We start from the raw sequence: 114,029 nt of genomic DNA, 5'->3' as shown, positions 1-114,029 counted from the left end.
GAATCTCGATTCCCGGGCCGCGCCGCGACGGGTCAGCCAGGTAGTTGTCGCCGACCTGCTGATAGTCCATCAGCGCGCGCCAGAACGGCAGCACGTCCGCGCAGATGAGCGCGTCGATCGTGACGTTGACAAGTTGGACCGCAGACGGATCCGCCGGAATGCCGAGGTCTGCCGCAACGGCCGAGATCTGCCGGGCCAGCGTGACATCACGACTCGCCAAGCTCACCGTGACGCCGGAGTCGCGCAAGTCGATGCGGGGCGGACGCTCGGCCGCGCCGACGAGCCGGCTGATCTCACCGACGAACGCGGCGCCGGTGGCGAACGAATCGGTGCGGAAGCAGGCCGAGACCACGGAATACAGGACGCGCCAGTCCTCGACACCGGTGGCGGCGTGGAATTGCGCGGCCGCGGTCTGCTCGGTCATGCCGGCCAAGTTAACACCGGGCACCAGGGCTCTGCCCAAGAGGCTGAGCGGCCTCCCAAGCCGGTCACCAAAAGGTGACCTGGTCACCATAAAGTGCGTTCTTCCCTGTTCAGCAGCGGTCTCTTACGGTTTCCCGGTAACCGAAAGAGAGCATGGAGGCGTACGTCATGGCTGTAACCCTGGTGAACCCGAGCGGGCTGCCGGAGATCCCGATCTACCGACAGGTGTCGGTGGCGACCGGTGCGAAGCTCATCCACGTCGCGGGTCAGGTGTCCTGGGATGTGGAAGGTAAGACGGTCGGTGACGGTGACCTGGCCGCCCAGGTCGAGCAGTGCTATCTCAACGTGGGCACCGCCCTGGCCGGCGTCGGGGCGACCTTCGCCGACGTGGTGAAGCTGACGATGCACGTCGTGGACTGGCAGCCCGAGCGGATGCCGCAGGTGCTGGAGGGAATCAGCCGCGCGGCGGCGAAGCTGGGCGTCACCCCGGCGGCGCCGGCGTCACTGTTCGGCATCGTGGCGCTGGACGTGCCGGAGCATCTGGTGGAAGTGGAAGCTGTCGCTGTCCTGGACTAATCGGCGGCCGGGTCGCGGAAGCGGTTGCGGGACGCCTCGATGTGACCGAGGTGTTGCTGCGTCCAGCCGCACATGCCGTCGACGACCTGGCGCAAACCCTCGCCGGCCTCCGTGAGGGTGTATTCGACGCGCGGCGGGATGGTGGGGTGGACAGTTCGCTCCACCAACCCGTTGCGTTCCAGCATGCGCAGGTTCTGGGTCAGCATCTTGTGGCTGATGCCACCGATCTGGTTGCGCAGCTCGCTGAAGCGCATCGTGCCCTGGCCCAGGAACTCGATGATCAGGAAGGCCCACTTGTTGGCGATGTCCGAGAAGATCTCCCGCGCCAGTGAGTCCGCTCGGGCCAGGTCGGCTTCCGGAGGGAGCTCGCTGATCTCCTGCCGAGTTCCCATCCTGTGCTCTCCTTCAGTTCCTGACTAACCGTCAGAGAGTAGCGCCCTGCGATGAAAGCGGTCATTCCGGCTTGAGCAGCTTCAGGATCTTCCAGCGGTAGGCCTGCAGCATGACGAAGCCGTGGCCGACGACCAGCAGCCCGATCAGGACGAGCACGCCGGCGATCGGCACCAGGTCGAGCGGCGCGGTGTACGCCAGCACCACGCGAACGGCCGCGTCGATGAGGAACGCCAGGCCCCACACGACGCTGGCGAGCGTCATCCAGCGCCGGAAGACCGTGTGGCCCTCCCACAGCTCGTCGTACCGGGCGGTCATCCGCGGCGGGCTGGTCTTGCGCGCCACGTCGAGGAGGAAGGGACGTGACGTGGCCAGCGACCCGATGATCCAGAGGCCGATCGCTGCCGTGATCCAGCTCTCCCGGGCCATCAGCGCTCGCTCGTCTCCGGTGAAGAGCGCGACGACCAGGGACAGGATCAGCGCCGCGATCACGAAGACACCCGTCGGGTCGAGGCGGCGGCTGCGGATCCAGGTGTTGGCCACGCTGGCGGCCGGGCTCAGCGCCGCGACCACGACGGCCAGCCAAGGGTCGGCGCCGATCGCGCGGGCGAGGTAGTAGATCGCCAACGGCAGGATCACGTCCAGGACGATCGCGGTGAGCGAGGCGCTCCAACTGGTCGTACGCGGGCTCTGCTCCGGCGTACTGGGCTGGGTTTCGGGCGTTTGAATGTTCATCCGGTCCTCCCGGGGTCGGCTCGGGTGGCGCGGTCAACCAGAGCTGTCAGCTCACGTCCGTACAGCTCCAGATCGAGGTCGGGGATGACCCACAGCTGTGGGCCGATGGCGTCGATGGCGGCGCGGATCGTCATGGCCATGGTGCGGGTGTCGAAGTCGGTGAACTGCCCGGCTGCCTGGCCGCGGGTGAGGATGTCCTGCAGCGGTGCGAGTGCGACGCCGTAGACCGAGGCGTCGTGCTGCAGCTTGCTGTCGCCGTCATCAGTGGTGAAGTTCATCGCGATCGAGGTGAGCACGCGGACGTCGTCGCGGTGCTCGGCGATGTAGCGCACGTTCGCCGCCACATACGCCCGCAGTTCGTCTGCCGGTGTGCCGTCGCCCGGGAGGCGCTCGCCGATGTAGCTCGCGCCGGCGGAGAGCACCGCCGTGAGCACCTCGGTGATGAGCTCGTCCCGGTCGGCGAAGTGGTAGAGCACCGCGCTCTTGCTCACGCCCGCCCGCTTGGCGATCTCCGCGAGCGAGGCACGAGGCAGGCCGAGCTCGGCGATCACGTCGATGGCGCACCGGATCATCTGGGCGCGCCGCGCCTGCTCGATGAACGAGCGCTTCTGACCGCTTGAAGATTTTTCTGACCGCACGTGCAGATTCTATCGCGGGATCCGGGGACGCGCACGGCGAGCCGCGGCCAGATCGTCCCGGTGGCTGACCAGATCGCGTCTTCGATCCTGGTACCGGGTGGATCTACGGTCACCCGATGAACAGCGCACTTGTCGTCATCGACGTCCAGGAGTCCTTCCGCCGGCTGCCGGACTGGGAGTTCGTCTCGCAGCCGGACATCGTGCGCCAGGTCAACCGGCTGGTCACCGTCTCCCGGGACCAGGGGCATCTGGTGGTGTGGGTGCTCGGCTCCCGGCCCGGCTCCGGCACCGTGTTCGATCCGGCGCGAGGCTACGTGCGGCTGATGGACGGGCTCACCCCGGAAGCCGGCGAGCCGCTGCTCACCAAGACCGCGCACAACGCCTTCACCACGACGAACCTGCAGCAGACGCTGACCAGCCGCGGCGTACGGCACCTCACGATCTGCGGCATCCGCACCGAGCAGTGCTGCGAGACCACCAGCCGGGTGGCCTCCGACCTCGGTTTCGACGTCACGTTCGCGGTCGACGCCACCGCGACCACGCCCATCCCGCACCGCGACGCGCCGCCGGAGGCGTCCTTCGCGCAGTTGATGAGCGACCCGCACACCCTGGGCGTGGCGGACATCGTGGAACGCACCGAGTACGCGCTGGCCGGCCGGTTCGCCGCCATCCGTACCGTTGCGGAGCTGACCGGCGCCTAAGGTCTTCGCTCATGCCCCGGGTCGTCTTTCTTCTCATCCCGCGAGTGCACCTGCTCGACGTGGCCGGTCCGGCGCAGGTCTTCTCCACCGCGACCGACCTCGGGCACTCGCACACCCTGACGTATGTGGCCGAGGAAAGCCCGGTCGCGACCGTGCAGGCGCTGCCGCTGCAGGCCGGGCTCGAGTGGCCTGCCCTGCAGCCGGACGACCTGATCATCGTGCCGGGCTGGCGGGGACCGACCCGCATGCCGGGCGCGGCCACCCTGCAGCGGCTGCGCGATCATCACGCGGCGGGCGGCACCGTCGCCGGCATCTGCGCCGGCGCCGACGCCCTCGGCCGGGCCGGCCTGCTCGACGGCCGGCGGTGCACGACGCACCACGCCAGCCAGGACGAGCTGGGCCGCCGATATCCGAGCGCTCAAGTCGTACGAGATGTGCTTTATGTTGAAGATCAGCGGGTGGTGACCTCGGCGGGCGTGGCCAGCGGCATCGATGTGGCGCTGCATCTGCTGGGCACCCGATTCGGGCCGTCCACTGCCAGCCGGGTGGCCCGCGCCATGATCGTCTACGCGCGGCGGCAGGGAACGGCGCCACAGATCAGCGCGGTGCTGCGGCATCGTCATCACCACAACGAGGCCGTCCACCTTCTGCAGGACCTGATCGACGCACACTTCACCGAGCGGCTCACCCTGCCGATGCTGGCCGAGGCGGTCGGCTACAGCGAGCGTACGGTCACCCGGTTGTTCCGGAACACGACCGGGCTGACGCCGCTGGCGTACCAGAGCGCTCTCCGCCTGGACCATGCGGAATACCTGCTCGGGCAGGGCGCGACAGCGGAGGCCGCCGCCCGCGCGGCAGGTTTCGGCGACCCCCGCTCGCTGCGCCGCCTGCGCACGAACGGCTGAACGCCGCACGACGTCAGATCATGGACGAATCGGCTCACCACCAGTAGTTGTCCTGCGGCTGGTAGGGGGCCTCGATGGTGCCGAGACAGCGCACCTTGCGGTCCTCCCGGTCCGGCCCAGCCGTGCGTACTCCATCGCGTAGGTCCCGTGCCTACGGACCGCTTTACTATGGTACTAGGAAAGCAGTAAGGTGCTGCCGTGTTCGTCTTCCGGCTCGATACCCACTCCGGCGTGCCGCCGTACCTGCAACTCGTCCAGCAGGTCCGCCAGGCGGTCATGCTGGGCTTCCTCCAACCCGGTGACCGCCTCCCGCTCATCCGCGAGGTGGTCGAGGACCTGGCGATCAATCCGAACACCGTCGCCAAGGCGTACCGGCAGATGGAGCAGGAGAACCTGGTCACCGGCCGGCCCGGCCAGGGCACGTTCGTCAATGAACAGCAGTCGGCCGTGATGCCGGCATCGACGTACACATCGCTTCGCCGCGGCCTGGCGACCTGGCTGCGCCGCGCCTACGCGGCCGGCCTCGACGAGCAGGCCGTCAACGCGCTCTTCACTTCCGTCCACCACCAGACGAGAAATGAGGACGTGGCGTGACAGCGACCGAGTTCGCGCTGCGCACCGACGGGGTGGGCAAGCAGTACCGGAAGGGCTGGGCGCTGCGCGACTGCACCCTGGCCTTGCCGGCGGGCGGCGTGATCGCCCTGGTCGGGCCGAACGGCGCGGGCAAGACCACGCTGCTGCGCCTGGTCGTCGGGTTGCTGGCGCCGAGCACCGGCACGGTGGAGGTCCTCGGCCACGACGTCACCGCCAGCACCCCGCAGACTCTGTCCCGGGTCGGGTTCCTGGCCCAGGACCACCCGTTGTACAAACGCTTCACCGTCGCCGAGATGCTCCGCTTCGGCCGGGCCTGCAACCTGCGGTTCGACCAGGGGCTGGCCGAGCGCCGGCTGGCGAAGCTGGGCATCCCGCTCGACCGCAGGGCCGGTACGCTCTCCGGCGGCCAGCAGGCCCAGGTCGCGTTGGCTCTCGCCCTGGCGAAACGGCCGGACCTGCTCGTCCTCGACGAGCCGGTGGCCAGCCTCGACCCGCTGGCCCGGCACGAGTTCCTGCAGGTCCTCATGGGCGCGGTGGCCGAAGGCGGGGTGACCGTCCTGTTCTCGTCCCACGTCGTGCACGAGCTGGAGCGCGTCTGCGACCACCTGATCGTGCTCAACCAGGGCCGGGTCACCCTCACCGGCGACATCGACACCCTCCTCACTGAGCACCGGCGGCTCGTCGGCCCGCGCACGGCCACCGACCTCGACCGGACCGGCACCGTCGTGGAGGCCGTCCACAGCGACCGGCACACGACCCTGCTGGTACGCGACGGCGGGATCCCGGCCGCGCCCGGGTGGCAGGCCCAGCCGGTCGCGCTGGAGGAGCTGGTGCTGGCGTACCTGCGCCGGCCGTCCGAGCCGAGCGCCGCGATCGCCTCGGGGGTGGCGGCATGACGTGGTTGATCTGGCGCCAGCACCGGACCGAGGTCGGCGTCCTGGGTCTGCTTGTCGGCCTGTTCGGCATCGCCCTGCTCGTGCTCGGGACGCAGGCCCACGACCTGTTCCCCGGCGGACCCGCCCGGTGTGCGGGAGAGGCCGGTCTCAGCGAGGCCTGCGCGGCCTCCTTCCGCCGGCTCGACGAGGGGTACGGCTACGTCGAGAATCTGCTGGCGGCCTTCTATCTGGTCCCCGTCGTCATCGGTGCGTTCCTCGGTGCGCCACTGCTCGCGCGCGAACTGGAGGAGGGCACCTGGCAGCTCGCCTGGACGCAGGCCGTGCCGCGGATGCGCTGGCTGGCGGCCAAGCTCGCGGCGCTGGCCGGCGTCACCGTCGCGCTCACCGGGATGTTCACCGCGGTGCTCACCTGGTTCCGCCAGCCCTTCGACGCGTGGGAGGGGCGGTTCCATTACGACGCCTTCGACCTGGAAGGGCTTGTTCCGCTGGCGTACGCGCTGTTCGCGTTCGGCGTCGCCACCGCCGCCGGGGCGATCCTGCGGCGCAGCCTGCCCGCGTTCGGCGTCGCGTTCGGGGCGTTCCTCGCCGCCCGGATGTCGGTGGCGCTACTGGCCCGTCCTGCGTACGCCACGCCGCTCACCACCACCGAGCCGGTCCCCGTCGGCGGCTCCAAAGACGTGTCCGGCTTCGCTGACTGGATGGTCGAACGCGGCTACGCAGACGCCGCCGGGCGCAGGCTGAGCTCGACCGAGTACTACGACCTGGAGGCCGCGGCCAACCAGGCCGGCACCAATCTCAACCAGTTCCTGCACGCGCGGGGCATCCAGCAGTTCATGGTCTACCACCCGGCCGACCGGTTCTGGACGTTCCAGCTCATCGAGGCAGCCCTGTTCGTCGCCGTCGCAGCGGTCCTGATCGGTGTGGTGGTGTGGCGGGTACGGCGCCGCATGATCTAGGCGGTCCGGCGCCATCATCGGCACCTTGCTTGCCCCGCACCGATGAGTTGGCGCCTGCTGCGACGTATCCCTTGGGACCGAACCCCACGGACCCGCAGGAGTTCCCATGCCAACCGTCCAGGCCATCATCAGCACGCCGAACGTCGATCGCCAGCGCGCCTTCTACGAGCGGCTGCTCGGCGCCGTCGAGACGAGCCGCTACCCCGCCGACGGGCAGGTCTTCTTCGTCGGCCTCAAGCTCGGCGACTCCGAATTCGGGCTGGTCGACGAGGCCGGCGCCGACCTGTCGGCGCCGTCGCGGATCCTGCTGAGCGTCGAGGTCCCGGACGTCGACGCGCTGCTGGAACAGGTGGAGGCAGCGGGCGGGCGGCTGCTGGGCCCGCCCACGGACATGCCGTGGGGCCAGCGGGTGGCCCACATCCACGATCCCGACGGCAACATGGTCAACCTGACCCAAACCCTGTCCAGGTGATCGACGCGGTACGTCTCAGCGTTGGGCATCTGCTGCGATGCGGGAGTAGACGAGCACGTCGGCGCGGCGGGCACCGATGGTCAGGAAGCTGCGGAGCCGCCCCTCCTGGAGATAGCCGTTGATCTCCAGTGCTCGTTGTGACGCGAGGTTGTCCGGCTCCACCCAGCCCTCGATGCGGGCGAGGTTGCCCGCGCTCAGGCCCCAGGCGGTCGTCAGTGAGATCGCTCGGGAGACGATCCCCTGGCGCCGGGCGGCGGGGACGATCCAGTAGCCGATGCCGGCGACGCCCTCCTGCGGGCGCAGCATCAGGTTGATGTGGCCGACTGCCTGGTCGGTGTGCTGGTCGGCGATCGCCAGTGCCACGCCTTCCCCGGAGGTGAGCCGGGCGTGTTGGCGGGCGATATAGGCCAGGCCGGCCTCTTTGGTGTAGCGCGCGGGAACGGTCGTGCCGACCGGGATTCTGGGGTCCTGGGCGGCCTGCTCGACACACAACAGGTCTGTGTCGCGCCACGGGCGCACGCGGACAACTCCATCGTGCAGCGCGGGCGGGTAGGCCAGGTTGGTCATGGCCGACCACTCAAACACATCGCAACGCACTGATCAAAGGGCCGGACCGTCCAGGAGTCTTCGCCTCTACCAGTATTTACTATCGACATTTGTCTATGCGCTGCTCGGGGTCGAATGGCGTGGATGTGGTGGGGTCTAGCGTGCGGGCATGGTCGATGACGCGCTTGCGCAGGAACTGATCGAGATGACTGACGAGGACCGGCGGCTGCAGCCCGGCGCTCTCGGCGATGACCTGGCCGCCCGGCTGGCCTACCGGCGGGTCACGGTCCGCAACGGGGATCGGCTTGCCGAGATCATCGATGCGTACGGGTGGCCGACCGCAGAACGCGTCGGCCAGGAGGCGGCCCGGCGGGCGTGGCTCGTGGCGCAGCACGCCGACCGGCAACTGCACCTGCAACGGCGAGCCCTCGCCTTGATGACCGAAGCGGTGCAGGCCGGCAAGGGCGACCCCGCGCAGCTGGCCATGCTGCACGACCGCCTCCTGGTCAACGAGGGCCGCCCGCAGCTCTACGGCACGCAGATCGCCGGCGTCGTCGACGGAGCGCCGGTCCCGTGGCCGTGCGAGCACCCCGAGCAGATGGATCAACGGCGCGCTGAGGTCGGCCTGGACCCGTTCGCCGCGCACGTGGCGAAACACGCACCGGCCTGACGTCAGGACGCGTAGATCGAATACTTCGCGTTCCAGCGCGTGGGCGTACCGAAAGTCGCCGGCCAGGTGCCGAACGCCCTGCCGGCGGTGCCCCACGCGCCCTGGTTGGCGCTGCCGGCGTCGTAGCTCATGTTGTTGTCGCCGTTGGTGTTGTACATCAGCCAGTACGCGGTGTTCGGCGCCAGGGTGGCGGTGACCGGCCGGCTGTTCCACGAGTTGGCGGCCAGCGTGCCGGACGTGCTCGACGCGACCAGCGCACCCGGTGAGCCGTTCGCGTCGGCGTAGATCGCCACCTGGTACTGGTTGGCCGCGGCCTGCACCGTCTTGAGATAGACGGAGACCTGGCTGACGGTGAGCGCGGTGGCGCCGTTGATGAACCGCGAGCCGTTCATGTAGTTCGCGGCGCCGGAGTCCAGCGAGCCGCCCACCTGGTCGTATCCGAGCCGCGACGCGCTCGGGTCGGCCGTGGTGAACACGAACTGGTGGTCGGCGGCGAGCGGGTTGCCCGCCGCGTCGGTCACGCCCGTCCGGACTCGCACCGTGTACTGGGTGGCGGCGGTCAGCGCGGCCGACGGCGTGATCGTCGCCGCCTGGCCGGCCGCGTCATAGGCGACCGACCGGTTGACCAGGGTGCCGCCGGGGCCGCGGAGTTCCAGGTTCGCCGGTGTGACGGTGCCGGCCGCCAGGCTCTCGCTGAACCGTACGGTGATCGGCGCATTCAGCGCGACTCCGGTGGCCCCGCCGGCCGGGGTCGTCGAGGTCACCGTCGGCGCGCCGGTGTCCGGGCCGGTGGTGGCGTAGAGGGAGAACTTGGCGTTCCACCGGCTGGACGTGCCGAACGTCGCCGGCCAGGTGCCGAACGGCGTGCCGGCGGTGCTCCACGCGCCCTGGTTGGCGGTGCCCGCGTCGTAGCTGAGGTTGTTGTCGCCGTTGGTGTTGTACATCAGCCAGTACGCCGTATTGGCGGCGAGAGCGGCGCTGATCGGCCGGGTGTTCCACGCGTTGGCGGCCAGCGTTCCCGACGTGCTGCTCGCCACCCGGGCGCCGGGTGAGCCGTTCGCGTCGGCGTAGATGGCCAGCTGGTACTGGTTGTTCGGCGCGGCCTGCACGCCCTTGGCGTACACCGACATGGAGTTGACCGTGGCCGCGCTGGAGCCGGTGACGAACCGGGAGCCGTTCATGTGGTTCGCGGCGCCGGTGTCCAGCGAGGCTCCGACCTGGGTGTAGCCGATCCGCTGCGGCGCCGGGGCAACCGCGTAGGTGGCGGTGTAGGTGGTCGCCGCCGTGGGCGCGGTGATCACGTGGGTCTGCGCCCCGCCGTCGGACCACGACGTGAACGTCGAGGATCCCTGCGGCGACGGCGCGGACACCGAGTTGGTCGAGCCCTGGATCACGGTACGCGTGAACGGCGTGGTCCCCGACGCCGAGCCGACGGTGAGCTGGAGTCCGGACGGCACGGTGTTGAACGTGAGGTCCACCGTCTCCGGGTCGAGCCGGCGCGCCACGGTGTGCGTCAGGCCTTCCTGGTCGGTGGCCACCAGCTTGAGTTCCAGATACGACGGGTACTCGTGGTCGGGTGCCTCGAACGACCCGGACGCCACCCCGTTCCAGGTGCGGATCGCGTGCTCGTGGCAGCTCTCCGGCGCCGAGCAGTGGTGCATGACCAGGCCCCAGTCGAGCCGCGACGCGGGAAGGTCGCCCTGCTGCGGGTCGGTGGCGTGGCCGGAGAAGGCGATCGTGTCGCCGACCTTCCAGGTCGTGGTCGCGACCGGCGTGTCGATCACCGCGCTCGGCGCCTCGTTGCCGGGCGTGACGGCGATCGTGCTGGTGCCGGTCGCGTTCAGCGTGTCGGTCACCGTCAGCCGCGCGGTGTACGACCCCGTCACCGGGTAGGTGAACGTCGGCGCCGCCGCGGTGGAGTCGGTCACCCCGTCGTCGGTGAAGTCCCAGGCGTAGCGCAGGCGGCCCTCGTCGGCCGGGTCGGGGTCGGTGGAGCCGGCGCCGTTGAACGTGACGGTCAGCGGCGCCGGGCCCTGCGTCGGTGACGCGTCGATGACGGCGCTCGGCGGCTGGTTGCCCGGGAAGTAGCGCACCCGGCGGATGGTGCCGCCGCCCAGGTCGGCGTAGTACAGCTCGCCGCCGGGACCGACCTCGAGGTCGACCGGGGCGGCGGCGTCGGAGATGAACGTCTGCAGGTTCGCCGCGTTCGGCAGGCCGCCCGGCGCGGACGGCAGCGACGCCCAGATGCACCGGCGGGAGTAGTCGGCGAAGAAGATCGCGCCGTGGTACGCGGCCGGGTAGGGACCGCCGGCTGTCGGGTAGAACGCCACACCCGTCGACGACGAGCTTCCGGTCGGGCAGGCCTCCCCCGCGATCAGCTTGCTGGAGTGGTTCCAGGCGACGAAGGGCTGGGTGTGCGTACCCGACGGCTGGGTGTAAAGGTTCTCGCAGATCGGCAGGTTGGCGCCGTCGTAACCGGGTTGCCGCGCGTTGCCCTCCCAGCAGGGCCAGCCGAAGTTGGTCACGCCCGCGGTCGGGTCGACGACCCGGTTGACCTCCTCCCAGGTGGTCCAGCCGGTGTCGGAGATCCAGGTCTCGTTGGTGCCCGGTCGCATGGTGATCCGGTACGGGTTGCGCAGCCCGTTGGCGACGATCCGCCGGATGTTCGGGTCGGCGGCGCCGATGTTCGGGTTGCCGGCGGCGGCCGCGCCGGTGGCCGGGTCCAGCCGCAGCAGCGTGCCGTCCAGCTGGGTCGGGTCGCCCGTGGTACGCATGTCCTGGGCCCGCAGCGCCCCGCCCTCGTTGGGCGGGTCGGAACACGGGTTGGTCGGCGCGCCGGCGGGATACTGGCCGTAGTCGACCGCGCTGAAGCTGGCGCCGTCCCCGGCGGCGACGTACAGCATCCCGTCGGCGCCGAAGGCGATGTCGCCGATGGAGTGGCTGGGGAACTGCTGGCACCAGTCGTGCAGCAGCACCTGCTCGCTGCCGGTCATCGTGTTGCCGTCGGCGCGCAGCCGGGCGAGCCGGCCGGTGACCACGCAGCGCCCGTTGTTCGCGCTCGCGCAGACATCGTTCCACACCGGGGCGGTCTGACCGGGCGGCGCGTCGTAGGTGTACAGCACGTAGACATACGGGTCGGCCGGGAAGCTCGGCGCCAGGGTCATGCCGAGCAGGCCGCGGTCCCACTGGTTGTGCACGTTGGCCGACAGGTCGGCGAACACCGTCGCGCTGGTGTCGGCGAGGTCGTCGAAGACCTTGATCCGGCCGCCCTTCTCGGCGACGAAGACGCGCCCGTCCGGCGCGAACTCGAGATCGACCGGCGAGCTGAGCCCGCTGAAGACGATCTGCTCCTGGAAGCCGGTCGGCAGCGCGACCGCGGTCGCGGGCTGCGAGCTCACGAACGACGACATCGCGACCAAGGTCAAGAACGCGACAAACCCACTGAGCGTACGCCGAAGCACGGCAGCCCCCTCCCCCATGCGGCGGAGCGGGACGCGGATCCATCACTCATGCCGAATATTGAGGGATCCTAATAGGACACCGAGTCACTCGGGCGTCGGCTGACCGACTCGACCGCCGCCCGACCGGCCAGAACTGGCCGCCCGTCCGGAGGATGCACGACGGTCGATGGCTGGCGTCCCGTACCCCGAAGGTGTTTGCATGCCCCCGTGATGTTGAGCGCTCTCGGCCGTTCGTGTGCCCGCCGGCGGTGGCCAGTCCTCGGCGCCTGGGCCGTCCTGGCCGTCGCCGGGCTGATCTTCGGTGGCCAGATCTTCGACCGGCTCGGCACCACCGACAGCCTGCGGCCGGATGCCGAGTCCCAGCTCGCGGAACGGCGCATCCAGCAGGTGGCGCCCGAGGGTCCGACGGTCGTCGCCGTGGTCGGTGGCCGCGAGGTGTGGGATCCGGAGCTGGTCGCCGACATCACGGCGGTCACCGCCGGGATCCGTGGGATGGACGGCGTCGCGGAGGTCGACGATCTGTACGGCTCGCCGGGCGGGCGGATCGGCGCCGATAACCGGAGTTCGCTGATCCGGGTCGAGCTGGAGCGCGGGCTGCCGGAGGACCGGCGCGAGCGGGTGGAGGATGCGGTCGCGGACGCCTTGCACCGCATCGATGCGCCCGAGGTGCTGGTCGGCGGCGAGAAGCTCGCGGAGCGCGCGTTCGCCGACCAGGCCATCGCGGACGCGGCCGTCGGCGAGTCGGTGGCGCTCGCCGTCCTGCTGGTCGTGCTGGTGCTGGTTCTCGGCGGCTTCGTGGCCGGCACGATCCCACTGGCTGCCGCGCTGGTCACCGTGGCAGTGACGTTGCTCGGCCTGTTCGGGCTGACCGCGCTCACCGGGGTCAGCGAGTTCACCGTCAACGTGGTCACCCTGCTCGGGATCGGGCTCGCCGTCGACTACGCGCTGCTGATGATCGGCCGGTACCGGGAGGAACGCGATGCCGACCCGGACGCCCCGGCCGCGGACCTGCTCGCGCGGACCAGCGCGACCGCCGGCCGTACCGTGCTGATCGCCGGGCTCGCGGTTGCCGCGGCGATGGCCGGGCTGGCGGTGTTCGCCGAACCGCTGCTCGGTGCGATGGCGCTCGGCGGCGCGATCGTGGCGCTGCTGGCGACGGTTTGCGGCCTGACCGTCGTACCCGCGCTGATCGCCGCAGCGCACCGCCGCATCCCTCGATCCCGCCCTGCCAGGCCCGGCCCCGGCCTGCTGGTGCGGCTCGCCGTGTTCGCGCAGGGCCGGCCGGGGCCGGTCGCGTTCGGCGTCGTGGCCGGTCTGCTCGTGCTGTCGGCGCCGTTCCTGTTCGCGGTCAACCTGCAGAACTCCGACGCCCGCGCGCTGCCCGCCTCAGCCGAGGCCCGCCGGCTGCACGAGGCGGTGCAGCGCGACTTCAGCGGCGGCCAGCCGGACCCGATCGTCGTGGCGGTCGACGCGGACCCGGCCGGCGCCGAGGTCCGCGACTTCATGAACGCGCTCAACACCCTGGACGGCGTGCTGCGGGTGGAGCCGCGGCCCGACATCGCCGCCCCGGTGGCCGTCATCGACGTCACGCCGGAGACCTCGCGAGACGTCGTGCCCGCGATCCGGGCGCTGGACCCGCCGTTTCCGGTGCTCGTCGGGGGCGCCGCCGCGGAGTTGGCCGACTACCGCGACTCGGTGGCCGGCCGGTTCCCGATCGCGCTGCTGATCGTCGTGCTGTCCGCGGCGGTGCTGCTGTTCGTGCTGACCGGTTCGCTGGTGGTGCCGGTCAAGGCGCTGCTGATGAACGCGCTCACCCTGCTCGCCACGCTGGGCGCGCTGGTCGTGGTGTTCCAGTGGGGTGTCGGCGACGCGCTGTTCGGCGTCGACTCGTGGGGCGCGATCGACGTCACCACACCCGTGCTGCTGTTCGTGTTCGTCTTCGCGCTCTCGATGGACTACGAGGTGTTCCTGCTCGCCCGGATCAAGGAGGAGTGGGACCAGCTCCCGGGCGACCACGCGGTCCGCGCCGGCATCGAGAAGTCCGGGCCGGTGGTCACTGCTGCCGCGCTGTGCATCGGTGTGGTGTTCCTCGGCTTCCTGCTCGGCGAACTGACCGCGGTCAAGGAGATCGGTTTCGCGATGGCGGTGGCGCTGCTGCTCGACGTCACGGTCGTCCGCGGCCTGCTGCTGCCGGCGCTGATGAGCCTGCTCGGCCAGTGGAACTGGTGGGCGCCGGCGCCCCTGCAGCGGCTGCACGCGCGAATCGACGCGCTGCGCTGATCACCCGGGAGGGCGGCCGCCGGTTGCCTCAGCAGGAGGACGACGGATCCGCCGGCCGGGTGCGGTTCGTGCCGGATGCTGCCGTGGCCGGCCCGGAACTCCTCCGGCACGCCGGGCCCGTTGTCCTCGACCGGCGTTGAACAACACCGCGGCGATCCGTCCGAGCCGATGTCGGTACATATCCACCACAAAACGGGCATAACACTCGGCGAATACGGGCAATAGCGACACCAACGACGAACCAGCAAGGAGCTGTCGCGATGCCTTCGAACGAATCCTCAGCCCTCCGAGCCCCGGGCGGGCTGTTCCGTTCGCCGGTGCCCGGCGAGCCGCTGCCGCCACCCCGGGCCCACGATCGCAGTCCAGCGGCGATGCAGCGTCTGCGCGAACCGTTCACCGTGCCGGTCGAGCCGGGCTCGCGTCTTCGCGCCCGATGCTGAAGCGCCTCCCGTCCCGCGCCCCGGTCCCTCGCCGGCAGGAAGCACCCGAACGGATGGCATCTTCGCGCAGTGGCACCGGTCACGGTAGGGCATCTGACGGCGGTGAGCTACTGCGGGGCTGCGGGGGTCCGGGTGCTGCTGGCCGGCCGCGACGCCGGCGGGCCGCTGCGGTTGACCTGTTCACCGGTGGTCCTGCGGGTGATCGAAATCTGCGGGCTGACCGCTGGGGACGGCCTGGTGGTGACCGGGACGGATTCGCAGCGGCACGGACCGGCTGGAATGGGGCGATCCGCGCGCTCTCTACCAGCGGCTGGGGTTCGCCTACGAGACGTTCCGCCGGTTCCTCCCCGCCCAGCTCGCCGACGCCGTCACCAGCCACACCACCAGGAGCACCACCACGGTACGTCTGCACTTCCCGCACGACGTCACGCACCGCAACCCCGCCGACGATCGCTGAGCCCGCGACACGTCGATCTTGTGTGTCACCTAGGCGACGGCATCTGACCTGCATCAATGCAAGGATGGGCTTTCGCGTCCCGATCGATGACGGGGTGACAGGATGCATTCGCCGGCGGAGCCCCACCTGATTCGCCCGCGCCTGCACGACCGGCTCGACGAGGGCGCGGCCCGCGCCGTGACTTTGCTCCGCGCCGGACCCGGTTGGGGAAAGACCGCGCTGGTCGCCGGATGGGCCGCCAGGAGGCCTTCACCGGTGGCCTGGCTGACGCTCCGTCACCGGCACCGGAGCGTGCCGGCGTTCTGCACGGACGCCGCGGCGGCGCTGCGAGCGGCGTTCCCGCCGTCCGCGGCGCCCGGCCGGTTCGCGCACGTCACCGGCGAGGTTCAGCTGCGCCGGCTCGCCACCGGGTTCCGCCGTCCCGTGCTGCTGGTCCTCGACGACCTGCACGCCGTGGTCGGGTCGCCGGCGCTGCGGGTGCTCGCCGGGCTGGTCCGACGGCAGCCGCCGGGTCTGCGGTTTGTGCTGCTCAGCCGTACGCTGCCGGGTCTGCCCTTGAAGGTGTCCCGCGCTGCGGGCGAGCTGGTGGAGCTCGACGCCGACACCCTGCGTTTCGACGACGGGGAGACAGCCGCGCTGCTCGACCTGCTCAAACCGGCCACGGAACCGTCCGTCGCCGCCGGCCTGGCCGAGGGATGGCCGGTGGCCCTGCGCCTGGCGGCCGGCGCCCATGACGCCGAGCCGGGCGAGGTGATCGGTGACTACCTGTCCCGTGAGGTGATCGCGGAGCTGAGCGCGCCGGTGCGCCGGTTCCTGATGCAGACCAGCATCGTCGACGAGCTGCCTGCGGAACTCGCCGACGCCCTGACCGCAGCCACCGGCGGCCGGCAGATGCTGGCCGGCCTGCGCCGGGACACCGGTCTGGTCACCGGGGACCGCTATCACGGGCAGTTGCGGGCGCAGGCGCGCCGGATGCTGGAGCGGGAGACGCCCGAGGATGTGGCGCAGCTGCATGCCCGGGCTGCCCGCTGGTATGCCGGGCAACGCATGGCTCCCGAGGCGCTGCGACACGCGGCTGACGCCGGGGACTGGGATTTCCTGAGCCGCCTGGTCGTCACCGTGGCGCCGGGGCTGAGCCTCTCGCCGCACCGGCAGGTCTTCGCCGAGGCGATCGAGCGGATACCGGCGGAGCTGATCTTCAGTACCGCGGAGTTCGTCGTCTGCGCAGCGATGCGCGTGCTGCTCAACGGCGACTTCCGGGCCGTGCCGATGCTGCTCGACCGGGCCCGCGAGCTGCTGGCCGAACGCAAGCCGGACGAACGGCTCGCCGTCGAGACCATGCTGGACATCATCGAGGTGGGCTCCGTGATGCGGATGACCGGTGACATACCCGCCATGGTCACGGCCACCACCCGCATCCTCGACCGGATGCGCGACCTCGACCCGCGCGCGCTGCCGATCAGCGCGCAGATCCGCGCCGTCGCGAAGATCAACAAAGGAATGGCTCTGGTCTGGACGTTGCAGATCGAAGACGCGCGCCGGCACCTGCTGGACGGCCTGACCGAGGCCGAACAGCTCGGCATGCCGCTGACCGCAGCCAACGCGCAGGGCCACCTGGCGTTGCTCGCCTACTTCGACGGGTCCCTGCGCGAGGCCGAGCGGCTGGCGTCCGCGGCACAGCAACAGACCGAACGACTCGACGCCATCGGCGCCGTGCAGGCCACCGCCGCCCACCTCACCCTGGCATTGGCGGCGGTGGAACGTGACCACCTCGCCGAGGCGCAGGCGCTGCTGCACAACGCCCGGCGTTCGGAGGCCGAACCGCCGGAGGCCACGTTCGCCGTCGTGTCACTGCTGGTCCGTGCCCACCTGGCGATCGCGGCCGGTGATCATCCGGCGGCCACGGCCGCGTTGCGCCAGGCGCGGGAGGAGGTCGTCCCGTCGCTGCGGGCGCCCCTGGTCGTCCGCTGGCTGGACGCGGTGGAGGCGGAGATCGACCTGCTCGCCGACCAGCCTGTCCGCGTGGTGCAACGGCTCGGCAAGGTGGCCCGGCCGTCCTCGCACGAGATGGTCGTTCTCGGGCGGGCACGCCTCGCCCTCGGTGACCAGGACGGCGGGGAGGACCTCCTGTATCGGGCCGCCGCCGGCGCCGATCGGATCAGCGCGGTCACCGCCCTGATCGCGCTCGCGCTGGCGGCGGAGAAGCGCGGCGACACAGCCCGCAGCGAGGCGGCCGCTGCCGAAGCCGTCGCGCTGGCCGAGCCGGAAGGGGTGCACCGCCCCTTCCGGGCGCTCGGCGCCGGACACCTCCGCAAGCCGGAGCCGCAACAGGCCCTGCTCGAGCCGCTGAGCGAACGCGAACTCGAGGTGCTGCAGTTCCTGCCGTCGGTGCTCACCGCGCACGAGATCGCCGAGGCACTGGGCGTCTCGATCAACACGGTCAGGGCGCACCTGCGGTCGATCTACCGCAAGCTGGGCGCGACGCGGCGGCGCGAAGCGGTGATCACCGCGGCCGCACGCGGTCTGCTCAGCCGTCGGTGAGCGCCTTGGCGAGTTGGTCGAGCTGCGGCTCGATGCCGCTGCGCCGCTGCTGCGGATCGTCCAGGCCGTCCAGGTACGCGCCCTGGTCGGTCAGCACCAGCCGGGTGCCGCCGTCCTCGGCGAAGAGTTCGACGGTCTGCACCGAGACCGACATCCGGCGGTCGAAGCGCGACATCTCGTAGCAGAAGATGATCCGCTGGTCGGGCACGATGTCGAGGTAGCGCGCGGTGTAGTAGCAGAGGTCCCCGCCGGGCGGGCCGGACGCGCTGGTCTCCAGGCCGCCCTCCCGGAAGTCGAAGGTGCTTTCCCCCTGGGTCGGCCAGCTCTCCGGACCGTGGAACCATTGCGCCTTGACGGCAGGATCGGCGAACGCCCCGAAGACCCGCTGTGGCGTCGCGCCGTAGCGGCGTTCCAGAACGATCGTCTCGTGCACGATGCTCATGACTTCTCCTCGTGATTGTCGCGGGCGAGATAGGCGCCGAGCCGGTCGAGTCCGGCGGCGAGCTCGGTGCGGCGGCCGGCGATCCACTCCTCGGCCGTCCGCAACGCGGCGGCGTTGACCCGGCAGGTGCGGACGCGGCCCACCTTCTCCGAGCGGACCAGCCCGCTGCCCTCCAGGACCCGCAGGTGCTGCATGACCGCGGGCAGTGACATGGACAGCGGCGCGGCCAGCTCCGTCACGGTCGCGGGACCGCGGCTGAGCTGCTCGACCATGGTGCGGCGGCCGGGATCGGCGAGCGCCGCGAACAGCAGGTCCAGGTGCGCCTTTTGGTTAAGCACTTACTTAAGTAATCCTATGTGGCGGGACATGTCAAGGCGCGCGGTCCCAGTGCACTAAATGCGGTGACGGCGGTGGTCTTCGCCGCGAGAATGGCCGCGTGGACGGGATCGAGGTCGTCATCGCGCACCAGGCGCGCGCCACCCTGCGCGCCGGCGACGTGTTCCTGAAGATCGACACTGATCAGGCCCGCATCGACGTCGAGGTCGCGGCGATCGCCATGGCGCCGGTCCCGACGCCGGAGGTCCTGTGGCGCAAGCCGCCGGTGCTCGCGCTCGCCACGGTGCCGGGACAGGCGATCGGCCGCCTCGGCCGGCCGTCCACCGCTTCGCCTGCGGCATGGGCGGCGGCCGGCGCCACCGTCCGGAAGCTGCACGACGCGCCATTGCCGCCGTGGCCCGGCCGCGCCCTCGACGAGATCGCGGCCGACCTCGACCGGGAATGCGCGTGGCTGATCAGCAACGATGTCCTTCCCGCCGCCCTGGTCGGCCGCAATCGCCGCATCGCTGAGGGTGCGCTGCGCCCGTACACGCCGGTCTTCACACACGGCGACCTGCACGTCAGCCACGTGTTCGCCGACGCCGACGAGATCACCGGGGTGATCGACTGGTCGGAGGCAAGTCGCGGCGATGCGCTCTTCGATCTGGCCACCCTGACGCTCGGGCACCGGGAGCACCTGGGCGACGTCATTGCCGGGTATGGCGCCGGCGTCGACCTCGACGGGGTCCGTGCGTGGTGGTCGGTCCGGTGCCAGCTGGCGATCCGCTGGCTGAGCGAGCACGGCTTCGACCCGTCCGCGCCGGGGTGCGAGGTCGACGTCCTGAAATCTCAGAGGTAGGCCGATGGGATGGGAGACACTCGGACGGTGGGGTGACGACGCCGTTCGCGTCGAACCGCTCACCGGCGGGGTCGCCAACGACGTGTGGACGGTGCGCGTCGGCGGGCGCCTCGCGGTCGGCCGTCTCGGGTCCCGGAGCGACGCCGACCTCGCGTGGGAGACCGGCCTTCTCCAGCACCTCGACCGTGCGGGCCTGGCCGTGCCGACGCCGATCCCGGCCAGGGACGGACGGCTCTTCGCCGACGGTCTGGTGGTGATGACCTACCTGGAAGGTGGGCCGCCCGAGTCGCCGGCCGACTGGCGCCGCGTGGCCGGCACGCTGCGCGAGCTGCATCGGTTGACGCGGGACTGGCCGCAGCGCCCGGGCTGGCGATCGTCGACCGATCTGCTGCACGCCGCGACCGGGACGAGGATCGACCTGGGTGCGATGCCCGCTGAGGGTGTTGTCCGGTGCCGGGCGGCGTGGGCCCGGCTCGCCGGACATCAGACCTGCGTCGTGCACGGCGACCCCAACCCTGGCAACATCCGCATGACCGCTTCTCAGGTGGCTCTGATCGACTGGGACGAGGCGCACGTCGACGTACCCGCCCTCGACCTCGTGCTGCCCGGCAACGCGGCCGGCCTCGACGACGGTGCGTACGACATCGCCGCGCAAGCCTCGGCCGCGTGGGAGGCCGCGGTCTGCTGGGGCGACGAGTACGCGGTCAAGCGCCTCGCCGAGGTTCGCGCGGTCTGAGCGCGGCACTGGTCTGGTGTCGAGGCTTCCCTATTTCGGCGGCGCCCAGTACGACTTCGGGTATCCGATGCTGGGCCCGTTCCACACCATCGGCGTGTTCGCCTGGCTGCTCGCGCCGCTGGCCGCACTGGCCGGTTTCGGGCGATGGCGGTCGCCGCCGCGATCACGGTGACGGTGGGGGTCGCCGTCGCGGTGTCGGTGGTCCCTCCCCTGGAGCTGACCGCGCTGTACCCGCCCCTGTTCCTGCTCGTGCCGCAGATCGGTCTCGGCATCCTGGCCCTGGCCGCCGACAATCGCCGCAGTCTGCGGGACACCGCCGTCGTCATCGCTCCGGCCGCCGCGGCGGCCGCGCTGGCCGGCACGTAGTACCGCAGCCGTGAATGCTCGGCGATCGTTGCGGAGGGATTCTTCGACAACGCGGTCGGCGGCGGGCGGATGGTGCTGGCGCGGGGAACGAATCCGTACGGCACCCTTCCCCGCCCAGAGTCTCTGGCTCGTCGAGGGCGACAGGCTGCACGTGGTCGTCACGGGCGCTCACGCGCCGATACCGTGGTGGCGGACGGCGCTCGGCAGGCTGTCCGTCCTGCCTGACTCGTAGGAAAGGACCGGTCATGCCCGGAAAGGCCGGACCACTCGACATCACGTTCACCGCGACGCTCGGCAAGGTCCAGGAAGGCGACACCTGGACCTGCGTGAAGATGCCCCGCTCGGCCGAGATCTTCGGCACGCGGGGGCTCGTCAAGGTCGCCGGCACCGTCGACGGGGTGCCGTTTCGCGGTGCGTTCATGGCGCTCGGCGACGGCACCCACAAGCTTCCGATCACGGCCGCCGTGCGCCGCGCCATCGGGAAAACCGATGGCGACGACGTCACCATTCATCTCAGCGAACGATTGAACTGAGCGTCAGCCGCGCAGCAGCGCGTCGTACACCGCGGCGAACCGGGCGCGCCGCTGCGCGTAGTACTCGACGTACGCCGGCCGCGGCTCGTACGTCGCCCCGGTGGTCCGCGGCGCCCGCGGGACGTCGGGAGCGAGCACGTCGAGCGCGAGCAGCGCGGTACCGCGCTGTGTGGCGCGCCGCCGGGTCACATGGGTGACGGGCCGCCCGAGTACGTCCGCGAGCACCTGGAGCCACTCGGGCTGGTCGTTGCTGACCCGCCCCGCCGCCGCTACTTCCAGGACCTGCGGTGCGGCCGGGTGCAGTTCGTCGGCGACCCGCGCGTAGGTCATGGCCACGCCCTCGACGATCCCGCGGAACAGGGTGTCGGCGTCGGTGGCCGCCGACACCCCGCCGAACACGGCCCGTGCCCCGCCGACCCAGCCGGGCGCGCGCTCCCCGGTCAGGTACGGCAGAACGAGCGGGGTGGCGTCGCTCGGCGCCGCGGTGAGCACGGCCGCGAGGGCCGGGCTCAGGCGCAGCGTGCTCTGCGCCCAGCTGACGGCCCGGCCGACGTCGTTGATCGCCCCGCCGAGCAGTGTGCGTCCCGCGTCGACCCGGTAGTTCCAGAGTCCGAACGGCAGCGGATCAGCCGGGCCGTCGAGCAGCACCCGCAGCGCACCGCTGGTGGCGGTCGCCGCGGTGAGCACGGTGGCGTCGAGCGCTCCGGATCCGATGTTGCTGGCGTACCCGTCGGTGATGACCGGGAACCACACCGCCCGGGCGAGGGCGGGCCAGCGCGCCGGGGCCGCCGCCGGCGCCGGCTGCGTCATGTCCCGCGGCGGGCAGAACTGCCCGGGTTCGGCGCCCACGGCAGCGAGCAGCTCGGCGTCGAGCTCACCGGTACGCCGGTCGAGCAGCCCGGTCCACGCGACCGTGGACGTCCCGGCGAGCGGCTGCCCGATCAGCCGGGCCCAGACGTACTCCCCCAGCGACCACCAGAACGCGGCCCCGGTAACGACACCCGGCTGCACGGTCGTGAGCCAGCGCAGCCGCGGAGCGTGATAGCTGGTGTGCACCCGGGTGCCGGTGCGCTGCTGCACCGCGTGCTCGTCGAGCTCCTCGCGCAGCGCGGTGACCGCGGCGGCGCTGCGCGAGTCGGCGTAGGTCAGGCACGGGGTGAGCGCACGCCCGGCCGCGTCGATCGCGATCAGTGAGGCGGCGAAGGTGTCCATCGCCACGCCGGCGATCCGCGTCCCGAGCCGCGGGTCGCCGGTCACCGCGTCGAGGACTTGCCCGACCTCCACGGTCACCTGTTCGGGGTCGATGATCGAGGTGCCGTCGGGCGCGACCGTGAAGGCGTGCGGCACCTTGTGCTGCAGGCGGTGGACGCGCCGGCCGGTGGCGTCGTGCACGCCGCCGCGGGTGGCGGTGGAGCCGATGTCCAGGGCCAGGACGAGCGGGTCCTGTGCCGCGTCGAGGGTTACGTCGTCGTCGGTCCGGGTCATCGCATTCCTCGTCCTCGGCGGCACGGGTCTTCGCCGACGGTAACCCTGAACGAGCGCCGTCGCCGCTCAGCCGGAAGCTTCGGCGAGCCCGGCGGCGGCCGCGGCGGCCTCCGGAACGCCGAGGCGGGTGAAGACCTCCAGCGCCGGCTGCCAGAGCCGGCGGGCCTGCTCGGCGTCCCCGGCGTCCAGCGCGCACCGGGCCAGCCCGTCCAGGGCGCGGGCGTGCTGGTAGGTGTCGCCGCTGGCTTCGGCGGCCTCGCAGGCGGCGCGGTAGTCCGCGGTGGCGTCGCGGCCGGTGAGCCGGCGCACCAGGGCGAGATCGATGCGGGTGGCCGTCTCGATGTCGGCCTCGCCGATGCTGCGGGCCAGTTCGAGCGCCGCGGCCAGCAGGACCAGCCCGTCCTCCGGCGAGCCCTGCCGGGCCAGCGCCAGCCCGAGGCCGCGGCGGCCGTCGGCCAGCCCACCGAGGTAGCCGATCGGCTCGAAGATGGCGATGGCGGCGCGATACCCGGCGGCTGCCTGCTCCCACCGGTGCCGGCGCTCGGCCAGCTCTGCCAGGTTGGCCAGCGCCACGCCGGCGCCGACCCGGTTGCCGGTGTCGCGGGCGAGTTGCAGCGCCTCGGTCAGGGCGCGGTGGGCGGCGTCGTAGTCACCGAGCCGCATGCACACCACGCCGACGTTGTTGGCGGCCCGCCCGCGTGGCAGCGGCGCGCCGAGCTCGAGGTAGACGTCGTAGGCGCGGCGGTGGTGTGCCAGGGCCTCGTGGAGCCGGCCGAGCTGCATCAGCGCGATGCCGCCACGGTTGGCGGCCGCGGCTTCGCCGTCCCGGTCGCCGAGCTCGCTGAGGATCTTCGTGGCCTGTTCCAGCTCGCCGACGCCCAGGTCGTTGCGCCCCTGCCGGACGTGCACCGCGGCGAGCGCCTGCAGCGCGGCCGCCGTACCGATCCGGTCCTGCTCGTGATCGCTGATCTCTGCGGCCTCGCTCGCGGCTGTCAGCGCGTCGGCGAACTCGCCGGCGCGCCGCTGCACCCCGGCCAGCCGGCACAGCGCCGCGGCCACCGCACGCTGGTCGTGCTGCCGGCGGGCCACCTCGATCGCGGTCCGCTGCACGCTGATGGCCTCCGCATAATGCCCGGAGTCCTCCAGGTGGCTGTGCAGCAGCGCGGCAAGCCGCAGGCAGTGCGCGGGACTGTCCTTCGCCGCCGAGCGCGCCGCGGCGACCAGCGCCGGCCGGTGCTCACGCAGCCAGCCGGGGTCACGGCAGCGGGCCACGTAGTGATCGAACAGCCGCTGCCGGGCCCGGTGCCGCTCCGGCTCGGGACGCTGAGCCGCCAGCTCGATCACATAGTCGCGCAGCAGGTCGTGCAGGCCGAAGGCGTCACCGCGCCGTTCGACCAGGTGCGCGCGGGCGAGTTCAGCGACCGCCGCGGCCGCCGTGGGCATTCCGGCCAGTGCCGCCGCGGCCTCGTCGTCCAGCGAGCGCGACGGGCTGAGCCCGAGCAGCGTGAACAGGGCAGCGGCGGCCGGGCTGAGCCGCCGCACCGACCAGGAGAAGACGCTGCGTACGGCGGTGCGCTCGTCACCACCGGCGGCGAGCAGGTCGAGCCGGGCGGAGCGGTGATCGAACCGGGCGATCTGGTCGGCGAGCGAGTCGTGCGGGTCGGTCGTGACGACCTCGGCGGCCACCCGCAGGGCGAGCGGCAGGTAGGCGCAGCGTGCGGCCAGGGCGCGCACCGCCGGCGGCTCCGCGCGGGCGCGGTCGCCGACCAGCCGGTTGAGCAGGTCGGTCGCGGTCGGCTCATCGAGCCGATCAAGAACCAGCCGGCGTACGCCCACCCGCGCGACCAGTCCCGGAAGCGTGTCCCGGCTGGTCACCACCACGAAGCAGGAGGGGCTGCCGGGCAGCAGCGGCCACACCTGTTCGGCCGAGTACGCGTTGTCGAGCACCAGCAGCAGCCGGCGCCCGGCCAGCAGCGAGCGCAGCAGCGCCGACTTCTCGCTGAGCTCTCGGGGCACGGCCGATGCCGCGACGCCGAGCCGGCGCAGGACCACGTCGACGGCAGCGGACGGGGTACGCGGCCGGCTCACGTCATAGCCACGCAGGTCGAGATAGAGCTGGCCGTCCGGATGCTCACCGGCCACGGTGTGTGCCCAGGCGACGGCCAGGCTGGTCTTGCCCACCCCGGCCGCCCCGGTGATCAGGACGACGCCGGCCGCGGCGCCGCGCTGTGCGTCGCGCAGCGCACTGTCGAGGCCGGTGCAGGCGGCGTCGCGGCCGACGAACGGGGTCGGCGGCGCGGGAAGATCGCGGGGCACGACGGTGGCCGCCACCTCGGCCGGCGCCGCGGTTTCCGCCGCGTCGTCGCCGGATTCGGTGGCGGCCACCCAGAGTTCCTTGAACCGGCCGGTGTCCCCGCCGAGGGTCTCGACGATCAGTTCGAGCAGTCCCCAGCGGGGCACCTGCGGGCCGGCGAAGGCGGCGGAGATCGTCGTGTGGCTGCACCCCACGTCGGCGGCGATCTGCCGCAGGCTCGGCCGGCCGGCGTGGTGGTGCAGGCGGTGCAGCGCGTCGAACAGGTCAGCCCGCGTTCCCGGCGGCAGCGGTGGCTGAGCGAGCGTACGCACGTGATCCTCCCGTGACCCAGGGTCACGTGAAGTCTCCCGCGCGGGCAACCGTTCGCGAAGCGTTGTGTCCGAACGTGGTCCCTGTCGTGGCTGATCAGACGGCTGACGCGCCCGCCACGACGAGGGCGTAGCCCTGACCGTCGGCGCCGACGTTGACCGCCGGTGCGGACACGACGATCGTCCAGATCCCCGGGGCGGGGTCGGGCACGAGCACCCGCTGCACGGTGTCGGGACGGCCCGGCGAGCGCACGGGCGGGGTGCCGCCCGGCGGTGTCGCGGCCAGCTCGAGGGTGTTCACCACGGGCTCGCCGGAACCGGCCGCGCCGGGCGGGTCGGTCCACACCAGGGTGATCGCCAGCAGGCTGCTCGCGTCCTGCACGCGCACTCGTACCGTCACGCTCTCCCCGGTGTCGAGTCCGTCGGCATGGCGCACGTCCCGCACGACCAGGCCGGCGGCGAGCACCTCGTCGAGCCGGACGTTGCCCCAACCGGTGGTGGTGCCCGGATAGGGATGGTTGCCTTCCGGGCGGCAGCCCGCCAGCAGGGTGGCGCGCATCAGCGCACTCGACGGCGCGAAGCCGGGGCCGGAGCCGGCCGTGCCACCGGGGTGGAAGCCCTGCAGGTAGTACTGCCGGACCAGGGCGGCCAGCCCGGCCGCCGCCGGGGTGGCCCAGCTGCTGGCGCAGATCGGCCCCGGTGAGCCGAACAGCTCACGGTCGAGCACGACGCTGTCCACGGTGCCGGGCGCCGTCGAATGGATCGAGCAGCCGGGTGACATCAGCTCGGGTTTCTGCCGGCCGTCCGCGGCAGGGCCGACCGCGCCGTCACCGAAGGTGGCCGGCGCCGGGCCTTTCGCCGCGGCCACGGCCAGCACGTTCTTGGCCGTGCCGGGCGGGCCGAGCCGCTCGCCCCGGTTCGCGGCGGACCCGACCACCAGGTGGTCCTCGTGGGTCCAGGTGAACGCGTCCAGGTCCGCGGCGAGCTGGCTGTACTGCGGGACCGGTTCGTCGTGCCAGCTGTTGGTGTGGACCCGGGCGCCGTCGGCCGCGGCGGCGGCGAGCAGGCTCAGGATTCCCCGCGTCTCGACGTCGTCGGTGTTGCCGTAGGTGAGCCGGGCCGCCCAGGCCACGCCGCGGCCGGGGTGCTCGCCCGGCCGGTCCGGGTCGTCACCTGCCGCGATGCCGGCGACGAAGGTGCCGTGCTTGCCGGGCGCCTCCGCGGTGGGGTTCCGGAAACCGGTGATCTTGCGGTGCGCCGGGCCGACGGGGTGCAGCGGGTCGGCGAAGAACCGGTGCCGCAGGTCGATCGGGCTGTCCACGACGCCGATCACCTGGCCCGTCCCGGTCAGGCCGCGCCGCCACAGCGGTTCCGCCCAGGCACGGGCGAGCGGAACGGCCTCCGTACGGGCGTCCAGTTGCTCGGTGTCCAGCTTGGCCTCGCCGACCTCTTCCAGCCACCGCACGTCGTCCAGCTCGGCGACGGCGGCCTCGACCGTCTCGTCGCCCCGGAACCGGATCTTGACCGGGGCGCCGTGCTGCCGGTCGTCGATCAGGACGGGGTCCGCGCCGCCGCGTTCGCGTACTGCGGCGAGCGCGGCGGCCGGCTCGGCGTCGGGGAACAGCACGGCGTCGAGCAGGCCGTCGGTGCGGGCGCGGGCCCGTGGGCTGCTGAAATCCCGGCGGCTCTGCGGACCGGCGACGCGCCGCAGCCGCGCGTCGTACGCCGTCACGGCCCGGACCAGCGGTTCCTCGGTGAGATCGGCCAGCTGCTGCGGGGCGACGCTTTCCGCGTACGCCTGATCGGGCAGATATTCGGTGAGCGCCAGGCCGTACGCCTGCCGGAACCGCTGCCGTTCGTCGCGCCGGAGCGGCCGGGTGAACTGGACGATGCTGCGGACGCCCCCGGCCGGCTCGGCGAGCGGGTCGACGACGTGGCCGGCGTGGCGGACGGTGGGGCGCGGTTCCGGCGTGTTCATCGCTTTTACTCCTGGTGGGAGTAGTGGGTGTAGATCGCGTAACCCACCAGGCCGATGTACGCGACCTCGACGGCCAGCGGGATCAGCAGCAGCGGGTTGTCCTCGTCAGTGTCCAACGAGTCGGCGATGTGAGTGGCCACGGCCGACTGGTCCGACGGCTTGCCGAAGTCGGTCGGCGCCTCGACGCCGAGCCCGTACAGCACCTGCCGCATGCCGGACGACTGGAGGAACTCGGCGACCCGCCGCAGCCACTGCTGAGCCTGCTCCTTGTCGGAACCCGGAACCGGCCGCAGCCGCAGCAGCTTGGCGGCCTCGCCGACCAGGCGCTGGAACTCCTCCTGGCTGATGTTCTTGCTGACGCTGTTCTTGCTGACGCTGGCGTCCACGCTGGACATGGTCTCCCCCTCGAACACTTGGTCCGGGACCGCCGGGAGCGGCGATCCCCTCACCAAATGCTGTGGGCCGGACGGGGCGGCCGAACGAAAGTGGCCACAACTGGCCAGTCCTCAGGAGGCGAGGATGATCAAGGGAGCCAGACCGGGTTCGATCCGACGGGTGCCGCCTCGACCGTGACCGGTTCAGGGGACAGGCAGGTGACGTAGATGCTCGCGCCCTGCGGGCGTTCGAAATGGCTGAATGCCAGGCACGGCTTCCTGATGGTCGGCGCCCAGGCGGGGTTGCCGTTGAGACCCGCGAGACGGGAGACCATCGTCGTCGTCTCCGTCCGGCTGTCGTAGACGTACACCTGCGTTTCACCGTACGGGTTCGTGGCCGGCGACGAGTACGCCACGTACCTGCCGTCCGCGGATATCGACACCTCACTCGGCCCGGCCCGCTCGTTGCCCGGCAGCCTCTTCACGTCGGATCCGTCCAGCGACATCAGGCAGACCTGAGCTGAATCGTCCTTCTCGTCGACACACGAACCGGCGACGGCCCGGCCGTCGGCCGAGACGGATACGGTGCGCATCTGGAAGCCCGGCGTCGGTATGGGCCGTGGTGCACCGGACCCGTCGAGGGACGCTTCCATGAGCTGGCTTCGCGTGCTGACCCGGGAGCCGTTCCCGGTGTCCCGCCACGACTGCCGGATGAAGTAGACCCGCTTCCGGGCGGCTGCGTAGGCCGGCGAGATGTCCGATCTGAGAGCGGGCGGCGAGGTGAGTGCCCGCTGGAACTCCCCCTGGCTGCTGAAGATCTCCAAACGGTCGGTGGACCGTTCCTCCCAGGGAGCCGAGAGAATGAAGTCGTCCGTCTCGGGGACCACGGCGGCCGGCCAGCTGTCCGGCATGTCCCAGATCAGCGTCCGCGCGGTTCCATCCGGCCGGGAGGCGAACAGTGCGGGGCGATCCGCGCTGTCATCGATGGTGAGCAGTCGCTGCTCGAGAAGCTCCGGAGCGAGTTCCGCAAGATTGACCGCAGGGGCCGCGCCGCCCGGTTCAGGTTGCTTCGCAAGGTCGTCCTTCGGTTGGAGCGCGACGGCGCCTACGACGGTGAGCAGCACGCCGCAGACGACGACGCCCCCGACGACCTGCCCATTCTTCAGCTTCAGGGTCTGCGAGAGCCAGTTTCCGGCCAACGCCAGCAGGATGGTGGCGACGGTGCCGAAACCGGCGATCGCCAGCACGCGAATCACGGCTGGACCAACTCGGGATATTGGCCGATGGGCAGGATCTTCGCCGTCTGCCAGTCGTCGCGCAGGCAGGTGAGATACACGGACGGAGCGTTGCCGGTGCGGTCGTGCGTGAACAGCAGGCAACGGTTCTTCGAGTCGCGTACCCAGGAAGGCTGGCTGTTGAGACCGTCCAGCCTCGAGGCGTCGATCGTCTTCTTGCTGCGCCTGTCGTACAGGAACACCTGGGACTCGCCGAACGGGTTCCTGGCGAAGGATGAGTAGGCGACGAACCGGCCGTCCGGTGACACCCGGACGTCCGACATCGTGGTGCCCTCCGACCCGGGAACATACTCGAAATCGTCGCGGCCCTCCGCCGTCAGGCACGCCTGGCCGACGTGGCTCGGGTCGTCGCAGGTACCCGCGATCACCCGGCCGGAGTCGTCGGTGGAGACGGTCCGCAGCTCCGTCCCGACCCGGACTGTCCTGGCCGTCCCGGAACCGTCGATCGGTACGCGCATCACCACGCTGGATCCGGTGGTCGAGGTGTTCTCGTCCGCCCGGTTCCACTTGGTTCGCACGAAGTACACCTGTCCGACGCCGACCGCGTACGACGGCGAATCATCGCCGTACCCGACCGGAGGCTGGGTGAGCGCCCTCACCAGGTCGCCGGTCATGGTGCGGATCTCGATGCGGCCGTGCCCGGAACGCTCGTCGTACCGTGAGACCAGCACGTCGGTGCGGTGTGGAATTCCGGTCACCGGTCCTCCCCACTCCGCGATCCGGCGCCGGTTGGTCCCGTCGAGGCGCGACGCGAAAAGCAGGTTCGAGCCTGCGCTGTCGTCGGTCGACAGCACGATCCGGTCGCGCAGATCCGCCGCCAACTCGATGGCAGTCCCGGCACCATCCGGCGGTTTTCCGGCGGCAGGCGGGGTGTCGGCGGTGGGCGGCTTCTCAGCGATCTTGTTCAACACCATCGCCGCTACGCCGGCGACCAAGGCCACGACGAGCAGCGCCGCCAAGTGGCCGCGTTTGAACCAGGCCGGTCGCCGGAGCAGATTGAGGAGAACCGACAGCACGAGCCCCAGGAGCACTGAGGCTCCGATGAGGAGCAGGGTACTCGCGGTCACCGGATCATTGTCGTACAACGATCCCGCTGGGGCTCGGCCGGCATGCGTCGGCGCCCGTTCAACCCAGCAGTCCGTCCAGGGAGTGGATCGCATCGTCCACCAGGTCGGCGGTGTCCTCGATGCCGGCGGACAGGCGCACCAAGCCCGGGCTCATCGCGGCGTCCTGGAGCTGGCCGGGCTGCAGGATGGCCTGCCACATCGTGGCGGGATGCACGACCAGGGTCTCGACACTGCCCAGGCTGGCGGCACGCCGGGCGTAGCGCAACCCGTCGATGAAACGGTCCGCCGCCGCGTAGCCACCGGCGAGTTCCAGGCTCAGCACTCCCCCGTACCCATCCATCTGGGTTGCCGCGAGCTGATGCTGCGGATGATCCGGCAGGCCCGGGTAGTACACGGCTGCGACCGCCGGGTGCGCCTGCAGCGCCCGCGCGAGCGCCAGGCCGTTGCTGTTGTGCTGGCGCATCCGCAGCGGGAGCGTGCGGATCCCGCGTAACAGCAGCCAGGCGTCGATCGGGCCGAGGACGGCCCCGGTGATGATGGCGGCGTCCCAGACCCGGTCGAGCAAATCGGCCGGTCCGGCGAGCACGCCAGCCGACAGGTCGCTGTGGCCGCCGAGATATTTCGTGGCGCTGTGCCACACCAGGTCGGCCCCGAGCGCCAGCGGGCGGCTGTTGACCGGCGTGGCGAAGGTGTTGTCCGCGACCACCAGCGCGCCGGCCTCGTGGGCGAGCGCGGACACCGCGCGCAGGTCGGTGAGGTCCAGCAGCGGATTGCTCGGGGACTCGACCAGCACCAGCCGCGTCTCGGGCCGCATCGCGGCGGCGAACGCCTGCGGGTCGGTCTGGTCGACCTGGGTGCAGGTCACCCCGAAGCGCGGCAGCAGGTTGAGCAGCAGCGACGGCACCCCGCCGTAGTGCCGTCGCTGCGCGACGACATGGTCACCCGACTGCACCAGCGCCAGTACGGTCGTCGTGATCGTCGCCATGCCGGAGGCGAACACCATCGCGGCTTCCGCCCCTTCCAGGTCGGCGAGCACCGCCGCGACCTGCGCATGGTTCGGGTTGCCGTAGCGGGTGTAGAAGCCGCTGCCGCGCCGCTGCAGCGCGATCTCCGCGAACTCCTGCGCCGATTCCGCCGCGAACGTCGACGACTGCACGATCGGCGGCGACACCGCCCCGGCTTCGCGGGGCACCTCCGCGTCGGCGTGAACAGCCCGGGAACTCCAACTCGACATGCTGCGCTCCTTCCCCGTGAAGCATCATGCCGGGACATCGCCGATCGCGACGACGGGATTGGTCAGCGTTCCGAGGGCCGCAGAGGTGATCTCGATCGTGTCTCCGGGTCGGAGCGTGAAGCCGGCGCCCGGGACGACTCCGGTGCCGGTCAGCAGGATCACGCCGGCCGGGAAGCTCAGCGCCCGGAACAACCAGCCGGCCAGGTCTTCGAAGCCGCGGGCCATCGCCGCTGTCGACGTCGTCGCGGCGTAGGCGGCGCGGCCGGCGCGCAGCACCCGTAGGCCGATCTCGAACGGGCCCTGGCCGACTGCCCAACTCGGCACGATCGCCGGGCCCAGCGCGCACGACCGGTCGTAGATCTTCGCCTGGGGCAGGTACAGCGGGTTCTCGCCCTCGATCGAGCGGCTGCTCATGTCGTTGCCCAACGTGTAGCCGAAGACCTCGCCGGCCGCGTTGAGCACCAGGCCGACCTCGGCCTCGGGGACGTCCCAGCCGGAGTCGGCGCGGATCCCGACGGCGTCACGGTCTGCGACGACCCGCCACGGACTGGACTTGAAGAACAGTTCGGGACGGTCGCTGTCGTACACCTGGTCGTAGAGCGAACCGTGCCCGGACTCCTCCTTGCGCCCGTCGCGGCTGCGCAGGTAGGTCACCCCGGCCGCCCACACCTCCTGCCGGTCGACGGGCGCCAGCACCTGCTCGCCGGGCCGGTCGCGGTGGGCATCGCGGGCGGCGGCCTCCAGCACGGCCCGGGCCTGGTCCAGCGGCAGGGCGAGCAGGTCGGCGAGCGAACCGTCGAGCACGGCCCACCCGCCGTCCTGGCACAATGCCCAGCACGACGTGTCGCCGGTTCGCAGGTGGTGAATGGAGTACGGCATTGCCACCATCCTCATCGGGTGAAGCGAGCGCCGGGAAAGGACTATCAACATGCCCCGTGTGGTTCCGGCAGTCATCCGCGCTCTCGACATCCTCGAACTGTTCCTGGACCGGCCTCAACTGTCGGCCCGCGAGGTGATCGAGCGGCTCGGGCTGCCCCGTACCACGGTTCACGAGCTGCTCGTCACGCTCGTCGAACGCTCGTACCTGATCGCAGTGCCGGGCCAGCCGGTGGAGTACCGGCTCGGCATGCCCCTGTTCCAGCTCGGGGCGGCGTTCGCCGGCCGGCTGGACCTGGTCCGCGAGGCGCAGCTCGTCGCGCGGGACGTGGCCGCCGAGTGCAACGAGGCGGTGCACGTGGCCGTGCTCGACGGCACCGACGTCATCTACCTCGTCAAGGTCGACAGCACGCATCCGGTCCGGATGGTCTCCGCGGTCGGGCGACGGCTGCCGGCGCACTGCACGGCGGTCGGCAAGATCCTGCTGGCGGACCTCGGCCGGGCGGATCTGGATGCTGTTCTGGCGCAGGGGCCGCTGCCGGGCATGACGCCGGAGAGCATCACCGACCCGGACCGGCTGCGGGATCACCTCGAACACGTCCGTGCCGAGGGCGTGGCGGCCGACGTCGGCGAGTCCGACAGCGCCATGCGTTGCGTGGCCGCGGCGATCCGGGATCACTCCGGCGCCACTGTCGCAGCGATGAGCGTGTCGGCGCCGATCATCCGCTGGACCGCGCAGGCACACCTGGAGTGGACCAAGCTGGTGCGCGAGGGCGCCGCCACGCTGTCCGCCCGCATGGGTTACCGGTCCCGCTAGCCGGCACGCCGCGGGCAGCGGCCGCACCCGGACATTGACAGCCGTCATAAGGCTCCTCTACCGTCGCGTCCACTGGGTCCGGTATATCGAACAGCGTTCGAGATTTCGAACGATGATAGCTGGCAGGGAGGCGAATGGCCATGCAGGACAATCCGCTGTGGTCGAGGCGCGGCTTTCTGGGAATGGGAGTGGGGGTGCTCGGCGCGGCCGGTCTCGCCGCGTGCGGCGGCGGTTCCGAGTCGCCCACCAGCGTGCAGCCGGAGGTGCCCAAGGAACTGCTCGACGCCGCGGCGGCGGTCAAGGGCACCTCGATGGGGATGCTGTCGCAGAAGCTGTACTCGACCGCGGCCAACGAAGCGCTCGACAGCTCGATCAAGAAGTTCGCCGACAGCACCGGTACGAAGATCGAGAACAGCCTGGTCCAGGCCGACGCCGGTGACGTGGTCGCCAAGATCGACGCTGAGGTGAAGGGTGGCGTGGCGCGTGACCTGGCCTTCATGACCGACTCGCGGTTCGTGGCGCAGTTCCATGCGCTGGGCGACCTGGAGGACGTGACGGACACCGTCGAGGCGCTGACCGCCAGGTTCGGCGAGCCCTGCGCGGAGGCGAAGAACTTCTGCGTCTTCGACGGCAAGTGGTTCGCCATCCCGTACCACTTCATCGGGATCGGGTCGTTCCTGCGCAAGGACTGGATGCAGGACAAGGGCATCACTCCCAAGGACGCCTACACCTGGGAGGAGATGCGCGACCTGTGCCTGGCGATCTCCGATCCGGGCAAGCGCCGGTTCGGCTGGGGCATGACCGTGAACCGCTCCGGTGACGGCAACGGCCTGATCGAGGCGCTGATCAACTCCTACGGCGGGGCGATCGCCTCGAACGACGGCCGGAAGGTCACCTTCGACTCGCCGGAGACGGTGCAGGCGGTGACCTTCCTGGGCGACATCTACACCAACCCCAGGTACCAGCCGATGCTGCCGCCCGGAGTGGCCAGCTGGACCGACACCAGCAACAACGAGAACTGGCTCGCCGGAATCCTCGGCTACACCCGCAACAGCTTCAGCGTCTACGCCGATTCCAAGACCAAGAAGAATCCGGTGTACGCCAACACGCACGTCTTCTCCGACTGCACCGGGCCGGCGACCGATAAATCGCTGCTGATCGGCCAGTCCCAGGGTTTCGTCGTCTTCAAGGGCGCCAAGAACCCCACACTCGCCAAGCTGCTGGCGCAGTACCTGGTCAGCGCGCCCGCGCTGGTCGGGGTGGCGAAGGAGGCGCCCGGTCTGGCGATGCCCGCCTGGGCGGAGGTCTGGGACGCCGACCCGTTCTTCACCAGCGGCGACCCGGCGTTCCCGATGCTGCGCACCATGTCCCAGCAGCCGCTGCCACTGCGCACCGACAACGGGCTGAGCTTCCCGCAGAAGGCCAGCGCCGGCCAGCAGGCGGTCGTCGCCGCCTACGTCCTCACCGACATGATGCAGCAGGTCATTCAAGGAACGGCGCCCGCGCAGGCCGTGACCGCGGCGCACGCCAAGATGGTGCAGATCTTCGCCCAGCAGGGGCTGCCGCAGTGAGCTCGCTCCGATCAGCGCCGCCCCCGGTGATGACGGAACCCCCACCCCCGGGGCCCGGCTCGCTCACGGCGACCCAGCGGCGGCTCGGCCGTGACTGGCGGTTGGCGGCCCTGTTCCTCACGCCCACGGCGGTGCTGGTCGGCGCGCTCGTGCTCGTGCCGATCGCCCAGTCGATCATCACCAGCACCACCGAGCGCCACGGGGCCGACAGCGTGTTCGTCGGCCTGGCCAACTACTCCGCGCTCGCCGGCGACGGCCAATTCCGTACGGCCGTAGTGAACTCGTTCGTCTTCACCGCGTACGCCGAGATCTTCAAGGTGGTGCTGGGCCTGGCGGCGGCCCTGCTGCTGCACCACCTGCGGCGCGGCCGGGCGGTGCTGACCGGGCTGCTGCTGGTGCCGTGGGTGGTGCCGACGGTGGTGACCGCGTTCAGCTGGCGCTCGCTGCTCGACCCCATCTTCGGCAGCGTCAACACGCTGCTCACCGCCTCCGGGATCGGGCCGCTGCTGGCCTCCGTGCAGCTGGTGGACAGCTGGCCCGCCGGCTGGCTGTCCGACGCGTCGCTGGCCATGCCGTCGGTGATCCTGGTGAACGTGTGGAAGGGCGTGCCGTTCTTCACCGTCTGCTTCCTCGCCGGGTTGAAGGCCATCCCCGCGGACCAGTACGAGGCGGCGACCATCGACGGGGCGTCGGCGTGGCAGCGTTTCGCGCACGTGACCCTGCCCGGACTGCGGCACGTCATGACCGTGACGGTGACCCTGTCGTCGATCTGGACGTTCAACAACTTCGACCTCATCTGGTTGCTGACACAGGGCGGCCCGGGCGACGTGACCACGCCGTACGTGCTGGTCGCCTACACGAAGGCGATCCTGCAGCTGCAGTACGGCGCGGGGGCGGCGGTCACCCTGGTCATGCTGCCGGTCATCGGCGTGCTCGTGTTCTATCTGGTCCGCTTGCTGCGCGAGGGCACCGGCACCGAACCGCCCGTGCGGGCCCGGACCGCGCGGTGGGTCGCGTGGGCCGGCGCGGCGGCGTTCACCGGGCTGCTGGCCTGGGCGTCGCCGCAGATCTTCTGGAAGGCGGCGGTGGTCCTCGGCGTGATGCTGCTGGTGGCAGCGGCCGTCGGCCGGCTGGTCTCGGCGTTCCAGGCCCGGGGCGGCCGCCGCGCGTCGGCGTTCGTCTCGCGTCTGGGCTCCGGTGTGGCGCTGGCCGGGCTGCTGACCTTCGTGTTGTTCCCGATCTACTGGATCGCCGTCACGGCATTTAAGTCCGAGGGCCAGGTCGTCATGCGCGTGCACGACCTGTGGCCGACGCCGTGGACCCTGGAGCAGTTCGGTGCGCTGTTCACCAACCAGCCCTTCGGCCGCTGGTATCTCAACACCCTGCTGATCTCCGGGGCGTCCACCGTCGTCGCCCTGCTCTGCGCCGTGCTGGGCGGTTACGCGCTGGCCCGGCTGCGGTTCCGCGGGGCGCAGGGCTTCACCGTCACGGTGCTGCTCACCTACGTGATGCCGGGTGCGCTGCTGTTCATCCCCCTGTACCAGCTGCTCATCCGGGCGCGGCTCACCGACTCGCTGTGGTCGCTCGTGCTGACGTACCCGACGTTCACGCTGCCGTTCGCCACCTGGCTGCTGGCGGGATACTTCGCGTCGATCCCCGCCGACCTGGAGGATGCCGCACTGGTCGACGGGTGCAGCCGGGTCCAGGCGTTCGGCCGGGTGGTGCTTCCCCTGGCCAAGCCGGGCCTGCTGGCGGTCGCGCTGTTCACGCTGACCAACGCCTGGAACGAGTTCCTGTTCGCCTTCGTGTTCGTCACCAAGGACGAGTACAAGACGCTTCCCGTGGGGATGCAGTCGATGATCGCCGGAGACGTCGTGCCGCAGGGCCAGCTCGCCGCGGCCTCGCTGCTGGTCAGCATCCCCGTGGTGATCATGTACGCCTTCGGTCAACGTTTCCTGACCGAGGGACTCACCGCCGGCGCGGTGAAGGGTTGATCCGCGGATGCCGTGCCCGGGGGGGCACGGCATCCGGCGGTGATCAGCGACGCGGGGCGCCCGCGGCCAGCGCCAGGTCCTGCTGCAGCACGTGGTACTGGCCCTTCGGGTTCAGCTGCTCGTCATAGATCAGAGCAGCACCCTCCTGCGGGTCGGAGAACCAGCCGGGCACCCACGAATAGGCGTCACCGAACCCCCACGGCGTGAACGAGATGCAGGCGCGTACCGCCAGGCAGGCCTTCAGCGTCCGGGACCAGTAGCTCTCCTGGGCGTACGGGGCGAGCGGGTTCACCGGCTCGTTGACGGCTTCGGGCTTGGTCGCGGTGCGCACGTCCACCTCGGTCAGGGCCACCTTCTGTCCCAGGGCGGCGAAGCGCTGCAGGTTGCTGAGCAGGTCGGGGTAGCCGTACTGGGTGGACAGGTGACCCTGGAATCCGACACCGTGGATCGGTACGCGCTGCGCCTTGAGCGATTGCACCAAGGCGTACACCGCGTTGCTCTTGGGCCCGGTGAATTCCAGGTTGTAGTCGTTGTAGAAGAGCAGGGCGCGGGGATCGGCCTGGTGCGCCCAGCGGAACGCGTCGGCGATGTAGCCGGTGCCGCCCCACGCCTTGTACCAGATGGTCTGGCGGGGCTGCCCGTTGTCGTCGAAGGCCTCGTTGACCACGTCCCACTGCCAGATGTCGCCCTTGAAGTGGCGCATCTGAGCGAAGATGTGCTTCTTCAGGGCCGCCTTCACCTCCTCGTCCGAGAGGGTGGTGGTGTAGCCGTCGGTGGACAGCCAGGCCGGCAGCTGGTTGTGCCAGAGCAGCGTGTGGCCGCGCACCAGCTGCCGGTTCTGCTTCGCGAACGCGACGAGCTGGTCGGCCTTCTCCCAGGTGTAGGTGCCGCGGGTGGCCTCCACTTCGGCCCACTTCATCGCGTTCTCCGCGGTGACGCTCGAGAACTGCTCGGCGGTGATCTGCGTGTACTTCTCGTTGGTGCCCAGCTGGTCCGCGTTCACGGCCGTGCCGATGCGCAGGCCCACCCGCGCGGCCAAAGCCCGCAACGAATCGGCCGGGTATGCCGGGCCTGGCGACGGCTTTGCCGCGACCACGCCGGAGCCGGCTGTGGCGGAGCCGGCGAACGCGAGCTGTCCGCCCAGTAGCGCCGCGGCGCCGGCGACAGCGAGAGATATCCAAGGACGACGCACGGGATCTCCTTGCAGGGGATGAGGAGGCGGCTTCGAAAGTTTCGGTCTAGCACCGTAAGTAACGAACGAAGGCAATCTATGCCTGCCTCCACCGGCGGTCAAGAGCCGCTTACGCTTCGAAGGTGCTGGATGAGCCGAACCGGATCAGGCTGGGGCCGATGGCGAGCCGCCTGCGGCGAACGACCGCAGACCTCGCTGGGTACGGCGTCTCAGGCCGCCCGCACAGTCGTGAAGGCGCTCAGTTCTGATCCAGCCGACCCTCGGGGTCAGCGTTCCGACCTTGACATCGCCGCGAGCCGCTACGACGACAACGTCCGCCGCGCGCAGCACGCTTTGCCGGCGCTTGCCGGCGCGATCGCGAAGGCCGGTGCTGGGTTGACCGCGGTGACCGGAATGGCCGTCACGCCACCGCCTCGCCTGGACGGCGCCCTGCTGAAACACCTTCCAGGTGGGATGACCACGGTGGCTGACCGCTTCCGCATCGCCGAGGCGGTGCCCCGTCTGCGGCGGTTGCACGCTCAGGTCGACACCGCGGCCGCTGTCGTCGCGCGATGGCGGAAGATCGTCGACGAGGCCCGCGCGGTGGCTCTGAGGGCAGCGCACGATTTGCTCTGAACGGTGAGCGGACGGGCATGGTCTGGCGGCCGGCGGCACGGAGCCGCCGGCCGTCAGCCGGTTCGGTCACCAGAGGCGGACGCGGCTGCTTCCCGGGGTGAGCCCGGCGAGCGGGCCCGCCGGGTAGGTCTGGCCCTGCTCCTTGCGGGCGCCGACCAGGTCGGTGTCGATGACCGCGGGGCTGCCGTCACGCTCCTCGAAGTCGGCGTCGGCGAAGCGGACCCGCTCGAGGTCGCGGCCGCCGACCGGGACGAGACCGGTGCCGCCGAAGCCCTCCGGAAGGTCGGTCACCAGGTAGACCTGGTCGCCTTCTTCGACGACCGCGGCGGACGCGTCCTGCAGCGTCACCGGGTTCTGTTCCCCGGCGTACGCGAGGGCGCCGGCGGCGTAGACGTTGCCCCGGGCGTACACGGCCTGCTTCACGTTGAGGAAGCGCTGGTGGTCGCCGGGCGGCTCCTCGTCGATGCGCTGCAGGTACTCCTCGAACGACGCCGGGTAGGCGTCGTAGCCGACCAGGCCCGCGTACGCCGGTGAATCTCCCTCGGGCATGGCCGCGTACGCCACCGCCAGGTCTCCCCCGACGAAGACGTTGCCGATCCAGCGGTCGTCGCCGCCCACGATGAATGCGTAGCCGGCCACCTGGGTGCTGTGCGGCCGGTGGTACGGCGTGGCCCGGTCCATCACCGGGTTGAGCCACACGGTGCCGCAGAGCAGGTTGTTGACGAACGCGCCGCCCTGGCTCCACAACTCCAGCGCGGCCGGCGAGGCGAGAACGTTGTGGTCCACGAGGTACGGCCCGTGGCTGACCTCGATGAACAGATCCCGGTTGTTGTTGTAGTAGACGTTGCGGGACACCCGGGTGCCCTGGGTCTGCCAGTCCAGCCAGGTGCCCAGCGAGCAGTCGTGGATGCGGTTGTGCCGGATCTCGACGTCGATGGCAGCGTGCAGCTTGATGCCGCCGATCTCGTAGCCGTAGAACTCCCGCTTGATCGCGATGTTGTAGATGTGGTTGTCCTCGATGGTCGAGAAGACGCAGCCGAGGTGGCCGACGATGCCGTTCTGCCCGCAGTCGTAGATGGTGTTGCGGCGGATCACGTGCGAGCCGATGTGCTCGGAGTCCCAGCCGATCTGGCGGGCAGCGAACACGGACTCGAGCTGGTACTGGTAGCCGGGCTTGTCGCCGCGTTCGGTGGCGTAGTTGTGGCCGGTGGACGCCTCTTTGCCGATCGAGATCGCCGAGCATTTCGCGTCGTGGATGACGTTGTCCTCGATGATCCAGCCCTTCGCCCAGTTCGGGCCGATCAGGCCGGGCTGATCGGCGGTCGGCGGCGTCCACGGGCTGGCCGCCTGGGCGAGCTCGAAGCCGCGTACGGTGATGTAGTCCAGATGCGGCACCAGCGGGTAGAACACCGACCGGCGTACGTTGATCTCGGTCAGTTCGGTGTTCGGGTCGGCGCCCTGGAAGTTCGCCCAGATCGTGGTCTCCTCCGCGCCCACCTCGGCATACCAGACCAGCAGGGTCTGCTCGGGGTTGCGCACGCGATCGGTGACGCCGGTCCAGTCGTCCTTCATCTCGATGCGCTTCTCGGGGCCGGCCACCTCGGCGCGCGAGCCGGCCTCGTAGAAACTGAGGCCGTTGAGGTAGACGTCGCCGAGGTGCTTGCGGGGCGCCTTCTCGGCGTAGACGACCCAGTCGCCGGCGATCTCCTCGGCGAACGGGTTGAAGTCACCGAACAGCGTGTTGGGCACCGACGCCTTCCACACCGTCCCGCCGTCCGGCTCCCAGCCGGTGATCCGCTCCGACCCCTTGATGACGACGTGCTCACCGTCGGCGGCCTGATAGGTGATGCGGCGGCTGTCGCTGAGGCCGCCGCGCGGCGGCGTCACCCATTCGCGGTATTCGCCGGCGTGCACGACCACGGTGTCCCCGGGCCGGGCGAGCGCCGCGGCCCGGTTGATGGTCCGCAACGGCCGCTGCGCCGAGCCGTCGGCGTCGTCGGATCCGGTGGTCGCCACGTGCAGCAGCGATGTCATGTCTCGATGCCTTTCTGTCGTCACTTGCTGCATCATCCTTTGACCGCGCCGGTGAGACCACCGACGATGCGGCGTTCGAAGAGGCTGAAGAACACCAGCGCCGGGATCATCGACAACGAGGTGAACGCAAGCACCTTCGCAGTGTCGACCGAGTATTGCGACGCGAACGCCTGTACGCCCAGCGGCAGGGTGAAGCTCTCCTGATCGTTGAGGATGAACAGCGGCAGCAGGTAGCTGTTCCAGCTGTTGATGAATGCCAGGATCCCGACGGTGATCAGGCCCGGCACCGACAGCGGGAGCACCATCCGCCAGAAGAATCCGAGCCGGCTGCAGCGGTCGATGGCGGCGGCCTCCTCGATCTCCCTGGGGATGGCCCTCAGGAAGGGGACCAGGATGATGATCGTGGTGGGCAGCCCGAACGCGATCTGCGGCAGGATGACACCGGGCAGGGTGTTCATCAAGCCGAGGTCCCGGACCAGGATGAACAGGGGCGTGATGGCCACCGTCGGGGGGAACATGAGACCGGCGGCGAACAGCGCGTACATGGCTCCCTGGCCGCGGAAGCGGTAGCGGGCCAGCACGTAGCTCGCCATCACCCCCAGCCCGACGACGCCGGCCGTCGTGACGACCGCCGCGATCGTCGAGTTGCCGACCTGGCGCCAGAAGGTGTCGCTGGTCAGGACGTCGGTGTAGTTCGCGATCACCCACGGGTCCGGCAGGCCCGCCGGGTCCGTGGTGATCTGCGAGTTGGTGCGGAACCCGCCGACGATGATGTAGATGACCGGTCCGAGCATCACCCCGATGAGGAGCAGGGCGGCGAGGTAGACGAGCAGACTGCCGCGCCGGGTGTCCGTGGCACTGGCCATGTCCTACCGTCCTCCGGTGAGCGCGCCCTCGGTGTCCCGGCGCAGAACGAAACGCTGGTACACGAGCGCGATGGTCATTGAGATGATGAAGAGCACGACCGCGACGGCGTTGCCGTACCCGTAGTTGGCCGCGTTGCGGCCCTCGAGGACCATGTAGGTCGCCATGGTCGACGTGCCCGCGGTCGACGCGACGTACTGACCCCAGATGATGTAGACCAGGTCGAACAGCTGCAGTGCGCCGATGATCGACAGGAAGCCCCAGATCCGGATCGTCGGCCCGAGCAGCGGCAGGGTGACGTGCCACTGGGTCTGCCAGAACGACGCGCCGTCCACGGCGGCCGCCTCGGACAGTTCCTCCGGGATGTTCTGCATGCCGGCCAGGAACAGGATCACGGCGAACCCGATGTACTTCCAGGTCAGGATGAACATCAGGGTCCAGATGGCGAGTTTCGGGTTCGCCAGCCAGTCCTGGGCCAGCCCGCCCAGGCCGATGGATCGCAGGACGTCGTTGACCGCCCCGTTGGTCTGGAGCATGAGGGCCCAGGCCGTTCCGACGATGACCTCGGCGATCACGTACGGAACGAAGATGAGCACCCGGATCACCGACTGGCCGCGCATCTTCTTGTTCAGCAGCAGGGCGAGGGCGATCGCGATCGGGCCCTGCAGAACGAGGGACAGCACGACGATCTGCCCGTTGTGCCACACCGCCTCGTGGAACGAGTTGTCCGTCAGGATGGTCTTGTAGTTGTCGAGGCCGACGAAGTCCGTCGGTACCCCGAAGCCCTTCCACCGGTAGAAGCCGTAGTACCCGGCCATCAGCACCGGGAAGATCACGAAGCCGACGAACACCAGGATCGCCGGCCCGGACAGTGCCGCGATCTCGAGACGTTGGGCCCAACCGATCCCGCGCCGGCGGGGCCGAACCGGGGACGGCGTGGTGACGCCGTCCCCGGTCCGCACGCGACCGCTCTTGTCAGCGACGTCGCTGGTCATCGCTCGGTAACCCCTCAGCCCTTCTTGGCTGCGTCGTTCACGCCCTGGATGATCCCGGCGACGTCACCCTTGCCGGCGAGCAGGTTCACGACTCCGATGTTCAGGGCGTTGCCGACGTTCTGGCCGTAGATCGTGTCCAGCCACTGCGACACGTACGGCGCCTTGTTGTAGGCGTCGAGAACCGCCTTGAGGTAGTCCTCGGTGACCGCGCCCTGGGCCTCCTTGCTGATCGGCAGCGAGTTGAAGGCCTTGTAGTAGCCCTCCTGCACGTCCTTGGTGACGATGTAGTTGAGGAAGTCGGCGCACTCCTTCGGCGCCTGCGCCGAGCAGGAGTAGCCGTCCGCGCCGCCCATGATCGCGGCCGGGTCACCCTGGCCGCCCGGCACCGCCGGGAAGGGGAAGAAGCCCAGGTCGGGCAGCGGCTTGGTGTCCTTGGTGAGGGAGGCGATCACACCCGGGTCCCAGGCGCCCATCAGCTCCATGCTCGCCTTGTAGTTGGCCACCAGACCGGCCGAGCTGCCCGCCCCCTGCTGGGCGGAGGTGGTCAGGAACCCGTCGTTGAACGGCTTGGTGTCGGCGAAGGCCTTCAGGTCGTTGCCGGCCTTGGTCCAGCAGGGGTCGCCGAAGTTCTTGTCCTTGGCGGCGGCGTCGAGCGAGGCCTGGTTGCAGGCGCGCAGGGCGAAGAAGTAGTACCAGTGAGCGGCCGGCCACGCGTCCTTGGCGCCGAGGGCGATCGGCGTACCGTTGGCCTTGAGCTTGGTGACCGCCGCGCTGAGCTCCTCCAACGTGGTCGGCGGTGCCGCGACACCGGCTTTCTTGAACAGATCTTTGCTGTACCAGAAACCCCCGGGCAGGATCGAGACGGGTACGGCGTACGACTTGCCGTCCACCTGCCCGGTCCCCAGGGCGGCGCCGACCGCCGCCTTGGTCTCCGCGGTGATGTCGTTGGTGATGTCCTTGAGCTGGCCCGCCTCGACCATCGCGGCCATCTTGCCGCCGCCGCGCTGCAGGAAGATGTCCGGCGCGGAGCCCGAGTTCAGCGCGGTCTGCAGCTTGCCGTCCAGGTCCTCGTTCTGGACCTGCTGAATCTTGATCTTGACGTTCGGGTTCGCGGTCTGGAAGTCGGCGACCGTCTTGTCCCAGAAGGCCTTACCGGGCCCGGTGGTCGCGTTGTGCCAGAACTGCATCGTGACGTTTCCGCCCGACTCGGAGCCACCGTCGTCGTCGCCGCCTCCGCAGGCGGCCAGGCTCATGGCGCCCAGCGCCACGACGGCAGCCATTGCGAGGGTCCTTCGAGGTGCCATGAAGCCCCACCCTTCGGTATCGAAAGTTTCGGAGTATTTCCGGAAGATGGCGCTCAAGTTATGGACGGGCTGGTGAGGCTGTCAAGGCGTTCGTCTGGCGGAGCTGTAACACGTAGGTAACAGCACTCGCACGCAGCGTGCCGCCGTCAGCGCTCTGAGCTGCTGATAGCGTTCACATCGCCGTCCAGGTAGGAATTGAAAGTGCCGCGAAATTTTGGAAGTTCCGCTGGACCTCGGACCGGCCGCGTCCCTACGCTACGACGGCGACGGGAGGCACGCATTGACGGCAGTTCAGCTTGATCACCGCTACGGCCAGGTTATGGTGACCGTGCTCGACATCGACGGCCGGCCGCTACGGGACCGCGACATCACGGTGGAGCAGGACGCTCACGCCTTCTCGTTCGGCAACATCGGTTTCGATTTCGTGCCGGTGGCCAACGAGGAGGCCGGATCGGAGCGGACCGCGCGGATGGCCGGCCTGTGGGTCGACGTCTTCAACACGGCCACGCTGCCGTTCTACTGGAGCGCCTTCGAACCCCGGCGCGGCCGGCCCGACACGAAACGGCTGCGCCGGGCCGCGGAGTGGTTCGCCGGCCGGGGCTGCCGGGTGAAGGGGCACCCGCTGCTGTGGCACACCCTGGCCCCCGACTGGCTGCGGGACACGCCGACCGACGAGGTGGAGGCGACGGTCCGGGCGCGCATCAGGCGCGAGGTCGCCGACTTCGCGGACGTCGTGCACACCTGGGATGCGATCAACGAAGCGGTGATCATGCCGGTGTTCGGCAACGAGCCGCACCGCAACGCGATCACCCGGCTGGCCTGGGAACGCGGCCGGATCGCGACCGTCCGCCTCGCGTTCGAGGAGGCAAGCGCGACCAATCCCGCCGCGACCCTGGTGCTCAACGACTTCGACATGTCCACCGCGTACGAATGTCTGATCGAGGGTGTCCTCGAGGCCGGCATCCCGGTCAGCGCGCTCGGTCTGCAGAGCCACATGCACCAGGGTTACTGGGGCGAGGAGAAGACTCTGGAGACCCTGGAGCGGTTCGCCCGGTTCGGGCTGCCGATCCACATGACCGAGACCACCCTGCTCTCCGGCGACCTGATGCCACCGGAGATCGAGGACCTCAACGACTACCAGCCGCCGTCCTGGCCGTCCACGCCCGAGGGCGAGCAACGGCAGGCCGACGAGATCGTCCGGCACTACCGCACGCTGCTGTCGCACCCCTCGGTCCAGGCGATCACCTACTGGGGGCTGCTCGACGAGGGCGCATGGCTCGGCGCCCCGGCCGGTCTGGTGCGCGCCGACGGCACCCCCAAACCGGGGTACGACGCGCTGCGGCGCCTGGTGAAGCAGGAGTGGTGGCTGCCGCCCACGCCACTGCGCACGGATGACACCGGGCGCGTCGCGGTCCGCGGCTTCCTCGGCGACTACCGGCTGCACCACGCCGGCCGCACGGCGTCCTTCACCATCGCCGGGTCCGGTGCGGCAGTCACGACACTGGCGGAAGGCGCCGAATGAGCATCGAAGCGGTCATCAACGTGGACCTCGACGGGCCGCGGATCAACCGGCACCTCTACGGGCACTTCGCCGAGCACCTGGGCCGCTGCATCTACGGCGGCTTCTACGTCGGCGAGGACTCCGGCATCGCGAACGAGGGCGGTATCCGCCTCGACGTCGTCGAGGCGCTGCGGGCCCTGCACATCCCGAACCTGCGCTGGCCGGGCGGCTGCTTCGCCGACGAGTACCACTGGCAGGACGGCATCGGACCGAGGGACCAGCGGCCGGTCATGGTGAACACCCACTGGGGCGGGGTCGAGGAGAACAACCACTTCGGCACCCACGAGTTCATGGCCCTGTGCGAGCTGCTCGGCGCCGAGCCGTACATCAGCGGCAACGTCGGCTCCGGCACCGTGCGGGAGATGAGCGAGTGGGTCGAGTACCTGACCCGCGACGGTGACTCGCCGATGGCCCGGCTGCGCAAGGCCAACGGCCGCGACGAGCCGTGGCGGGTGCGGTTCTGGGGGCTGGGCAACGAGGCCTGGGGCTGCGGCGGCAACATGTCCGCCGGGCAGTACGCGCACGAGGCCCGCCGGTACGGCACGTACTGCCGCGATTACGGCGACAACAAGCTCTACAAGATCGCCGCCGGGGCGAACAGCGCCGATTACGCCTGGACCGAGACGCTGATGAAACAGATCGGGCACCTCGGCTGTCAGCACATCCCCAACCCGCCGTACCACGCCCTGTCCGTGCACTACTACACGGTCACCGGGCCCACTTGGGAGAACAAGGGATCGGCGACGGTCTTCGACACCGACGAGTACTACACGACGATGGTGGCCGCGGCCCGCATCGAGGAGCTGCTCGCCGGGCACGCGGCCGTGATGGACTGCTACGACCCGAACAAGAGTATCGGCCTGGTCCTGGACGAGTGGGGAACCTGGTTCGACGTGGAGCCCGGCACGAACCCCGGCTTTCTGTACCAGCAGAACACGCTGCGCGACGCGCTGGTGGCGAGCGTGCACTTCGACGTCTTCCACCGGCACGCCGACCGCCTGGTGATGGCCAACATCGCGCAGACGGTGAACGTGCTGCAGGCGATGATCCTCACCGACCCGGACTCGAAGGCCATGGTCCTCACCCCGACCTACCACGTCTTCCAGATGAACCGGGGCCACCAGGACGCCACGTCGCTGCGGGTCGACCTGCGCACCGCGCCGCCGGCACGCCCGGTGGGTGACGCCACGCTGACGACCGTCTCGATGTCGGCCAGCCGTCGGGACGGCCGGCTGCTGATCTCCCTGTCGAACCTCGACGCCTCCTCCCCCGCCGAGGTGGAGATCGATCTGCGGGGCGGCACGGTGTCAGCGGTCGAGGCCGTGATCCTGACGTCCGGGGCGCTGCAGGACCACAACACCCCGCAGTCGCCGGCGGCGGTGGCACCGCGCCCGCACGACGGGGTTTCACTGTCCGCCGGTACGTTGCGGGTGCACCTGCCGGCCCACTCGTTCGTCACCGTGAGCGGCTCGCTCTGAGATCTCCGATGAGTTCGACCGGCACGCCGAGTCAGTAACAGCACACCGACTCCACGGAAAGGCCGAACCAGTGACCGAGCTGAACGCGGAACACGCACGGCAAGCGATCGTCGAACACACCCGGCGCCTGGCGGAATCAGCCGCCGCGGCCCGACCGGACGCCGTCGTGCCGACGGCCCCGCGGTGGACCGTCACCGACCTGGTCGAGCACGTGGGCCAGACCCAGCACTGGGTCGCGGAGATCATCGAGCGGCGCATCACCGACCCCGCACAGCTGCCCACCGAGATGGCCGTTCCCCCGGCCGGCCCCAGCGAGTGGCAGGCCTGGCTCGCGGCGTCCGCCCAGCGGGTCGTGAGCGCGTGCTCCGACGACGCCTTCGACGCGCCGGTGTTCAACGCCGCGGGCGACGAGCGGTCCGGGACGCGCTTCTGGTTGTCCAGCATGCTCAACGAGTCGGTCGTGCACGGCGCCGACGCCGCCATCGTCGCGGGCCGCCCGGTTGACATCGAGCCCGGCATCGCGGCCGCGCTCATCAGCAACCACTTCGCGATGCTCTCCTCCCCCACGTGGGAGATGCAGCGGTCCGAGTCCGCGCATGCGATCCGGGGCACCGGGCAGACCCTGCAGTGGCTGGCCACCGACACCGCGGATGACACGGGCGCGTGGCTCGTCGAACGCCGGCCGGACGGGGCGGCGTGGCGGCCCGCGACCCAGCAGGCCGACGTGACGGTGACCGGCCCCGCCGGATCGCTGCTGCTGATCCTGACCCGGCGCCGCCCGCTGACCGGCGTCCAGGTCGACGGCGACGCTGCCCTGGCTCAGCACTGGATCGACCACACGGCGCATGACGCCGGCTGACACGGTGAGGCGGTGCGGGGCCGTCGAGGCCGCCGCACCGCATCACCGCGACGCAGATCAGCTCCGGGTGAAGCGCTGGTTGGCCTGGCCGTTGCAGTCGTAGAGCTGGACCTGCTGGCCGTTACCGGTGCCCCACACGTCCAGGCAGCGTCCGGACTGCACACCGGTGATGGTGCCGTTCGCGTTGACGTTCCACTGCTGGTTCGCCTGGCCGTTACAGGCGTAGATCTGCACCGCCGAGCCGTTGCCCGTTCCGGCGGCGTCCAGGCACCGCGTGCCGTACACGGTCAGTTGCCGGCTCGCCGTGAGCGTCCAGGTCTGGTTGGCCTGGCCGTGGCAGTCATAGAGCTGCACCCGGGTGCCGTTGGTCTGCGACGAGTTCGGCACGTCGAGGCACCGGCCGGACTGGGCGCCGACGATCCGGCCCGAGCCGGCCGGCGGGGTCGAGGTCGACGGCGAGGGCCCCGGCGACGACGGGTTCGGGGTGGCGCTGTTCAAGGCGTTGAGAACCGAGGTGTACGCGGCCTTCTTGTTGCCGTTGCCGTCGAACAGCAGCGGGTTCTCGCTCGCACGCCAGGAGTCGCTGTCACGCACGCCCCACACGATGATGCCGACGCAGCGCGGCACGTTCAGGCAGGCCTGGGTCAGCCCGGCGTACTGCGAGGTCGAGGCGTTGGTGACGTCGACCTCGGTCAGGATCACATCCACGCCCAGGGCCGCGAAGCTCGACAGGGTGGTCTGGAAGTTGCCCGGCAGGGAACTGCCACCGGTGAAGTGGGTCTGCAGGCCCACGCAGTCGATCGGCACACCGCGGGCCTTGAAGTCCCGGATCATGTTGTAGACGCCCTGCGTCTTGCCGTACGTCCAGTTCTCGATGTTGTAGTCGTTGTAGCAGAGCTTGGTCGAGGGATCGGCGGCGCGCGCGGTGCGGAACGCCACCTCGATCCAGTCGTTGCCGGTGCCCTGCAGGTTGGACTGGCGGCGGCTGCCGTCCTCGTTGAAGGCCTCGTTGACGACGTCCCACGAGTCCAGCTTGTCGCGGTAGTGCGCCATCACCCCGTTGATGTGCTCGATCATGGCCTGGCGCAGGGTGCTGCCGCGCAGGCTCTGCATCCAGCCCGGCTGCTGGGCGTGCCAGGCCAGAGTGTGGCCGCGGACCTTCATGCCGCGCTGGGTGGCCCAGTTGTAGATCTGGTCGCCGGCGCTGAAGGTGAACTGCCCCCGGTTGGGCTGGGTGGCGTCCGGCTTCATCTCGTTCTCGGCGGTCACCATGTTGAACTCGCGCGCGGCGATCGTGGTGTAGGCGGAGTTGCTCAGCCGGCCGGCGGCGATCGCGGTGCCGAAGTAGCGGCCCGACTGCGCGGCCGCGGCGCCCAGCGTGCTCGCTGCGGCGTTGGCGTCGGGCATCACCGTCAGGGCGCCGAACGCCCCGACGGCGGCGACGGTGCCGGCGATCAACGTTCGGACCCACAACGATCGGGATCTTAACTCCACGAGAACTTCCCTTCTCGGGCCGCCGGGCATCACACACACGGCGGCAGCACCCGGCATGCGGGTGAAGGATTGCGGTGAGTGCACGAGCCGCGCTCAAGCGACGGGCTTCAATGCACAGCCATGCTGACACGGCAACGAAGTCGAAACAATAGCTTCCGGAGAATCTTCGTAACTATCAGAGAGCCAGAACGATTTCCAAGCCGCTTGATCAAGGACTCTGCCAGCAACTTTACGGTTCCGATGCGACCGACTCCGCTATCCGGCGTGGGCGTCTATAGCTGCTGCGAATAGGCTTTCCGAAACTTTCAGGCCCGACTATTTAACACTTCGCCGCATAACACTTTTGGGTCGAGTTATTTTTCTGCAAACGCACGCCGGCCCGACGCGCTCGCGTTCCTCGAGCACGCCGGGCCGGCTCCCCACCGATGTTGGTCTGGATCCGTTCGCCGCTACCGCTGCAGAGTGAGCAGACCCGGCCGCCACGGCAGCTGGTTGTAGTCACCGCCGGCGCTCGGGTTCTTGCCCTGGTAGAGCAACTGCAGGTTGCAGGGGTCCACGGTCATCGTCTGGTCCGGGTTGCTCCGCACCAGATCACCGTGGCTGATGTCGTTGGTCCAGGTGGCGCCGCTGTTGACCCGGCCGGCGAAGGGGTTGCTCTCGCTGGCCGCCTGCGGCGTCCATGAACCGTTCAGGCTGGTGGCGGTGAACGAGCGGAAGTAGCGGTGCCCCTGCGCGCCGATCGCCTCGACGATCATCAGGTACTGGTTCTGGCCCTGCACCTTGTAGACCTGCACCGCCTCGAACAGGTTGTTCCTGGTATCGCTCATGATCGTCGTGTACGACGAGCCGAAGCTGCCCGGGAAGTTCCCGATCGGCATGCTCGCCCGGTAGATCTTGCCGTTGTCACCGGCGAAGAACAGGTACATGTTCTGCCCGTCGGCGATCAGGGTCTGGTCGATCGGACCGGTGCCGGAGTCCGAGATGCTGCCGGTGAACAGCGGCTGCGGCGCGGACCACCCGTTGGGGTTGGTCGGGTCGCTGGAGGTCCGGTAGATGAAGGGCCACGCACCCCACTGGTAGGCCAGCACCCAGATGTTCTTCGGGGCGAAGTAGAACAGCGTGGGGGCCACGGCGCCCTGGTTCATCCCGTTCTGGCTGGCCGAGGCCATGTCGGACCAGTTGGTGAACGGCGTGAAGTTCATCGAGCCGTAGCTGGATCCGGAGACGTTCGACGCGTAGACCAGGTGCTTGCCGTTGTGCACGACATTGGTGAAGTCCTTCAGCGACACCCACGGCGACCGGGGGTTGGCCAGCACGCCGGTGGAGGTCCAGCGGTAGCTCGACGGGAGCGTGCACGAGCCGCCCGGCGTCGAGGGCGAGGTGGACGGAGACGCGGACGCCGACGGTGAGGGCGGGCTGGTCGTTCCGGTGCAGGCGACACCGTTGAGGGCGAAGCCGGTGGGTACCGGGTTGCTGCCGGTCCAGGACCCGTTGAATCCGAACGACACCGTGCCGTTGGTCGCGACCGAGCCGTTGTAGCTGACGTTCCGCGCGGTCACCGCCGCGCCGCTCTGCGTGACGGTCGCGTTCCACGCCTGCGTCACGGTCTGCCCAGCGCCGTACGACCATGTCAGCGTCCACCCGGACAGCGCGTCACCCAGGTTCGTGATCGCCACGTTGGCGCCGAATCCGCCCTGCCACTGTGACGACACCGTGTACTTCACCGAGCAACCGGCGGCCGCGGCATCGGCGGGCATCGCCACGACGGCGGCCGTCGACGCCAGCAGCGCGACACCGGCGGACGTCAGCCCGGCCCGGACCGTTCTAGATCTGGTCATGGTTCTCTCCCGAAGAGCATGAAGGGTTCACTGGAACACCGCATCGTCGAGGTGGTAGCCGTCGGTGCCGGACGTCGTCTCGACGTACCAGGTGGCGCCGGACAGCGCGCCGGTCCACGACACGGTCGCCGTGCCGGACAGCACGGTCCAGCCGGTGGAGGTGACGGCGGTAGCCGGCGTCAGCGAGATGTAGCTGGTCGTGCCGTTTGCCGTGAGCGCCAGGGTGGCCTTGGCCGTGGTGGCGCTGCCGCCGCGGGTGCGCACCCAGACGTTGGTGGTGTAGGTGCGGCCGTTCACCAGTTGCGAGCCGACCTCCTGGCCGGCGCCGTTCCACGCGGCGGTGCGACCGTCGATCGCCAGCGAGCGCGCGCCGCCGTGCACCACCGCGGTGTCCGAGGACAGGGTGCCGCTGCCGAACACCCGCCAGCCCGTAGTGCCGTTCTCCGCGGTGCCGTTGGCGAGCAGATTCGTGCCGGCCGCACCGGCGAACTGCCACCAGTTCATGTTGAACAGCGATCCGGTGCCGCCGGTGAACCGCAGGTACAGGTCCTGGGTGCCGGTGGCGCCACTGACCGGGCAGGTGACCGTCGTCCAGGCCTGCCAGCCGCCGGTGCCCGGCACCGTACAGGTTCCGGCCAGCGTGCCGGTGGGGCTGCCCAGCCGCAGTTCGATGCGGCCACCGGCGGTCGCCGAGGCGACCCGCGCGGAGAACGAGGTCGCGCCGGAGCCGAAGGCGACGCCCTTGACCTTGATGTAGTCGCCGTTGTCGAGGAAGCCGACGTTCAGGCCGCCCTCGCTCGCCGGTTCGGTCTCGACGCCGGAGCTCCAGGCGATCGTCTCGGCCTCCTGCCGCACGTACGGGTTGAGCGTCCCGACCTGCGGCGCCCCGGCCGTGGTCATCGTGATCGTCGGAATGGTGCCGTCGGCGTTGTAACTGAACCTCTCCACCGCGACCGAGCGGGTGTATCCGCCGCCGCCGGGCAGCGCGCCGTTGTGGTAGAAGAAGTACGAATTGCCGTTGAAGTCGATGACTCCGGCATGGTTCGTGAAGCTGCTGCCCTGGGTGGGCATCACGGTGCCGCGGTAGGTCCAGGGCCCGGTCGGGCCGGGTGCCGTGGAGTAGCCGATGAACTCCGAACAGCACTTGGCGGCGAAGACGTTGTAGTAGAGACCGTTGCGCTTGTAGACCCAGGGCCCCTCTTCGTACAGCGTGGGGCGGGCCGTGTTGCCGGTGCGAGTGCCGAAACCGGCGGTGGTCAACGGGATCTGGTTCACGCCGCCGGAGTAGCTGGTCATGTCGGCGTTCAGTCGCACGTACCAGAGGTTGGGGTTGCCCCAGTACAGGTACGCCTGGCCGTTGTCGTCGATGAACGCGTGCGGATCGATCTCCCCGTTCTCGACCAGCGGGCGCCCGAGGGCGTCGGTGAACGGCCCGGTCGGGCTGTTGGCCACGCCCACACCGATGGCCATCCGCCCGGTCGCGCGGTTCTTGACCGGGACGTACCAGTAGAACTTGTTATTGCGCTGGATCACGTGCCCGGCCCAGGCGTCGGCGCTGGCCCAGCTGAAGGTGGCCAGGCTCATCGGCGAGCCGTGATCGGTCCAGTTGACCATGTCGGCGGACGAGTACAGCCGCCACTCGCGCATGGTGAAGTAGGTCGAGTTGTCCTCGTCGTGACCGGTGTACAGATAGACGCGGCCGTTGTGCACCAGCGGCGCCGGGTCAGCGGTGTAGACGGTCTGCACGATCGGGTTGTCCGCCTGCGCGGCGGCGGACGGGACCGCGACGGCCGCGCACAGCAGCGCGAAGACCCACAGGATTCTCTTCAGCATCACGCGCGGCTCCATCTCTGGTTCACGGCCGCGCTGCAGGTCCACAACAGTACGAGCGTGCCGTTCGCGGTCAGGTTGCGGTCGACGTCCAGGCAGAGCCCCGACTGCACGCCGCGGATCGTGCCGTCGCCGTTGAACGTCCACTGCTGGTTGGTGCCGCCGTTGCAGTCCCAGAGCTGGACCTTGGCGCCGGGGGCCGCGCCGATCGGGGCGTCCAGGCACTTGCCGAGCGCCTGGACGCTCCCGCCGGACGTGGTCCACCGCTGGTTGGTGCCGCCGTTGCAGTCCCAGATGACCGGCTGGGTGCCGTTGGCGGTGTTGCCGTTCGGCACGTCGAGGCAGCGTCCCGAGGAGGCGCTGACGATCGTGGTGCCGGTCGGCGGGGTGCTCGTTCCACCGCTGACCCGGTAGACGACGGTGCCGTGGGCCGGCACGCTCGCGCTGATCGTGCCGGTCGTGGTGGTCGTCGCGCCGGTCCAGGCGTCCTGCAGGGTGAAGGAACTTCCCGACTTGCCGATCGCCGCGGCGGTGGTCGACATCGTCGTGGTGGAGCCGCCGGCGTTGAACAGGGCGACCGCCACGTCACCGTTGGCCAGCCGTTTGGCGAGGATCCGGCGCGTTCCGTCGTACGAAATCTGTGTCGCCTGCAGGCCGAGGGTGTCCTGGTTGATGGCGATCAGCCGGGGGTTCTTCAGAATGGCCTGGGTGGCCGTGCTCATCGAGCGCAGGTCGTTGCCGGCGATCAGCGGCGAAGCCATGATCGCCCAGAGCGCGAAGTGGCTGCGCTGCTCGGTGTCGGTCATGCCGCTGCGGCCGACCTCCATCATGTCCGGGTCGTTGAAGCCGCCGGGCCGGGCGTAACCGGCGAGCGGCACGGTGACGTCGACGATGTTCTTCACGCCCATCGGGTAGCCGTTGGTCTGACCGGTGTCCCAGGCGTTGGTGATGTCCTCGGTGGTGCGCCACATGTTGGCGACGTCGCCCCAGTTGCGCTGCGGGCCGGTCTTGGAGTGGATGCTGTTCGGGTTGATGCTGTAGACGATCGGCCGGCCGGTCGCGGCGAGCGCGTCGCGCATCCTGGCGAACGTGGCGACCTGGTCGTTGATCGTGCCGCTCGGTGAGCACCAGTCGTACTTGAGGAAGTCGACGCCCCAGGCCGCGAACTGCCGGGCGTCCTGTGCCTCATGTCCCTGGGCGCCGGTGGCGCCCGGATAGCTGCCGAAGTACTGCGCGCACGTGCGGTCCAGCGGCGCCTGGTAGATGCCGAACTTGAGGCCGCGGGCGTGCAGGTAGTCGCCGAGCGCCTTCATGCCGCTGGGGAAGCGGGTCGGATCGCCCTGCAGGTTGCCGGCCGCGTCACGGTTGGGGTTCATCCAGCAGTCGTCCACCACCACGTACTGGTAGCCCAGGTCGCGCATGCCGCTGCTGACCATCGCGTCGGCCATCTGCCGGATGAGCGTCTCGTTGATGTTGCAGCCGAAGGTGTTCCAGGAGTTCCAGCCCATCGGCGGGGTGCGGGCCACGCCGTTGTCCAGGGCCTGCGCGGAAGATCCGGGCAGGACGGTCGCGGTGCCGGCGAGTAGCAGCAGGCTCGCGGCCAGCATGGTCTTCAGTCGTTTCATCCTCATCGCCTCGTCCAGAGCTGGTTGGGGGTGTTGGTGCAGGTCCGCAGGACGGCTGCGGTGCCGTTGGCGCTGCCGTTGGCGTCCAGGCACAGCCCGGACTGGGCGTTGCGGATGGTGGCGCCGGAGGTGAACGCCCATCGCTGGTTGGCGGCGCCGCTGCAGTCCCACAGCTGGGCCCGGGCGCCCGTCGTGGCGCCGGTGGGTGAGTCGAGGCACTTGCCCAGTGACCGGATGCTCTGGCCGTCGTAGGTCCAGCGCTGGTTCGCGGCGCCGCTGCAGTCCCAGATGATCGGCTGGGTGCCGTTGGTGGTGTTGCTGTTCGGCACGTCCAGGCAGCGCCCGGAGCCGCTGGCGACCAGCGCTGCACCGGCGCCGCTGACCGGGTCACCGATGGATCCCGGCACGCTGCGCAGAGCCGCGTACCAGGTGGCGGCCATCTTGTCGTAGCCGGCGGCGGTCGGGTGGACGCCGTCGATCAGGTCGGCGGTGGTGAGTGCGGCGTGCATGTCGACCAGGTGGACCCGCGGCCCCTTGCTCTGCACGATGCCGGTAAGAGCCGCGTTGAAGGTGCGGGCGGCAGCCGCCTGGCCGGGGTTGGCCAACGGGATGATCGTGGCCACGAAGACATCCGCCGCGGGCACGGCCGCGGTGATGCGGTCGATCAGCGCGGAGAGCCGGCCCGGCGCGCCGGCCACCTGGTGGTTCTGCAGGATGTCGTTGGTGCCCAGGTGCAGCAGCACGGTGCGCGGGTTGCTGGTGCGCAGCCAGCCGCTGATGTTGGCGTCGATCTGGTCGATCCGCCAGCCGGGGTGGCCCTGGTGGTCGTGATCGCCGAGCGCGGCCGGGCCGTTGAACTGGGACCCGACGAAGTCCACCCGGTATCCGGCGCTCGCCATTCGCTGCCACAGGCCGATCCGGTAGCCACCGGGTATCTGGGTGCCTTCGGTGATGGAGTCGCCCAGGGGCATGACGCGGGTGCCGCCGTTCGATTCCGCGGTGGCCGCGCCGGCAGGGGCGACGACACCGGCGACGGTCAACGCGACGGCCAGGAGGAACCGTGTGGTGCGGGGCATGGCGTTGCCTCCCTGGGGGCTGGGCTGCACGAGTTGGCTGTTATCGCTCACACCACTGCGCCCGGCGCTATGGGTGGGGAATCGACCGGACTTGGGAGCGCTAACAGGTGGTGGTCGGAAGATTGCCAGTTTGTTTCCGGACATTCAAGAGGCCTTTTGCTGTCCGCCGAAATACGCAGCAAACGCGACTCCGCTGCGCCGCATCGGATAACAGATTCTTGCTTCGCGAAATCTGTTATGCCGGCGGGCCGCACGAGGTCGTCGCATCCGCCGTTTGAAATTTACGAAACTGCTCCGTAACGTTCGGAGCGTTCCCGATAATTGACAGCAGTGGATACCTGCGCCCACCCTGCGGGAGGCATTCGATGGCAGAGCGAAGAGCAAGAGGTCTCGGCATGGCTCTCGCCGCCGCGGCGTTGGTGCTGGCCGCCGCAACTGCGGTGCTGACCGGCGGCACCGCGTCGGCCGGCCAGGAGACCGCCCTGGCCGCGACCGCGGGATGCGGGAAGAACCCCACGTTGCGGGACGGCACCTACACGATCCAGAGCGGTGGCCGGGCCCGGACGTACCTCCTGCGGCTGCCCGGCAACTACACCAGCACTCAGGCCTACCGGCTCGTCGTCGGTCTGCACTGGCTCAACGGCAGCGCGAACGACGTGATCAGCAACGGGTTCTACGGCCTGCAGCAGCGGTCCGGCAACAGCGCGATCTTCGTGGCACCGGAGGGGCTGGACGCCGGCTGGGCCAACACCGGTGGCCGGGACGTGACCCTGGTCGACGACATCCTGCGCGTGATCGAGAACGACCTGTGTGTCGACACGTCCCAGCGGTTCGCGCTGGGCTTCAGCTACGGCGGCGCCATGAGCTACGCCCTGGCGTGTGCCCGGCCGGCCGTTTTCCGGGCGGTCGCGCCGATTGCCGGCGCCAACCTGAGCGGCTGTTCCTCGGCCTCCGGGCCGGTCGCCTACTTCGGCATCCACGGGATCCGGGACAGCGTCCTGAACATCTCGATGGGCCGGTCGATCCGGGACAGTTTCGTGCGGGCCAACGGCTGCACCGCGCAGAGTCCCCCGGAGCCGGCCCAGGGCAGCGGAACCCACATCACCACCGCCTACGCGGGCTGCCGCGCCGGATATCCGGTGCAGTGGGCGGCGTTCGACGGCGACCACGTGCCGCTGCCGACGGATCGCAACGCCTCCTCGTCATGGGTGTCCGGCGAGGTGTGGCAGTTCTTCACCCAGTTCGGAAGCACGAGCACGCCGTCGAGCCCGGCACCGAGCCCCAGCGAACCGGGCGGCACGGCGTGTCGTGTCACCAGCACCGTCAACGCCTGGAACAACGGGCTGACCGCCAACCTCACGGTCACCAACACCGGCAGCTCCGCGATCAACGGCTGGACTGTCGCCTTCGGCCTGCCGTCCGGACAGACGATCACCAGCGGCTGGAACGCCACCTACGTGCCCACCTCCGGCCGGGTCACGGCGACCAACGTCGGCTACAACGCCGGCCTGGCGCCCGGCGCGTCGGTCAGCTTCGGGTTCCAGGCCACCCACACCGGCAACAGCGGACCGCCGAGCGGGTACGCGCTGAACGGTTCCGCCTGCACCAGCGGTTGACTCGGGCGAACAGGGTGGGCCACAGTCGGAGGCCCGGCGCGATCATCGGCGCGCCGGGCCGGCCCCGTGCGTTGTGGTGGTGACGAGATGCGAGCTGCCCACGCGGACCGCGCCGAGCTGGTCCGGGCCGCCCAGGCGGGCGACCGCGCGGCGCTGGACGAGCTCGTCTCGGAACACCTGCCGCTGGTCTACACCCTGGTCCGGCAGGTGCTCGACGGCCACCCCGACGTGGACGACGTCGTGCAGGACATCATGCTGCGCGCCCTGCGGCAGTTGCGGTCGCTGCGCGCACCGGAGAGCTTCCGCCCCTGGCTGATGGCCATCGCGGTACGCCAGGTCGGCACCTATCAGCAGCGGACCGGGCGGGCCGCGGCCCACACCGCGCCGCTCGAGGATGCCGTGGACGTTGCGGATGTCGCCGCGCAGTTCGAGGGCACCACCGCCCTGCACGCCGACTTGTCCGCGCAACGCCGGCAGACGCAGCAGGCCGGCCGCTGGCTCGACCCGGACGACCGGGCGTTGCTGTCGCTCTGGTGGCTGGAGGTGGCCGGGCGACTGTCGCGCTCGGACCTGGCGCACGCGCTCGGGATCACGGTGCTGCACGCGGGCGTACGGATCCAGCGGATGCGCACGCAGCTCGACGTGAGCCGGACGATCGTGGCGGCTCTCGGCGCCCGGCCGCGGTGCCCCGCCCTGGGCGGCGAACTCGCCGGGTGGGACGGAACACCGAGTCCGCTGTGGCGCAAGCGCCTGGCCCGGCACGTCCGTACCTGCCCGGTCTGTGCGGGCAGGGCCCGCACCCTGGTGCCGACCGACCGGCTGTTGCCCGGTCTCGCGCTGCTGCCGGTGCCCGCGTCGTTGACCGCGGTGATCCTGGCCCGGAGCGCGGGCGACGGCGGCGCAGGAATGGCGCTCTCCGGTGGCGCTGTCACCGCGGGCAAGGCCGGGGCGCTGGTTCCGTTGGCCGCGGCGCACCCGGTCATCGCGACGGTGACCGCGGGGGTGCTGGCCGCCGGCGCCACCGTCGGCGCGGTCGAGTTGTCCGTCCCGGAGCCCGCACGACCGGTGACCATCGGGACGCCGGCGACTGCGCGCACCGCCGGCCCGGGCGGCACCTCACCGGCGGCGACCACGGGCGGGCTGCTGCGAACCGGATCCGCGTCGCTCGAGGCGGCGAACGCCGCCGGGCGGTTCGTGACGGTGGCCGGCGGCCTCGGCGTGCTGACCGAGGTCGGCCCCGGCAACACCGTCACCGCCCGGCGGCAGGCCACCGTGCGGGTCGTGACCGGGCTGGCCGAGCCGGCATGTTTCTCGTTCCGGGTCGCCGACGGCCGCTATCTGCGGCACTCGTCGTGGCGGGTGCGGGCCGACCCAGCCGACGGCACGGAGCTGTTCCGTGGCGATGCCACCTTCTGCCCCGGCCCGGGGCAGGCCGCGGATTCGGTGACGCTCGAATCGTCGAACTATCCCGGCTGGTTCCTGAGGCACCGCGGCGAACAGCTGTGGGTCGACCAGTCCGACGGCACCGCGTCCTTCCTCGCCGACGGCTCGTTCGTGGTGCGCCCGCCACTCGGCGAGTAAATCCGGGAAAAGTGTTATGCCGAGCTTCCAGCAATAGTCTGAGCTGCCATTTCTTGTCATGGCGATAACCGGCTGGCACGATGCCCTCAACAATGTGAGCGTTATCAATTCCCCTCCCCCAGGAGTTGACATGCGGGCTCCCTCCTTACGCCGGCGATGCTGGCGGCTCGTCGCTGCCGCGCTGACCGCCGTCCTCGGCGCGGCACTCGCCCTCGTCGCCGCCTCCGCCGCGTCGGCGGCGACGATCGACACCAGCGCGTGGTACGTGCTGGTCAACCGCAACAGCGGCAAAGCCCTGGACGTCTACAACCTGGCCACCACCGACGGCGCCCGGATCACCCAGTGGGCGCGCAACGACCAGGCACAGCAGCAGTGGCAGTTCGTCGACTCCGGCGGCGGCTACTACCGGCTGCGGTCCCGGCATTCCGGGAAGGTCCTCGACGTCTTCAACCGGTCGACGGCCGATGGCGCCGCGATCGTGCAGTGGACCGACAACAACGGAACCAATCAGCAGTTCAGCGTCCAGGACGTCGACGGTCACATCCAGCTGATCAATCGCAACAGCGGTAAGGCCCTGGAGGTGCAGGGCGCCGCGACGACCGACGGCGCCAACATCGTCCAGTACGCCGACTGGAACGGCGCGAATCAGCAGTGGCAGCTGGTGCCGGTCGGCGGCAGCACCCCGCCCACCGGCACGTTCACCAATCCGGTGGTGTGGCAGGACTTCGCCGACGGCGACATCATCCGGGTCGGGGACGCCTACTACTACTCGGCGTCGACCATGCACTACTCGCCGGGCGCGCCGATCCTGCGCTCCTACGACCTGGTGAACTGGGAGTACGCGGGACACTCCGTGCCGCGGCTGGACTTCGACAACGCCGCCTACGACCTGTCCGGCGGCCGCGCGTACGTGAAAGGCATCTGGGCGTCGGCCTTCAACTACCGGCCCAGCAACAGCACCTACTACTGGCTGGGCTGCACCGAGTTCAACCGCACCTACGTCTACACCGCCACCGCGGTCGACGGCGCCTGGAGCAAGAAGGCCCGAATCAACAACTGCTACTACGACGCCGGGCTGCTGTTCGACAACGACACTCCGTACGTGGCGTACGGCAACGGCACGATCAGCGTCGCCCAGCTCTCCGCTGATCTGACATCGCAGGTGCGGGCGCAGACGGTCTACACCACGCCGTCGAGCATCGGCACCCTCGAAGGCGCCCGCATGTACAAGCGCGGCAACTACTACTACATCTGGCTCACCCGCCCGGCGAACGGTCAGTACGTGCTGCGCTCGACCAGCCCGTGGGGCCCGTACGAGCAGCGCCAGGTGCTGCTCGACCTGCCCGGCCCGATCTCCGGCGGCGGCGTGCCGCACCAGGGCGGCCTGGTGCAGACCCAGAACGGCGACTGGTGGTACATGGCGTTCACCGACGCCTACCCCGGCGGCCGGGTGCCGACCCTGGCCCCCATCACCTGGAGCAACGACTGGCCGGTGCTGACCACCGTCAACGGCCGGTGGGGCGCCACCTATCCGAGACCCGCCATCACCACGTCCAGGACGGTGCAGCCGATGACCGGCCCGGACACCTTCACCGGCGCCCGGCTCGGACACCGCTGGGAATGGAACCACAACCCGGACACCAGCCGGTTCAGCGTCGGCAGCGGGCTGCGGCTGGCCACCGCCACGGTGACCAACGATCTGTACGCCGCGCGCAACACCCTCACCCACCGGATCCAGGGCCCGTCGTCGACCGCGACCATCGAGCTGGACTACTCGCAGATGGCCAACGGCGACCGCGCCGGCCTGGCCATGCTCCGCGACTCGTCGGCGTGGATCGGCATCCGCAAGGACAACGGCGTCACCCGGGTGTCGATGACCAACGGCCTGACCATGAACTCGAGCTGGGCCACCACCGGCACGGGCACCGAGGCCGCCGGTGCGACCGTGACCGGCGGCCGAATCTGGTTGCGGGCCAGCGCCGACATCCGGCCCGGCGCCGGGCGGACCGCGACCTTCTCCTACAGCACCAACGGCAGCACGTTCACCGCTCTGGGCCCGGCGTTCACCCTCAACAACGCCTGGCAGTTCTTCATGGGCTATCGCTTCGGCATCTTCAACTACGCCACCCAGGCCCTCGGCGGCGCCGTCACCGTCAACCGGTTCGACCTGACGGCGCCCTGAGGGTCTCAGTGACCCTGGTCGTCGTCGGTCGCGACGGCCAGGGTCACCTGGATGGCGTGCAGGCGGCGCTGGGCGCGGCGGTACAGCAGGAAGTCGCCCAGATTCGCCACGCACACGATCGCGACGACCAGGACCACGACGCCTGCGTCGAGCACGTCCGCGGAACTCAACGCGACGAGCACCGCCGTCACGACAGCCGAGATGACGATCGCGATCAGGTTGTTGATGAGGAAATACACCGCCGTTCGCGCGATGCGGATCGGCAACAGGGACGTCAGCCACTCCGTCACCGCGCCGATCATGAGGCCCACGGCGCCGCAGGCCAGGACGGTCAGTGCGCGGTCGGAGAAGTCGGTGCCCGCCGGCGCCGACAGCTGCAGCGCGACGCCGACCACCAGCCCGAGAGCGAAGGATTTCACCAGCGCAGTCGCATCCATCACGGTCACCGCCTTCACATCCTCAGCGCGCTGCGCAGGCGCTTCGCGTACGTTTTCGAGACTTCGACTTCCTCGCCTCCGGCGAGCCGCAGCACGTAGCGGGAGTTGAACCAGGGCACGATCTCCCGCACGTGGGCCAGGTTGACCAACTGCGACCGGTTGATCCGTACGAAGCCGAGCCCCGCCCAGCTCACCTCGAAGTGCTGCAGGGTGCCCCGCACGCGGTCGCGGCCGGACGCGGTGCGGGCGACGATCCCCTCGGCGACCGCTTCCAGGTAGACCACCTCGCGCGCCGTGAGCACGACGAAGTTGCTGCCCCGCTGGCCGACCACGGAGCGGGCGCCGCCGTTCTGCTCGCGCACGCCCGCGACCAGCAGCCGGACCACGTCCATGTAGTCGAGGGCGTCGAACACGATCGCCGGGCGTCCGGCCGGCACCTCGAACCCGCGCTCGACGAGCACCCAGCGGGTGTCGGCGCCCAGTTCGACGTCGTGCGCCGCGAGCTCGCGTTCCAGCCGCGCGCGCAGGCCCGGCGAACACACCAGCTCCACCATCGCTCCGGGTCACTCCGCTCCGGGTCGGTCCGCTCCGGGTCAGTCCGCAAGACGATCGGTGATCAGCCGGAGGTCGACAAGCTCCTCGATCGCCTTCTCACCGAACTCCAGCGATCCGTAGTTGGCGACGAAGTAGGTGTCACCCTCCGGATCGTAGAGAGCGTACGTGCCCGTCGCGCCGACCGCGCCGTACGCGTCCGACATGCTGAACAGCAGCGGCGACAGCTCACTGAAGCGGAACTGCATGACGCCCATGCCGTACCGGATGCCCGGCTCGAACTCGTGCTCGAAGGCGGTCAGCCGGGCGAGCGTCGGGGCGGAGACCAGCTCGCCCGACGTGAACGCCCGCATGAACGTGACCAGGTCAGCCGTCGTCGTCACGACACCACCGCCGGCCCAGTCGACCGACATCGCGTTCCTGGTGCTCAGATCCACACCGCGCGCGGTCACCGCCAGGACATCGGCGTCCACCCCATAATCGGTCAGCAGGTCACTGTCGGGCATGCCCAAGGGCGTGAAGACACGGCGTTCGAGAATCTCTGCGTACGGTCGACCCTCGATCTTCTCGAGTGCGAGGCCGAGCAGCACATAGCCGGTGTCGGAGTAGCCGAAGGCGGTTCCCGGCGCGGCGGTGGGCGTCTGCTGGTCACGGGAGAACGCGAGCAGGTCCGCCGGCGTGAACAGCCGGTCCGGGTTCGTGGTGATGAGCTCGATCATCGGCGGACCGGAGACCACCGGCCCTTCGAAGTAGTCGGCCGCGCCGGACGTGTGGCTGAGAAGCTGGCCGAGGGTCACCTCCGGCGCCCGGCCCTCGACGAAGAGTCCGTCGAGCACCGCCGCGTCGAGCCACTTGCCCACGGGGTCCGCAAAGGTGACGCGCCCTTCGTCGACGAGCTGACCGTAGACCGCGGCCAGCATGGTCTTCCCGACGCTCGCCGAGTGGAACCGGCTGTCCACCCGCGCCGGCTCCGCGGAGTCCGCCGAAACGGTGCCGGCGGCATAGCGGTGCAACTCGCCGGTCCGCCCGTCATAGGTCGCGAACAACACGCTCGAAACGGACGCATGCTCAGCCACCGTGTCGTGAAGCCGCTCGCGGATCGCCTCATCAACTTCGGCGCGCGACAGCGGCCGGTTGAGCACGGCGAGCGTCCCCACGCCGGCCACGATCACCGCCACCACCCCGGCAGCGATCCCCAGTGCAATTCGAGTTCCCTTGCGCATCCCCACGCCTTCCGTCGTCGTGGGCACGACCGTATGAAGGCCGGCAGCAGGCGGGGAACAACGCCGACCCGACCGGTCGCCACGCGGGGCTCAGTGGTCGCCAGCAAGCCGTGAATTGCCGAGGCCACTTCCTATCCGAGGTAGGGCGTACCGCGGTGTCCGCGGGAAGCTCGTAGCCTCAGCGGAGTTGCCCTGCCGGTGGGTGCCGAAGGGTGAGGGACACACTGTGCAGGCTGCGCCGGCGCGACCGGTCGCGTGCCTGGCCGGGTGTCCCTCACCGCACGCGGTCAGGAGACGCGGAAGGTGGCGTCCTGGCGGTCGCTGGCGCTGGAGCTTGCGCTGAGGGGGTCGATGCGCAGCACGTAGCCCGAGTGGCGCAGGTAGCGGTCCGGGAAGTTGTAGGACCGGAACGACGACCAGGTGGAATCGGCGAGCCCGGCGACCCGGGTGAAGGTCGCGTCGGCGCGGAACGTGGCGGTGTTGTCGTTGGCGTCCAGCCGGATCGCGTAGTTGCTGTGCCGCAGGTAGCGGCCGGGGAGGTTGACCGATTCGAACGACACGCCGGCGGCGTCGGCCAGGCCCGGCACCATCCGCCACAGCTGGTCCTCGTGCGGGTCGAACGGGTAGGCGTCGATGCGGCCGAGGTTGCTCGCGTGGCGTACGTAGCGGTCCGGGAAGTTGTACGACTTGAGCCGCACCCAGCCCGGCAGACCCCAGCGCGCCACCAGGCCGTCGTACTCGGCGGCGGTGATGCCGACGATCGTGCCGTGCTTGGCGTTCAGCGGCGGCGTGTAGTCACGCTGGTTCAGCAACGTCCACGCGTTGGCGCCGACGTTGGACGTGGACCACGCGTAGTAGTCGTTGTTGACCGGGCTGAACGAGTCGCCCCACAGCCGCCAGCCGCTGCCGGTGTTGTTCCTGATCAGCAGCGGTGCCTCCATGGCGTTGCCCTGCCGCAGCCCGCCGGTGTAGTTGCTGTAGCTGTTCGGGTTGCCGGTGGACGAGCGGGCGCCGTAGATCAGGCCGTCGTTGAGGTTCTTGTAGTACATGTAGAACGTCGACCCGTCGACCACGATGTCCGCGTCGAGCACCGGGTAGCCGGGGCTGAAGTAGACCTGGTTGGTGCTGACCGTCCGGAAGTCCGACGTGTAGTTGACCATGAAGACGTCGGCGCCGTTGTTGGCGGAGTAGACGATGGCGTACTGGTTGCGGGAGGCCACCCAGAAGGCGGTCGGCGCCCAGGTGTGGGTGGCCAGGCCGTGCATCCGGATCCGGCGGTAGCCGGTGAAGCTGCGCAGGTCGGTGGAGTCCCACACGTGCAGGTACTGGTTGTTCTGGTTGAAGATGCGGCCGCGCAGGTCGATGGCGAGCACGACGAACGTACCGTCCTGTTTGCGCAGGATGAAGGGGTCGCGCAGGCCGAGCGTGCCGGCGGTCGGGGTGGCCACCGGGTTGTTCTGGTTGAGCGGCCGCCAGTTCAGGCCGTCGGTGCTGACCGCCAGGTGCAGTGCGTAGCTGTCACCGCTCTGGTTCGGTGTCTCCTTGAAGTAGCCGAAGACGTACGCGGTGTTGGCGGCCAGCGCTGTCGACGGGGTGCCGAGCAGGGTGGCGCCACCGGTGGCGGTGGTCAGCGCGCCCATCGCGGCCAGGCGGGTGAAGTCGCGTCGGGAAAGAGGCACGGGGGTCTGCCTTTCTGATTCGACGGTGCGTCGGCGCAGCCGGGAGCGGGGATCCGTCGGTTATCGCGACGCTTCGGGGATGTTTGCCGAGTGTTATCGCTCACATATATGACTGTCAACCCCATGAGTCGGCTTCTGAGGATCTTCTGGCGGCAGACCTGTTACGGCAGCTGTTCTCGCTAACAAGTCGGCGTACGCAGCGTGCGTACCGCTCAGGCGAAGCCGTCGAACCACTGGGCCGCAAGCAGGGCTAACTGGGTGCGATTCTCCCGGTCGAAGCGGCGCATGAGCCGGGAGACGTATTGCTTGACGGTGGCTTCGCTGAGATAGAGGCTCCGGGCGATCGCGGCGTTGGACGCGCCGGTGGCAACCAACCGCAGAATCTCGCGTTCGCGATCGGGCAACTCCGGCATCGAGGTCTCCCGTGTCCTCTCCCCTGTCGCAGCCGCGCCCGCCTTCTCCGACACGATCCCGGCCGGGTGAACCTCGATGCGCGCCACCGAGCCGCCGTCCGCGCCGGTCAGACCCCGCCGCGCGACGTCACGCAGGTCGGCCGCCGCCCGCCGGGCCGCGCCGTCGGCAGCCGAGGCGGCCAGTTCGTCGCTGCGCAGCGCGACGATTGCCAGAGCGCGGCGGGCCCCCGCCAGAGAACCGTCACCCCTGTCGTCGACTACCAGCTCCGGGCGGCGGACGCGGTCTTCGCGCGCGTCACGCAGGTGTTGGAGCAGGGCCATGATGACGCCGATGAGGAACGGGACGCCGGCGGCCAGGATGGCCGTGGCGACGGGTACGCCGGCCTGCACGCTGACCGCCACCACCCCGATCGAGCCCAGAGCCAGCGCGACCGTGCCCGCAACCACCGCCGCCTGGTCTTTGGCGTGCCGATACAGGACGAGCGCGGCCACCGCAGTGCTCAGCGCGATCCACGGAACTGCGCCGCTGTGAGCGAGATCGGCCAACCGGTCATCGAGCAGGGTCGAGCCCAGTGAGACCGCCGCGACCGCGACCGCCCACAACACTGGGCGGCGCGGCGCGACCACTGCCAGCGCGGTGGTGCCCAACTGCGCAGCCGTCATCGCCAGGACGGCAGGTGCCGCCGGCGGGATCGCGATCAAACCGATGACGGTGCCGGTCAGCGCGGCCGCGGCCATCCCGAGAAGCGGCCAGGCCATCTCGCGCATCGCGGCTGTCATGCTGCGCCTCCCCCTCGGCTCACGCTGCCTGTTCCCGGGTCAGGCGATGTCCATGCGCGGCAGGCGCACCGCAGCGATCAACAGCAGGACGCCGATCCACGCCAGCAGGCAGGCGGCGGCGGGCGGCCAGGCGAGATAGCCGTACGATCCGGGCGCGGCGATCCCGGCGAGGCTCTCCACGGCCGCCCCCGGAACCCAGCGCGGGACGTGCGCGGCGTACCAGTCACCGAAGAACGGCGCCACGCTCACCGGCGCGAGCGACAGAAGCCCGGCGAGGACGACCGCGACGACGCCTGAGCGCACCAGAACGGCAAGGCAGGCCGCCAGCAGACCCTGCACGATCATCGACGTGGGCAGGAACAGCACGAGTCCTCGAACCAGGCCGGGATCCGCGAGGTCGAGCGGTTCCGGCCCGCGCAGGATCAGCACGGTCTGGGCGGCGCCCACCGTAGCCGTGGCGGCGAGCAGACCCACGCCGAGTCCACCAGCGGTGATCAGCAGCAGTTTGGCGGCCAGCACCCGCCCGCGCCGGGCCGTGGCGACGAAGGTGGCCTGCCCCGTGCCGTGAAACTCGGTCGCGACCAGTCCGGCCGCCAGGAACACGTACGCCCAGGTAGCGAGCCCGGAGCTGTAGAAGATCACTTGGCGCTCGTCGACTGTGCCTACGTCGGCGACGGCGCTGATGAGCGCCGCCATCCCGGCGCTGACCAGCAGGATCAGGCTGGTTCCGACCCAGGTCGAGCGGAGTTCGCGCACCTTGAGCGCCTCCGATCGCAGCGTAGGCGTACTCATGCGGTGCTCCTTGCGGTCAGATCGACGTACGCGTCCTCGAGCGACGTTCCCGCGGCCAGGTCAGCGATGGCGAACTCACCGAGCAGCCGCCCGGCGCCGATCACCACGACACGGTCGGCGGTCTGCTGCATCTCCGCCATCAGGTGGCTGGAGACGAGCACGCACCTGCCCTCGGCAGCGAGCCGGCGCAGCAGCTGCCGCATCCAGCGCACGCCGTCCGGGTCCAGTCCGTTCACGGGCTCGTCGAGGATCAGGGTGCCCGGGTCTCCGAGGAGCGCGGCCGCGATCCCCAGTCGCTGCTTCATTCCGAGCGACAAGGCCGACACCCGGCGCGATGCCGCTCCCGACAATCCGACCTCCTCCAGCAGCAGGTCGGACCGGCGTTGCGGGATCCCACCCGCGGCCGCCAGCCAGCGCAGATGCCCCCGAGCGGTCATGCCGGCCGGCAGCCGCTGCGCGTCGAGCACCGCACCGGCGACACTCTGCGGCACCCGGTGACCGGACAGCGGGCGCCCGTCGATCGTGGCTGCACCCCCGGTCGGCCGGTCCAGGCCGACGATCATCCGCATGGTGGAGGTCTTGCCGGACCCGTTGGGCCCGACGAATCCGGTCACTTCGCCGTCGGCGGCCACGAACGACAGGTCGTCGACCGCGGTGACCGCCCGATGGCGTTTGGTCAGACGGATAGTTTCAATCATGTCTTCATGGCACAGAAGAAGCAGCTCAGGCCGCTACTAACTTTCGTCGGTGAACCCATGACGAACGACGGTGCGCAGCCGGAACCCGCCCCGGCGGTGGCCGGGGCGGGCGATTGCGGCTATTCGCCGGAGGGTGCGGTCAGGGTGACGCCGAGGCGTACGGGGGTGCCGAAGTTGGGTGTGCCGTCCGCGTTCCAGGTGAACTTCTGGGCCCTGGTCGAGCGGTTCATGTCGCAGCCGCCGCCCGCGGAGTCGTTGGCGTGGTAGACGATCCAGTCCTCGGTCCCGTCCGGGCTCTTGAAGAAGCCGTTGTGGCCGGGGGCGAACACCCCGTTGGCGTCGTTGCGCTGGAACACCGGGTTGGGGCTCTTGGTCCAGTGCGCCGGGTTCAGCGGGTCGGTGCCGGTCAGGGTGAGCAGGCCCAGCTTGTAGTCGGGGCCCCAGCAGGCGGACGCCGAGTAGACGACCATCACCTTGCCGTTGCGGTACAGCGGCTCGGGGCCCTCGTTGACCGCGCCGGTCTGCCGCTCCCAGGACAGCGTCGGAGAGCTGAGCCGCACGCGCGAGCCGGTGAGTGTCCACGGGTTGGTCAGGCGCTGGATGAAGTTGGACTGCCCGTAGGAGCCGCCGGCGTTGTAGGTGCCCATCAGGTAGAGGTTGCTGCCGACCATGAGCACGCTGGCGTCCAGCGCCCACTCGTTGCCGAGGTCGGCCTTGAACGTGTACGGCCCCATCGGGTCGGTGCCGGCCGACTCGAGCACGTGCAGGCGCTGGGTCGGGTTGTAGTCGGACACGTTCTGCCCGGCGGTGTAGTAGAAGTACCACCGGCCGTTGATCAGGTGGAACTCCGGCGCCCACATGTTGCAGCAGCCGTTGGCCCGCCCGGCCAGATTGAAGATCACCTGGTCGGCGGCCGTGGCCAGACCCGCGAGGGTGGCCGACCGGCGCATCGTGATGGTCGAGTTCCACGTGGTGGTGGCCAGGTAGTAGTAGCCGTTGTGGTGCTGCAGCCACGGGTCCGGGCCGTTGCGCTTGATCGGGTTGGTGAAGGTGCGCGCGGCGCTGGTCAGCGGGATCAGCTGCCACTGCTGGTTGGCGCCGTCGAGGTCCTGATATTGGGAGACCATGGCGCCGTCGGCGGTGGACCACTGCCAGACATCGAGGGCCTTGCCGCTGTTGCGGTTGATCAGGCGGACCAGGCCGCCGGCCGAGTCCGCGAGCCGGAACTGCTGACGGGCGTCGTTACGGTCGGTGTTCTGCACCAACTGGACACCGTCCGCCGTGGTCGGCAGGTCCAGGACCTTGCCGCTGTGCACCGACTGCACCCGGTACCAGCCACCGCCGGAGTCGAGGAACTTCCACTGCTGCCAGGCACCGTCGTTACGCGCGTACTGATTGATCGCGGCGCCGTCGCTGGTGGCCAGGTTGTAGACGTCGAGAGCCTTGCCGCTGTTGCGGTTGACCAGCACGTACGGCGTGCCGGTCTGTACGGTGGCCGCGTCGGCGGCGGTCGTGACGGCGATGGTGCCGCCGGTCGCCAGCAACAGGGTGGCCGCCGCCGTCAGAATGCTCTTTCTCATGTCAGCTCCTAGTAGACGAACGGCCAGCCGGCGGAGTCGTAGCCGAGCCGGTTGAGCCCGAGCAACGAGGCGCCGTTGTTGGCGTAGTAGTGGTAGACCAGCAGGTCACCGTCTGTGTCGCGGAGGACGGCCTGGTGGCCGGGGCCATGAATGTCGCCGTGCCCGGCGAGCACCTGCGTGCCGCCGCCGGAATTCATCGCCACACCGTTGCGGTCCACGAACGGTCCGTTCGGGCTGGCCGAGCGGCCGACCATGATTCGGTACGTGCTAGCCGCACCTTGGCAGCAGCGGTCGAACGACACCCACAGGTAGTAGTAGGAGCCGCGCTTGATCATGTGCGGCGCTTCGATCGCCCCGCCGTTGCGCCCGGCGATCAGACGGATGCCGGAGTCGGCGCGCAGGCCGGTCGACGGATTCAGGGCGATCTGCTGGAGGCCGGACCAGAAGGAGCCGAAGTTCAGCCACCAGCGGCCGGCGTCGTCGACGATCAGGTTCGGGTCGATCGCGTTGTAGTTGTTCGACGTGCTGGACTCGATGACCAGGCCCCGGTTGGTCCACGTTCCGGAGGCGCCCGTCGGGCTCGTCGCCAGGAAGATCGCCGAGCGGTTGGAGCCGAACGTGGAGGCGGAGTAGTACAGGTAGTACTGGCCGTTGTGGTACGAGATGTCCGGCGCCCACAGGTTGCGGCTGCCTCCGGTGTACGCGGTCGTCCACGGCGCCCCGTTCGGGAACGCGGCCCCGGCCGCCCGGAACGTCGTGCGGTCGGTGGAGGTGGTGAGCCGGATGTTGTCGCCGGTCTGCGCCACGATGTACGTACCCTGCGGGGTTTTGAGCATGGTGGGGTCATGCGTGCCGGTGGCGCCGGAGACCGCACCCGGTCCGGGGTAGGCCGGCGGCGGCACGGTCGGTGTCGTGGACGGCGGCGCGGGTGTGCTCGGAGTGGGCGTGGTCGGTGACGGGCCGGCGCCCAGCCGGACCAGCTGCCACTGCTGGTTGGCGCCGTCGAGGTCCTGGTACTGCGAGACCATGGCGCCGTCGGCGGTGGACCACTGCCAGACATCGAGGGCCTTGCCGCTGTTGCGGTTGATCAGGCGGACCAGGCCGCCGGCCGAGTCCGCGAGCCGGAACTGCTGACGGGCGTCGTTACGGTCGGTGTTCTGCACCAACTGGACACCGTCCGCCGTGGTCGGCAGGTCCAGGACCTTGCCGCTGTGCACCGACTGCACCCGGTACCAGCCACCGCCGGAGTCGAGGAACTTCCACTGCTGCCAGGCACCGTCGTTACGCGCGTACTGATTGATCGCGGCGCCGTCGGTGGTGGCCAGGTTGTAGACGTCGAGAGCCTTGCCGCTGTTGCGGTTGACCAGCACGTAGGAGGCGGCCGGGTCGACGACCGCGGCCGAGGCGGAACGCGTGGCCACCGCGACGCCGGCGGCGGTCACGGTGGCGAGGAGGGCGATCAGGGCGACACGTCGAGGTGCCCGTGATCGTCTCGGGGGATGAGCGGGGGATGTCATGGCGGTCCTTCGGTAGGGGGATCGCGACAGCCTGGGGATGACCGTCACGGGCAACCGGTTCGCCGTGGGGCGGCTCAACCTGGTTGAAACGCAAGCTCGTCAATGTTTTCGCTAACACGCGCGGCCCGTCAAGGCCCTACAGAACGCCAATTTGCCCCTGTTAGCGCAAACACGACAGGTCAGACGCCCGTCGACGACACGATGCCGGGACCGATTCGGCCGGGCCGATCGTGGCCGCGAGGGCGGCCTCACCAGGGGCGGGATCCGTACCGCAGGGCAACTGCTTCCGCCAGCGCTTCGTCGTGGTCCAGCTTCCCGAAGACCAGGGTCGCGTTCGATGGCATGGCCGAAACCTAACGGAAGGACGCCGAGCCGTGACCCCGGTCGTGTTCGAAGGCCTGGTGGACGCGTTCCGCCGCCTGGCGGGTCTGCTCGTCGAACAGCACTAGGCGCACCACCTCGACGGTGGTCGGCTCAGCGTGCAGGGCGGTCAGTGCCTGGACGACGGCGTCGTCCTTCGGCCATCGATACACGCCGGAGGAGATCAGCGGGAAGGCGACCGTCCGCGCGCCCAGTTCGGCGGCGACGGCCAGCGAGGTGGTGTAGCAGCTCCGGAGCAGCGGTGCGCGATCCTCGTCTCTGCTGAACACCGGTCCGACGGTGTGGATCACCCACCGGGCCGGCAGCCGTCCTGCGGTGGTCGCCACCGCGTGGCCGACCTTCAGGCCCTTGCCGTACCGGCTGGCTCGCAGTGCCCGGCACTCCTCCAGGATCGCCGGGCCTCCCGTGCGGTGGATCGCGCCGTCGACTCCGCCGCCGCCCAGCAGGGACGAGTTCGCCGCGTTGACGATGGCGTCGACCTGCTCGACGGTGATGTCACCGGTGACCAACTCGATCCGCACAGCGCTGCCTCTCCCGCCAAGGTGTGCTGATGGTAGCGAACCGGGTCAGGGCGGCCCGACGTTCCGGCGGTGGGTCCTCGTCGTGGGCGCGGGTGACGGCGTAGGCGCGGACGAGATCGTGGAAGGTGTACCGGCCCGGCGCGGTCTGCACGAGTAGGTGATCCCGGCGTAGACAGCACAGGAGTGTCTGGGCCGTGGCCCGATCGGTGTCGGCGAGGGCTGCGGCGGCGTACGCGTCGACGTCCGGGCCGGGGTGCAGGGCGAGCAGGCGCAGCAGCCGCCGCTGGTCAGGGGGTAGGCGCTGGTAGGACTGCTGGAGGGCGAGTTCGACGCGGGTGTCGAGGCGCCGGTCGTGGTGGCGTTCGTCGAGCCGGTCGGCGTGGTCGGTCAAGGTCCATCCCGGTGTGCTTTGCATGTGCGCCGCGATCGAACTCAGCGCCAGAGGCAGATAGCCGCAGCGCCGGACGATGCGTGCCGCGGCGTACGAATCCGCGCCGGCGGGAACGAGCCGGGTGAGAAATGCGATGGCTTCGCCGGGGGTGAACACGTCCACCGACAGGTGGGTTGCCGGGCGCAGGGCGGCCAGGCTGCGCCGGCTGGTGACCAGCGTGACGCTGCCCGGTCCGGCGGGAAGCAGCGGCCGGACCTGCTCGGTGGTGGCGGCGTTGTCCAGCACCACCAGGGCGCGGATGGCGGTGAGGCGGTCGCGGTAGGCGGCAGCACGCGCGTCGAGGTCACGCGGAATCTGCTGGCCGGGCATGCCGAGCAGGCGCAGGAACTCCTCCAGGACGGCGGCCGGCGGCTGTGCCGGGTCGGGATCGAAGCCGCGCAGGTCGGTGAAGAACACCCGATCGAACTGCTGCTCCTGGTGGAGCAGGCGCCCGGCGTGGACGGCGAGCCGGGTCTTGCCGACCCCCGCCATGCCCGCGATCACCACCGCGTCGCCGGTGCGCGCCGCGTGGCGGATCTGTTCCAGCTCGCGGGTCCGGCCGGTGAACCGGTCGCAATCCGGTGGGAGGTCGTCTCGGATCTGCACCTGGGACACCGAGTCGGTCTCTCCACCCACGACGCGCAACGCATGGCGCCACTGCGTCAGATAGCCGGTGTCCGGGTGCAGCGCCTGGACCACCGCGATCACCAGGTCGGTGTCGAAGCGGCGCCGGCCACGCTGGAAGCAGTACGCGATCGTGGACTTGCAGACCAGCTCGCCGGCCGGCCGGCCCGCCGCCGCCCAGGCCGCATTGACGCGGTTCTTGATCATCTCGTACGAGGGGTCACCGGCCCAGATCTTGAGCCGGCGCAGCCGCTCGACGAGATCGGCGACGCTGTCGGCCTGCGCGGGATCCGGCAGCGTCGCGCAGGCGCTTCCCGGCGTCCGCACCTGTTCCTCTGACAGCAACATCCCCCACCCCGCCGGCCGTCCAGGAGTGTCAGCCACACGGACAGGACGGCGGCGCCCCCGTTTCGACGCCCTGACCCGCGTGGCTGACAAACCCTGTCTAGCGGCGGGAGAGTTGTCTGGCCCCTGCTCGAGGGCATCAGACAAACAACGCCGGACAACGTCCTATCCGGGCTCGCGCAGATACTTGGCGCGTTCCTCGGGTGTGAAGTCCCTGGTGGTGCGCTGCTGTGCCAGTGCGAGGACCTCGGCGATCGGGTCGCACACCTCGCAGGGCGTGAACCGGACGGTTGCCCCGTACACCGTGATGAGCTGCCGGCCGTCGGCGCTGAACGCGATCTGCCGGGCGCCACCGGGATGCTCGGGAGTCAAGGCCTCTCCGCGGCCGTCCGTGTTCCACACGCGTACGACGTCGTCCGAGCCGACGCCGGCGATCAGGTTGCCATCCTGGCTGAAGGCGATCGCCACGATCCGCCCGACCGCGCCGGTGAGCACGACCGGATCCTCAGCCCCGGCGATGGTCCAGATCCGGACTGTCCCGTCCTCCTCCGCGACGGCCAGCGAACGCCCGTCCGGGCTGAACCGGGCAAGATCGACAGGCCCGTTCCGGCCGGTCAGCCTCCGCACGACCCGGTCGGCGGCCGGATCCCACACCACCTGCTCCGACGGAATCGCCACCAGGGTGGCGTCCGGGCTGACCACGATCGGTGAGGAGGTGTACGCCTGGCCGACCACGTGCCGGCCGTCGTTCCACCGCACCAGGATGTCGCTGTCTCCGCAGTCGACGGCGAGCATGCGCCCGTCGTTGCTGAGGGTGACCTTGTTGGGGAGCATCAGTTCGGGCCGGTGCGGGCAGTCGAGAGTCGTGGGCTCGGCGCCTGTCGTTTCCTCCCACCGGTAGATCCGTTCACTGCTGAGGGTCGAGGCCGCCACGGCGCGTCCGTCCGCGCTGACGCTCAGGGAGTTCAGACGCGGCGGGACGTTGCGCAACAGCGTCGCGCTCCGCGGCGTACGGGCTGGGAAGACTGCGATCGTGCCGGGCTCGGCAGGCGCCGCCGCGTAGTTGCCGTCCTCGCTGAGCTGCGCCGGGCCGTACCCCGCGGGAAGGGTGACCGTGGCGGGATCCGCGGCGCCGGTGGTGTCCCACACCCGCACGGTGGAGTCTTGACTTCCCGATACCAGCCGGCGCCCGTCCGGGCTGAATGCCAGGTCCAGCACAGGATTCTTGTGCCCGCGCAACGCCAGGCTGTTCGTGCGGTCGGTGACGTCCCACATCCGGATGGTCCGCTCGTTCGTGCCGGCGGCGATCCGGCGCCCTTCGGGACTGAACGCCACGCTGGTATAGGTCTGCTCCGGGCCGCGGTAGACCTGCGGGCCGGTGCGCCCGTCGACGGGCCAGACCGTGACCGTCTCGGCGCCGGCGACGGCAACACCGTGACCGTCGGCGCTCATGGCCACCGCAACGGGAGCAGCCACCTTGAGCTGACGGATCACCACCGGGGCGTCCCGGCCGAGGTCCCAGATCCGTACGACGCCGTCGTCCGAGGCGACAGCCAGGCGACCACCTGGGCCGAAGGCGAGGTCGACGACATCTCCCGTGTAGCGCACTGCTTTCGGCGCTCGGCCGCGACTGGTGTCCCAGACGTGAACGTGCGAGTCGGTGCCGAGCGCGGCGACCCAGCGGCCGTCCGGGCTGTACGTCACGGCACGGGTCATTGCCCGTAGCCCGCCGCGGGTGACGATCGTGGGCACCTCCGGGTTCAGCAGCCGTACCGCGTCGCCGTCCCCCGGCCGCCACAGCACCATCTGCGTCTTGCCGATCTGCGGGTTCCAGCGGGCGATGGCCAGTTTCCCGTCCGGGCCGAATACCGCATCGACGCCGTGGCCGGGCGCGGTGACCGCAGATGTGCGGCCTTGCAGATCCCAGACCTCGACCACGCCGTCCAGGTCGGTGCTGACCACGCGGGAGCCGAAGACGTCGACCGAGTGCACGACCGTCTCGTGCGCCCGCATCGTGAACGTCGAACGGGCGTCGGCCGTCGCCTGCCGCAACACCGACTCCGTCTCCGGATCCGGATGGAGACGGTAGGCCCGCGACGCGAGCAGCAACGCCAGTTCCGGATCGGTCATCCGCTCGGCCCGCGCGCCCGCCGCCAACTTCTGCGCCACGGCCCAGTCCCGTTCGGAGGTCGCACGGCGCGCCGACACTACTGCCGCGGCCGCGAGCACGCAGACGACAGCCATGACCGCGGCCAGGCCGGCGAACAGCCGGCGGCTGCGGCGCTGGCGCACCCGGGCCTCACGGTCGCGTAGCGCCTGGCTCGCCTCCAGGAACTCGCGTTCCGCACCGGCCAGGTCGACGATCTTCGCCTCCACCGCAGTGGACAGCCGCAACCCCCGGTACAGCGCGCCTTCGTCGCGGCCGAGCGACTCCCAGGCGGCGGCCGCCTCGGTGAGTTGGCGGTGCAGCCGCAGGCCGGCCCGGCTCTCCTCCACCCAGCCACGCAGCCGCGGCCAGGCTCGGATCAGCGCCTCGTGCGCGATCTCCACGGTGTCACGGTCGGTGCTGACCAGCCGCGCGGCGGTGAACGCGTCGATCACCGCCGGCGCCAGCTCGATCGTGTCCAGTTCGGCCCGGGTCAGCCGCCGCCGGGTGATCAATCCGTCCGCGCCGACGTCAACCATCCGCAGCAGCACCCGTTGGGCCACCAGGCGTTCGGCTTCGGACAGCTGCTCGTACGCCTGCTCTGCGGTGTGGGCCACCGCCCCGGCCACCCCGCCGGCGGCCTGGTATCCGGCCAGGGTGACCATCGCGCCCTGGCGGCGGCGCCACGCCTCGCGCAGCGCGTGCGCCGCCAGTGGCAGCGCGCCCGGGGAATCGGCCACCTCGGCCACGATCGTGGCCACCAGCGCCCCCTCCACCCGGGCCCCGCACTGCTCGGCCGGCCTGGTCACCGCCTCGCGCAGCTCCGCCGGGCTCATCCCGCCGATCAGCACCTGCGCGTCCGCCAGCACGGCCAGCAGCTCGGGGTGCTCGGTGAACCGGGCGTAGTGGTCGGCGCGCACCGCCAGCACCACCCGCGCCCGGCTGTCCGGCTCCCGGCACATCGCCAGCAACGCCGCCACGAAATCCGCCCGCTCGGCCGGATCAGCGCAGGTCGCGAAGGTCTCCTCGAACTGATCCACCACCAACAAAAGATCTTCGGGTACGCCGCACAGGCCCTGCCGCACCAGCAGATTCGCCTGCGCCGGGTCCTTGCGCAGCTCCTCCGGCAGCCCGGCGGCCGACACACCGGCATGCCGCGCGAGATGTACCGCCAGCTCTTCGATCGGGTGCGCACCCGGCGTCAACACCACCGCCGGCCCACCGACCGCCGGGACCAGCCCCGCCCGGACCAGCGACGACTTACCGGTACCCGACGGCCCGAACACCGCCAGGAAACGCCGCTGCCCGAGCCGGCGCACCAGGTCGTCCACCAGCGTGCTACGGCCGAAGAACAGCTGCGCGTCCTCCGGCTGGAACATCGCCAGCCCCGGATACGGCGACCGCCCGTACCCGTTCGCCGCAGCCGGGTCCCCGGCGGGCGCCACGCTCAGCCGTTCCGCCTCCCGCCAACGCCGCTCCCAATCGACGAGATCACCGTCGCACGCAGCAACGTACGCAAGAGTCACCTCCAGCGTCGGCAACCGCCGCCCCGACGCCGCCGCCGACAACGTCGCCACCGAATAGTTCGCCCGCGCGGCCATCTGCCGGTAACCCGGCTTGCCGGCCTTCTCCCGCAACTGCCGCAGCCCCGCCGCGAACTGGGCGATCGGACCGTCGAGGTCGCCCAACGGTCGCTCCGGCCTCGGCATCCCCGACCTCCCCCAGTCGCGCCGCGATCCATCGCCCATTGTCGTTGCGTTGTCCAGCGTTGTTTGGCCGGCAGCCCGGGGCAGGGCCGGACAGCCGTCGCGCATCAGACAGCGGCCTGGTCAGCGGTGCGAAGGCGACTCAAGATGGAACAGCTCAACGGGCTGTTGAGCCCGGCGAACCGCAAACGCGCCCACGGCGAGGTCGGCGCGTATCGCGCCGGCGAGCCTTATCCCGTGATCGGCAGAACGGGCGGCGCGGGGCTTGCTGCCACCTGGCGGCAGGCGCGCATCAGCTCGGCCCCTGCCGTACGCCACTGGCGGCCGCCGTCCTCGGCGCTGCGGCCCATCACGGTGGCACGCTGCGTGATCGCTGCGTTGTCGCTGCGCCGCGCCGACCGCTCGACGGTGTCGGCCAGCTGCAACCGCGCCGGCGCATCAGTCGCCCCGCGCCAGCCCGAACGGAACTTCGCGCACGCTTGACGGGCGCTCGGGTCGAACCCGGCGGGATGATCACGCGAGGTGTCGGCCGCGGTTGCGGTTCGCTGGTCACAACCTGCCACCCCGGACAGCGGCAGGATCAACACCAAGGCGGCGAACCCACGACCCCACCGCAAGCCAATCATCATGCCCATGGCCTCGCCATACCCACTGACCTGGCCCGCGGTAGCCGAAGTCACCCGGTCGAGCTCGAATCCGCACAGCGGCCGGCGGGCGACCGTGGCGTCCCGAAACTAGCGGTGCGGATCGCCGGCGGGGATCCAGACGCCCGGTTCGTCGAGGCAGAGGCGGCCGATCGAGCGGGTCAGCGCCTCCGCCACCGCGCGCACCGCCGGCCGCGGCTCGTCGCGGCGACTGACCAGCGACCACGTCCAATAGGGTTTCGGGCCTTCGATCGGGCGGGCCACCAGGTCGGGCGGGACCGGCGTGGTCTGGCTCTTCGGGTTGTTGACGACCGGGCGGCCGAGCCGGCGCACGTGGTCGAAGAACGCGGGCCCGGTGACACCGCCTTCCGCGACCGGCACGGCCCGCGCACCGGTCTCCTCGGCCATCGCCGCGGCCCAGGTGTTCCACGACGACCAGCTGCTCTCGTCGGCGTCGAGCAGCACAACGGTGTCGCGGGCCCGCACCGGGGTGTCGGCGCTGCCGGTGCTCACCGCGAACAGCCGGTCGGTGCCGAGCAGCCGCGCTTCGAGGCCGTGCTTGTCGAGGGTGGCCGCGGAGGCCCAGCAGATCGCCAAGTCGAGGCCGCCGTCGGCGACGCGGCCGGCCTGGGCGTGGGACGGCAGCACCCACGCGTCGACGAGGAGCTGGGCGATGCCGGCGGCGCGGTCCTCCAGGTCGGCGGGGCGCCAGTTGACGTATCCGAGGCGTACCGTCTCGTTGGCGGCCAGGCCCAGCGCGGTGCGCCGCAGCTGGTCGGCCTGGTCGAGCAGCGCGACGCTGCGCGGCAGCAGGGCGGTGCCGGCGGCGGTCAGGGTGACCGAGCGCCGGTCCCGCTCGAACAGCTGGACCCGCAGGTCACGCTCCAGCGCCTTGATCTGCTGGGACAGCGACGGCCCGGCGATGCGCAGCCGCGCGGCCGCCTTGGCGAAGCTCAGCTCCTCGGCGACGGCGACGAAATAGCGCAGCTGGCGAAGCTCCATCGGCCCAGCTTACGGCTGATAGGCGCAGCCTCTCAGGCAGGAGAAAACCGGACGTGCCGATGCCCTCGCGGCGACCGACTCTTGCTCCAGTCCCAGCGGTTCACCTGCAACGAGGAGCAGAAATGTCCAAGGTCGTAGTCGTCACCGGAGCATCACAGGGCATCGGCGCCGCCACCGTCACCGCGTACCGCAAGCTCGGCTGGAACGTGGTCGCCACCTCGCGCTCGATTCAGCCGTCGGACGATCCCGGTGTGCTGGCCGTGCCGGGTGATCTCGCCGATCCGGCGGTCGCCGCCCGGATCATCGAGGCCGGACGCCGGCATTTCGGGCGCGTCGACAGCCTCGTCAACAACGCGGGCATCTTCATCGCCAAGCCGTTCGCCGACTACACCGGCGAGGACTTCGACGCGATCACCGGAGTCAACCTGCGGGGCTTCTTCGCGATCACGCAGCAGGCGGCCGGCGCGATGGCCGAGCAGGGCGGCGGGCACGTCGTCACGATCACCACGAGTCTGGTCGATCACGCCAACTCGAGCCTGCAGTCGGCGCTCGCTTCGCTGACCAAGGGCGGCCTCGCGGCCGCGACGAAATCATTGGCGATCGAGTACGCGCGACGCAATGTCCGCTTCAACGCGGTGTCGCCGGGCATCATCCGTACGCCCATGCACCCGGCCGAGACCCACGAGTTCCTCTCCGCCCTGCACCCGGTCGGCCGGATGGGCGAGATCTCCGACGTCACCGACGCGATCGTCTACCTGGAGAACGCGCCGTTCGTCACCGGCGAGATCCTGCACGTCGACGGCGGCCAGAGCGCGGGTCACTGATGAGCGACCTGACAGCAGTGACCGGTGTCCTCGACGCCTGGCAGAAAGGCATCGAGCAGCACCGTCCGGACGACGTGGGCGCGCTCTTCACCGAGGACGCGATCTTTCAGGGGCTCCGGCCGTACTCGGTGGGCCCGGCCGGGGTGGCCGCCTACTACGACTCGCAGCCGATGGGAATGACCGTCGAATACCGCATCCGTGAGGTGCGCCGGCTCGCCGAGGAGGTGCTGCTGGGCTGGGCCGAGGCGGACTTCCACTTCGTCGACGGCCGCGACCCGGTCCAGGTCAACCTGACGGTGGTGCTGACCGGCGGCCTGATCAGCCACTATCACGCGAGCCGCCGCTGACGCGGCCGGCCGGGGCCGCTGCTCAGCGGTCCCGGCCGCGGTAGCCGATGGAGCCCTCCCCCACCCGCTGGTAGGCGCCGAGGAAACCGCCGTCGCCGAACGCGACCGTGCCGCTCCAGCCCTCCGCCGCGGAGAACCGCTGCGCCTCCTTGGCCACCGAGTCGCGCCCCATCAGCCGGCCGCGGAACTCCCTCGGCCGCTCACCGGGCTGCCGGCGCCAGCCGTAGAAGGCGGCCTGCTGCTGCTCGAACGTGATCGCGTACTCGGTGCCGGAGCTGTCCGCCCACGCCACCTGGTCGAGGACGCCCTGCTCGCCGCGGTCGGTGCACGCCGCCGTTCATCCGGACGTAGATCATGGGTTTAGGTGCACCTGCCGGCGCAGTTGCGGGAAGACGTGGGACACCTTGCTGATCAGGTAGTCGCCGTACGTACCGGGCAGGGGTGGGATCTCGGCGGTGAAGTCCGGGTCGAAGAAGAACGGGAAGGACAGCCGGTCGCGGCCGCTGAGGTTGCGGACCCGATGCGGAGTCGAGCGGTAGTAGCCGTCGGTCACCCGCTCGAGCATGTCGCCGATGTTGCAGACGAAGGCGCCCGGGATCGGCGGCGCGTCGATCCAGCCGTCGCCGGAGCGGACCTGCAGGCCGCCGTTGTCGTCCTGGGCCAGCAGGGTGAGCAGGCCGTAGTCGGTGTGCTCGCCGACTCCCCAGTCGTCGCTGTCCGGTGGTGCCGGTGGGTAGTGGAAGATCCGGAACAGCACGGTCGGATGTGCGGTGTAGCCGTCGGCGAAGTAGTCGGCGTCGAGGTCCAGGCTGAGCGCGACGCCGCGCAGCACCGCCTGCGCGGTCGCGGTGAGCGCCTCGAGGTAGTCGAGCACCGCGTCCCGCAGCTCCGGCACCTGGCGGGGGAACAGGTTGCGACCGTGCAGCGGCAGCCCGGCGCGCACCCGGGGATCGTCGTCGCCGAGTTCCTCGCCGAAGTACAGGCCCTCCTTGCGGTCCGGCCGGCCGGCGGTCAGCTCGGCGCCGACCGGGAAGAAGCCCCGCCAGGCCGTGCCGCCGTGCTGCATGGCGATCTCCATCTTGTCGGCCTCGGGCAGGCCGAAGAACCGCCGGGCGGCGGTGTCGAGCCGGCCCTGCAGCTCGGCCGGCACCCCATGGCCGACGACGTAGAAGAAGCCGCTGGCACGGCAGGCGCGTTCGATCTCACCGGCGAGCATGCTCGCCGGTGAGGACAGGTCGACGACGGGCAGCACGGCTCAGGGGTGCGCGGGCTTCGACGGCGTGTAGAGCCATGCGGTGAACAGGGCACCGAGGTCGCGGCCGGAGACGCGTTCGGCGTGGGCGATGAACTGCTCGGTGGTCACGTTGCCGTTGCGGTGGATCTGCGCCCAGGACCGCAGGATGCGGAAGAACTTGGCGTCGCCGACGGTCAGCCGCAGGGCGTGCAGGGTCATCGCGCCGCGGTTGTAGACGGCGCCGATGAACAGGTTCGGCGGTCCGGGGTCGGCGACCTTCGACTTCCACAGCGATGAGGTGGCCGGGGTCGCGTACAGCTGCTCGAAGGACTCCTGCGCGGTGCCCAGGCCCTCACGCTCGCTCCACAGCCATTCGGCGTACGACGCGAAGCCCTCGTTGAGCCAGATGCCCGCCCACCGGTCCAGCGCGACGCTGTTGCCGTACCACTGGTGGGCCAGCTCGTGCACGACGACGCTGTCGCCGTCCTCCTGGTTGTCGAAGTCCTCCGGCGTGTAGATCGGGCGGCCCTGGGTCTCCAGCGCGTAGCCCCAGTCGCCCTCGGCGTCCACGACGCCGCCGGCCGCACGCATCGGGTACGGCCCGAAGTAGCCGGACAGGAACTGGATGATCTCCGGCTGGCGGGCGAACGATTTGGCCGCCCTGGCGTACCGCTCCGCGGAAAGCGCCGGGTCGATCGCGTCCAGGAACGTGATCCCGTTCCTGCGGTAGGAGGTCACGTCGAAGTCGCCGATCGCCGCCATGGCCAGATAGGTCGCCATCGGCTCGCGCTGCTCCCAGCGCCAGGTGCTCCAGCCGCCGGCGGTCGACCGGCCGGCCGGGACGCCGTTGGAGATCGCCTGCACGTCCTTCGGCACGGTCAGCGCGATCGAGAAGGACGCCTTGTCGCTCGGGTGGTCGTTGGACGGATACCACGCCTGCGCGACATCCGGCTCGCCGAGGATGACCACGCCGTCGGTGGTGGTGAAGGCGCCGCCGTCGCCGAGGTCCGGGTCCTGGATCACTTTGGGCACGCCGTCGTAGACGATTTTCGTGTCGAAGACGTGTCCCTTGGCGAGCGACCGGCCCGGCGTCACGGTGAGCTCGGTGCCGTCGCGCGAGAACTTCGCCGGGCGGCCGTCCACGGTGACCGACCGGACGGTCAGGCCGTCGAGGTCGAGGTTGAAGGCGGACAGCCGCTGGGTCGCCCGGGCCTCGATCTTCACCACGCCGGCCAGCGCGTCGGTGGCCGGCGTGTACCGGATCGCCAGGTCGTAGTGCTTGACGTCGTAGCCGCCGTTGCCGTCCAGCGGGTAGTAGGGGTCACCGATGCCGATCGCGCCCGGTGTCCCGGGGTGGAAGGTCGCGCCGGCGGGCGTGCCGGGAAGCACGACAGACGTCGACACCGTGAGGACCAGAGCCAGAGCCAGCTTCCGCACCATGAGGATCAAGCTATCGGCCGCGGCCGATCGCCGCATCGCCGCGATGGACAAGCTTCGTCGGCAGAACGACCCGGCGGGCCTCCGCCGTGCTGCCACCGATCCGGTCGAACAGCAGGGTCGCCGCCTGCCGGCCGAGCTCGACCGCGTCGTACGTGATCAGGGCGACCGGACGGGGAAGCAGGTCGACCAGCTCGACGTCGTCGAAGCCGGCGATCCCCACATCGCCGCCGTGCGCCGCGGCCGCGTGCAGGACTCCCACACAGATCCGGTTGTTGTCGGCGAAGACGGCGTCGGCGTCGACCGGCTCGGTGAGCAGCTCGGCAGCGGATCGGGCCGCGGCCGTGACGGTGTGGTTGCCCAGGCTGATCAGCGCGGGGTCGCACGGCAGTCCCGCGTCGGCGAGCGCCTGCCGGTAGCCGGCCTGGCGTGCCGCGCCGGTGTGCACGGCCGGGTCGCCGCCGAGAAACGCGATGCGCCGGTAGCCGGCCGAGATCAGGTGCGCGACCGCGCTGCGGGCGCCGCCGAAGCTGTCGAGCACGACCGAGTCGGCGGGCACGCCCGGCGGGACGCGGTCGATGAAGACCATGGGCGCGCGGCGGGCGAGCTCGTGGTGCAGGTCGACGTGGTCGTGGGCGGTCGGCACGACGAGCAGGCCGTCGACGCGGCGGCGGACGAGGTCGCGCAGCAGGTCGCGTTCCTGGTCGTAGTCCTGGCCGGTGCTGCCGACGACGAGCATGTGGCGGTGGCGGCGGGCAGTCTCCTCGGCGCCGCGGATGATCGCGGACCAGAACGGGTTGCCGGGGTCCTCGATGACCAGGGCGATGGTGTTGGCGGCCTGGCCGGGCCGCAGCGTGCGGGCGATCTCGTTGCGGTGGAAGCCGAGCTCGGCGATGGCGCGTTCGACGGCGGCCCGGGTCTCGGGCCGGATGTAGCGCTCGTCGTTGACGACCCGCGAGACCGTCGCCTGGCTGACGCCGGCCGCCTTCGCAACGTCACGCATGGTGGGCTGCCGCATGAAATCCCCTCGGTTGACCGGGCCAAGAGTAATTGATTACGTTCTATGAATACGTTCTCAGAACTATGCAGGAGGATCCACTTTCGAAGGAGACGAGCATGCGACGACGCACCACAGCTCTCCTTGCCGGACTGCTGACCCTGACCCTGAGCGCGACCACGGCGTGCTCCGGCGATTCAGGCGGCGGCGACAGCGACGCGAAAACCCTCACCGTGGCGTACCAGAAGTTCGGCACCTTCATCCAGATGGACGACCTGATGAACAAGGTCAAGGGCGAGTACGAGGCGGCCCACCAGGGCTGGACCGTGAAGCTGCTGCCGATCGAGGCGTCCGAGAACGACTACTACACCAAGCTCACCCTGATGAACCGGTCCCCCAACACCGCGCCGGACATCCTCTACGAGGACACGTTCCTGGTGAACACGGACATCCAGGCCGGGTTCCTCGCCCCGCTCGACGACTATCTGAGCAAGTGGGCCGACTGGGGCCAGTTCACCGACGCGTCGAAGGCGGCCGCCAAGGGCCTCGACGGCAAGATCTACGGCGTTCCGATGGGCACCGACACCCGCGCCCTCTGGTACAACAAGGATCTGTTCGCCAAGGCGGGACTGCCCGTGCCGTGGCAGCCGAAGACCTGGGACGACGTGCTCACGGCAGCGCGTACGATCAAGTCGAAGTTGCCCGGAGTGATCCCGATGAACGTCTTCTCGGGCAAGGGCGCGGGCGAGGCCGCCAGCATGCAGGGCTTCGAGATGCTGCTCTACGGCACCGCCGACACCCTCTACGACGAGGCGAGCAAGAAATGGCTGGTCAACACGCCCGGCTTCCTCGACTCGCTGACCTTCATCAAGACCGTGTACGGCGAGAAGCTCGGCCCCGACGTGCAGGACGCGCTCGACCCGAACTTCGGCACCCGGCTGAACTCCGAGCTCATCCCCGAGAACAAGATCGCCATCGACCTGAACGGCTCGTGGCAGAGCGGCAACTGGATCGAGACCGGCGCGAAGCCGTGGCCGGCGTGGACCAAGGTGCTCGGCCAGGCCCCGATGCCCACCCAGAACGGCCAGGCGCCCGGTGCGACCAGCATGTCCGGCGGCTGGGTGCTGTCGGTCGGCTCGCGCACCAAGGACAAGCAGGCCGCGTTCGACTACGTGAGCCTCGCGCTGAACAAGGAGAACTCGCTCGCGTACGACATCGCGGCCGGCCAGATCGCCGAGCGCAAGGACGTGGCCGAGGACCCGAAGTACCTGAACTCGAACCCGACCCTGAAGTTCTTCACCGACCTGGTGCAGGTGACCCACTTCCGGCCCGCCTACCCGGAGTATCCGCGGGTCTCCAACGCCATCCAGGTCGCCATGGAGGCGGTGATGACCGGCCAGGCGACGCCCGAGCAGGCCATGGCCACCTACGGTGACGAGGTCAAGGCGGCCGTCGGCCCCGACAAGGTGAGCGGGTGACGGCCACGACGCTGCCCCCGGCGGTGCGTGACCCTGAGGAAACGCCCCGCCGGGATCGCGGCCGCGGCCTGCGCAGCCTCATCCCGCTGCTGCCGGCTCTGGTGCTGCTGCTCCTGTTCTTCGCGGGCCCGATGCTGTGGAGCGTCTACATCGCGTTCACCAACACCGCGCTCAGCGGCGCCGGCGCTGTCGAATTCGTCGGCCTGGCCAACTTCGAACGGATGGTGAACGACCCGGCCTTCTGGCATTCGATCTGGCTGACGCTGATCTTCGTGGTCGGCTCGGCGGTGATCGGCCAAAACACCCTCGGGCTGCTGCTCGCCCTGCTGATGCGCGGCCGCAACCGGGTCAGCCGCACGCTGGTCACCGGGCTGGTGCTGGCCGCGTGGGCGGTGCCGGAAACCGTCGCCGGCTTCTGCTGGTACGCGTTCCTGCACCGCACCGGCACCCTCAACGAGCTGCTGCAGCACGTCGGAGTGCAGCAGAACTGGCTCTACACCGCCCCGATGGTCGCGGTCATCTTCGCGAACGTGTGGCGGGGCACCGCGTTCAGCATGCTCGTCTACGACGCGGCGCTCTCCGACGTGCCACCCGACCTGCTGGAGGCCGCGGCGATCGACGGCGCCTCCGGCTGGCAGAAGTTGCGTTACGTGACGCTGCCGCTGATCCGCCGCTCGATCGTCAGCAACCTCATGCTCATCACGTTGCAGACCCTCGCCGCGTTCGGCCTGATCTTCGTGATGACCGGCGGCGGGCCGGGCACGGCCAGCCAGACCACGCCGCTCTACATGTACGAGCAGTCGTTCAAGTTCTACGAGCTCAGCTACGGCACGGCGATGGCACTGGTCCTGCTCCTCGTCGGCGCCCTCTTCTCGGTGATCTACCTGCGGCTGATCAGGTTGGAGGACTGACATGGCCCGGCGCCTGGCGATCTACCTGGCCCTGCTGCTGATCGCGATCTGCTTTCTGCTCCCGTTCGCCTGGCTGCTGATCTCCTCGATCCAGCCGCACTCCGGCCTGTCGGCGGAGGTGACCTGGGAGTTCTCGCTCGTGAACTTCCAGGAGGTGCTCACCCCCGAGACCGTGTTCCGCCCGATGCTCAACTCACTGATCATCTCCGGCAGCACGGCGATCTTCACCGCGCTCGTCGCCACGTTCGCCGCGTATCCGCTGTCGCGCTACCGCAACCGGTTCGGCCGCAACTTCCTGCTCATCATCCTGTTCGCCACCGGCCTGCCGATCACCGCGGTCATGGTGCCCGTCTACGCCATGTACAGCCGGTTCAACCTGATCGACTCGGTGCCGGCCACCATCGCGTTCATGACGGCGTCCGCGCTGCCGTTCGCCATCTGGATGATGAAGAACTTCATGGACAGCGTGCCGCTCAGCCTGGAGGAGGCCGCCTGGACCGACGGCGCGGGCTGGTTCCAGTCACTGCACCGCATCGTGCTGCCGCTGATGGTCCCCGGGCTGACGGTCGTGTTCATCTTCACGTTCGTGCTGCAGTGGGGGAACTTCTTCGTCCCGTTCATCCTGCTGCTCAGCCCGGAGAAACAGCCGGCCGCGGTGACCATCTACACCTTCTTCTCCCAGTACGGGCAGGTCGCCTACGGCCAGCTCGCCGCGTTCTCGATCCTCTACACCGTGCCGGTGATCCTTCTGTACTCCGCGGTGTCCAAGGTGCTCGGCGGGGCGTTCAGCCTCACCGGCGCGGTGAAAGGATAAGCATGCGCATCGTGGCCGTGACCAGCACCGAGTTGTTCGTCGGCGACCCCGCCCGCCAGATCGTGCGGGTCGAGCTCTCCGGACTCACCCAGCCGGCCGAGATCAGCATCGAAGGCCCCGGCCTGCACGGGTCGGCCGGCGCCGAGGGCCAGATCACCGACGTCCCGATAACCACCGATCAAGATCCAAAATCCATCGTTCCGGTACGGGTGACAGCCGGCGCCGCCACTGTCGAAACGACCGTGACCGTGGCCGAGCCCGGCTGGACGGTCTGGATGATCTCCCACTTCCACTACGACCCGGTGTGGTGGAACACCCAGGCCGCGTACACCGCGACGTGGGACGAGGCCGGCCCGGCCGCCGCCGAGTTCCGCGCCGCGTTCCAGCACGCCGGGTTCGACCTGGTCCGCGAGCACATGGAGAGCGCGCGCCGCGACCCGGACTACAAGTTCGTGCTCGCCGAGGTGGACTACCTCAAGCCGTACTGGGACGCGCACCCGGGCGACCGCGCCTACCTGCGCCGACTGCTCAGCGAGGGCCGCCTCGAGCTGATGGGCGGCACCTACAACGAGCCGAACACCAATCTCACCTCGGCCGAGTCGACGGTCCGCAACCTGGTCCACGGCGCCGGGTATCAGCGCGGCGTGCTCGGCGGCGACCCACGGACGGCCTGGCAGCTGGATGCGTTCGGCCACGACCCGCAGTTCCCCGGCCTGGTCGCCGCGGCCAGCCTCGACTCGTCCTCGTGGGCGCGCGGACCGTACCACCAGTGGGGTCCGATGCTGTGGACCCACGAACCCAAGCTCGACGGGTGGGGCGATCCGTCGGTCATGCAGTTCACCTCGGAGTTCGAGTGGCTGTCCCCGTCCGGCGACGGCGTGCTCACCCACTACATGCCGGCGCACTACTCGGCCGGCTGGCAGATCGACTCGAAGGCCACCCTCGAAGAGGCGGAAGAGAGCGTCTACCACTTCTTCCTGTTGCTCAAACGGGTCGCCGCCACCCGCAACGTGCTGCTGCCGGTCGGCACCGACTACACCCCGCCGGCTAAGTGGATCACCGAGATCCAGCGGGACTGGAACGCCCGGTACTCCTCGCCGCGCTTCGTCTGCGGCCTGCCGAAGGAGTTCTTCGCCGCGGTCCGTTCCCAGCGCAGCGCCTTCCCGCCGCAGACCCGGGACATGAACCCGATCTACACGGGCAAGGACGTGTCGTTCATCGACACCAAGCAGGCGCAGCGGGCGGCGGAGTCGCTGCTGGTCGAGGCGGAGACGTTCGCGACCGTCGCGGCGGCGCACGGGGCCGCCTATCCGCACGCGGCGCTGGACCGGGCGTGGCGGCAGCTGGTATTCGGCGCGCACCACGACGCGATCACCGGGTCGGAGTCGGACCAGGTCTACCTCGACCTGCTCACCGGGTGGCGCGAGGCGTGGGAGATCGCTTCCGGCGTACGCGAAAAAGCGTTGTTGACCTTGGCGCCGCAGGCGGGAACCGGCCGGATCGCGGTGTTCAATCCGTCGGGCTGGCCGCGAACGGACGTGGTGCGGGTGCGGGTGGCGTTCGCCTCGCCCGGAACGTCGTCGGTCGGCGTGGCGGGCGTGCCGTCGCTGGTGGAGAACGCGGAGCTGCATGCGGACGGCAGCCTTGCCGCCGCCGACGTGGTCTTCCGGGCGGCGGACGTCCCTTCGGTCGGCTACCGGACGTTCTCGTTGGGTGAGGAGTCCGGATCGTGGGCGGAGGTCGACTCGCCGACCGTCATCGCCAACGAGTTCCTGCGCGTGAAAGTCGATCCGGCCCGCGGTGGTGGTGTCGTCGCGCTCGACGACGTGCGCACCGGACGGCACTACCTCGTGGCCGGCGAGACCGGCAATGAGCTGCGCTTCTACGACGAATACCCGGCGCACCCCAAATACCACGAAGGGCCGTGGCACCTGCTGCCCAACGGTCCGGCCACCCACCTCTCCAGCGAAAATCCCGCATCGGTACGCGTGGAGCACTCCTCCCTCGGCCAGCGCCTCACCGTCATCGGCACGATCGGCGGCGTCACCTACACCCAGGTCCTGACCCTGTGGGACGGCTCCCCGCGCCTGGACTGCGCCACCACGCTGGAGGGCTTCACCGGCACGGACCGACTGGTCCGGCTGCGCTGGCCGGCCGCGATCCCAGGCGGTCTGCCGGTCAGTGAGGTCGGCGCCGCCGTGGTCGGGCGTGGTTTCGCCCACGTCGAGACCGACACCGAGACCGCGCCGTGGACGCTGGACAATCCGGCTCAGAACTGGTTCGCGCTCTCGCACACCGCCCGCGTCGAGGTGTCCGACCCGTCCGGGGCGCGCCTGCACAGCCGGGCCGTCTCCATCGCCGAGGTGATCACGTCCGGCGACCCGGCGGCCGCCCGGGACCTGGTGGTCGCCCTGGTCCGGCAGGGGGTCACCGCCACCACGTCGGTTGACACCGGTTCGCGGTACGGGCGCCTCGCGATCGACTCGAACCTGCCCGACGTCCGCATCGCCGTCGGCGGCCCGTCCACGAACGCGTTCACGGCGGCGGCCCTCGCGGCGGCGCCACCGTCATATGCCGCCGAGCTCGACCGCCAGCTCGCCGCGTCCGGCTCGGCCCGGCTGTGGATCCCGGCTGCTTCGGCGCTGACGGAGGTGTGGCAGCCCAATGCGGATCTCACCGACGTTCGGGCGCTGCCCGTCCTCGTGGTCGTCGGCGACCTGTCGATCCTGGACGGCTCCGTCATCGCCGCGACCGGTCTGGCGGCCGGACCCGACCCGGATCTCGTGCCGGGGACCGTGGCGCTGCTCAACCGCGGCATTCCCGGCTTCGCGGTCGACACCTTAGGCGCGCTGCATCTGTCGCTGCTGCGCTCGTGCACGGGCTGGCCGTCCGGGGTGTGGATCGACCCGCCGCGGCGTACCGCGCCCGACGGCTCGAACTTCCAGCAGCAGCACTGGACGCACACCTTCGACTACGCCGTCGTGGCCGGCGACGGCGACTGGCGGGACACCGCTCTGGTGCGCCACGGTCAGGAGCTGAACCATCCGCTGTCGGGTTTCCCGGTCGCGTCCGGGCCGGACGAGCAGAAGTCGTTCGTCGGCGTCACCAACGCTGTCCTGGCTGCTTTCAAACCGGCGGGCAACCCGCTCGCCGCCGGGTTGGAGGCCACGCCCGAGATCTCGCGGATCACCGCCCGCCTGTACGAGCCGCACGGCCGCGATGTCTCGGCCCGGCTCGATCTGTGGACGCCCGCCACTGACCCCCGGCCCGCCAACCTGCTCGAGGAACCCTCCGATGCCGGCGTCGACCTGACCGCGATCCCGCTGTCGCCGTCCGCCATCCGGACGCTCACCTTCAGCGTTGCGCCCACCACGCCCGCTACCGTCGTCCCTGCCGCCGCTGCCTTTGCTGTCGAGGAGCCGCCTGCCTACGCGCGCTACTGGCTGCACAACACCGGGCCGGCACCCACCGGCAACCTGCCGCTGACCGTGCACGTCGACCCGCCGCTCGTCACCGCCGACGGGCCGCTCCGGCTCACCGTCACCGTCGCCTCCTCGCTCGCCTCGCCGGCCGGGGGAACCGTCCTACTCGGCCTGCCGGACGGCTGGACCAGCACCCCCGACACCGTGCCCTACGACCTGGCACCCGGCGGCCATCAGATCACCGAGGTCGAGGTGACCCCCTCGCCGGCTCAGGGCTGCCACTGGATCACCGCCCGGCTCACCCACGACGGCCGGACCGTCGAGGACATCGCCCGCGTCCTGGTCGGCACCGCGGCCCCCGAGACCGTGACCGCCGCCCTGCGCGACACCCACCTGCGCCTGCGGCCGGGCGACGCGGCCACCATCGGTCTCGACCTCAGCAGTGACGCCGCCGGCCCGATCCTCGTGCACGCCCAACTGATCAGCCCCTGGCACACGTGGGAACTCTTTCCCACCGTCACCACCGCGGTCACCCTTCAGCCGGGGGCCAAATCAGAAACCCACTTCCCCGTACGCGTCCCGCCCGGCCATCCCACCGGAACCTGGTGGGCCCTGATCAAGCTCGCCCACGGCGGCCGCCTGCACTACACCGCCCCGGCGATCATCGAGGTCGCGCCGTGACCGCCGGCTCGCGCCCTGACTCCCTGGGTCGCGCCGTGAACGCCGTCGCCGCCTGGGTCGCGGGGGAACCGATCGCGGCGGCCGTCGTCGATCAGCGGCTGGCCGCCCTGCGCAGCGGGCCCCTGGCCGCCCGTCTCCCCCACCCGGAGACCGCCGAGGGCCGCAACCTGCGCCGCTGGGTCTGCCAGGCGGTCGTCACCGAAGCGGTCGTTCGCCACGAAGCCGCTCTGCTCGGCATCACCGCCACCGCACAGGACGGCCCGCCCCGCCCGGTCACCCTCGCCCAGGCCCTGCGCACCGGTGGCATGACCGCCGCCGTCCTCGCGGCCGACCCGCTCGCCCGGGCCCTGCGCCGCCACGTCCTCCCGCCGTCCGCACCGCCGGAGTCCGAGCTGCAGGCGTACTTCTCCCGCAATCGCGACCGGCACCCCGGCCCGTACCCCCGCGAACGCTCCCGCATCGCCGCCACCCTGACCGCGGCCGCCGCCGAGCGCGCCTTCGCGCGATGGCTCGACCAGCGCTGCGCCGACCTGGTCCGGCTGGCGCCCGGCTACGAACACCCGGCCGACCCGGCCCATCCCGACGCCACCCACCACCACTGACCCGCGCCGCTTCCCGAGCCGGTTGGTGAAGCGGCTCGGGCGCCGATGTCGTCGAAACCCGCTGTCGGTTGTCGGAGCGGGATGGTACAAAGCCGCGGTGGAAGAGACTTTGGAGTTCATCGACCTGTTGCGGCTGATGGACGAACGATCGACCGCTTTCCGGGCGGCGGTCGCCGCGGCGCCCAGCCTCGACGTGCAGGTGCCGACCTGCCCCGAGTGGACGTTGTTCGACCTGGTGCAGCACCTGGGCGAGGGACGCCGCAGGTGGGCCGCCATCGTGGCTGCAGGGCCCGCCGACGCTCCCCCGGCGGTGTCCAGCCCGGAGCCGCCCCGGGAGCGCGAGGCCCTGCTGGCCTGGTTCACCGCGTCGACCACAGAGCTGCTGGACGCGCTGCGCGAGGCCGGCCCGGATCGTGGCTGCTGGACGTGGTGGGGTCCGTCGCAGTCGCCGCAGACGACCGGGGCCGTCGCCCGGCATCAGCTCCAGCAGGTCGCCGTGCACACCTACGACGCCCAGGTCGCCGTGGGCGCCCCGCAGCCGCTGCCGGACGAGGTGGCCCTCGACGGTGTCGACGAGTTCCTGACCACCTGCGTCGCGAACACGGCGGCGTGGCCGCACAAGCCCGCGGTCATCGACTACCACGCCACCGAGGGCCGTTGCTGGCGGCTCTGGTTCTCCGCCGACGGCGCCCGGGCCGCCCGCCTCCCCACGCCGGCCGCCGCCGAGGTCCCCGAGGTGGCCTATGTCTCCGCCCGGGGCACGGCCAATGAGCTGGTCATGTTCTTCTACGGCCGCATTCCGGCGGACTCGCTGCAGCTCGACGGCGACCGGCACGTCCTGGACCAGCTGATCGCCTGGGAGCCGGGGGCATAGGACGCGACGACGGACCCACCGCGGGAAGACTTCAGCCGGCCCGGCCGGTTCACCGGGGCCCGCCTCTCGGCGCGGCGGTGGACGCGGTCGCCGTGGTGGGCCGCTCCGCGGTGCCGGTGTCGCTGAGGAGATCACCGAGGCCGTACAGCAGCCTCGCCGTTGAACGGCGCAGGCCGGATCGCTCGTTGGACGGGACCACGCCGTTCCCCCGCTGCCGGGCACGTGCCGCTTCCAGTCTGCTCAGGGCCCGGCCGGCGCTGTCGGCGATCTCCTGGCCGAGGCGGCCGGTGAAGCTGCGGTAGGTCCGCCAGGCGGCGACGGTACAGGCGAGGTAACAGATCGGAGACACCGCCGCGACGACCAGGAAGACGAGAACCAGCGTACGGTCCTCGGACTCAGTCCGGACGACGCTGACGCCGAAGAACACGGCCAGCGGAACCGTGATCGCGTTCATGCAGGTCAAAACGGCGAAGGTCGCGAATCCCGTGCTGCGTTTGGCCAGCCAGCCACGGAACGAGATCGTGGACCCGTGCAGCTCGAGGCGCTGCCCGGCCGCCCGCAGCCGCCGGATCCGGGGGATGTCATCGATCGCCGGTGCCGCGCTCAGCACGGACCGGATCCGGCGCAGTCCTCTGGTCCTGGTGAATCCGCGTGCGGCCTGCACGCCCAGCCGCAGCAGGGTCGCGAACGCCGCCACGATCATGGCCAGCCCGCCGAGACGTTCTGCGCCGCTGCTCTCCCCCGCGGTCATCAGGTTGATGCCGGTTCCCGAGACGGTGGCGCCGAGAGCGGAGAAGATCGGAAGGTAGATCGCGGTGTAGACGACTTCGGTGGGGATGCTGTGCAGCTGCCGGAACAATCCGAAGGTCAGCCGGCCAGCCGCGGTTTCCACGATCAGGTCGGTGAGGCCACCGACCGCCGACAGGATGCTCCCCAGGAAGAGCAGGACCAGCAGGACGGCGAGTACGGCGCCGGCTTCCACGAAGCCTCCTTCAACCGGACCGGAGGGGAAACGCTACCAAGCTGTCCACTGCGGATGCCTTCCCCGGTTCGGGTGATCACCGGGGAACCAGCCGGAGTGAGCCTGCCGGAAGATCACGGCTTGTCCGATCAGGCGAAGTATGCCGCTGATCAGGCGAAATCGGTGGCTTGACGCAGCATAGTGACCGACAGTAAGGAATGCCGTACGAATCTGCCCGTCGCCCGGCCGCGAGGGCACCGGTGCCGCTCAAGGTGGTGGCCGCACTCGTCGTCTCCGGTGTCGCGGTGGTCGCCCTGTTCGCGGCCGGGGTCGCCGCCGAGCGGTTCAACCGGGAGGAGCCGGTCGCCGCCGCCGTCGCCCCGTCGAAGGCCGCCGGCCAGCAGAAGAGCACGTACTTCCTCGGCCTCGCGCAGAAGGCGCGGGACGCGGACGGCACCGGCTACGGGTACGACGAGCGCCGGCATCTACGCCAACCGGGACACCCGCACGTTCCTGGAGAAGGTGGAGCCCGGCGGACGGGTGACCGGCAAGCTGGTCTTCGACATCCCGACGAAGGTCCAGCTTGCCGGCCTGGAGTTGCACGACTCCCCACTCTCGGGCGGTGCGACCGTCGCCCTCACCCGCCGAACAGCTTCTCCAGCTGCTGGTTGAAGGTGAGCACGGACAGGAAGCCGAACAGCAGGAACGCCCACACCAGAGCGGCGACCCGGCCGGCGCCCGGGCGGATCTCCTTGGGCAGCACCCGCCGGTTCACCAGGATCAGCAGGGCCGAGTAGATGAACATCATCAGTCCTCCGGTGACCGCGGAGATCACGAGCAGGACCAGCGGCTGGGACAGGCCGGACAGGATCACGACGATGCCGATCAGGACCAGGCCCCAGACCAGCCCGAAGTAGATCTTGCTCTCGTTGGCGCCCTTCAGGTACCCGGTCTTGAGCACGTCGGCGCCCAGCCGGCTGGTGTAGTCGACGATCCCGAGCGCCGCGGCGAACAGCGAGAACGCGCCGATGATCCAGAAGAAGGTGCCGAACCAGCCGCCCACCGCCGTGTTGAGCGCCTCGCCCTCGGCCTTGAGGAACGAGATGTTGTTCTCGAGGCCCTCGTCACCGAACACGGTGGCGTAGGCCAGCATCGAGGTGAAGAAGATGGCCAGGAAGCTGATCAGCACGAAGGTGACCAGCTGCTCCCGGTTGGCGAACGACCACCAGCGCCGCCACCGGGCCAGGTTCGACTCGGTGGGCTCGAAGATGAATCCGGTCGACGGCGCGGCCTCCAGCTGACCGGTCACCGGGCTGACGATCCGCGGCACGTAGGCGCCCATGCCGAACCGCTTGTCGCGGATCCAGTTGCTCTGGCACAGGTTCTGCCCGCCGCCGGCCCCGGCGAACGCCAGCGCACCCAGCAGCAGGGCGAAGCCGAGTTCCTCGTACGGAATCCCGGCGTTGGTGATGATCTGCGGTGCGTCGGCCCAGGCCGACGCACCGATCGCGGCGACCGCCCCGACCACCATCAGCAGCAGGACGGCCGCGACCTTCACCATCTCGGTCTTCTCGAGCGCCTGGTAGACCACCGGCGCCATGGTCAGGATGACGCCGATCACCAGCAGGATGCCGATCGCGATCGGCGCGACGCTGCCGCCGACCAGGTAGGTGATGAGCGTCGCGGAGCTGGTGGCCCAGCCCGGCCAGATGTTGGCGAAGTACGCCAGGATCGCGAAGAACAGTCCCCAGTGCCGCCAGTACCGGCTGAACCCGGTGAGTGCGGTCTCCCCAGTCGCGAGGGTGTACCGCTCGATCTCCATGTTGAGGAAGTACTGGGTGGCCAGACCGACAAAGGCGGCCCAGACGAAGACCAGGCCGACCTGCGAGGCGATGTACGGGAAGAGGATGAACTCGCCGCTGGCCAGACCGACGCCGGCGGCGATGATGCCGGGCCCGATGACCTTACGGAAGTTCGCCGGCGGCTCCGGCATCTCCCGCACCTCGGGTGCGGGCAGGTACTTGGTCGGGAAGGAATCCACCACTGAGCGGGTACTGACCATCGTGGCTCCCGAGGTCGGAGAGGGATGGGTGGAAGGCGACGTGCCGGCCCGAGAGATCCTCACTGCGCCGCACGCCGAGCAGTTGCATCGAACGCTGGTACTCGCCGGCGAGCAGCTCGACAGTGCGCAGCACGCCGTCGCGACCGCCGGCCATCAGGCCGTACAGATAGGCACGTCCGATCATGACGGCGTCCGCGCCGAGCGCGCGGGCGGCGAGGATGTCCTGTCCGTGCAGGACACCGCCGTCGATGAGGACGGTGGCCGCCGGCCCGAGCTCGGCGCGGATGGCCGGGAGGACATCCAGGGTCGCCGGCGAGCGGTCCAGCTGACGCCCGCCGTGGTTGGAGACCACCACGCCGTCGGCGCCGCGCTCCAGGGCCTCCCGCGCCGACGCGGGCGTGGTCACCCCCTTGACGACGAGGTTGCCCCGCCACCTGACTCGCAGCCGGTCCAGCGCCTGCAGGTCCAGGCCCGGGTCGAACATCATGCTCGCCACCTCGGCCGGGCTCGGTTTGCCCGGGACGCCGGCGAGCGAGGCGAAGGTCATGCCTCCGGTGGTCAGCTTGTTGAACCACCACCGCGGGAAGCGGGACATGTTCAGCACGGTCCGGGCGGTGAGCGTCGGCGGGATGGTGAGGCCGTTGACGACGTCGCGCAGCCGCATCCCGGAGACGGTCGTGTCGACGGTGAGCAGAATCGTCGTGTACCCGGCTGCCTCGGCGCGGGAGAGCAGATCCTCGTTCACCTTCGGGTCGGGGGTGAGATACAGCTGGAACCACAGATCGCCGTCGGGTGACGCGGCCCGCACATCCTCGATCGACGTCGAGCCCACCGTCGACAACGCGTACGGCACCCCGACGTGTTGAGCCACTTCGGCGACGGCCGCCTCGCCGTGATGGTGCATCATCCGCGTGTAGCCGGTCGGCGCGAACATCAGCGGCATGGCGATGCGCCGCCCCAGCAGGGGAACGCTCGGATCCGGGTCGGCGACCGAGCGCAGTGTCTCGGAGAGGAACGTGACCCGCCGATAGGCAGCGACGTTACGCGCCGCCGTGATCTCCTCCTCCGCCGCGCCGTCCACGTAGTCGAAGACCGCGCGGGGAGTGGTGCGCCGGGCCAGGTCACGCAGGTCGCGGACCGAGTTCGCCCGCTCCAGCCGGCTCAGCCACGGCTTCTTGAACTGCACGACGTCGCGCAGCTCCGACCACCGCGGCAGTTGCCGCGCCGTCTGGACCGGTGCGAGCGCCATGGTCGCCCTCCCCTCCCGTATCGAAGACGGATACCCCAAAGCGGCGCAGCGGAATCCGTCGATCGGTGGGGCGCACGACCCGACCGCTGACGGATGAAACGGCGGCGGCGACCGGCCACGATGGTCACATGAGCGAAAACGAAACTTCCCAGGCCAGGAACTTCCTCTCCTACCGGTCGAGCGGCTCGGTCCTGAGCGTCTGCTCGAAGGATTCGGTCCTGTCGATCGGTTGCGTCGGCTCGATCCTGTCGGTCGGCTCGTTCGGCTCCGTGCTGTCGGTCGGCTCGGTCGCCTCCTTCGGCTCCGTGCTCTCGGTCGGGTCCTTCGGCTCGCTGTTCGCGGTCGGCGTCTTCGGTTCGGTGCTGACGACCGGATCACCCGCGCTCAGCGCCGCGGTCGTGCTGGCCGTCACCCTCGCGGTCTTCCTGATCAGCCGCCCGACGGACCGTCGAGCATCTCGGACAGCATGACGGGCCGCAGTCCCCGCCGCTGCAGGCCGGCCAGGATCTTCGGCAGCGCATCGTCGGTGTACTGGGCGTTCGCCTCGGTGATGTGCAGAATGATGATCGATCCGGGTTTGACCTGGGACAGCACGGCACGCACGATCGGCGCCGGGCCGCGGGCGAACGGGTCGCCGCTGACCACGTCGCCGTCGACGACCGTGACACCGAGCGGGGCCAGGGCCTTCAGCGCCGCCTTGTCGTGACACAGGCCCGGGAAGCGGAAGTAGCGGGTCTGCCGTCCGCCGTACGGCTCCAGCACCCGGAACGTCTTGGCGACATCCTCGGTCATCGCGCCGGGCGGCAGCTGAGGCAGCGTGTAGCAGCCGGCGGTGAACGCCGCGTGCTCGTAACTGTGGTTCGCCACCTCGAACTGCGGGTTGCCGGCGAACCGGCGGGTGAGCTGCGGATACTGCTCGGCCCACTGGCCGGTCACGAAGAAGGTCGCCGGGATCTTGCGCCGCTCCAGCAGTTTCAGCAGCGCGAGATTCGCGTACGACGAGACCGCGCCGCTGCGCAGCCTGGCCGCCATCGCATCGGTCATGTCGGCGTCGAACGTCAGGCTGACCACATCGCGATCGCGCGGCCCGTGCTGCACGACCGGTGGCTTCACCCCGGTCCGGCCGGCTCCCGGCGTGACCACCGGCGCGGGCGCCGACTCGAGAACCGGTGCGGACACAGAAGACGGTGCTGCCTCGGGCGCCGGCTCCGGGGCGATCGGTTGTTCCACCCCGCACCCGGCCGCCAGCACCAGCACCGCACAGACAGCCAGACCCCGGCCTATGATCCACATCCGGCAGAGGATGCCATCGGCCCGCAACACCGCCTCGGCTGACCATCGAGTTTGACAGCGCACCCCACCGCTGAGAGCGTTCCCGGCATGTCTGAGGTCGCGATCAACCAGGTTGGCCATCTTCCGTCCGGGCCGAAACGGGCCACCCTGGTCACCGACGCCACCGAGGCGCTGGCCTGGCAGCTCGCCGACGGCAGCGGGCGGGTCGTCGCGACCGGGACGAGCGAGCCGCGCGGCACGGATGTCTCCTGCGGCCAGAACGTGCACACCATCGACTTCGGCGCGCACCAGCAGGCCGGCACGGGTTTCACGCTGAGCGCCGACGGCGCGACCAGCCGGCCGTTCGCCATCGGCGCGGACCTCTACCGTCCGCTGCGCGCCGACGCGCTGAAGTTCTTCTACTGCCAGCGCAGCGGCATCGAGATCCGCGACGACCTGCGGCCCGGCTACGGCCGCCCGGCCGGGCATCTCAGCGACCGCGACGTCCCCTGCGCCCCGGACGCCGGCGACTACCGGCTGGACGTGCGCGGCGGCTGGTACGACGCCGGCGACCAGGGCAAGTACGTGGTCAACGGCGGCATCACGGTGTGGCAGCTGCTGCACGCCTTCGAGCACCGGCGCGGTCTCGACGATCTGGCGCTCGACCTGCCGGAGAGCGGCAACGGGGTGCCCGACCTGCTCAACGAGGTGCGCTGGGAGCTGGACTTCCTGCTGCGCATGCAGGCGCCGAGCGGCCTGGTGCACCACAAGATGCACGACCAGCAGTGGACCGGCCTGCCGACCCTGCCGCATCTCGATCCGCAACCGCGCGTACTGCGCCCGGTGTCGACCGCGGCCACGCTGAACCTGGCCGCGGTGGCGGCCCAGGGATCGAGGATCTACCGCAAGTACGACGCGGACTATGCGGACCGGCTGCTGGCTGCCGCGCGGACCGCCTATGCGGCGGCCGGGGACCACCCGATCCGGTACGCGCCGGTCGAGGACACGATCGGCGGCGGCCCGTACAACGACGACGACGTGCGCGACGAGTTCTACTGGGCGGCGGCCGAGCTGTTCCTGACGACCGGCGAGCAACGGTACGCCGACGCGGTGCTGACCTCGCCGCTGCACACCGAGGACGTGTTCGGGTCGTACGCCCTCGACTGGGCGGCCACCGCAGCCGCCGCCCGCCTCAGCCTGGCCTTGACTCCGAACGAGCTGCCCGAACTCGACGCCGTGCGCGCCTCGGTGGTCGCCGGCGCGGACAAGTACCTCGCCATCCAGCAGGCCCACCCGTACGCGGTGGCCTACGCTCCCCCGGGCAACCAGTGGGAGTGGGGCTCCAACAGCATGGTCCTGAACAACCTGATGGTCGTCGCCGTGGCCTACGACCTGACCGGCGAGACCCGCTACCGCGACGGCGCCCTGGAGGGCCTGGACTACCTCCTCGGCCGCAACGCGCTGAATCTGTCCTACGTGACCGGCTACGGCACGGACTACGCGAAGAATCAGCACAGCCGCTGGTACGCCCACCAGATCGACCCGAGCCTGCCGCACCCGCCGAACGGAACCCTGGCCGGCGGGCCGAACTCCGGGCTGCAGGACGAGGTGGCGCAGGCCCGGCTGACCGGGCAGGTCGGCCAGTTCTGCTACGTCGACGACATCCACTCCTGGTCGACGAACGAGCTGACGATCAACTGGAACGCGCCGCTGGCCTGGCTCGCGGCCTTCGCCGCCGACCTCGACTGATCAGCTGTTCCGGCACAGACAACGATCGGACACGCCCATTGACTGCCTTACGACGTAAGGCTTACCGTCGACACAACCTTACAACGTAAGACGCGGGAGGCGTTCGGAATGCGGGTGTGTGTCGTGGGGGCATCAGGCAAGCTCGGGCGGTACATGGTCCGCCACGCACTGGACCGTGGCTACGAGGTGGTGGCGGTGTGCCGCGAGCAGAGCGTCGGCAAACTCGCCGAGTTCGACGGCCGGATCACCGTGGTCCCGGGCGTGACCGATGACCGGGACGTGATCCGCCGGGCCGTCGCCGGCTGCGACGGCGTCCTGACCGTCCTGGTGCCGTGGGGCGTGCACGGTTACTCGACGGGCACGGCCCAGGCGGTGCTGGACCACGCGCCGGCGCACGCACGGCTGATCTTCTCCTGCGGCTGGCACATCAGCCGCGACGGCAAGGACCGCTACACCGTCGGGCTGCGGGCCTTCGTCGCGGTCTTCCGGACGCTGGCCCGGCTGCTGCGGATCGCCGACCTCAGCGACCAGGAGGCGGCCTGCCGGCGCATCTTCGCCAGCGACACGCGCTGGACCGTGGTGCGCGGCAGCGACCTCGAAGAGGGAGAGAGCCAGGGCCTGCCGGTGTGGAGCCGGCACGTCGGCGATCCGGTCCTGCGCAGCAACCGCACCCGGCGCGTCGACTTCGCCCTGTTCATGGTCGCCGCGCTCACCGACGACGCACTGATCCACGAGGCGCCCGCGATCGTCGGCTGCAACACCCGGTCGGCGCTGGCGGCAGCGCGGCCCTAACCTACCGGCGTGCCCTTCTTCACCTCACATGACGGTACGCGGATTCACTTCGACGAGGTGGGTGACGGGCCACCACTGCTGGCGCTGCCCGGGGGTCCCGGCACCGACGTACGGTATCTCGGCGATCTCGGTGGCCTGGCCGCCGGCCGCCGTCTGATCCGGATGGACGCCCGCGCGGCCGGCCGTTCGGAGGTTCCCGGCGACCGTGCCACGGTGTCGTTCGTCGAGCAGGCCCGCGACATCGAGGAGCTGCGCCGGTTTCTCGGGCTCACCCGCATGGATGTGCTCGCGCATTCGGCGGGAACGCTGACCGCCCAGGAGTACGCCGTGGCCCACCCCGGCCGGGTGCGCCGGTTGGTGCTGGTCACGCCGGTCGGCCGGGCGGCCCGCGAACCGGACGCCGCGGAGCTGGCAGCGTTGCGGGCGTCGCGTGCCGGCGAGCCCTGGTACGAGGCGGCGGCCGCCGCCGATCCCGCCCTGCGGGCCGGCGGACTCAGCCGGGAGGCCGAGGTGATCGCGCCGGCCCGCCTGGTGGCGACGACCTATCCGGACAGCCGCCTGGAAGTGATCCCGGAGGCCGGTCACCGGCCGTGGGCGGAGCAGCCCGACCTGTTCCGCACCCTGGTCGACGGCTTCCTGTCAGCAGAGGCACGCAGCGAGTAGCCGGCCGTCAGCGGCGCAGGGTGAGCCGGAACGCGCAGCCGTCGCCGGCCGGACCGGGCGACGCGAGCGTGAGCTCGCCGCCGTGCGCCAGCGCCACCTGGCTGGCGATCGGCAGGCCGAGGCCGGAGCCGGCGACGTCCGTGCGGCTGCGCCAGAATCGCTGGAACACGCCCTTCTGCTCGGCGGGTGCGATGCCGGCGCCGTGGTCGATCACCACCACCGCGACCTCATACGCCGCCGCCTCCACGCTGATCTCGACGCTGGTGCCGGCCGGGGCGTACCGGACGGCGTTGTCCACGAGGTTCGTCACCGCCCGCCGCACGGTGGGCTCGTCGAAGGCACACTCCGCGGTCCGCGGGCCGGTGACGGACACCGCGATCGCCTTCGTCGCGGCGAGCACACCGACATCGGCGGCGACCGCGCGGACCACGGCCATCAGGTCGGCCGGGCGTCGCGCGATCGTGCGCGCCCGGCCGCGGGCGTCCACCAGCAGCTCGTCGATGGTGGCCTGGAGGCGGGCGGCCGCCGCCGCGGTGTTCTCCAGCCCTCGCCGGTAGTCCTCGACCGTCGGATGCGGATGGGCGAGGAGCACCTCAGCGTTGGCCATCAACACCGCCAGCGGCGTACGCAACTCGTGGCTCGCCTCCTCGATCAGCCGCCGCTGGGTGTCGGCCGCCTGCTCCAAGCGGCCGAGCATCGCGTCGATGCTGGACGCGAGCTGGACGACCTCACTCGGGCCACGGTCCAACCCGACGCGGCGGGTCAGGTCGACGGCGTCGACGTCCTCGGCGACGGCGCGGACCCGGTCGATGTCGCGCACCGCCCGCCCGGCCAGGCCCCAGGCGAGCGCGGCGGCCACCGGCGCGAGGGCGAGCACCGTCCAGGTCACCCCGTCGGAGCGGTGCCCGGCCGTGCTCGTGACCAGGTGGGACTCGACTTCGACGTCGCTGACCACGACCACGCCGAACAGCAGGAGCACGGGGACGTAGATGGCCAGGAACCCCAGCACCGCGAACCGGGTACGCAACGATCGCCAGATCATGACTGCTGCAGCCGGTAGCCGGTGTTGGTGACCGTGACGATCAGCGCCGGCTCGCCGAGCTTGCGCCGCAACCGGCTGAGGATCACCCGCACCGACGAGGTGAACGGGTTGGCGTTGGCGTCCCAGACGTGCTCGAGCAGCGTCTCGGCCGGCAGAACCTCGCCCGGGTGGTGCATGAAGTAGCGCAGCAACGAGTACTCCCGGGCGGTGAGGTCGAGCGGCGTCGCGGCCCGCCAGGCCCGATGGGTGGCCAGATCAAGCGTCAGCTCGCCCACCCGCAAGGTCGATCCGGCGCTGTCCTCGCGGCGGCTCAGCGCCCGCAGCCGGGCCAGCAACTCGGCGAAGTGGAACGGCTTGACCAGGTAGTCGTCGGCGCCCGCGTCGAGCCCGGCGACGCGATCGGCCACCGCGTCGCGCGCGGTCAGCACCAGGCAACGCCGGGGCCTGCGCAGGTACGGGTCGGCTGAGGCCTGCCGGACGAGAGCGAGCCCGTCGCCGTCCGGCAGACCCAGATCCAGGCACACCACGTCGTACGTCGTGGTCGCGAGCAGTTCCTCGGCGGCCGCGCAGGTTCCGGCCACGTCCACCGCGTACGCCTCGTTGCGCAGGCCCAGCGCGAGCACCTCGGCAAGGCCCGCGTCGTCCTCGACCAGCAGGACACGCATGTCGCGCTCCCCTCCCCGTTCAGCGTCTGGATGCCCGCACGGTCGCCGTTCCGGCCGGCCCGGAGACGGTCACCGTGCCGCCGGCGAAGTCGAGGGTCACGTCCGGGCCGGTGCCGGCCGGGCGGTACCGGTTCGCTGCGACCGGTACCAGTGTCAGGGCCGGCGGCACGGTGGGCAGTTCCGCCCCTTCGATGTTGCTGTGCTCGTCGACCGCGTACCACCCCGGTTGCGGACCGTCGCGAGTGGTCACGGTGACGTACGTGCGCATCTCGCCGTCGGCGACGACGGTGCCGCCGGCGGCCACCGCGGTGATCGGCCCGAACTCGGCTTCCACGGCGCTGCGCTCCTCGCGGCCCTGCCGGGTCTGGCCGGTGAGCAGGTCAAGCACGCGCTGCTCGTGAGCCCGCAGGTCGTCGGCGGAGAACCGGCCGCCTGGCGGGAACAGCGCACCCACCGCGTCGGCGCCGACGGCCGCGATCCCCGGCCGGTTGCCGGCAGCGGTGACCTCGAACGATCCGCCGGTGTCCAGCCGGTACTCTCCGACGATCTCGGTCAGATCGCTGCCGCCGGCCGGTGCGGTCGGCGTCGGCAGCGGCTTGCCGGCCACCAGCGACGGTACGGTCGCGGCCAGCAGTTCCTCGGCGGTGAGCACCGATCGGTTGGACGCCATGACGATCACCCGGTCCCGCGCGGGAAGCCAGACGACCGCCACGTTGTGGCCGACGTCGCCGCCACCGCCGGCGATGGCCACGATCGGCGTGCCGTACACCTTCGCGTCGAACGCCGCCCAGCCGCCGAGCGTGTAGGACCGGCCGTCGCCCATCGGGTGCGCCAGGTCGCCGGCGAGCTCGGCTAGCGGGCCGTGGAACAGCGCATGCGCCCAGGAGGCCAGTTCCTTGGAGGTCATCGCCAGCGAGCCGTTGCCCTCCGTCGTCCAGTACGGGCCGGCGAAGGTCCTGGAGCGGCCGGGCTTGCCGTCGTCGAGGTAGCCGGCCGCGGCAGGTCCGGCGGCGGCCGGCCGGCCGTGCCAGAAGCCGCCGCCTCCGGGCGGCGTGAGGACGTGGTTGACGGTGTAGTCGCGGTAGGACATTCCGGACACGGTGTCGATGATGATCGCCAGCAGCGTGTATCCGGCGTTGGAGTAGGCGTCGTCGGTGCCGGGCGGGAACGCGAGGTCCAGTTTGTTGATTGCGGCGATCGCGCCGGCCCGATCGAGTGGCTGGTCGTCGGCGCCGATCGACCCGCCGATCCCGCTGGTGTGCAGCAGCACCTGACGTACGGTCGCTTCGGCCACCGGCCCGGTGACTGCCGGCACCAGCTTGCCGACCGGGTCGTCCAGCGACAGCTTCCCGTCCCCGGCGAGCTGGAGGATCGCGGTGGCGGTGAAAGCCTTGCTGACCGATCCGATGCTGTACACCGTGTCGGCGGTGTTGCGGGCGCCGGTGGCGTCGTCGGCCGTGCCGTAGCCGGCCAGGCACTCGAACCGGCCACCGGTCGACACCGCGATCGCGCCGCTGAACCCGGCCTGCGCCCATGCGCCGAACGCCGCCTCCAGCTTCGGCTCACACGATGGCGCCGGATCACGGTCGGCGGTGCAGGCCGCCGTCCCGGCCAGCAGCATGCCGATCACCAGGGCTACAGGCATTCTCATGCCGCGAAGTTAGGAGCCAGGCTGCGAACGTGATGTAAACGAGGTTCCCGCGTGCGGCGGATATCCACGACCTCCGCTCCTACTATGAGAACCGCCGCGCCCCGCCCGCGCCGATCGGCCTCACGTCTTCAGGAGAGGACCGTCCGTGACCTTCGCCGTACTCACCACCGCTCTCGACGCCCTGCGTCACGTCACCGCGGCCGTCCGCACCGACCAGCTGGACGACCCGACCCCGTGCTCGGAATGGACGGTGGCGCAGGTGCTGTTCCACGCCGCCGGTGACCAGCACGGCTGGGCGTCCACGGTCGGGGGCGGCTCGCTGCCCTCCTACGACCCGTTCAACCCGCCGCGCCGGCTCGACGGCGGTGTTCAGGACACGGTTGCGAAGGCGCTCGAGGCGGCGGCCGGGGCCTGGGCCGGTGTCGACCCGGCGGCGGCGTCGGTGCGTACACCGCTGCCGCCGGTGCCGGAGATGGCGCCGGCCCTGGCGGCCGCGGCCTGCGCCCTCGACGCCGCCGTCCACGCCTGGGACGTCGCGGTGGCGACCGGCCAGCCGAGCCCGCTGACCGCCGCGCTGGCCGAGCAACTGCTCCCGGCCGCGCAGGCGACGGCCGATCCGCTGCGGGGCTTCGCGTACGCCTCCGCCCTGCCCGGCCAGTCCGGCGACGATCCGGCCGCCACCCTGCTGCGTTACCTCGGCCGCGACCCGCGGTGGACACCCGAGGGCAGGTGACCGGGCCCGCGGATCTGGTCCGGCAGCCCGGCGCCAGAACCCTCAGGGTGGGAGCAGCGCGTGCTCCAGAATGGGCGCGTGAACCTCGCTCGATATCTGCGCCCGACCACCGTGGCGATCGACGATGTCCGGCCGGCCCTGTGGACCGGTGCGGGTGATGCCCAGCCACAGCCCACGGCGGAGGGGTCCCATCCCGCCGTCCTCCTCGAGCAGTACAAGATCTACGTGGAGATGGCCGACCGGGTCAGCGCACGGCGCGGTCTGACCAACACCTTCTTTCTCACGTTGAACACCATCATCGTCACGGCGTTCGGAACTTTGTGGAAGGACGAGCCCCGGGCCTCGACCTGGTTTCTCGCCATTCCGGCCGTCGCGCTGCTCCTGCAGTGCGTGGCGTGGTTCTGGATACTGAGCTCGTATCGGCAGCTCAACTCCGCGAAGTACATCGTGATCGGCGCCCTTGAGGAGCGATTGCCGGCGTCGCCCTATTGGCGGGCCGAGTGGACAGCGCTCGGGCGGGGAAAGGACCCGTCGAGGTACTGGCCCCTGACCCATCTCGAGCAGTGGATTCCCGTGTCGTTCGCGGTGGTCTACATAGGCGCCTTCATCGTCGTGGTGTCCGCCTGACGTCCGTCCGTGCGGCCGGGTCGACCACGACCGGATCGGTCTGTCCAGGCGACGCCATCGAACCACCATGGCCGAATTCTTTCTGTGGTCATCCTGTCACTCAACGCTAAGGTATTGACAGTGTTCGACCGGCGACCGAGGGGGTCAGCGTGCCGAACGAGTCGAGCCGCCAGCTCGCGCACCCGCTGCATCCGGGACGGCGCTACCACCTGTTCATCAGCTATGCGAGCGTGAACCGGGCCATCGTCGAGCCCTTCGTCCGGCAACTGGAGGCGGACGGCTTCGCGGTCTACTTCGACCAGAACGACGTCGTCGAGTTCCGTCCTCTCCCGCTCCAGCTCGCCGACGCCATGGACGCTTCGTCACATGTCCTTCTGTGCCTGACGCCGGCGTACCTCAAGGGGCCGTGGGCCGCGTACGAGGCACAGAACTCCTTCGCCGCCGATCCGAGCGGAGAAGGCGGCCGGATCGTCCCGGTCTGGCTGGAGCGCGCAGGCGCCGAGATTCCCAGCTACCTGCGACACCTGCCGTATTACGACCTTAGCGAGCACGATCCGTACGGGGCGCGATACAAGCAGCTCACCGCTGCGCTGGGCCGAGCGCTCGAGCAGCCGCACCGGACACCCGAGCCCGAGCAGGTTCGGGACCGCTGGCAGCAGAGCTTCCTGCAAGCCGAGGACCCTGGCCTGACCCTGTTCCTGGCCCGCCGCTCGGCACAGGAGCTCGCCGCCCTGATCTACCGTAGGACGATCGGCGAGCCCGCCGCCGGAGCGACGCTGGACGTCATGTCGGACGCGTTGTTGCTCTCCGGACGGCTCCCCGGCGAGGCCTCCGGGCCGCTGGGTACGCTGCGCGCGTTGTTCGGCCCGGACGCCCTGCGCGAGGAGGCGAGCCGAACCCCGGAGAAGAGGCAGGAGGCCGCCGTGACGGCCACCCGCGCTCTTGAGGCGCTCGGCCAGTGGGTGTTCCCGGAGCACTCGCGCCGGCGCCGGCAGGCACAGATGCGGCACCTGTTGCCGGAGATGCCCGACGGCTCGCGAGCCCTGCCGGACACTCCGTACCGCCTGCACGGTGAACCGTTGTGGCACAGCAGCACCGGCCCGGTGTACGCGGGCCGCGACACCCGCACCGCTGAAGAGGTAATGGTGGTGCTAAGTCTCGCCTCTGACGAGCCCGCCTCCACCGATCTCGAACGGGTGCGCCGGCTGGACGCGCTGAACGTTCTGGCGCCGTACGACACCGGGACAATCAGGACCGGGGTTGACACCGCGGGGTCGTACCTGATCCTTGTCAGGGTGACCGGCGAGACCGCGCAGTCGCTGGTCGAGCGGATCGGTCCGGTGTCCCCGCGAGCCGCGTACGAGGTGGGCGCAGCGGTCGCCGGAGCGCTGGTCGGCTTGCACGAGGAGAGCCCGCCGCTTGTCCACGGGGCGGTCACCCCCGCCGAGGTGCTGCTCGGCGCCGACGGATCGGTGCGGCTGGTCACCATGCGCGCCGACTCGGCCGGCACGACCGCGGCAGACCTGACTGGTCTGCGCGCCACCGTCGCGTACCTGATGACCGGATCCGCCACCACCGCCCCGCCGCATGGGGAGGTGCTCGATCGGCTGGCGACGGCGGAGCGCGCCCGCGACGCCCTGCGCGTGCTGCGGGACGCCATCGACGCGACATCGGGGGGCGGGCTCCGCACAGCCGTCCGGCACACCGGCCTGTCGGCGACGGGACCCGGCGACATCGTGCTCGCCGACGTGACCCCGATCGCCGCACGAGCGGCATGGCCGCGGGACGGGAACACGATCGTCCTGTTGCCGGAACGCACCAGGCGCCTACGGACAATGCGCGGCGACGACGTGCTGTGGGAGGACGACGAGCGCAGTGACCCGCGCCGGGTCGAGACAGCTCGCGACGGCCGGCTGGCGCTGGGCGGCTGGGACGGCTCGATCCGATACTTCACAACGCAGCCGCAGCCCGTCGCCGCGCTGCGGATCGACGGCACAGTAGGTGACCTGCGCTGCGTCACCGGCGCGCTGATCGCCGGAACCTGGAAGCGGACGCTGTCGCGGATCGCGGACGACGGCGAGCGGCGTGACCTGCTGCCCGTCCTCGGCGGGGTGCACCGGATCGCCGTCACCCCGCGGGGTGACCGGTTCGCCGTGGCCGACCTCGCCGGCCGCATCGACTTCTTCTCGGCGGGCGGCGCACGGCAGGGCGCACGCCGGCCGGGCGACGGCGCCCTCGCCGACATCGCCTATGCCGGCGCCCGCCTCGTCATGGTGAACGGCAGCGAGGTGGCAGGTCTGCGCGTCGACGGTTCGCGTACCGACGCGGTCGCCCTGCCCGGCGCGTACGCATTGCTCGCCCGCGGAGAACCCGGAAGGTGCCTACTGCTGGTGCGCCCGACGGCGAACGGGGCACCACCGGAGACCAGCGTGTTGGAGGTGGACGAATTCGATCGCCACCTGCCGTTCGTGAACCTGCCCGCCGGCGACCGTCTGGTGTCCTGCGACGCGGCCGGCCGGCGGATGGTCACCGTACGCGCCTCCGGCTGCGCGTACTGGCGTGACGGGACGCAGGTATGGTTCTGGCCGGATGCGGTCGCGGCCGCCGTGTCGGCGGACGGCACACGCATCGCCGTCTGCGGGCCGCGGCGCGTCGAGCTGTACGAGGACCGCGCATGAGACGTGGGCCGGCCGAGGTGCAAGATCGGCTCGCGTCCCTCGAACAGGCCGACCGCACGCCGCAGGTCCGCATCGCCCTCGCCGAGGCCGAGTTCCGGCTCGCGGTCGACCCGGACACCGCACCTGATGAGGCCGTCGACCGGCTGCGCCGTTCCACAGTCTACGATCCGTTCTCCGCCAAGGCGTACCTGCATCTCGGAAGGTTGCTGCACCGCGCCGGGCGGCGCTGGGCCGCGTTGCGCGCATATCAGCAGGCGCACCTGCTGTCACCCGAGAGCCGGCGGATACCGACGCTGGCCGGCTTGGTTCTGCTCGACCTCGACCGTCGCGCGCGCGACATCGGAGTCGCCTTGCTGGTGGCGGCGGCCACTGATGACCGGACGGCGGTGAGCGCGGTGATGGCCGACCTGCAGGCCTGGCTGGACTCCGGCGCTGATGACGCGAGCCGGCCGGGCGGCCGGCCGCTCCGGCCCCGCGCCGTGCCCGGTGCACCACCGGCGGTCTGGCGTGGTCTGCTGCTCGAGCAGGTCGCCCGCAAGACGCCTGCGGACTCATGGGTACGCGAATACTTCCGTACGGGTCCCTGCCTCGGCGAGGACGACGCCGCCACCGCAGAGGTCTGCACCGGCGCCGTGCTGTTACTGACCGTGGGTGTCGGTTCGGCGGCGGTACGCGCCGCCCTTCCCACTCTGGCTGACCCCGCGACAGCCGCGCATCCGGCGGTCCGGATGCTGACCGCCGCGCTGGAGTTGGTCGATGCTGGGGACGATGCCTTCGCGCAGCAGGCGGCTCGCCTGACAGCGAGTCGGGTCGTACCCGCGGAGGTGGTGTGCGTGCTGCAGTTTGCTCGCTGCGACCCGGAACGCGTGGACGCGATCACCGCCGTCCGTGCTCTGGACGGCTATCCGCCTGCGGTGCAGCAGCTCGACTGCTTCCGGCAATTGCGTACAGCCGTCCTCGACCAGCACGCCCGGCAGGCCTGGAAGCTGGGCCGGTTCGAGGACGCCGGGGTTCTGTGGCGAGCCACGGTGCCGGCCGACCCCTATCAACCGGAGGTGGCGGTCAACCTGGCCCTTCTCGCCGCACAGACCCGATCGCCCGGCTACCGGGCAGCGTGGGAACGGGCCATCGAGCTCCCGTACCTGCACAGCGCGGCCAGCGGCGATCCCGGACTTCTGGCCGAGGTACGGCTCACCATGCATCGTGCGATAGCCGAGCAGAGCCGCCCCTCGCCCGACGAGGAGTTGTTGAGCTGGGTGGACGACAGTGACGCGGTCGAGGTGTGGTTGCGGCACTGGGACCTGTACTACGTCAACACCCGGCTGCGTTTCCGGTCACCGATTCACCTGCTGGGAGCAGCGCCGGAGGCCGGACCGGACGAACTCACCGAGGCGCGCGACGTGCTGCTGCGCCACCTCGACGCATCGGTGGGAGTTCAGGACTGGGCGGGCGCCGCTGTGTTCCGTGACCTAGCCCGCGCCCGGGTGCACCAGGTGTGGCGGCAGGCGAGCGAGAGTCCCCGCACCGACCCGTACCGCGACAGCGAGCAAGAGCCGGCCGACGAACTCCTCCGGGAGGCCCTGCAGCGGGTGCTGATGCTGCACGAACTGTCGATCGTGCTGCGCCCGGGGCGCACGGCACGGCATCGGCGGTTGCTGTGCTCGATCGCCCGCAGCGAATTCCTGCTACCGCTGTCGCCGCTGCACCGCTCCTGCGTAGCGGGCAAGATCTTCAGCGGCACAGTCCACCTGAGTGCGATCCTCGACCGCTCCATCGCGGAGTTCGGAAACCTCTGGGACGACAATGCGGCGCCCGAGCGGGCTGCCTTGGCACGGATGACGGCCGACCTCGACGTGGTGCGGCGTGCGGTTCCCGGGTCGACCGGCGTGTGGGTCGCGTACGGGCGGCTGCTCGGCTGGAACGGGCGCCGCGACGAGGCGTACGCCGGAGCAGCCGCTGCCCTCGCCGCAGCACGCGAGGAGGGCACCGCGCAGTGGCGGGAACGGACGGAGGAGCTTCTGCTGGACCTGGTCGACGACCTCGTCGGGCACGAGGCCACACCGGACCCGAGCAGGTTCCCGCTCAGCGTCGTCCCGGTGGCACACCAGGCCCGGACCCTGGCCTCGACCGGAGATCCCGCTCGCACAGCCGAGGCGGTGAGGCTGCTCGCTGACCGGCTCCGGACGACGCCCAGCCATCGGCAGCGCAACCGGCTGCGGCACGCCCTGCGCACCCTGCCGTCGGCCGACGACGCAGTCCGGCGCCTCGCCGGGGTTCTGCACCGCCGCGCCATGGCGGCCTTCGGTGACGGACACGACGGTGCTCGCGCCGCGCGAACGGCGGCGAGCGAACTCGAGCACGCCCAGGACCTGCTCAGAGCCCGCAACCTCAGCCGGGACCGGCGCCTCGAAACCGACCTCGCCCGGCTCAAACGGCTCGCGGCGGAAGGAGACCGCTGATGTTCCGCGTCGAACTGGACACCGACTCGCTCTATGCCGTGCTCGGGATCTCGCCCGACGCCACCCAGGAGCAGATCAACCGGGCTCGCGACACGGGCGTGCACGAGCTGCGGCTGCGGCAGCGCAACGAGCCGGTGAACCGCGATGAATTGATCCGGCTGCAGAAGATCCTCAACGCGGCCGGGGAGGAACTGGCCCGGCCCGCCCGCCGCCGCGAGTACGACGCCGCCAACCCGCATCTGAGGCTGTTCTCGGTACGCACTGCCGCCGCACCGATGTTCCGCGACCCTGTGGACCAGATCGTGGCGCTGCGCCGGGCCATCACCCGGCACCTCGACGAGGCCGGCGCCCCTCCGCCTGCGGCCTCCGACCTGGAACGCCGGGACTTCACCGCCGACATGACCTGGCACCCGCTGCTGGACGACGACGAACGGCCAGGCCGATACCGAACGGACGGAACCCCGCATGGATGACGACGAGATCGACCGGCGCCTGGACGACTTCGGACGACGTATCGATCAGGTCGACGCGAACGTGGGCGCCCTGCGCCACGATTTGCAGGACGCGCTCGCCTTCGCGGCGGTACGGGACCTGTGCCTGGAGCTGATCGATCCGCTCGACGCGGTGGACCGTCTGCTCGCCGCACCCGGATCGGGCGATCCGGAACTGGTTAACCGGCACGTCCGCAGTGTGGCGGCGACGCTGCGCGGAGTCCTGCGGCGAATGGGTGCGGAAGTCGAGCCGATCCGGGTCGGCGTGGATCTCTACGACGCGGACCAGCACCGGTGCGTCGCAGTCGTCGAGCCCACCGAGTCGCCGTTCCCGGCCGCGCCGCCGCACACCGTCGTCCGCATTCTCGAGGACGGCTACCTGCTGCGCCGGCGCAGACTCCGGCCTGCCCTGGTCGAGATCCAGGGCGATCGGCACACCCCCACCAGCACGCGAGGAGGAGCACCGTGGACTTCCACCGGGTAATCGGCATCGACCTCGGCACGACGTACTCGGCAGTCAGCGTCTGGGACGGACGGGAGACGACGATCATCCCGAACCGCCAGGGCTACGCCACCGTGCCCTCCGTCGTCGGCGTCGACCGCAGCGACCAGGTCATCGTCGGCATGCCGGCGCAGAACAGCATGGTGCTCAACCCGCAGAACACCGTCATCGAGGTCAAGCGACTGATGGGCACGTTCGAACGGCAGCCCACCGGCACGGAGGATCCCGGTGTGCCGCAACGCATCCGGTTCCGCGGGCAGGAGTACCTGCCGCAGGAGATCTCCGCGTTCATCCTGATGGAGCTCAAGCGCCAGGCCGAGGAACACGTCGGCGAGGCGATCCACGACGCCGTGATCACCGTGCCGGCGTACTTCCGAGAACCCCAGCGCCGGGCGACCGAGGAGGCCGCCCGGATGGCCCGGCTCAACGTGCGCATGCTGGTCAACGAGCCGACCGCGGCGGCCGTGTGCTTCGGCGCGGACAAGGCGGAAGGCGACCGTACGGTCACCTATGTCGTATACGACCTGGGCGGTGGCACGTTCGACGTCTCAGTCATCCAGGTGCACGGCAGGAACGTCAGCGTGGTCGGCACCGGCGGTGACTCGCATCTGGGCGGCGGGGACTTCGACGACCGGATCGTCACCTACGCGCTTGAGCAGATCCGTCAAGAGTTCGGGGTCGACCTGTCCGGTGACCCGAAGGTCCGCCGCCGGATCAAGCGCGAGGCCGAGTTGCGCAAACGCGAGCTGTCCAGCGCCTCCATGACGACGCTCGACCTGCCGTATCTCACCGCGGAGGTCAGTGCCAACATCCCACTCAGCCGGGTGACCTTCGAATCGCTGATCGCCGACCTGCTGGAGCGGTCACTGACGTGCTTGGACGAGGCGATCGAGTCGGCACGGCAGAGCAACGGGATCGAGCCGGAGATGATCGAGCAGGTGCTACTGGTCGGCGGTTCGACCCGGATCGCGTGCATCCGGCCCATGCTCGCCGAGCGGCTCGGTCTGGAGCTGCGTGACGTCCGGATCGATCTGAACCCGGACGAGGTGGTCGCCCGCGGCGCCGGGATGCTCGCCCGCGAATACGCCCCCGCCGACGCGTACCTGGGAGAGGATGTCGTGATCCGGCCGGCCGGCGGCGAATCCGCGATGGTCGAGCCGGACGCGATCGTGTTGCAGGACGTCACGAGCCATTCGCTCGGTGTCCGTACGCTGCACGACCGGTTCTCCATCATCCTGCCGAAGGACAGCCGCATCCCCGGCGAGGCCGCCCAGCATTACACCAACGCCGACGACAACGTCACCGAGCTGCCCATTCAGGTGTTCCAGGGCGAGCACGAGTCGGCGATCGACAACCAGTTCGTCGGATCGGTGCCGATCGCCTTCCCGGAGCCACGCCCGCGGGGTTATTGGGACCTCGAGGTGACCTTCGCCCTCGACATCGACGGCCTGCTGCACGTCAAGGTCCACTGCGTCAACAACGGCACCGTCCGCGAGGCCGACCTGCGGTGCAGCGTGCACACCAGCCGCGAAGGCATCGAGCAGAGCTCGGCCAAACTGCACGCCGAGATGGCCGGCATGCCGAAACCGCCGGCCGAGGAGCCGCCGGCGCCCACCATCCCGCCGCTGCCGGAGAAGACCCCACCCGAGTACGCGCTGATCGCGGGCCGGTCCCGCCAGGAACTCGACCGGTTGGCCGGCGAGTCCCGCGAGCGCCTGCTGGCCGCCTACACGGCTTTCGTGGACGCGGTGCACCAGGGGACCCCAGAGCGCATCGCCGAATGCGGCGACACCCTGTTCGAGACCTACACCGAGGCGCGCAGCCGGTGACCGGACACACCGCACGCGGGGTCCTGAGGTACGAGAACGACCGGATCGTTCGCGTCATCGATCCCCGGCTGTGCGACGAGGCTTTCCGGGCCGGGCTGGCGACGGTGCGCGAGCCCGGCCAGAAACGGATGCTCACCGTCGTCGGCGACGGACCCGGCCACGACGGCTACCGCATCGAGTACGCGGTGCCGCCCGGCTACCGGACCCTGGCTGCCGGCCTGGATGCCGCGGACCGCTGGCCCGACCGGTTACGGCTGCTGGTTCCGGTCTGCGAGAGCGTGGACCAGTGGCAGACGAGTCAGCTGCCGTCGCTCGGGCTTGATCCGTACGGCATCGTCCTGCTCTCCGACGGCGGCGCTGTCACCGCATGGCTGGCGCCATGCCCGCCGGTGCGTCTTGCCAGCCCGGCCGACCTGTTCGACGTGGACGAGCTCTCCCTGGCCATCCTGGCGCCGGAGATCGTCCGAGGACTCGCGCCGGCAGGCAGCGCCGAGGACATGTACGCGCTGGGTTCCATCGCCGCTCTCGCTCTAAGCTGCGCCGCGTTCCCGTGTGCCGGCCCGGCCGAGCGGGTGGAGGCGCAGGCACGCGGCGCGCTGGTCGGCTCCGACGTGGCGGCCTCGGCGGTAGACCGCGGATTGGGCAGCCTGAAACGCGTCGAGGCGCTGTTCGCGACGATGCGCCGCTACCGCGACAACGCGGCCGACGCTCGGCCGTCCACGGCTGCGGAGTTGCGCCGTGTACTGATAGCCGCGGCAGATCTCATCGCTCTCGCGCAACAGCTGCGCCAGGACGATCCCGCCGCGGCGCTGGCGATTCTCGCATGGGACATTGGACGTACCCGCGCGGAGCAGTTGGGCAGGCACCAGCTCGCCGCGGACATCTGCCGGCAGACCGGCGATCTGGAGGCGGCACTCGCCCATCTCGACCGGGCGGTGGCCGTCGAGCCGGCCCATGTCGACGTCCGGATCCGCCGGTGTGAGCTGCTCCGGCGGCTCTGGACCGAGCGGCCTGCCGAGCGTGACCGATTAGGTCCACGGCTGCTCGAGGAGGTCGCGTTCGTGCGGCCACACAGATCGCACGCCGCCGCCTCGTTGTGGATGTGGGAGGCCGCCGTCCACCAG

97 protein-coding genes and 1 pseudogene (2 of these 98 only partly in view) are annotated in these 114,029 nt (G+C 70.4%); 47 read left to right on the top strand and 51 right to left on the bottom strand.

The genetic code is table 11. From position 1 onward, the window contains the following. Positions 1 to 424: the 5' portion of a VOC family protein gene (locus OHA21_RS12585; RefSeq protein WP_328478394.1), read on the bottom strand. Its footprint begins 209 nt before the window's first position; the window shows 424 of its 633 coding nt (coding positions 1-424); the start codon lies at positions 422 to 424; the stop codon falls past the left edge of the window. A gap of 167 nt (positions 425 to 591) precedes the next feature. Here OHA21_RS12585 and OHA21_RS12580 point away from each other — a divergent pair, with 167 nt between their 5' ends. Continuing rightward, complete coding sequence (locus tag OHA21_RS12580; protein WP_328473469.1) at positions 592 to 999, top strand: RidA family protein; 408 nt, start codon at positions 592 to 594, stop codon at positions 997 to 999. On the opposite strand, the gene OHA21_RS12575 is transcribed toward OHA21_RS12580, so the two are convergent. The 3 genes from OHA21_RS12575 to OHA21_RS12565 all read right to left on the bottom strand — a co-directional run bounded on the left by OHA21_RS12575 (position 996) and on the right by OHA21_RS12565 (position 2,762). After that, positions 996 to 1,391 (bottom strand): winged helix-turn-helix transcriptional regulator, encoded by a 396-nt coding sequence (locus tag OHA21_RS12575; RefSeq protein ID WP_328473467.1) that lies wholly within the window; start codon positions 1,389 to 1,391, stop codon positions 996 to 998. The two genes, OHA21_RS12580 and OHA21_RS12575, sit on opposite strands and share 4 nt — an antisense overlap. A gap of 61 nt (positions 1,392 to 1,452) precedes the next feature. Continuing rightward, a complete protein-coding gene (locus OHA21_RS12570; protein WP_328473465.1) occupies positions 1,453 to 2,124 on the bottom strand; it encodes a VC0807 family protein in 672 nt (223 codons plus the stop codon). Further along, the gene (locus OHA21_RS12565; RefSeq protein WP_328473463.1) at positions 2,121 to 2,762 is read right to left on the bottom strand and encodes a TetR/AcrR family transcriptional regulator; all 642 of its coding nucleotides are present in this window, start codon (positions 2,760 to 2,762) and stop codon (positions 2,121 to 2,123) included. The genes OHA21_RS12570 and OHA21_RS12565 overlap by 4 nt, the downstream gene beginning before the upstream one ends. Before the next feature lie 116 nt (positions 2,763 to 2,878). On the opposite strand from OHA21_RS12565, the gene OHA21_RS12560 reads away from it, so the two are divergent. The 6 genes from OHA21_RS12560 to OHA21_RS12535 all read left to right on the top strand — a co-directional run bounded on the left by OHA21_RS12560 (position 2,879) and on the right by OHA21_RS12535 (position 7,286). Further along, entirely contained in the window at positions 2,879 to 3,463 is a 585-nt protein-coding gene (locus OHA21_RS12560; protein WP_328473461.1) for a cysteine hydrolase family protein, read from the top strand. Between the two features lie 11 nt (positions 3,464 to 3,474). Further along, entirely contained in the window at positions 3,475 to 4,368 is an 894-nt protein-coding gene (locus OHA21_RS12555) for a GlxA family transcriptional regulator (RefSeq protein ID WP_328473459.1), read from the top strand. A gap of 198 nt (positions 4,369 to 4,566) precedes the next feature. Next, complete coding sequence (locus OHA21_RS12550) at positions 4,567 to 4,962, top strand: GntR family transcriptional regulator (protein ID WP_328473457.1); 396 nt, start codon at positions 4,567 to 4,569, stop codon at positions 4,960 to 4,962. Further along, positions 4,959 to 5,858 (top strand): ABC transporter ATP-binding protein, encoded by a 900-nt coding sequence (locus tag OHA21_RS12545; RefSeq protein WP_328473455.1) that lies wholly within the window; start codon positions 4,959 to 4,961, stop codon positions 5,856 to 5,858. The genes OHA21_RS12550 and OHA21_RS12545 overlap by 4 nt, the downstream gene beginning before the upstream one ends. Beyond that, a complete protein-coding gene (locus OHA21_RS12540; RefSeq protein ID WP_328473453.1) occupies positions 5,855 to 6,814 on the top strand; it encodes an ABC transporter permease subunit in 960 nt (319 codons plus the stop codon). Before OHA21_RS12545 ends, OHA21_RS12540 begins: the two co-directional genes overlap by 4 nt. Positions 6,815 to 6,920: 106 nt before the next feature. Then, a complete protein-coding gene (locus OHA21_RS12535) occupies positions 6,921 to 7,286 on the top strand; it encodes a VOC family protein (protein ID WP_328473451.1) in 366 nt (121 codons plus the stop codon). A 15-nt stretch (positions 7,287 to 7,301) separates the two neighbouring features. On the opposite strand, the gene OHA21_RS12530 is transcribed toward OHA21_RS12535, so the two are convergent. After that, the gene (locus OHA21_RS12530; RefSeq protein WP_328473449.1) at positions 7,302 to 7,853 is read right to left on the bottom strand and encodes a GNAT family N-acetyltransferase; all 552 of its coding nucleotides are present in this window, start codon (positions 7,851 to 7,853) and stop codon (positions 7,302 to 7,304) included. A 148-nt stretch (positions 7,854 to 8,001) separates the two neighbouring features. On the opposite strand from OHA21_RS12530, the gene OHA21_RS12525 reads away from it, so the two are divergent. Continuing rightward, the gene (locus tag OHA21_RS12525) at positions 8,002 to 8,502 is read left to right on the top strand and encodes a DUF6624 domain-containing protein (protein WP_328473447.1); all 501 of its coding nucleotides are present in this window, start codon (positions 8,002 to 8,004) and stop codon (positions 8,500 to 8,502) included. Between the two features lie 2 nt (positions 8,503 to 8,504). On the opposite strand, the gene OHA21_RS12520 is transcribed toward OHA21_RS12525, so the two are convergent. Beyond that, entirely contained in the window at positions 8,505 to 11,912 is a 3,408-nt protein-coding gene (locus OHA21_RS12520; protein WP_328473445.1) for a PQQ-dependent sugar dehydrogenase, read from the bottom strand. 261 nt (positions 11,913 to 12,173) lie between these two features. Between OHA21_RS12520 and OHA21_RS12515 the strand changes: the two genes are divergently transcribed. Further along, a complete protein-coding gene (locus tag OHA21_RS12515; RefSeq protein WP_328478392.1) occupies positions 12,174 to 14,243 on the top strand; it encodes an MMPL family transporter in 2,070 nt (689 codons plus the stop codon). A 999-nt stretch (positions 14,244 to 15,242) separates the two neighbouring features. After that, positions 15,243 to 17,681 carry a LuxR C-terminal-related transcriptional regulator gene (locus OHA21_RS12510; protein ID WP_328473443.1) on the top strand — a complete coding sequence of 813 codons (2,439 nt, stop codon included), beginning with the start codon at positions 15,243 to 15,245 and terminating at the stop codon, positions 17,679 to 17,681. On the opposite strand, the gene OHA21_RS12505 is transcribed toward OHA21_RS12510, so the two are convergent. Together OHA21_RS12505 and OHA21_RS12500 are read right to left on the bottom strand one after the other, a co-directional pair. Continuing rightward, positions 17,668 to 18,123, bottom strand: coding sequence for an SRPBCC family protein (locus OHA21_RS12505; RefSeq protein WP_328473441.1), 456 nt, complete (start codon positions 18,121 to 18,123; stop codon positions 17,668 to 17,670). The genes OHA21_RS12510 and OHA21_RS12505 overlap by 14 nt on opposite strands. Beyond that, positions 18,120 to 18,461 (bottom strand): ArsR/SmtB family transcription factor, encoded by a 342-nt coding sequence (locus OHA21_RS12500; RefSeq protein ID WP_328473439.1) that lies wholly within the window; start codon positions 18,459 to 18,461, stop codon positions 18,120 to 18,122. Before OHA21_RS12500 ends, OHA21_RS12505 begins: the two co-directional genes overlap by 4 nt. A 98-nt stretch (positions 18,462 to 18,559) precedes the next feature. Here OHA21_RS12500 and OHA21_RS12495 point away from each other — a divergent pair, with 98 nt between their 5' ends. The 5 genes from OHA21_RS12495 to OHA21_RS12475 all read left to right on the top strand — a co-directional run bounded on the left by OHA21_RS12495 (position 18,560) and on the right by OHA21_RS12475 (position 20,932). Then, entirely contained in the window at positions 18,560 to 19,297 is a 738-nt protein-coding gene (locus OHA21_RS12495; RefSeq protein WP_328473437.1) for a phosphotransferase family protein, read from the top strand. A 4-nt stretch (positions 19,298 to 19,301) separates the two neighbouring features. Further along, on the top strand, positions 19,302 to 20,033 hold the full coding sequence (locus tag OHA21_RS12490; RefSeq protein WP_328473435.1) for a phosphotransferase enzyme family protein: 732 nt from the start codon (positions 19,302 to 19,304) through the stop codon (positions 20,031 to 20,033). Positions 20,034 to 20,049: 16 nt separating this feature from the next. After that, the gene (locus tag OHA21_RS12485) at positions 20,050 to 20,205 is read left to right on the top strand and encodes a hypothetical protein (protein WP_328473433.1); all 156 of its coding nucleotides are present in this window, start codon (positions 20,050 to 20,052) and stop codon (positions 20,203 to 20,205) included. After that, a complete protein-coding gene (locus OHA21_RS12480) occupies positions 20,178 to 20,399 on the top strand; it encodes a hypothetical protein (protein WP_328473431.1) in 222 nt (73 codons plus the stop codon). Before OHA21_RS12485 ends, OHA21_RS12480 begins: the two co-directional genes overlap by 28 nt. A gap of 245 nt (positions 20,400 to 20,644) precedes the next feature. Continuing rightward, positions 20,645 to 20,932, top strand: coding sequence for a DUF1905 domain-containing protein (locus OHA21_RS12475; RefSeq protein WP_328473429.1), 288 nt, complete (start codon positions 20,645 to 20,647; stop codon positions 20,930 to 20,932). A gap of 3 nt (positions 20,933 to 20,935) precedes the next feature. Here the strand turns inward: OHA21_RS12475 and OHA21_RS12470 are convergent, their stop codons facing one another. From OHA21_RS12470 to OHA21_RS12435, 8 genes are all read right to left on the bottom strand, one after another. Continuing rightward, complete coding sequence (locus OHA21_RS12470) at positions 20,936 to 22,417, bottom strand: FGGY family carbohydrate kinase (protein WP_328473427.1); 1,482 nt, start codon at positions 22,415 to 22,417, stop codon at positions 20,936 to 20,938. A gap of 66 nt (positions 22,418 to 22,483) precedes the next feature. Beyond that, complete coding sequence (locus OHA21_RS12465) at positions 22,484 to 25,042, bottom strand: ATP-binding protein (protein ID WP_328473425.1); 2,559 nt, start codon at positions 25,040 to 25,042, stop codon at positions 22,484 to 22,486. Positions 25,043 to 25,136: 94 nt separating this feature from the next. Then, the gene (locus OHA21_RS12460) at positions 25,137 to 27,017 is read right to left on the bottom strand and encodes a S8 family serine peptidase (RefSeq protein ID WP_328473422.1); all 1,881 of its coding nucleotides are present in this window, start codon (positions 27,015 to 27,017) and stop codon (positions 25,137 to 25,139) included. 5 nt (positions 27,018 to 27,022) lie between these two features. Next, positions 27,023 to 27,412, bottom strand: a complete 390-nt coding sequence (locus tag OHA21_RS12455; RefSeq protein WP_328473420.1) for a hypothetical protein — start codon at positions 27,410 to 27,412, stop codon at positions 27,023 to 27,025. 128 nt (positions 27,413 to 27,540) lie between these two features. After that, the gene (locus OHA21_RS12450; protein WP_328473418.1) at positions 27,541 to 28,647 is read right to left on the bottom strand and encodes a hypothetical protein; all 1,107 of its coding nucleotides are present in this window, start codon (positions 28,645 to 28,647) and stop codon (positions 27,541 to 27,543) included. Then, complete coding sequence (locus OHA21_RS12445; RefSeq protein WP_328473416.1) at positions 28,644 to 29,753, bottom strand: hypothetical protein; 1,110 nt, start codon at positions 29,751 to 29,753, stop codon at positions 28,644 to 28,646. The genes OHA21_RS12450 and OHA21_RS12445 overlap by 4 nt, the downstream gene beginning before the upstream one ends. 58 nt (positions 29,754 to 29,811) lie before the next feature. Next, a complete protein-coding gene (locus tag OHA21_RS12440; protein ID WP_328473414.1) occupies positions 29,812 to 30,987 on the bottom strand; it encodes a trans-sulfuration enzyme family protein in 1,176 nt (391 codons plus the stop codon). 24 nt (positions 30,988 to 31,011) lie between these two features. Continuing rightward, a complete protein-coding gene (locus tag OHA21_RS12435) occupies positions 31,012 to 31,866 on the bottom strand; it encodes a fumarylacetoacetate hydrolase family protein (RefSeq protein ID WP_328473412.1) in 855 nt (284 codons plus the stop codon). Between the two features lie 49 nt (positions 31,867 to 31,915). Between OHA21_RS12435 and OHA21_RS12430 the strand changes: the two genes are divergently transcribed. The 3 genes from OHA21_RS12430 (at position 31,916) to OHA21_RS12420 (ending at position 36,245) form a co-directional block, all read left to right on the top strand. Beyond that, positions 31,916 to 32,680 (top strand): IclR family transcriptional regulator, encoded by a 765-nt coding sequence (locus OHA21_RS12430; RefSeq protein ID WP_328473410.1) that lies wholly within the window; start codon positions 31,916 to 31,918, stop codon positions 32,678 to 32,680. A gap of 140 nt (positions 32,681 to 32,820) precedes the next feature. Further along, positions 32,821 to 34,251, top strand: coding sequence for an extracellular solute-binding protein (locus tag OHA21_RS12425; protein ID WP_328473408.1), 1,431 nt, complete (start codon positions 32,821 to 32,823; stop codon positions 34,249 to 34,251). A 29-nt stretch (positions 34,252 to 34,280) separates the two neighbouring features. Beyond that, entirely contained in the window at positions 34,281 to 36,245 is a 1,965-nt protein-coding gene (locus OHA21_RS12420; protein WP_328478390.1) for an ABC transporter permease, read from the top strand. A 43-nt stretch (positions 36,246 to 36,288) separates the two neighbouring features. Here OHA21_RS12420 and OHA21_RS12415 read toward each other — a convergent pair whose 3' ends face one another. After that, on the bottom strand, positions 36,289 to 37,284 hold the full coding sequence (locus OHA21_RS12415; RefSeq protein ID WP_328473406.1) for an endo-1,4-beta-xylanase: 996 nt from the start codon (positions 37,282 to 37,284) through the stop codon (positions 36,289 to 36,291). A 282-nt stretch (positions 37,285 to 37,566) separates the two neighbouring features. Between OHA21_RS12415 and OHA21_RS12410 the strand changes: the two genes are divergently transcribed. After that, positions 37,567 to 38,052: a hypothetical protein gene (locus OHA21_RS12410; RefSeq protein WP_328473404.1), complete on the top strand. Its 486-nt coding sequence runs from the start codon at positions 37,567 to 37,569 to the stop codon at positions 38,050 to 38,052. A gap of 66 nt (positions 38,053 to 38,118) precedes the next feature. Here the strand turns inward: OHA21_RS12410 and OHA21_RS12405 are convergent, their stop codons facing one another. The 4 genes from OHA21_RS12405 to OHA21_RS12390 are packed head-to-tail and all read right to left on the bottom strand — an operon-like array spanning position 38,119 to position 43,225. Continuing rightward, on the bottom strand, positions 38,119 to 40,086 hold the full coding sequence (locus OHA21_RS12405) for a right-handed parallel beta-helix repeat-containing protein (RefSeq protein WP_328473402.1): 1,968 nt from the start codon (positions 40,084 to 40,086) through the stop codon (positions 38,119 to 38,121). A gap of 32 nt (positions 40,087 to 40,118) precedes the next feature. Beyond that, entirely contained in the window at positions 40,119 to 40,952 is an 834-nt protein-coding gene (locus OHA21_RS12400; protein WP_328473400.1) for a carbohydrate ABC transporter permease, read from the bottom strand. A gap of 3 nt (positions 40,953 to 40,955) precedes the next feature. Beyond that, positions 40,956 to 41,945 carry a carbohydrate ABC transporter permease gene (locus OHA21_RS12395; protein ID WP_328473398.1) on the bottom strand — a complete coding sequence of 330 codons (990 nt, stop codon included), beginning with the start codon at positions 41,943 to 41,945 and terminating at the stop codon, positions 40,956 to 40,958. 14 nt (positions 41,946 to 41,959) lie between these two features. Then, the gene (locus tag OHA21_RS12390; RefSeq protein WP_328473396.1) at positions 41,960 to 43,225 is read right to left on the bottom strand and encodes an ABC transporter substrate-binding protein; all 1,266 of its coding nucleotides are present in this window, start codon (positions 43,223 to 43,225) and stop codon (positions 41,960 to 41,962) included. A gap of 343 nt (positions 43,226 to 43,568) precedes the next feature. On the opposite strand from OHA21_RS12390, the gene OHA21_RS12385 reads away from it, so the two are divergent. The 3 genes from OHA21_RS12385 (at position 43,569) to OHA21_RS12375 (ending at position 47,147) form a co-directional block, all read left to right on the top strand. Further along, positions 43,569 to 44,771 (top strand): endo-1,4-beta-xylanase, encoded by a 1,203-nt coding sequence (locus OHA21_RS12385; RefSeq protein WP_328473394.1) that lies wholly within the window; start codon positions 43,569 to 43,571, stop codon positions 44,769 to 44,771. After that, complete coding sequence (locus OHA21_RS12380; protein WP_328473392.1) at positions 44,768 to 46,288, top strand: alpha-N-arabinofuranosidase; 1,521 nt, start codon at positions 44,768 to 44,770, stop codon at positions 46,286 to 46,288. The genes OHA21_RS12385 and OHA21_RS12380 overlap by 4 nt, the downstream gene beginning before the upstream one ends. 70 nt (positions 46,289 to 46,358) lie before the next feature. Next, positions 46,359 to 47,147, top strand: coding sequence for a maleylpyruvate isomerase family mycothiol-dependent enzyme (locus tag OHA21_RS12375; RefSeq protein WP_328473390.1), 789 nt, complete (start codon positions 46,359 to 46,361; stop codon positions 47,145 to 47,147). Positions 47,148 to 47,204: 57 nt separating this feature from the next. Here OHA21_RS12375 and OHA21_RS12370 read toward each other — a convergent pair whose 3' ends face one another. The 5 genes from OHA21_RS12370 to OHA21_RS12350 form a co-directional block, all read right to left on the bottom strand. Next, positions 47,205 to 48,671 carry an endo-1,4-beta-xylanase gene (locus tag OHA21_RS12370; protein ID WP_328478388.1) on the bottom strand — a complete coding sequence of 489 codons (1,467 nt, stop codon included), beginning with the start codon at positions 48,669 to 48,671 and terminating at the stop codon, positions 47,205 to 47,207. Between the two features lie 419 nt (positions 48,672 to 49,090). Next, on the bottom strand, positions 49,091 to 50,479 hold the full coding sequence (locus tag OHA21_RS12365; RefSeq protein WP_328473388.1) for a non-reducing end alpha-L-arabinofuranosidase family hydrolase: 1,389 nt from the start codon (positions 50,477 to 50,479) through the stop codon (positions 49,091 to 49,093). Positions 50,480 to 50,506: 27 nt separating this feature from the next. Next, entirely contained in the window at positions 50,507 to 52,312 is a 1,806-nt protein-coding gene (locus OHA21_RS12360; RefSeq protein WP_328478387.1) for a family 43 glycosylhydrolase, read from the bottom strand. Then, positions 52,312 to 53,940 carry a glycoside hydrolase family 27 protein gene (locus OHA21_RS12355; RefSeq protein ID WP_442875092.1) on the bottom strand — a complete coding sequence of 543 codons (1,629 nt, stop codon included), beginning with the start codon at positions 53,938 to 53,940 and terminating at the stop codon, positions 52,312 to 52,314. Before OHA21_RS12355 ends, OHA21_RS12360 begins: the two co-directional genes overlap by 1 nt. Continuing rightward, complete coding sequence (locus tag OHA21_RS12350) at positions 53,937 to 55,010, bottom strand: ricin-type beta-trefoil lectin domain protein (RefSeq protein ID WP_328473384.1); 1,074 nt, start codon at positions 55,008 to 55,010, stop codon at positions 53,937 to 53,939. The genes OHA21_RS12355 and OHA21_RS12350 overlap by 4 nt, the downstream gene beginning before the upstream one ends. Positions 55,011 to 55,405: 395 nt before the next feature. Between OHA21_RS12350 and OHA21_RS12345 the strand changes: the two genes are divergently transcribed. From OHA21_RS12345 to OHA21_RS12335, 3 genes are all read left to right on the top strand, one after another. Continuing rightward, a complete protein-coding gene (locus OHA21_RS12345; protein ID WP_328473382.1) occupies positions 55,406 to 56,626 on the top strand; it encodes a cellulose binding domain-containing protein in 1,221 nt (406 codons plus the stop codon). 87 nt (positions 56,627 to 56,713) lie between these two features. Then, entirely contained in the window at positions 56,714 to 58,207 is a 1,494-nt protein-coding gene (locus tag OHA21_RS12340) for a sigma-70 family RNA polymerase sigma factor (protein ID WP_328473380.1), read from the top strand. A gap of 130 nt (positions 58,208 to 58,337) precedes the next feature. After that, on the top strand, positions 58,338 to 60,389 hold the full coding sequence (locus OHA21_RS12335) for a family 43 glycosylhydrolase (protein ID WP_328473378.1): 2,052 nt from the start codon (positions 58,338 to 58,340) through the stop codon (positions 60,387 to 60,389). 5 nt (positions 60,390 to 60,394) lie between these two features. Here the strand turns inward: OHA21_RS12335 and OHA21_RS12330 are convergent, their stop codons facing one another. The 12 genes from OHA21_RS12330 to OHA21_RS12275 all read right to left on the bottom strand — a co-directional run bounded on the left by OHA21_RS12330 (position 60,395) and on the right by OHA21_RS12275 (position 76,216). Next, a complete protein-coding gene (locus OHA21_RS12330; RefSeq protein WP_328473376.1) occupies positions 60,395 to 60,826 on the bottom strand; it encodes a hypothetical protein in 432 nt (143 codons plus the stop codon). A 14-nt stretch (positions 60,827 to 60,840) separates the two neighbouring features. Next, entirely contained in the window at positions 60,841 to 61,380 is a 540-nt protein-coding gene (locus OHA21_RS12325; RefSeq protein WP_328473374.1) for a LytTR family DNA-binding domain-containing protein, read from the bottom strand. A gap of 39 nt (positions 61,381 to 61,419) precedes the next feature. Further along, positions 61,420 to 62,601: a serine hydrolase domain-containing protein gene (locus OHA21_RS12320; protein ID WP_328473372.1), complete on the bottom strand. Its 1,182-nt coding sequence runs from the start codon at positions 62,599 to 62,601 to the stop codon at positions 61,420 to 61,422. A 287-nt stretch (positions 62,602 to 62,888) separates the two neighbouring features. Then, a complete protein-coding gene (locus OHA21_RS12315; RefSeq protein ID WP_328473370.1) occupies positions 62,889 to 64,280 on the bottom strand; it encodes a glycoside hydrolase family 43 protein in 1,392 nt (463 codons plus the stop codon). 212 nt (positions 64,281 to 64,492) lie between these two features. Continuing rightward, complete coding sequence (locus OHA21_RS12310; RefSeq protein WP_328473368.1) at positions 64,493 to 65,461, bottom strand: helix-turn-helix transcriptional regulator; 969 nt, start codon at positions 65,459 to 65,461, stop codon at positions 64,493 to 64,495. A gap of 51 nt (positions 65,462 to 65,512) precedes the next feature. Continuing rightward, on the bottom strand, positions 65,513 to 66,265 hold the full coding sequence (locus OHA21_RS12305; protein WP_328473366.1) for a hypothetical protein: 753 nt from the start codon (positions 66,263 to 66,265) through the stop codon (positions 65,513 to 65,515). Beyond that, a complete protein-coding gene (locus tag OHA21_RS12300) occupies positions 66,262 to 66,963 on the bottom strand; it encodes an ABC transporter ATP-binding protein (protein WP_328473364.1) in 702 nt (233 codons plus the stop codon). The genes OHA21_RS12305 and OHA21_RS12300 overlap by 4 nt, the downstream gene beginning before the upstream one ends. A 119-nt stretch (positions 66,964 to 67,082) precedes the next feature. Further along, positions 67,083 to 68,543, bottom strand: coding sequence for a family 43 glycosylhydrolase (locus OHA21_RS12295; protein WP_328473362.1), 1,461 nt, complete (start codon positions 68,541 to 68,543; stop codon positions 67,083 to 67,085). A gap of 8 nt (positions 68,544 to 68,551) precedes the next feature. Then, entirely contained in the window at positions 68,552 to 70,060 is a 1,509-nt protein-coding gene (locus OHA21_RS12290; RefSeq protein WP_328473360.1) for a family 43 glycosylhydrolase, read from the bottom strand. Positions 70,061 to 70,413: 353 nt separating this feature from the next. Further along, positions 70,414 to 70,962, bottom strand: coding sequence for an O-acetyl-ADP-ribose deacetylase (locus tag OHA21_RS12285; protein WP_328473358.1), 549 nt, complete (start codon positions 70,960 to 70,962; stop codon positions 70,414 to 70,416). Continuing rightward, positions 70,937 to 72,364, bottom strand: coding sequence for an NB-ARC domain-containing protein (locus tag OHA21_RS12280; RefSeq protein ID WP_328473356.1), 1,428 nt, complete (start codon positions 72,362 to 72,364; stop codon positions 70,937 to 70,939). The genes OHA21_RS12285 and OHA21_RS12280 overlap by 26 nt, the downstream gene beginning before the upstream one ends. A 162-nt stretch (positions 72,365 to 72,526) precedes the next feature. Further along, positions 72,527 to 76,216 (bottom strand): nSTAND1 domain-containing NTPase, encoded by a 3,690-nt coding sequence (locus OHA21_RS12275; RefSeq protein WP_328473354.1) that lies wholly within the window; start codon positions 76,214 to 76,216, stop codon positions 72,527 to 72,529. A 144-nt stretch (positions 76,217 to 76,360) separates the two neighbouring features. Between OHA21_RS12275 and OHA21_RS12270 the strand changes: the two genes are divergently transcribed. Then, complete coding sequence (locus tag OHA21_RS12270; RefSeq protein ID WP_328473352.1) at positions 76,361 to 76,696, top strand: hypothetical protein; 336 nt, start codon at positions 76,361 to 76,363, stop codon at positions 76,694 to 76,696. Between the two features lie 251 nt (positions 76,697 to 76,947). Here OHA21_RS12270 and OHA21_RS12265 read toward each other — a convergent pair whose 3' ends face one another. After that, complete coding sequence (locus tag OHA21_RS12265) at positions 76,948 to 77,859, bottom strand: LysR family transcriptional regulator (RefSeq protein WP_328473350.1); 912 nt, start codon at positions 77,857 to 77,859, stop codon at positions 76,948 to 76,950. Positions 77,860 to 77,981: 122 nt separating this feature from the next. Here OHA21_RS12265 and OHA21_RS12260 point away from each other — a divergent pair, with 122 nt between their 5' ends. Both OHA21_RS12260 and OHA21_RS12255 read left to right on the top strand, forming a co-directional pair. After that, a complete protein-coding gene (locus OHA21_RS12260; RefSeq protein ID WP_328473348.1) occupies positions 77,982 to 78,683 on the top strand; it encodes an SDR family NAD(P)-dependent oxidoreductase in 702 nt (233 codons plus the stop codon). Continuing rightward, positions 78,683 to 79,030, top strand: coding sequence for a hypothetical protein (locus OHA21_RS12255; protein WP_328473346.1), 348 nt, complete (start codon positions 78,683 to 78,685; stop codon positions 79,028 to 79,030). The genes OHA21_RS12260 and OHA21_RS12255 overlap by 1 nt, the downstream gene beginning before the upstream one ends. A 22-nt stretch (positions 79,031 to 79,052) precedes the next feature. Here the strand turns inward: OHA21_RS12255 and OHA21_RS52695 are convergent, their stop codons facing one another. From OHA21_RS52695 to OHA21_RS12230, 5 genes and pseudogenes are all read right to left on the bottom strand, one after another. Next, the gene (locus tag OHA21_RS52695) at positions 79,053 to 79,322 is read right to left on the bottom strand and encodes a hypothetical protein (protein WP_442875161.1); all 270 of its coding nucleotides are present in this window, start codon (positions 79,320 to 79,322) and stop codon (positions 79,053 to 79,055) included. Next, positions 79,305 to 79,355, bottom strand: a pseudogene (locus tag OHA21_RS12245) (hypothetical protein); the annotation flags it as partial. The pseudogene OHA21_RS12245 and the gene OHA21_RS52695, both read right to left, overlap by 18 nt. 27 nt (positions 79,356 to 79,382) lie before the next feature. Next, a complete protein-coding gene (locus tag OHA21_RS12240) occupies positions 79,383 to 80,282 on the bottom strand; it encodes an isopenicillin N synthase family dioxygenase (RefSeq protein WP_328473344.1) in 900 nt (299 codons plus the stop codon). Between the two features lie 3 nt (positions 80,283 to 80,285). Then, positions 80,286 to 81,704 (bottom strand): M1 family metallopeptidase, encoded by a 1,419-nt coding sequence (locus OHA21_RS12235; protein WP_328473342.1) that lies wholly within the window; start codon positions 81,702 to 81,704, stop codon positions 80,286 to 80,288. Between the two features lie 10 nt (positions 81,705 to 81,714). Further along, positions 81,715 to 82,704, bottom strand: coding sequence for a LacI family DNA-binding transcriptional regulator (locus OHA21_RS12230; protein ID WP_328473340.1), 990 nt, complete (start codon positions 82,702 to 82,704; stop codon positions 81,715 to 81,717). A 113-nt stretch (positions 82,705 to 82,817) separates the two neighbouring features. On the opposite strand from OHA21_RS12230, the gene OHA21_RS12225 reads away from it, so the two are divergent. From OHA21_RS12225 to OHA21_RS12200, 6 genes are all read left to right on the top strand, one after another. Further along, complete coding sequence (locus tag OHA21_RS12225) at positions 82,818 to 84,176, top strand: extracellular solute-binding protein (protein ID WP_328473338.1); 1,359 nt, start codon at positions 82,818 to 82,820, stop codon at positions 84,174 to 84,176. After that, positions 84,173 to 85,087 carry a carbohydrate ABC transporter permease gene (locus tag OHA21_RS12220; protein ID WP_328473336.1) on the top strand — a complete coding sequence of 305 codons (915 nt, stop codon included), beginning with the start codon at positions 84,173 to 84,175 and terminating at the stop codon, positions 85,085 to 85,087. The genes OHA21_RS12225 and OHA21_RS12220 overlap by 4 nt, the downstream gene beginning before the upstream one ends. 1 nt (position 85,088) lies before the next feature. Beyond that, a complete protein-coding gene (locus OHA21_RS12215; RefSeq protein WP_328473334.1) occupies positions 85,089 to 85,901 on the top strand; it encodes a carbohydrate ABC transporter permease in 813 nt (270 codons plus the stop codon). A gap of 2 nt (positions 85,902 to 85,903) precedes the next feature. Beyond that, positions 85,904 to 90,004 carry a glycoside hydrolase family 38 C-terminal domain-containing protein gene (locus OHA21_RS12210; protein WP_328473332.1) on the top strand — a complete coding sequence of 1,367 codons (4,101 nt, stop codon included), beginning with the start codon at positions 85,904 to 85,906 and terminating at the stop codon, positions 90,002 to 90,004. 35 nt (positions 90,005 to 90,039) lie between these two features. After that, a complete protein-coding gene (locus tag OHA21_RS12205; protein WP_328473330.1) occupies positions 90,040 to 90,606 on the top strand; it encodes a DUF7158 domain-containing protein in 567 nt (188 codons plus the stop codon). A gap of 97 nt (positions 90,607 to 90,703) precedes the next feature. Then, positions 90,704 to 91,480, top strand: coding sequence for a maleylpyruvate isomerase family mycothiol-dependent enzyme (locus OHA21_RS12200; RefSeq protein ID WP_328473323.1), 777 nt, complete (start codon positions 90,704 to 90,706; stop codon positions 91,478 to 91,480). Positions 91,481 to 91,529: 49 nt separating this feature from the next. On the opposite strand, the gene OHA21_RS12195 is transcribed toward OHA21_RS12200, so the two are convergent. After that, positions 91,530 to 92,462: a hypothetical protein gene (locus tag OHA21_RS12195; protein WP_328473321.1), complete on the bottom strand. Its 933-nt coding sequence runs from the start codon at positions 92,460 to 92,462 to the stop codon at positions 91,530 to 91,532. A gap of 180 nt (positions 92,463 to 92,642) precedes the next feature. On the opposite strand from OHA21_RS12195, the gene OHA21_RS12190 reads away from it, so the two are divergent. Further along, positions 92,643 to 93,113 carry a DUF4352 domain-containing protein gene (locus OHA21_RS12190; RefSeq protein WP_328473319.1) on the top strand — a complete coding sequence of 157 codons (471 nt, stop codon included), beginning with the start codon at positions 92,643 to 92,645 and terminating at the stop codon, positions 93,111 to 93,113. Here OHA21_RS12190 and OHA21_RS12185 read toward each other — a convergent pair. Together OHA21_RS12185 and OHA21_RS12180 are read right to left on the bottom strand one after the other, a co-directional pair. Beyond that, on the bottom strand, positions 93,079 to 94,482 hold the full coding sequence (locus OHA21_RS12185) for an Nramp family divalent metal transporter (protein WP_328473317.1): 1,404 nt from the start codon (positions 94,480 to 94,482) through the stop codon (positions 93,079 to 93,081). The two genes, OHA21_RS12190 and OHA21_RS12185, sit on opposite strands and share 35 nt — an antisense overlap. Beyond that, entirely contained in the window at positions 94,406 to 95,752 is a 1,347-nt protein-coding gene (locus OHA21_RS12180; protein WP_328473315.1) for an alpha-hydroxy acid oxidase, read from the bottom strand. Before OHA21_RS12180 ends, OHA21_RS12185 begins: the two co-directional genes overlap by 77 nt. 65 nt (positions 95,753 to 95,817) lie before the next feature. On the opposite strand from OHA21_RS12180, the gene OHA21_RS12175 reads away from it, so the two are divergent. Beyond that, positions 95,818 to 96,222 carry a hypothetical protein gene (locus OHA21_RS12175; RefSeq protein ID WP_442875091.1) on the top strand — a complete coding sequence of 135 codons (405 nt, stop codon included), beginning with the start codon at positions 95,818 to 95,820 and terminating at the stop codon, positions 96,220 to 96,222. Here the strand turns inward: OHA21_RS12175 and OHA21_RS12170 are convergent. Further along, positions 96,182 to 97,045, bottom strand: a complete 864-nt coding sequence (locus OHA21_RS12170; RefSeq protein WP_328473313.1) for a polysaccharide deacetylase family protein — start codon at positions 97,043 to 97,045, stop codon at positions 96,182 to 96,184. The two genes, OHA21_RS12175 and OHA21_RS12170, sit on opposite strands and share 41 nt — an antisense overlap. Before the next feature lie 87 nt (positions 97,046 to 97,132). On the opposite strand from OHA21_RS12170, the gene OHA21_RS12165 reads away from it, so the two are divergent. From OHA21_RS12165 to OHA21_RS12155, 3 genes are all read left to right on the top strand, one after another. Continuing rightward, positions 97,133 to 98,773, top strand: coding sequence for a glycoside hydrolase family 9 protein (locus OHA21_RS12165; RefSeq protein WP_328473312.1), 1,641 nt, complete (start codon positions 97,133 to 97,135; stop codon positions 98,771 to 98,773). 108 nt (positions 98,774 to 98,881) lie between these two features. Beyond that, positions 98,882 to 99,565, top strand: coding sequence for an NAD(P)-dependent oxidoreductase (locus OHA21_RS12160; protein WP_328473311.1), 684 nt, complete (start codon positions 98,882 to 98,884; stop codon positions 99,563 to 99,565). Between the two features lie 9 nt (positions 99,566 to 99,574). Further along, a complete protein-coding gene (locus OHA21_RS12155; RefSeq protein ID WP_328473310.1) occupies positions 99,575 to 100,228 on the top strand; it encodes an alpha/beta fold hydrolase in 654 nt (217 codons plus the stop codon). Positions 100,229 to 100,235: 7 nt separating this feature from the next. Here the strand turns inward: OHA21_RS12155 and OHA21_RS12150 are convergent, their stop codons facing one another. The 3 genes from OHA21_RS12150 to OHA21_RS12140 are packed head-to-tail and all read right to left on the bottom strand — an operon-like array spanning position 100,236 to position 103,586. Next, entirely contained in the window at positions 100,236 to 101,270 is a 1,035-nt protein-coding gene (locus tag OHA21_RS12150) for a HAMP domain-containing sensor histidine kinase (protein ID WP_328473309.1), read from the bottom strand. Then, entirely contained in the window at positions 101,267 to 101,935 is a 669-nt protein-coding gene (locus OHA21_RS12145; RefSeq protein ID WP_328473307.1) for a response regulator transcription factor, read from the bottom strand. Before OHA21_RS12145 ends, OHA21_RS12150 begins: the two co-directional genes overlap by 4 nt. A gap of 19 nt (positions 101,936 to 101,954) precedes the next feature. Then, positions 101,955 to 103,586 carry a serine hydrolase domain-containing protein gene (locus OHA21_RS12140; protein WP_328473305.1) on the bottom strand — a complete coding sequence of 544 codons (1,632 nt, stop codon included), beginning with the start codon at positions 103,584 to 103,586 and terminating at the stop codon, positions 101,955 to 101,957. A gap of 145 nt (positions 103,587 to 103,731) precedes the next feature. On the opposite strand from OHA21_RS12140, the gene OHA21_RS12135 reads away from it, so the two are divergent. The 8 genes from OHA21_RS12135 to OHA21_RS12100 all read left to right on the top strand — a co-directional run. After that, positions 103,732 to 104,319 (top strand): TIGR03086 family metal-binding protein, encoded by a 588-nt coding sequence (locus OHA21_RS12135; protein ID WP_328473303.1) that lies wholly within the window; start codon positions 103,732 to 103,734, stop codon positions 104,317 to 104,319. A gap of 78 nt (positions 104,320 to 104,397) precedes the next feature. Continuing rightward, a complete protein-coding gene (locus OHA21_RS12130; RefSeq protein WP_328473301.1) occupies positions 104,398 to 104,946 on the top strand; it encodes a RipA family octameric membrane protein in 549 nt (182 codons plus the stop codon). A gap of 149 nt (positions 104,947 to 105,095) precedes the next feature. Continuing rightward, entirely contained in the window at positions 105,096 to 107,624 is a 2,529-nt protein-coding gene (locus OHA21_RS12125) for a TIR domain-containing protein (protein WP_328473299.1), read from the top strand. Further along, positions 107,621 to 110,083: a hypothetical protein gene (locus tag OHA21_RS12120; RefSeq protein WP_328473297.1), complete on the top strand. Its 2,463-nt coding sequence runs from the start codon at positions 107,621 to 107,623 to the stop codon at positions 110,081 to 110,083. Before OHA21_RS12125 ends, OHA21_RS12120 begins: the two co-directional genes overlap by 4 nt. Further along, the gene (locus OHA21_RS12115) at positions 110,083 to 110,556 is read left to right on the top strand and encodes a J domain-containing protein (protein ID WP_328473295.1); all 474 of its coding nucleotides are present in this window, start codon (positions 110,083 to 110,085) and stop codon (positions 110,554 to 110,556) included. Before OHA21_RS12120 ends, OHA21_RS12115 begins: the two co-directional genes overlap by 1 nt. After that, positions 110,549 to 111,058: a nucleotide exchange factor GrpE gene (grpE, locus tag OHA21_RS12110; RefSeq protein WP_328473293.1), complete on the top strand. Its 510-nt coding sequence runs from the start codon at positions 110,549 to 110,551 to the stop codon at positions 111,056 to 111,058. The genes OHA21_RS12115 and grpE overlap by 8 nt, the downstream gene beginning before the upstream one ends. Then, a complete protein-coding gene (locus OHA21_RS12105) occupies positions 111,040 to 112,905 on the top strand; it encodes an Hsp70 family protein (protein ID WP_328473291.1) in 1,866 nt (621 codons plus the stop codon). Before grpE ends, OHA21_RS12105 begins: the two co-directional genes overlap by 19 nt. Beyond that, on the top strand, positions 112,902 to 114,029 hold the 5' portion of the coding sequence (locus OHA21_RS12100; RefSeq protein WP_328473289.1) for a hypothetical protein. It continues 243 nt past the right edge of the window; the window shows 1,128 of its 1,371 coding nt (coding positions 1-1,128); its start codon is at positions 112,902 to 112,904; its stop codon lies off the right edge, out of view. Before OHA21_RS12105 ends, OHA21_RS12100 begins: the two co-directional genes overlap by 4 nt.

Source organism: Actinoplanes sp. NBC_00393, assembly GCF_036053395.1.
Classification (GTDB): domain Bacteria; phylum Actinomycetota; class Actinomycetes; order Mycobacteriales; family Micromonosporaceae; genus Actinoplanes.
Note: the sequence above shows the minus strand (reverse complement) of the source record. Positions and strands in the feature narration are given on the sequence as shown.

What these genes read in the sequence shown, in the direction of transcription:
- OHA21_RS12580 (WP_328473469.1), top strand. Translation starts at nt 592, where the DNA reads ATGGCTGTAACCCTGGTGAACCCGAGCGGGCTGCCGGAGATCCCGATC.
- OHA21_RS12575 (WP_328473467.1), bottom strand. Translation starts at nt 1,391, where the DNA reads ATGGGAACTCGGCAGGAGATCAGCGAGCTCCCTCCGGAAGCCGACCTG.
- OHA21_RS12570 (WP_328473465.1), bottom strand. Translation starts at nt 2,124, where the DNA reads ATGAACATTCAAACGCCCGAAACCCAGCCCAGTACGCCGGAGCAGAGC.
- OHA21_RS12560 (WP_328473461.1), top strand. Translation starts at nt 2,879, where the DNA reads ATGAACAGCGCACTTGTCGTCATCGACGTCCAGGAGTCCTTCCGCCGG.
- OHA21_RS12555 (WP_328473459.1), top strand. Translation starts at nt 3,475, where the DNA reads ATGCCCCGGGTCGTCTTTCTTCTCATCCCGCGAGTGCACCTGCTCGAC.
- OHA21_RS12540 (WP_328473453.1), top strand. Translation starts at nt 5,855, where the DNA reads ATGACGTGGTTGATCTGGCGCCAGCACCGGACCGAGGTCGGCGTCCTG.
- OHA21_RS12535 (WP_328473451.1), top strand. Translation starts at nt 6,921, where the DNA reads ATGCCAACCGTCCAGGCCATCATCAGCACGCCGAACGTCGATCGCCAG.
- OHA21_RS12530 (WP_328473449.1), bottom strand. Translation starts at nt 7,853, where the DNA reads ATGACCAACCTGGCCTACCCGCCCGCGCTGCACGATGGAGTTGTCCGC.
- OHA21_RS12525 (WP_328473447.1), top strand. Translation starts at nt 8,002, where the DNA reads ATGGTCGATGACGCGCTTGCGCAGGAACTGATCGAGATGACTGACGAG.
- OHA21_RS12520 (WP_328473445.1), bottom strand. Translation starts at nt 11,912, where the DNA reads ATGTCGTCGTTCGTGAGCTCGCAGCCCGCGACCGCGGTCGCGCTGCCG.
- OHA21_RS12515 (WP_328478392.1), top strand. Translation starts at nt 12,174, where the DNA reads ATGTTGAGCGCTCTCGGCCGTTCGTGTGCCCGCCGGCGGTGGCCAGTC.
- OHA21_RS12510 (WP_328473443.1), top strand. Translation starts at nt 15,243, where the DNA reads ATGCATTCGCCGGCGGAGCCCCACCTGATTCGCCCGCGCCTGCACGAC.
- OHA21_RS12505 (WP_328473441.1), bottom strand. Translation starts at nt 18,123, where the DNA reads ATGAGCATCGTGCACGAGACGATCGTTCTGGAACGCCGCTACGGCGCG.
- OHA21_RS12490 (WP_328473435.1), top strand. Translation starts at nt 19,302, where the DNA reads ATGGGATGGGAGACACTCGGACGGTGGGGTGACGACGCCGTTCGCGTC.
- OHA21_RS12480 (WP_328473431.1), top strand. Translation starts at nt 20,178, where the DNA reads ATGGCGGTCGCCGCCGCGATCACGGTGACGGTGGGGGTCGCCGTCGCG.
- OHA21_RS12475 (WP_328473429.1), top strand. Translation starts at nt 20,645, where the DNA reads ATGCCCGGAAAGGCCGGACCACTCGACATCACGTTCACCGCGACGCTC.
- OHA21_RS12470 (WP_328473427.1), bottom strand. Translation starts at nt 22,417, where the DNA reads ATGACCCGGACCGACGACGACGTAACCCTCGACGCGGCACAGGACCCG.
- OHA21_RS12460 (WP_328473422.1), bottom strand. Translation starts at nt 27,017, where the DNA reads ATGAACACGCCGGAACCGCGCCCCACCGTCCGCCACGCCGGCCACGTC.
- OHA21_RS12455 (WP_328473420.1), bottom strand. Translation starts at nt 27,412, where the DNA reads ATGTCCAGCGTGGACGCCAGCGTCAGCAAGAACAGCGTCAGCAAGAAC.
- OHA21_RS12440 (WP_328473414.1), bottom strand. Translation starts at nt 30,987, where the DNA reads ATGTCGAGTTGGAGTTCCCGGGCTGTTCACGCCGACGCGGAGGTGCCC.
- OHA21_RS12435 (WP_328473412.1), bottom strand. Translation starts at nt 31,866, where the DNA reads ATGCCGTACTCCATTCACCACCTGCGAACCGGCGACACGTCGTGCTGG.
- OHA21_RS12430 (WP_328473410.1), top strand. Translation starts at nt 31,916, where the DNA reads ATGCCCCGTGTGGTTCCGGCAGTCATCCGCGCTCTCGACATCCTCGAA.
- OHA21_RS12425 (WP_328473408.1), top strand. Translation starts at nt 32,821, where the DNA reads ATGCAGGACAATCCGCTGTGGTCGAGGCGCGGCTTTCTGGGAATGGGA.
- OHA21_RS12420 (WP_328478390.1), top strand. Translation starts at nt 34,281, where the DNA reads ATGACGGAACCCCCACCCCCGGGGCCCGGCTCGCTCACGGCGACCCAG.
- OHA21_RS12410 (WP_328473404.1), top strand. Translation starts at nt 37,567, where the DNA reads ATGAGCCGAACCGGATCAGGCTGGGGCCGATGGCGAGCCGCCTGCGGC.
- OHA21_RS12405 (WP_328473402.1), bottom strand. Translation starts at nt 40,086, where the DNA reads ATGACATCGCTGCTGCACGTGGCGACCACCGGATCCGACGACGCCGAC.
- OHA21_RS12400 (WP_328473400.1), bottom strand. Translation starts at nt 40,952, where the DNA reads ATGGCCAGTGCCACGGACACCCGGCGCGGCAGTCTGCTCGTCTACCTC.
- OHA21_RS12395 (WP_328473398.1), bottom strand. Translation starts at nt 41,945, where the DNA reads ATGACCAGCGACGTCGCTGACAAGAGCGGTCGCGTGCGGACCGGGGAC.
- OHA21_RS12390 (WP_328473396.1), bottom strand. Translation starts at nt 43,225, where the DNA reads ATGGCTGCCGTCGTGGCGCTGGGCGCCATGAGCCTGGCCGCCTGCGGA.
- OHA21_RS12385 (WP_328473394.1), top strand. Translation starts at nt 43,569, where the DNA reads ATGGTGACCGTGCTCGACATCGACGGCCGGCCGCTACGGGACCGCGAC.
- OHA21_RS12380 (WP_328473392.1), top strand. Translation starts at nt 44,768, where the DNA reads ATGAGCATCGAAGCGGTCATCAACGTGGACCTCGACGGGCCGCGGATC.
- OHA21_RS12370 (WP_328478388.1), bottom strand. Translation starts at nt 48,671, where the DNA reads ATGCCCGGCGGCCCGAGAAGGGAAGTTCTCGTGGAGTTAAGATCCCGA.
- OHA21_RS12365 (WP_328473388.1), bottom strand. Translation starts at nt 50,479, where the DNA reads ATGACCAGATCTAGAACGGTCCGGGCCGGGCTGACGTCCGCCGGTGTC.
- OHA21_RS12360 (WP_328478387.1), bottom strand. Translation starts at nt 52,312, where the DNA reads ATGCTGAAGAGAATCCTGTGGGTCTTCGCGCTGCTGTGCGCGGCCGTC.
- OHA21_RS12355 (WP_442875092.1), bottom strand. Translation starts at nt 53,940, where the DNA reads ATGAGGATGAAACGACTGAAGACCATGCTGGCCGCGAGCCTGCTGCTA.
- OHA21_RS12350 (WP_328473384.1), bottom strand. Translation starts at nt 55,010, where the DNA reads ATGCCCCGCACCACACGGTTCCTCCTGGCCGTCGCGTTGACCGTCGCC.
- OHA21_RS12345 (WP_328473382.1), top strand. Translation starts at nt 55,406, where the DNA reads ATGGCTCTCGCCGCCGCGGCGTTGGTGCTGGCCGCCGCAACTGCGGTG.
- OHA21_RS12340 (WP_328473380.1), top strand. Translation starts at nt 56,714, where the DNA reads ATGCGAGCTGCCCACGCGGACCGCGCCGAGCTGGTCCGGGCCGCCCAG.
- OHA21_RS12335 (WP_328473378.1), top strand. Translation starts at nt 58,338, where the DNA reads ATGCGGGCTCCCTCCTTACGCCGGCGATGCTGGCGGCTCGTCGCTGCC.
- OHA21_RS12330 (WP_328473376.1), bottom strand. Translation starts at nt 60,826, where the DNA reads ATGGATGCGACTGCGCTGGTGAAATCCTTCGCTCTCGGGCTGGTGGTC.
- OHA21_RS12325 (WP_328473374.1), bottom strand. Translation starts at nt 61,380, where the DNA reads ATGGTGGAGCTGGTGTGTTCGCCGGGCCTGCGCGCGCGGCTGGAACGC.
- OHA21_RS12320 (WP_328473372.1), bottom strand. Translation starts at nt 62,601, where the DNA reads ATGCGCAAGGGAACTCGAATTGCACTGGGGATCGCTGCCGGGGTGGTG.
- OHA21_RS12310 (WP_328473368.1), bottom strand. Translation starts at nt 65,461, where the DNA reads ATGCGCGAGATGGCCTGGCCGCTTCTCGGGATGGCCGCGGCCGCGCTG.
- OHA21_RS12305 (WP_328473366.1), bottom strand. Translation starts at nt 66,265, where the DNA reads ATGAGTACGCCTACGCTGCGATCGGAGGCGCTCAAGGTGCGCGAACTC.
- OHA21_RS12300 (WP_328473364.1), bottom strand. Translation starts at nt 66,963, where the DNA reads ATGATTGAAACTATCCGTCTGACCAAACGCCATCGGGCGGTCACCGCG.
- OHA21_RS12295 (WP_328473362.1), bottom strand. Translation starts at nt 68,543, where the DNA reads ATGAGAAAGAGCATTCTGACGGCGGCGGCCACCCTGTTGCTGGCGACC.
- OHA21_RS12290 (WP_328473360.1), bottom strand. Translation starts at nt 70,060, where the DNA reads ATGACATCCCCCGCTCATCCCCCGAGACGATCACGGGCACCTCGACGT.
- OHA21_RS12280 (WP_328473356.1), bottom strand. Translation starts at nt 72,364, where the DNA reads ATGTTGCTGTCAGAGGAACAGGTGCGGACGCCGGGAAGCGCCTGCGCG.
- OHA21_RS12275 (WP_328473354.1), bottom strand. Translation starts at nt 76,216, where the DNA reads ATGCCGAGGCCGGAGCGACCGTTGGGCGACCTCGACGGTCCGATCGCC.
- OHA21_RS12270 (WP_328473352.1), top strand. Translation starts at nt 76,361, where the DNA reads ATGGAACAGCTCAACGGGCTGTTGAGCCCGGCGAACCGCAAACGCGCC.
- OHA21_RS12265 (WP_328473350.1), bottom strand. Translation starts at nt 77,859, where the DNA reads ATGGAGCTTCGCCAGCTGCGCTATTTCGTCGCCGTCGCCGAGGAGCTG.
- OHA21_RS12260 (WP_328473348.1), top strand. Translation starts at nt 77,982, where the DNA reads ATGTCCAAGGTCGTAGTCGTCACCGGAGCATCACAGGGCATCGGCGCC.
- OHA21_RS12255 (WP_328473346.1), top strand. Translation starts at nt 78,683, where the DNA reads ATGAGCGACCTGACAGCAGTGACCGGTGTCCTCGACGCCTGGCAGAAA.
- OHA21_RS12235 (WP_328473342.1), bottom strand. Translation starts at nt 81,704, where the DNA reads ATGGTGCGGAAGCTGGCTCTGGCTCTGGTCCTCACGGTGTCGACGTCT.
- OHA21_RS12230 (WP_328473340.1), bottom strand. Translation starts at nt 82,704, where the DNA reads ATGCGTGACGTTGCGAAGGCGGCCGGCGTCAGCCAGGCGACGGTCTCG.
- OHA21_RS12225 (WP_328473338.1), top strand. Translation starts at nt 82,818, where the DNA reads ATGCGACGACGCACCACAGCTCTCCTTGCCGGACTGCTGACCCTGACC.
- OHA21_RS12215 (WP_328473334.1), top strand. Translation starts at nt 85,089, where the DNA reads ATGGCCCGGCGCCTGGCGATCTACCTGGCCCTGCTGCTGATCGCGATC.
- OHA21_RS12210 (WP_328473332.1), top strand. Translation starts at nt 85,904, where the DNA reads ATGCGCATCGTGGCCGTGACCAGCACCGAGTTGTTCGTCGGCGACCCC.
- OHA21_RS12180 (WP_328473315.1), bottom strand. Translation starts at nt 95,752, where the DNA reads ATGGCGCTCGCACCGGTCCAGACGGCGCGGCAACTGCCGCGGTGGTCG.
- OHA21_RS12170 (WP_328473313.1), bottom strand. Translation starts at nt 97,045, where the DNA reads ATGTGGATCATAGGCCGGGGTCTGGCTGTCTGTGCGGTGCTGGTGCTG.
- OHA21_RS12165 (WP_328473312.1), top strand. Translation starts at nt 97,133, where the DNA reads ATGTCTGAGGTCGCGATCAACCAGGTTGGCCATCTTCCGTCCGGGCCG.
- OHA21_RS12160 (WP_328473311.1), top strand. Translation starts at nt 98,882, where the DNA reads ATGCGGGTGTGTGTCGTGGGGGCATCAGGCAAGCTCGGGCGGTACATG.
- OHA21_RS12150 (WP_328473309.1), bottom strand. Translation starts at nt 101,270, where the DNA reads ATGATCTGGCGATCGTTGCGTACCCGGTTCGCGGTGCTGGGGTTCCTG.
- OHA21_RS12145 (WP_328473307.1), bottom strand. Translation starts at nt 101,935, where the DNA reads ATGCGTGTCCTGCTGGTCGAGGACGACGCGGGCCTTGCCGAGGTGCTC.
- OHA21_RS12140 (WP_328473305.1), bottom strand. Translation starts at nt 103,586, where the DNA reads ATGAGAATGCCTGTAGCCCTGGTGATCGGCATGCTGCTGGCCGGGACG.
- OHA21_RS12120 (WP_328473297.1), top strand. Translation starts at nt 107,621, where the DNA reads ATGAGACGTGGGCCGGCCGAGGTGCAAGATCGGCTCGCGTCCCTCGAA.
- OHA21_RS12115 (WP_328473295.1), top strand. Translation starts at nt 110,083, where the DNA reads ATGTTCCGCGTCGAACTGGACACCGACTCGCTCTATGCCGTGCTCGGG.
- grpE (WP_328473293.1), top strand. Translation starts at nt 110,549, where the DNA reads ATGGATGACGACGAGATCGACCGGCGCCTGGACGACTTCGGACGACGT.